We start from the raw sequence: 115,343 nt of genomic DNA, 5'->3' as shown, positions 1-115,343 counted from the left end.
TCCAAAACGCTCATCCCTTCGAACAGGGCGATGTTCTGGAACGTCCGCGCGATCCCCTGCTGCGCCACCTCAAAGGGCCGCATCGCTGGGCGTTTTGATCCGTGGAACCAGACCTCGCCTTCCTGCGGGACATAGAACCCCGAGATAACGTTCAGCATGGATGATTTTCCGGCCCCGTTCGGCCCGATGATGGCGCGAATTTCGCCTTCGCGAATATCGAACGAGATGTCCTTGATCGCCACGACGCCGCCAAAGCGCAGGGTGATGTTCTTCATTTCCATCACCACGCCGCCGATCTTGCGACCGTCTTCGGTGACATATCCTATGGAGTCCTTCATTACCCTATCCTCCGATCGCTACTGCTCGGATTACGTAGAAACAATCCCGAGAAAATCTCAGGCCGCCGGGGAAAGTGGACCTTTCGCAGGTCGAGAAAACTACTTCGTGATCTGTGGCAAGCGATGCACCGGTATCTTCCCTGAACCGAACGAGGGGCGGTCGCACTTTCCGATACCGGATTCGGCCAAATGAAACACAGCCTTGGGATTGAGTATTGTCACCCAGCCATCGAACTCTATTCTCATTGCACAGCCCCGACGCGACCCGAAGTTGGTTTGAACGGCGTGCCGAAAATCTTCCTTTTTCCGAGTTCCAGCAACAGGAATTTCGACAGAATTCGCACCGAACCGTTCTTCGTCCCACCATATATTGTAGAGATTTGTTAGTTTTTTGACCACATCTGCGTTTATTGACACCTGAGGGTTGGTTAGTACTGTGCAGCCTCGCCTCAACTGCTCGACCGTCTGTCCGCCGAAAACTTCTTCCCTCACGACGAATGCCTGGTCCTTTGAATACCACAGACGACGGGAGCCTCGGACATCGTAATCGAGTTCGGTGTCTGAATTTGACGTGAGCCCGACATTGTTGAACTGAGATGATGTCGCGATGCTCTTCCAGCAACGCCGGATCAGGTCTTCCCAGACCAAATAGTATTCTGGAAGAGCTCCGATAACTTCCGAAGTTTGGCTGTTGCGTAAGATCAGCGTAGGAGCGTTTTCGCCCTCCGAATTGAACGATAACTGAACGTTCCGCGCGTTGAGTTTCGCAATTTGTGCGGCGCCAGTGCCCGGGGCAACCGATGCCTCGCTTTCCTCTGCTTTGCTTACCACTAATTCTCTGCTTGAATTCGCAGTGGGTGGCCGAGATGTGACTCCGAAGCTCAATAGCCCCAGAGAACTCACAATCATCAGTAGGCCAATGATCAAAATCACACGGGGAAGCACTTTGACAAAAACCTCTTAAGAATTTCTCTCTTAAGACAGTAACTTCAAGCAAACTACCGCGAAAGGCGAGTGGGGAATTCAAGACTATCGGCGGGGATATTAAGTTCCGACTACGCATTATCATTCCGCTGCCACCTTGTGCTGCGCACCCGGTACAACCGGCGCATCCACGATTTTCAGCGTCGCGCTGATCGATCCCTTGCGCCCATCTTCATAGGTCACTTCGGTCGTGGTCGACACGCTTTCGGACCCGTCATAAAGCGCCGCAATGATGTCGTGGAACTTCTCTTCGACAAACCCACGCCGCACTTTCCGGGTGCGCGTCATCTCACCATCATCAGCGTCCAGTTCTTTGTGCAGAACGACAAAGCGATGCACCTGGCAACCGGACAGCATTTCATCAGCTGCTACCGATTTGTTGACCTCTTCCACATGCGCCCTGATCGTCTCTAACACACGCGGATGGCCTGCCAGTTCCTGATAGGAGGCGTAAGCCACGTTGTTGCGTTCCGCCCAGTTGCCGACCGCTGTCAGGTCGATATTGATGAAGGCCACGCAGCGATCCTTGCCGTTTCCGAACAGAACGACCTCGAGAATATCGGGATAGAATTTCAGTTTATTCTCGACATATTTCGGCGCAAACATGGACCCGTCGGCCATTTTGCCCACGTCCTTGGCGCGGTCGATGATCCGCAGATGGCCGCTGCTTTCCTCGATGAACCCGGCATCACCCGTTGCCACCCAGCCTTCGGCATCTTTGGTCGATGCCGTGGAATCCGGGTTGTTGTAATATTCGACAAACACGCCGGGCGAGCGGTAATGGATCTCGCCCTTGTCGTCGATCCTGATCTCGACATCCGGCGCGGGCACGCCAACCGTGTCGGCCCGAACCTCGCCATCCGGCTGTACGGTGATGAACACGGTTGCTTCGGTCTGGCCATAAAGCTGTTTCAGGTTGATGCCCAAAGATCTATAGAAATCAAAGATTTCCGGTCCGATCGCTTCACCCGCTGTATAGCCAACCCGGAACCGGCCATAACCCAGCGTATCCTTGAGCGGCCCGTAGACCAACAGGTTACCCAGCGCGTATTTCATCCGGTCGCCAAAGCCGACGGGTTTGCCATCCAGCAACTTGCCACCCACTTTTTTGGCATGCGCCATGAAGTGATGGAACATGCGCTGCTTCAGCTTGCTCGCATCCTCCATCCGGATCATCACATTGGTTAGCTGGCTTTCAAACACGCGTGGTGGGGCGAAGAAATAGGTCGGCCCGATTTCGCGCAGGTCGGTCATCATCGTGTCGGCGCTTTCCGGGCAGTTCACGCAGAACCCGCACCAATAGGCCTGACCGATGGAAAAGATGAAATCCCCGACCCATGCCATTGGAAGATAGGAAAGGATATCTTCATCGCGGGTCAAATGGTCGAAGATCGCTGAATTCTTGGCGCTTTCGATCACGTTGCGGTTCGACAGAACCACCCCCTTGGGCTTGCCCGTTGTGCCCGAGGTATAAAGCATGACGCAGGTGTCGTTATAGGTGATCTCAGAGATGCGCTTGTCCAGCTCTGCATCAAACCGCTGATGTCCTGCCTGACCTTCGGCCATGAGGTCTTCCAGCGCGTTCATCTGGCTGTGGTCGTATTTCCGCATCCCCCGCTTGTCGGTATAGAGGATGTGCTTGATCTGGTGCACTTTTTCCTGAATCTCGATGACCTTGTCGACCTGTTCCTGATCACCGCAGACGACATATTTCGCGCCGCAATGCTCCATCACATAGGTCATCTCTTCGGCGACTGCGTCCTGATACAGAGGCACCGGAACTGCACCGACCATCTGTGCTGCGACCATGGTCCAGTAATGTGCTGGCCGGTTGCGTCCGATCACGGCAATATGGTCACCGCGCTCAACGCCAATTTCAAGAAATCCAAGGGCGAGCGCGCGAATTTCCTTGGCCGCTTCAGCCCAGGTCCAGCATTGCCAGATCCCAAATTCTTTTTCCCGATAGGCCGGGGCATCCCCGAACTGGGTCGCGTTGCGGTGTAGAAGCGCCGGAAGGGAATGCAACCCTTCGGCGCCCGACTGCGTCTGAGCCAATCTTTTTCTCCTCCCCATCCGGCCTCCTCAAAGCCGGAAATGGCGGATCCGGGAAAGCCCCCGGATGCCAGTGCCCCGATTTGGGACACCCGCACGATCAGCGTCAACTTTTTCCTGATGTTTTCTCAATTCTTACGAATTGTAACAGGTGCAGAGGGGTGATGTTACGTTTTGTACAATATGAACATGTCGGGCTATTGAACGGTTATGCGCTGCACAGGTTGTTATGCGGGTTCGACGAACAGGACGAAAATTGCGAAGAGGCACAACCAGAAGAGAGAGCAACTGCGCCATCTATTAATCTCAGAACGACGCGAAAATTGTCTCTGAAATCACAAACCTGCGACAACCACAGCTTCCGTTTTTCGCCACGGATAGCTGGACATTACCAGCTATCTATTCAAAGTGAGGCGACTTACAATTCATTTGAGGACAGAAGGTTGGGACTCAGGCGATTTTTCAGGCGGCATTTTCGCGCGCAAACTCATACTCCAGCGCAAAATCAGGAATACCAAGCAGGTGCCGGGCACCCTCTTTACAACTATGTTTGCGATTTTCCAGCTTTGGATCTAATTCGTGAGTTCGCCGAACCCAATCCGAAAGCAACAGACGGGGTGGTGACCAACTTTCTTGGCGTCAGAATTGAACCACGCGTGATGTCCAGCATCCTGGAACCCCTGGCAGGCAAGGTAGAACCTATTCCCGATCCGGGTAATTGGCATGCAGACATCGCAGAATGGGCGGCAACACTTCTGTCTGTGAAAGAGGCCTCAGGTACTTACCGGATTATTGAACTTGGTTGCGGTTGGGGATGCTGGCTAAATAATATGGGCTTCGTCGCCAAAAAGAGAGGGTTAAGCGTCGACCTGATCGGTATCGAAGGTGACAGCTCTCATCTGGAAAACGCCGAGCGCACGTTTCAACTGAACGGCTTCAACCCAAGTGAGTACCGCCTTGTCAATGGGGTGGCCGCCAGCAAAGAGGGCATCGCGCTTTTCCCAAAATACGAAGAGGCGCACGAAAACTGGGGCGCAGAGCCGATTTTCTATCCGGACGAAAAGGTTCTGGCCGAATCCCGCGCCAAAGGTGACTATACAGAGCTGAATTGTTATACGCTTGAAACCCTGTCTAATGGCGAAGCTGTCGATCTGCTACACATCGATATTCAGGGCTCGGAGCTGGACTTTGTGCAGAGCAACTTCGACGGCATAGAAAATCTTGTAAAGCGCGTGTTTATCGGAACGCACTCTCGCTATCTTGAAGGCGCTTTGCAGGAGTTTTTCCTGACAAAGGGATGGACGCTCGAAATGGACCGCCCCGTGATTCACAGGTTGATCGAAGGTCGGCCACAGATCGAAATTGATGGCGTGCTGCTGTTCAAAAACCCGAACCACGACAAGCTACCGCTTCATTGACAGAAATGCGGTTTGCGTCTGGCGTTTGGCGCTATTGGTTTCTTGTGACGGTGCGGGAATGCCGCGCCGTCCGATGACCGTCTGTATTTAGCAGCCGCATCATCTTTTACATTATACAGATATCCAGATTAGCTTTGACCTATAAGTGGTATCCGGTAGCCTTGGGCTTTACCGTACCAAACAGGTCCCGTGTGCAGCAGGGATGCCGGACCGGCAAACAGACTTCGACCTTCGGCAGGTTGGCGCGGCTATTGATACTTAGCTTTTAATGCTGCTTTTTTAAAACGACCAACAGATGTTGAGCGCAACGTGTACAGCAACCCCAAAAGTTTCGTGTTCAAGGGCATTGTCTTATCGCGGTAAACGAGGCTTGCCTCATAGGGCTTGTTGGCGTCGCAAAGTTCAATGATTTCGCCTGCGGCCAAAAGCATCTCTTCCATCAGGGCTTCGGCGGCTTCCGCCTTGCTTGCCTCATCCCCTGAAATTGATTTGTCTCTTTGGGACTTTCGGCGGAAATCCACAATGGCAGCGGGCACGTATTCAGTGACCCGATTTCTGAATCGCGTCATGTCAGAGCCATTGGCCTGAGTGCCGTCCGATTTGGTGTAGGAGTTATAATCACCGTATAGGGCCAGGATCGTGCTCGTCTGGTGAAACAAAATATCTTGCCGTGCAAAATCGAGTTCGACATAGCGATCAATTCGGGCCTGCTCTTCGATCATGACCGATACTGCAGTCTTCGCAACATCTGCTTCGGCACTATGAACCGCCAAAACAAATAAGGCCAAAATCAAAACAATCCTGGACACCCAAAGCTTTCCAACTCGACTTGCAATCATAACGAGGTACTCCTTGACCGTTGAGAAAGCACTCGAACACTACCACAAATCGGCAAATAAATCCGCCAAGCCGAAATTCGGGCCGTTTGCGCCTGACGCCTTTTGAGCCCCTACAACCAATCCCGCAGGATCGGGATCAGGGGCACATCCGCGGCCGGCATGGGGTAATTGCGCAGGTCATTTGCGCGGACCCATTTCAGCGCCTGCCCCTCTTTCGACTGTGGGATGCCCTGCCATTTGCGGCAGGCGAACAGAGGCATCAGCAGGTGGAAATCGTCATAGCTGTGGCTGGCAAAGGTCAGGGGGGCGAGGCACGAGGCCCAGGTGTCGATGCCCAGTTCCTCGTGCAATTCGCGGATCAGGGCGGCTTCGGGGGTTTCGCCGGGTTCGATCTTGCCGCCGGGAAATTCCCAAAGACCGGCCATGGATTTACCCTCGGGGCGTTGGGCCAGCAGCACCCGGCCCTCGATGTCGATCAGGGCGACCGCAGAGACCAACACGGTTTTCACGAGCGGTAATCCGCGTTGATCTCGATATATCCGTGGGTCAGATCGCAGGTCCAGACGGTGGATTTGCCCGCGCCCAGACCCAGATCAACGGCGATGACCAGATCCTGACCTTTCATATAAGCGGCGGCTGCGTCTTCGCTGTAATCGGGGCTGACCCAGCCTTTTTCGGCCACAAGGATGTCGCCGAACGAAATGCTCAGCAGGTCGCGATCCGCCGCGGCACCGGATTTACCGATGGCCATGACGATACGGCCCCAGTTCGGATCTTCGCCCGCGATGGCGGTTTTGACCAGCGGAGAGTTGGCGATGGCAAGGCCATGGATCTTGGCGTCAGCGTCTGTTGCGGCCCCTGTCACGCGGATCTCGACGAATTTCGTGGCACCTTCGCCATCGCGCACCACTTGCTGGGCCAGATCCAGCATCACAGCCTCCAGCGCCTCGGCGAAGGCCGCGTTGCCGGTGGCGTCCACACCCGAAGCGCCGGTGGCGCACAGCAGCAGGCTGTCCGAGGTGGATGTATCGCTGTCCACGGTGATGCAGTTGAACGTCCGGTCTGTCTGCGCACCCAGCATCGCCTGCAACGCCGATTGTTCGACCCGGGCGTCGGTAAAGATATAGACCAGCATGGTCGCCATATCGGGCGCAATCATGCCGGAACCCTTAGAAATCCCCGCAATAGAGACTGTTTTGCCATCAATTTCGACCTGCGCCACGGCCCCTTTCGGGAAGGTGTCCGTGGTCATGATCGCGCGTGCGGCGTCTTCGATCGCGTGACGGCTAAGACCCGCCTTCAGCGTTTCAAGCTTGGCAATGATGCGGTCATGAGCCAGCGGTTCACCAATCACGCCGGTTGAGGAGGTAAAGACCCGCTCGACCGGAACACCTGTCGCCTTCGAGACGGCCTGCGTCACCTCGGCCACCGAGGTCTGACCATAATGCCCGGTAAAGGCATTGGCATTGCCCGAATTCACCAGGATCGCCGCCGGGCCATCGTTGGGCCCGCCGATCTTGTCCTGACAATCCAGAACCGGGGCGGCACGCGTGGCTGAACGGGTAAAGACCCCGGCCACAGATGTGCCCGGGTCCAGCACGGCCAGCATGACATCCGTGCGGCCCTGATATCGCACGCCCGCCGCGACGGTGGCGAACCGCACACCGTCAATTGCAGGCAAATCAGGGAAGGACGCTGGCGCCAGCGGCGAAACCTTGGTGATCTTGGCCACGGGGATTACTCCTGAATCAGGTCCAGCTGGCGCAGAACTTCGGGCCCGGCACCTTCCAGAGCGGGGCGGTCGATCTGGGCCTGCTGTGTCAGTTCATCGATGCGCGCCTGAATGGCGTCCTGCTGAACGGTTTGCGCAAGTTCTTCGCGCACGGCGTCCAGCGCGGGCGCTTCGGTTTTGCGCTTGTCGTTCAACTTGACCACATGCCAGCCAAACTGCGTCTGAACAGGGTCGGACACCTGCCCTTTTTCAAGCGCGACCACGGCTGTTTCGAATTCCGGTACCATCTGGCCCTTGCCGAACCAGCCCAGCGCGCCGCCATTGGGGCCGGACGGACCGGTAGAATGCGCGCGCGCGAGTTCGGCGAAATCGGCGCCGTCATCAAGCTGCGCCTTGAGGTCGTTGGCCTGTTCTTCGGTCTCGACCAGAATGTGGCTGGCATCGAATTCGTCTTCACCCGCGAAATTGTTGTACTGCGCGTCGTAGGCTGCCTGAATGGCCTCGTCTGTGACAACCGTATCGGTCAGGGCTGTGACGGTCTGAACCGCCAGAAGTGAGCGTTCTTCATTTTTCAGCCGCAGCGTGTTCAGTTTGTTCAGCCCGTCCTGCTGTTGCCCCAGCAATTGCTGCTGGATCAGCTGTTCCAGCACGAAGTCGAACAATACGTCATCTTCGGCCTGCTGGTACTGCGGCGGCAGGGCGGCAACGGTAGCGATCACGTGACCCAAAGTGATCTCATCCCCGTTCACACGCGCCACCACAGTGGATGCATCCGGCTGGGTTTCAGCGGCCAGCGGCAAGGCCATCATGGCGGTCAGAGCCAGCGATGGCAGAAAAGTGAGGCCTTTGGGCATTGAATCATCCTATTTCCTTGCCGCGGCAGGGCGCAGCGTTGACACTCTGGAACCTGCCGCTTACATCGCTTTGAAGCCTTGGACAGGGCCGCCTTTCACCCCCCGTATCTATGGGTTGCGCGCAAGGTGGGCAAGCCTGTCAAAAACCAAGACAAGAACAGATCCGCTGGAGTGAACATGCTGGGACTCGGAACGCTCGCCAAAAAGGTGTTCGGAACACCGAACGACCGCAAGATCAAGGCGACCCGCCCCCTGATCGAGAAGATCAACGCGCTGGAACCCGAGTTCGAGAAAATGTCCGATCAGGGCCTGATCGACAAGACAGAAGACCTGCGCAAACGCGCGCTGGATGGCGAAAGTCTTGACGATCTGCTGCCCGAAGCCTTTGCCAACGTGCGCGAAGGTGCCCGCCGCGCGCTGGGGCTGCGCGCCTTTGACGTGCAGCTGATGGGCGGTGTTTTCCTGCATCAGGGTAACATCTCGGAAATGAAGACGGGTGAGGGCAAGACACTGGTCGCGACCCTACCGGCGTATCTGAACGCGCTGACCGGCAAGGGCGTGCATGTGGTCACGGTGAACGAATACCTGGCCAAGCGCGACGCGGAATGGATGGGCAAGGTGTTTGCTGCCGTGGGCATGACCACCGGCGTGATCTGGTCGGGCCAGCCTGACGCGGAAAAACTGGCCGCCTATTCCTGCGACATCACCTATGCCACCAACAACGAGCTGGGTTTTGACTATCTGCGCGACAATATGAAGGCCGATCTGGAACAGGTTTACCAGAAGCACCACAATTTCGCGATTGTGGACGAGGTCGATTCGATCCTGATCGACGAGGCGCGGACGCCGCTGATCATCTCGGGCCCAGCGCAGGACCGCTCGGACCTGTATACCGCCATCGATGCGCTGATCCCGAGTCTGACCGACGAACACTACACGTTGGACGAAAAGGCCCGCAACGTGACCTTCACGGATGAGGGCAACGAGTTTCTGGAGCAGCAGCTGTTGGCTGCCGGCCTGATTCCTGAAGGCCATTCGCTGTATGACCCGGAAAGCACGACCGTGGTGCATCACGTGAATCAGGGTCTGCGCGCGCACAAGCTGTTCCAGCGCGACAAGGATTACATCGTGCGCGACGGCAATGTCGTTCTGATCGACGAATTCACGGGCCGCATGATGCCGGGCCGCCGCCTGTCCGAGGGCCTGCATCAGGCCATCGAAGCCAAGGAAAACGTGCAGATTCAGCCTGAGAACGTGACGCTGGCCAGTGTGACCTTCCAGAACTATTTCCGCCTTTACGACAAGCTGGGCGGCATGACCGGGACCGCCCTGACCGAGGCCGAGGAATTTGCCGAGATTTACGGCCTGGGCGTGGTTGAGGTTCCGACCAACAAGCCGATTGCCCGTGTGGACGAGGATGATCAGGTCTATCGCACCGCCATGGAAAAATATGGCGCGATGATCGAAGAGACCAAATTGGCGCAGGAAAAGGGTCAGCCGGTTCTGCTGGGGACGACCTCGATCGAGAAATCGGAACTGCTGAGCCAGATGCTGACCAAGGAAGGCATCGCCCATAACGTTCTGAACGCCCGCCAGCACGAGCAGGAGGCGCAGATTGTCGCTGATGCCGGCCGTCTGGGCGCGGTGACCATCGCCACCAACATGGCCGGTCGCGGCACCGACATTCAGCTGGGCGGCAATGTCGAGATGAAGGTGCTGCAAGCGATTGCGGACAACCCCGAGGCTGATCCGTCGGAGCTGCGCGCCGCAGAAGAGGCGCGCCACGCGGAAGAAAAAGAAAAGGTTCTGGCCGCAGGGGGCCTTTATGTGATGGCGTCCGAACGCCATGAAAGCCGCCGCATCGACAACCAGCTGCGCGGCCGTTCGGGCCGTCAGGGCGATCCGGGCCGTACCGTATTCTACCTGAGCCTTGAAGACGACCTGATGCGCATCTTTGGCTCGGAACGGCTGGACAAGGTGCTGACCACGTTGGGCATGAAAGAAGGCGAGGCGATCATTCACCCCTGGGTGAACAAGTCGCTGGAACGCGCGCAGTCCAAGGTCGAGGGCCGCAACTTCGACATGCGCAAGAACGTTCTGAAATTCGACGACGTGATGAACGATCAGCGCAAGGTGATCTTTAGCCAGCGCCGCGAGATCATGTCGGCCAATGACCTGTCCGAGATCGTCTCGGATATGCGCGAGCAGGTGATCGACGATCTGATTGACGAATACATGCCGCCGAAATCCTATGCGGATCAGTGGGATACCGACGGTCTGCATGCGGCGATCAAGGACAAGCTGACCATCGATGCACCGGTTCAGGACTGGGCTGCCGAAGAAGGCGTGGATGACGAGCAGGTGCGCGAGCGCCTGATCAAGGCCGCGGATGAGATGATGGCCCAGAAGGCGGTTGCCTTTGGTCCCGAAAACATGCGCAACATCGAAAAGCAGGTGCTGTTGCAGACCATCGACAGCAAATGGCGCGAGCATCTGCTTACGCTGGAACATCTGCGCTCGGTCGTGGGGTTCCGCGGCTATGCCCAGCGCGACCCGCTGAACGAATACAAGAACGAAAGCTTCCAGCTGTTCGAATCCATGCTGGACGGTTTGCGGGAAACCGTGACACAGCAATTGTCGCGCGTGCGTCCACTGACCGAAGAAGAGCAGAGGGAAATGCTGGCGCAGATGGCGGCGCAACAGGCGCAGGCCCAGCAGGCCGTGGACAAGGCCGCAAGCCAGGCCGAGGCCAAGGCCGAAGCGGCGGCGTCAGGCGATGCCCTGCCGGGTTTTGACGAGAGTGATCCGTCGACCTGGGGTAACCCGTCGCGAAACGACCTGTGCCCCTGCGGATCCGGCAAGAAGTTCAAACACTGCCACGGCAGATTGACCTGACGTTAACACCCTTTAATCACAATGAGTCCGTCTCGCGGCCACAAATTGGCCGCGATTGGTGGCGAGAGTGCAAGCTGCTCCTTCAACTGGGGAGGGTGTCTTGTTTGTAGTTCGCAACTACGTAACCATGTGCGGAACGGTCGCTTGTGCCTTGGGCATAGGCTATCTGATGCAGAACGGACCAGCTGCGCAGCAGAACCGCGCGCAGGACGGTATTGATGTGGCCTCTGCTGCCGATCAGTCTTCGATTCTGTCGGGGCTAGACAGTATTGTGCTGACATCAGCCACCGCGTCAGATGCCGATCCGGTCAATGTGACACCGGCACCCCGCGCTGTACCCACTGCCCCCAAGACATCGAACTGCCGGATCAGCGCGCACGCAAAAGCAGCGCCCGGTGCCTTGGCGCACCTGTCGCTGAAAGCGCCGTGCCACAAGAATGAGCGGATAGAAATTCACCATAGCGGCCTGACCGTTAGCCAGATGACGGATGCCAGCGGCGCGCTGGACATGGCGATCCCGGCCCTTTCGGAATACGCGATCTTCCTGTTTTCTTTCGAAGATGAAACAGGCACCGTCGCCACCACTCACGTCCCTGAAATCGCCGGTTTTGATCGTGTTGTCTTGCATTGGCAGGGTGATACCGAGTTGCAGATTCATGCGCTGGAATTTGGTGCCAGCTATGGCGCGGATGGCCATGTCTGGGATGACGCATCTGCCGAAGGCGCCGGTAAGGTTATGCGTCTGGGTCAGTCCGGTTCCGGTATGACGCAGAATATCGAAGTGTATTCTTTCCCGGCCAGTACGTCGGATCAATCCGGCACGATTGACCTGACTGTCGAGGCCGAAGTGACCGATGCAAATTGCGGCCACACGCTGAACGTGCAGTCGCTGGAGTTGTTGTCGGACCGCCGCCTGCGGTCGCGCGACATGTCAGTGACCCTGCCGGATTGTTCGCGCGCGGGCGAGTTTCTGGTGTTGAATAATCTGCTCTCAGACCTGACAATCGCGGCAAAGTAATCCGCAGGCAGGCTTGAACCTCTTATGACATTTTTCCGTGTGGCGGTGGCTGCGCTGTTTTCCGTGACGGTGGCGACCGGTGCTTTTGGGCAGGACATCACACTGACCTCGCATGATGGCAAGGTCGAAGTGACCGGCAATCTGCTGAGCTTTGACGGTGAGTTCTATCGCGTCGATACGCAATTCGGGACGTTGACCGTGGATGGCTCGGGCGTCACTTGTGAGGGGCCCGCCTGCCCCAACCTGATCGATTTCGTCGCCGAAGTGCAGTTTTCCGGATCATCGGTGATGGCGGAAACGGTGCTGCCCGCCCTGATCATCGGCTTTGCCCGTCAGGAAGACCTGACCGCGACTCCCGCCCGCGTGGATGAGGACACCTTTGTTTACGAGCTGCATCAGGCAGGTCGGGCGGCGCCGCTGGCACGGTTTTTCTTTGACGTGGGCACCACGGATCGCGGGTTCAGTGATCTGATCGCAGACCGGGCGGATATCGTGATGGCCCTGCGCGAGATGCGCGAGGCTGAGCGGGAGGCTGCCGAGGCTGCGGGGTTGGGTGATCTGAAGCGCGCCCGTCGGTCGCGGGTCATTGCACTGGATGCCATGGTCCCGGTCGTGGCCCCCGACAGCGTGATGCGGCAGGTTTCTCTGGCAGATATGGCTCGTATTCTGTCCGGAGAGATCAGCAACTGGGCACAGCTGGGTGGGCCGGATGCCCCTATTGCACTGCATGTGCCAGAGGCCGGGTCGGGTCTGGCGCAGGCGGTCGAGGATCAGATTCTGAAAACCGCCGGTGTGGACCTGACCGATACGGCGATCCGCCACAATCGCATACATGACCTGACCGCGGCCGTGGCAAAGGATCCGTTTTCCATCGGGGTCGCCAGCAAGGCATCGGCCCATGGCACCCGCGCTTTGCCGTTGACCGGCGGGTGCGGGCATCCGCTGGCCGCGACCCGCCAGTCGATCAAGACTGAAGATTACCCGCTGAATATGCCCATGTTCCTGTATCTGCCGGAACGACGCCTGCCCCGGATTGCGCGGCAGTTTCTGGCCTATAGCCAAAGCCCCGAGGCGCAGATGGCCATACGTGACGCAGGATATGTGGATCAATCGGCTGAAACCCTGCCGGTTGGCGTGCAGGGGGACCGGCTTGCCAATGCGGTCGTCACTGGTGGAACTGAGGTTGGGCTTGAGGAATTGCAACGCATGATCAAGACCCTGCGCCCCCTGTCGCGCCTGTCCCTGTCGGTTCGGTTCGAACCCGGATCGTCCCGCCCGGACGCGCAGTCGCGCGCCAATATTCAGCAGCTGGCACAAATGCTGGACGCGGGTACGTTGCAGGCACGCAAGGTTGTGTTTGCAGGCTTCAGCGATGGGGACGGGGGTGCCGTTTCAAATGCCCGCATCGCCCTGAGGCGCGCGCAAACCGTGCGAAACGCGGTTATCGCCGCGCTTGAAGCCCCGATCCCTGACAGTATCGCGGTTACCGCCGAAGGGTTTGGCGAGGCGATGCCCATGGCCTGCGACGACACCGAATGGGGCCGCAAGGTCAACCGGCGGGTCGAGATTTGGGTGCAGTAACCGCTAGAGATACCCTTCGGAGCGAAAGCTGAGCTCGGTCGATTTGCCGATGATCAGGTGGTCATGCAGGGTCAGCCCCAGGGCGGAACAGGCATCCTGTATGCGGTTGGTCATGTCGATGTCCGACTGTGACGGCGTTGGGTCGCCCGAAGGATGGTTGTGCACCAGGATCAAGGCCGAGGCATTCAGCTCCAGCGCCCGTTTGGCCACTTCGCGCGGATAGACGGGCACGTGATCCACAGTACCTTTGGCCTGTTCCTCATCCGCGATCAGGACGTTCTTGCGATCCAGATAGAATACGCGAAATTGCTCGGTCTCGCGATGCGCCATTGTTGTATGGCAGTAATCCAGCAGCGCGTCCCAGCTGGATATCACGTGCCGTTGCATCACCCGCGCCCGTGCCATCCGATGCGCGCAGGCTTCGAGGATTTTCAGATCGGTGATGACCGTATCACCAACGCCCTTGATCTGGCGCAGCCGTTCTTCGGGCGCTGTCAACACGCGGTTGAAATCGCCAAAGGCATTCATCAATGCGCGCGCCAATGGTTTTACATCCTGCCGGGGGATGGACCGGAACAAAACCAGCTCCAGCAACTCATAATCCGGGATCGCCGCCCACCCGCCCGCCATGAACCGTTCGCGCAGCCGCTTGCGATGGTCTTTGATGTAGGAGGGTAACCGACCATTCGGCAGCGGCTGCGCTGGCGCTTCGTCCGTATCAAACAGCATGGGGGCTTCGGCAAAGGCGTCCTGTGTCATGCGTTTACCCTGTCGCAGAATCACTTTCCGAAAGGTTAACGCGCCTCTCCTGCCATACGCGCGGTGGCGCGGCGGACAATCAGGTGCAGAAGGATCGAAAACACGCCCAGCGTCAGCATCGCCGCAAACATCAGGTCCGTCTTGGCGCGGCCATTGGCCAGCAGCATCAGATATCCCAGACCTTGCGATGAACCGACCCATTCACCGATCACGGCACCGATCGGCGCATACACCGCCGCAAGCCGCATCCCCGAGGCCAGAGAGGGCAACGCCGCAGGGACACGGATATGCCACAAAACAGCGCGCTTGCTGGCCTGCATCGTGCGCGCAAGGTCCAGATACCCCTGCGGTGTTCGCATCAAACCGTCAAAGAAGGACGACGTGATCGGGAAATAGATGATCAGCACCGCCATCGCGACCTTTGACAACAGGCCATAGCCCAGCCACAGGGTCAGCAACGGGGCCAGTGCAAAGACCGGCAAGGCCTGCGTGAACACCAGCATTGGCTGCACCAGAACCCGTGCGACACGGGAATTGGCAAGCTGCAATGCGGTGACAACGCCCAGCAGCGTGCCGCAGGCAAGGCCGATAATGACCTCGATGGCTGTGATCCAGGTGTGTTCTGCAATCAGCCAGCGGTTCTGCCACCAGGTTTCGGCAACCACCGCGGGGCCGGGCAGGATGAATTTTGGCAATCCTGTCAGGGTCACGATCCCCTGCCAGATGGCAAGGGCAAACAGGGTTGCTGCCAGAACAGAGAGGGACTTCATAACCCGCCCTCCCGCAGCAGCCGCAAAAGCGCGCCTTGTGTTTCCAGCGTCTGCAGATCATCCACGCTGCGCGGGGCCGGAGCAACCGGCGGGTCGCACGGCGTCAGCCCGTGCTGTGTCATGACGACGATGGATTGCCCCAGACGCGCGGCCTCGCCCGGATCGTGGGTCACCAGAAGGACGGTGCGGCCTTTCAGCGCCTCGGCGGCCAGATCCTGCATATCGGCACGGGTTCGGGCATCAAGGGCGGAAAAGGGTTCGTCCAGCAACACAATCGGCCGGTCTTCCATCAGGGTGCGGGCCAGTGCCACGCGCTGACGCTGCCCGCCCGAAAGCTCGGGCGGTTTCTTGGTCATATGGTCCTGCAACCGCATCCGTTCGATCAGGCGGTCACGCCGGTCAACGTCAACTTTCTCGCCCCGCAGCCGCGCGCCCAACGAGACGTTTTGCGCAACACTCGCCCAAGGCAGCAACAGGTCGTCCTGCGCCATATAGGCAACCCGGTCCGAAACCGGCTGGCCATCGCTGGCGGTGATCCGGCCCGAGAATTCAGCCCCGGTTTCCAGCCCCGCAATCAGCCGCAAGACCGTGGTTTTTCCAACACCCGATCCACCCAGCAGACAGGTCCACGCCCCGGCGTCAAGCGTCAGGGTCAGCGGCGCGAACAAAGTCGCGCCGTCGATCGTGGCTGTACCGCTGATGGTCAGATCGGGCGCCGGGGTCATGGGGTCAGACCCATCTGCCAGAAGTTGACCTCCAATTCCGTCGCCGTACGGAACGTCCGGCACAGACGATCCCAGCGAGGTGACGATTGAAAATCCGCCCCAATCCTTCGTGTTAGAGCCGAATCCAGCAATTCGCCTACGGCGGTGCAGGCGTTCTGATAGCCCTCGTCCGCGTAGGTATCGATCCAGCCACGATAGGATGTGGATGTTGCCTCTGCAGACAGGCGGGTGCCAATCTCACCATATCCCATGACGCAGGGTGCAAGTGCAGCCAGAAGATCCGGCAGATCACCGCTATAGCCCGCCTCGAGAACAAAGCGGGTATAAGCTAGATTCTCGGGCCGTTCAGGCGTTGCAAACAGATCGGACTGCGAAATGCCTTCTGCTTCGCAAATACCGATATGCAGCTTCATCTCTTCGCTGATCAGGCCGTTCACGGTACGCGACGCCGCCAGCATTTCAGCATGTGTTTCCGATTTCACCACGGCCAGCGCCCAGGCGCGCGAGAAGTGGATCAGGAACACGTAATCCTGACGCAGATAGTGCAGGAACGCCGGGCGTGGCAGGGTGCCGTCTTTCAGGGCTTCGACAAAAGCGTGGCGGGTGTAGTCCCGCCACGGCCCCTGCGCCGCATCGCGCATCAGCGCAAAGGCTTTGCCATAATCGCTCATTGCGCGGTGACGTCGATGGCAATGTCGCTGACGGGCAGGACAGTGTCGATCATGCCGCTGTCGTTCAGGAATGCTTCGAACCGGGCATATCGGCCAGCGTCAAACCCGGCGGGACGCAGGGCAAAGCGCGGCAGCGTGTCGACCCATGCCCGCGCGTTCAGCTCGTCCTGCAACTCGGGTGATGTGGTCGAGAAGACCTCCCAGCTTTTTTCCGGGTTGTTGACGATGTACTGAGTCGCTTTTTCGGTCGCGGCCAGGAAACGGGCGATCTTGTCTTTGTCCATCGTATCGGGGTTGGCGACATAGATCAGTTCGTCATAAGACGGCACGCCTTCTTCCTCGATATAGAAACAGGTGCCGGGGCGGCCTTCGATATCCATCTGGTTCAGTTCGAAGTTGCGATAGGCGCCAATCACCGCGTCCACCTGACCGGTCATCAGTGAGGGCGAGAGTGAGAAATTCACGTTGATCATTTCAACATCATCCAGCGCGACTTCGTATTTGCCAAGCACGGTGCTGAGGATGGCCTCTTCCACACCGGCGACGGAAAAGCCGATTTTCTTGCCCTTGAGGTCAGCGGGCGATTTGATCGGGCCGTCTTTCAGAACCAGCAGGCAGTTCAGGGGCGTCGCGACCAGCGTGCCGACCCGTTTCAGCGGCAGCCCTTCGTGGATCTGCAAATGCAGCTGCGGCTGATAGGATACCGCCAGATCCGCCTGACCGGCAGCCACCAGACGCGGCGGCGCGGATGGGTCGGCGGGGGCAACGACTTCGACCTGCAATCCCTGCTCGGCGAAATAGCCGTTTTCCTGCGCCACGATGATGGGCCCGTGGTCGGGGTTGATGAACCAGTCCAGCAGGACGGTCATCTTGTCTTCGGCCCAGGCCGGCGCGGCGGCCAGAAGGGCAAGGGCTGTCATCAGCTTTTTCATATCTCACGTTTCCTTTTCTCAGGAGGCTGAGGCCGCGACGAGGACAATCTCGCCCGGCCAAATCGGTTGGATTTTCTCGGCAGCGCGCCATGCGCGCAGCCCGGTGGCACAGCAAAGGGCAAGGCGTTGCCCTTTTTTAGAGTCTATTTTTTTTATTCCTTCGGGTGAAATGCGCGTCGCATTCGGGTGGGCCGGAACTGGCGCTTCGTCCGGGTCACGCAGTTCGACAATCTGGTCTGTCTCCCTCAACTGACTGGCGGAGAGAAAGCGGAAACAGCTTGCCGGTTCCGGCGCGTCATCAAAACGAAACCCGGTACTGCGCAGGGTTCGCGCGTCATATTGCACCATCTGCCCAAGCGGGGACGGGTCAAGCCGCAGGATCAGGTTCAGCGCCATCTGCGCCTGCATGGCCCCGATCACACCGACAACGGGGCCCAGAACACCCGCCGTGGCGCAGCTTGCGCCGCTATCCGGCGCATCGGGGAAAACGGCACGCAGAGAAGGCGCGCCACCGCAGAAGCCGCCCACATAACCTGAAAGCCCCAGTACCGAGGCGCTGATCAGCGGCTTGCCTTGTGCCAGACAGGTATCCGACAGCATATAACTGATCGCATAGCTGTCGGCACAATCCAGGATAATATCCGCCTGCGACACCAGATTGGGCGCATTTTCCCCTGTTAGAGCCATTTTCTTGGCGATCACATCGATTTCGGCATTCAACGCACGGCATCGGTCAGCGGCGCGTTCGGCTTTTGACAGCCCGCAATCTTCTTCTGAAAACAATGTCTGGCGATGCAGGTTCGACGGATCGACGATGTCACCATCGACAATTGTGATATGCCCCACCCCGGCCCCGGCCAATAGCGGCAGAAGCGGCGCGGCCAGACCACCTGCGCCGACCACCAGAACACGGGCCGCAATCAGGCGGGCCTGTCCTTCAGCCCCAACCTCGGGCAGCAGCGTCTGGCGTGCATACCGGCTCATCTCGTGACCTCGATCCAAGCACGCACCCGCGCTTCGGGGTCGGCGTTCAGCGTGATATCCGTGACGGCCGAGACAATGTCGGCCCCGGCAGCCAGCACCCCTGCTGCGCGCTCGACGCTCATGCCGCCAATGCCGACCAGAGGAATGTCGCCAACCCGCGCCTTCCATTCGGTCACGCGGGGCAGGCCCTGCTGATGCCATTTCATCTTTTTCAAAATGGTCGGATAGACCGGGCCCAGCGCCACGTAATCGGGATCCATGGCCAGAACCCGCTCAAGCTCATCATCGTCATGAGTGGAAACACCCAGCTTTAGACCCGCTTTTCGGATGGCTTTCAGGTCGGCAACATCCAGATCTTCTTGCCCCAGATGAACCCAGTCACAACCCAGATCGATGGCCTGCTGCCAGTAATCGTTGATCACCAGAACCGCCCCATAGTCGCGGCACAGATCGCGCGAGGCGGCAATCTGATCGCGCACCACTTCAACCGGCTGATCCTTGATACGCAGCTGCACCAGTTTGACACCCAGGGGCAGCATCTGCCGCAGCCAGTCCGAGTGATCGAAGATCGGATAGAAACGGTCCAGCGTCATGACAGGAAGGCCTTTCCAACAACAGGGGTCGAAGGTTCGGCCATATCGCGTGCCTCGATCGGGTCTGCCTGATGGGCCAGTTGTCCGGCATGGATTGCCTGCGCCATCGCCTTGGCCATCAGAACGGGGTCACCGGCACGGGCCACAGCGGTGTTCAGCAGAACGGCATCATAACCCAGTTCCATCGCATGGGCCGCGTGGCTGGGCAGGCCGATCCCGGCATCCACCACCAGCGGCGTGTCAGGGAACTCGGCCCGCATCGACCGCAGGGCGTATTCGTTGTTCAGCCCGCGCCCGGACCCGATAGGCGCCCCCCACGGCATCAGCACTTCGCACCCCGCTTCGAGCAGGCGTTCGCCCACGATCAGATCATCGGTGGTGTAGGGAAACACCTCAAACCCGTCTTCGGTCAGGATGCGCGCGGCCTCGACCAGCTGGAACACATCCGGCTGCAAACTGTCGGTGTGGCCAATCAGTTCCAGCTTGATCCATTTGGTATCAAACACTTCGCGCGCCATATGGGCTGTGGTCACCGCCTCTTTCACCGTATGACAGCCAGCCGTATTTGGCAGGATCAGAACACCCAGCTCGCGGATCATCTGCCAGAATGTCTGCCCCGCGCCGGATTCCCGCCGCAGCGATACCGTTGCAACCGCCGCACCGCTTTCGCGAAAGGCCTGTTCCAGAATGGCGGGGCTGGGATATTGGGCGGTGCCCAGCATCAAGGGGTTCGGCAGTTCGATGCCGTAGAACGTTCGCATCCTCAGCCCCCCTGCATCGGCGCGACAACTTCGATCCGGTCGCCATCGGTCAGTTTGTGCCCAACGCGCAGGCTTGACGGCACGAAATCTTCGTTCACGGCGGTGGCCACACGGCCTGAGAAGCCGCATTCCAGCAACAGATCCGACAGGGTTTCCGCGCGCACATCGCGCGTCTCGCCGTTAAGCACGATCTTCATCGACCATCTCCGAATGTGTGTTGTCCAATGCCAGATCAGCGACACCCCGCGCCAGTGCAGGGGCCAGCAGATAGCCATGGCGATAAAGCCCGTTGGCATAAATTGTCCGGCCCAATCGCCGGATACGCGGCAGGTTGTCCGGGAAAGCGGGGCGCAGGTCGACGCCGATCTCCAGCACCTCAGCCTCGCCAAAGGCCGGGTTCACGGCATAGGCCGCGCTGAGCAGTTCCAGCATCGAACGCGCGGTGATGCGGCTGCTGTCCTCGGATTCGATCATAGTTGCGCCCAGCATGTAGACGCCATCCCCGCGCGGAACGATGTAAAGCGGCATCCGCGGGTGCAACAGCCGCACCGGACGCGAAAGGTTCACATCGGGGCAACGAAGAACCAGCATCTCACCCTTCACGCCGCGCAGGTCGTGCAGATATTCGCGCGCGTGCAAGCCCCGGCAGTCTATGGCGTTGTCCAGTTGCACCGGAGCCAGCTTTCGGTGGAATTCCACGCCTGCGCCTTGCAGGTGACGATGCAGATCGCGCAACGCCTGACGAGGATCAAGGTGAGCTTCGTTTTCAAAATACAGAGCTTTACCGAACTTGCTCAGATCAGGCTCTAATTCGCATATTTTCGCCCGATCAACCTCGCTGTACCCTTCGGTTCGGCGCGCAAACCGGCGCAGGTCGGGCAGGTCACGCGCGTTGGCAACAACAAGGGTTCCACGTCTGTTTACCTGCGTTCTCTGCGCCCACCATTCGATGGCTTCCTGCCCCAGCCGCAGCACCGGTTCTTCGGCATTTTCGTATTCACACCAGGGGGCCAGCATCCCCCCGGCCCACCAGGAACACCCATGCGGGCCGGGCGGGCCGCCCGGATCAAAAACCTGCACCCTTGCGCCGCGTGACACAAGCTCGCTGGCCACGACCAGACCCGCTACGCCCGCACCTATGACCGACCAGAGTGTCATGCGGGCCAGAGCCGGTGGAAATGGTGCACAGGACCGTGCCCGGCACCAATCTTCAGCTCATCCGCCCGCGCGATGGCCCCTTGCAGATAATTATGCGCCTGCGCGATCGCATCCCTCAGCGGCAGGCCCCTGGCCAGACCGGCGGCGATCGAAGACGACAGGGTGCATCCGGTTCCGTGGGTGTTTTTCGTGTTCTGACGCGGGGCCTGAAATGCGGCCACGACGCCTGAGGGGTCGACCAACAGATCGTGGCAGACATCGCCCGACCCATGCCCGCCCTTCATCAAAACCGCACCCGCGCCCAGAGCGCACAGGGCCTTGCCTTGTGCAGCCATCGCGTCCGGTGATTGTGCCGGTTTCGCATCCAGCAAACATGCCGCTTCGGGCAGATTGGGTGTCAGCACAGTCGCTGCTGGCACCATCACTTCGCGCAGAGTCCGGACCGCTTCCTGCGCCAACAACGCATCTCCGGATTTTGCGATCATGACAGGATCAAGAACGACGGGACCTTTGAACGCTTCCAGGCCTCGGGCCACTGTGTGAATGATCTCTGGCGTCGCAAGCATACCGATCTTGATGGCCGTCACATCCAGATCGCTGAGCACCGCGTCGATTTGCGCAGCAATGACATCCAGCGGAACCCCATGCACCGCAGTGACGGCTTGCGTGTTCTGCGCCGTAACAGCGGTAATGACGCTTGCGCCGAATACACCCAACGCAGACATCGCTTTCAGATCGGCCTGAATCCCAGCGCCTCCGCTGCTGTCAGACCCTGCAATGGTCAGGGCAATTGCCGCCATGTCGTTGCTCCATCTTCTTTGGGCAACGAGGTAGGGAAAACGTCTGTGTTCATAAGACCGTTCCCTACGCCGGAATTGCCCGGATCAGGTTCGATGGGTTAGCGCGGTCGCGCCTCTCAGCCCTTTCACAGGACACCCCAACGGTTGTCGCGGACAATTTCAGGGTCAGCGGTTGGAATCAAGACCCAATTTGGCAAATGCATTGCCACTTTTGGTCATCTGATAAGGCCAATTGAATGTCTTTAGGGAGTATTTTGCGAGGCTCTGCCTCGCGCTCCGGGATATTTAGAGCCAGATGAATAAAGGATCCCTGCTTCATCTGGCCGGAAATATCCCGGGGGAGGCGCCCGAAGCGGGCGGCGGGGGCAGAGCCCCCGGGTAACCCTGGTTGTCAGCTTTTCATGCCGTCCCAGAAGGATTTGACGGATGAGAAAAAGCTTTTTGATTCCGGGTGGTTGTCTTCGCCCAGATCATCAAATTCACGCAGCAGTTCTTTTTGGCGGCTGGTCAGGTTGACCGGGGTTTCAACCGCCAGTTCGATGAACATGTCGCCAACACTGCCGCCGCGCAGTGCGGGCATGCCTTTGCCGCGCAGGCGCATTTGCCGGCCCGACTGGCTGCCTGCCGGGATCTGTACCCGCCCACGCCCGCCATCGATTGTCGGAACCTCGATCGATCCGCCCAGCGCAGCCTTGGCCATGCTGACCGGTACGCGGCAATAGAGGTTCACGCTGTCGCGTTCGAACAATTTGTGATCAGACACTTCCACAAAGATGTAGAGATCGCCCGGAGGGCCACCGCGCATTCCGGCCTCGCCTTCACCTGCCAGACGAATACGGGTACCGGTTTCGACACCAGCGGGGATGTTGACCGACAAGGCGCGATCTTTTTCGACGCGGCCTGCACCTTTACAGGATTTGCAGGGGTTCTTGATGATCTGACCCAGACCCGAGCAGGTGGGGCAGGTTCGTTCGACCGTAAAGAAGCCCTGTTGCGCCCGTACCTTGCCCATGCCGGAACAGGTGGGGCAGGTTGTCGGCTCGACCCCACCTTCTGCACCGGTTCCTTCGCAGGAAGAACATGCCACGGCTGTCGGTACATTGATGGTTTTCTGCTGGCCCGAGAACGCCTCTTCCAGCGATACGCGCAGGTTATAGCGCAGGTCCGAGCCGCGCGCGGCGCGTCGACCGCCACCACCACGTTGCCCGCCCATGAAATCGCCGAACAGGTCGTCGAACACATCCGAGAACGCGCTGGAGAAATCGCCCTGCCCAAAGCCGCCACCAGGCCGGCCACCGCCGCCCATGCCGTTTTCGAACGCCGCATGGCCAAAGCGGTCATAGGCCGCCTTTTTGTCGGCATCGCGCAGCACGTCATAAGCCTCGTTGGCTTCCTTGAACTGCGCCTCGGCATCCGGGTTGTCCTTGTTGCGGTCCGGATGCAGCTCTTTGGCTTTCGTGCGAAAGCCTTTCTTGATCTCATCCGCCGAAGCGCCCTTGGACACGCCGAGCACTTCGTAATAGTCGCGTTTTGACATCAGTATTTCCTTCTGCCTCAACGTAAATAGGCCGGCCCGGCATCCGGACCGGCCTACATTGGCCCGGTTACCCGTTAGTTACGCTTGTCGTCGTCCAGATCTTCGAACTCGGCATCGACGATATCGTCTTCACCGGGTGCGGCATCTGCTGCGACAGGCTCGTCCTCGGCCTCTTCGGACTGCGCCTTGTAGATGGCCTCACCCAACTTCATCGCCGCTTCGGTGACGTTCTGGATGCCAGACTTGATCTTGTCGGCGTTGTCAGTTTCCAGCTCGTCCTTGAGCGCGGCGATGGCCAGTTCGATGGCTTCGATCGTGGTCGGGTCGACCTTGTCGGAATGCTCTTCCATCGACTTTTCGGTCGAGTGGATGAGGCTTTCCGCCTGGTTCTTGGCATCGACCAGCTCGCGGCGTTCCTTGTCGGCTTCCGCGTTCTCTTCGGCGTCCTTGACCATCTTTTCGATGTCTTCGTCGGACAGACCGCCCGATGCCTGGATGGTGATCTTCTGTTCCTTGCCGGTGCCTTTGTCTTTGGCCGAAACCGAGACAATGCCGTTGGCGTCGATGTCAAAAGTCACCTCGATCTGAGGCATGCCGCGCGGCGCGGGCGGGATGTCTTCGAGGTTGAACTGACCGAGGATCTTGTTGTCCGCAGCCATTTCACGCTCGCCCTGGAACACGCGGATAGTCACGGCGTTCTGGTTGTCCTCGGCGGTCGAGAAGACCTGAGACTTTTTCGTCGGGATCGTGGTGTTGCGGTCGATCAGGCGGGTGAACACGCCACCCAGCGTCTCGATGCCCAGCGACAGCGGGGTCACGTCCAGCAGAACCACGTCCTTGACATCGCCCTGCAGAACACCGGCCTGAATGGCGGCACCCATGGCAACCACTTCGTCCGGGTTCACACCCTTGTGCGGCTCTTTGCCGAAGAACTTCGTGACCTCTTCGATCACTTTCGGCATCCGGGTCATACCACCGACCAGAACAACCTCGTCCACGTCAGCAGCCGACAGACCTGCGTCTTTCAGAGCAGCCTGGCACGGCTTCATCGACTTCTTGATCAGATCACCGACCAGGGATTCCAGCTTGGCACGGGTCAGTTTCATGACCATGTGCAGCGGCTGACCGTTCGAACCCATCGAGATGAACGGCTGGTTGATCTCGGTCTGCGAGGTCGAGCTGAGTTCGATCTTGGCTTTTTCGGCGGCTTCTTTCAGACGCTGCAAGGCCATCTTGTCAGCAGACAGATCGACACCGTGTTCCTTTTTGAACTCATCCGCCAGGTAGTTGACGATGCGCATGTCAAAGTCTTCACCACCCAGGAAGGTGTCGCCGTTGGTCGATTTGACCTCGAACAGGCCGTCGTCAATTTCCAGAATGGTCACGTCGAAGGTACCGCCACCAAGGTCATAGACTGCGATGGTTTGGGTTTCCTGCTTGTCCAGACCATAGGCCAGAGCGGCAGCTGTCGGTTCATTGATGATCCGCAGCACTTCCAGACCGGCGATTTTACCGGCGTCTTTGGTGGCCTGACGCTGTGCGTCGTTGAAGTATGCGGGAACGGTGATGACCGCCTGCGTGACTTCCTCACCCAGATAGCTTTCCGCGGTTTCCTTCATCTTACCCAGAGTGAAGGCCGAAATCTGGCTTGGGGAGTATTTTTCACCGCGGGCCCGAACCCATGCGTCGCCATTGCCACCATCAACGATGGTATAGGGCACCATTTTCTTGTCTTTTTCGACTTCGGCATCATCCACACGACGACCGATCAGGCGCTTGACGCCAAAGATCGTGTTGTCGGGGTTGGTGACCGCCTGACGCTTTGCAGGCTGACCGACCAGTCGCTCATCTTCAGTGAAGGCGACGATCGAGGGCGTGGTCCGCGCCCCTTCGGCGTTTTCGATAACCTTCGGCTGCGAACCGTCCATGATGGCCACGCACGAGTTTGTGGTCCCGAGGTCAATCCCGATTACTTTTCCCATTTTTGCAATCCCTTTCTCTTCAAGGCGATGTCTCGACGACAGGACCCGTTTCGGCATCCCGCCCCCGATCTGATGTGCGCGACAGCACTACCATCGCGCGTCCCGGCGTATATAAGGGCGAGACCAGAGGCCTGCAAGCACCGTAGAACGCAGGTTTTAGGGATTCTGATGCCTTTTTTGGCAAGGAATTGGAAAGGATTGGGGTTTCCGGAATGGCGCGATTGGTTTTGCGGGGGTTCGATATCAGGAAAGGTTATCTTGATCCTGCGGCCCAGTCGCGGGTGATCGCGGATTTGCGCCCGATTCTGAAAGCCGCGCCCCTGTTCCGACCGGTTACTCCTTCGGGCAAGGAGATGTCGGTTCGGATGACCTCGGCAGGCGATCTGGGTTGGGTGACCGACAAGGCGGGGTACCGGTATCAGGATCAGCACCCCAAAGGTGGTGACTGGCCGGAAATCCCCGCCGCCATTCTGGATATCTGGCGCGATCTGGTCAGCACCGAGCGAGCGCCCGATTGCTGTTTGATCAACTACTACGGGGAAGGCGCAAAAATGGGCCTGCACCAGGACAAGGACGAGGCAGATTTTTCATGGCCCGTCCTGTCGGTTTCGCTGGGCGACGATGCCTTGTTTCGGATTGGCAGCACGACGCGCGGCGGCAAGACCGAGTCGATCTGGCTGAGCTCGGGGGATGTTGTTGTCATGGGCGGTCCGGCGCGGCTTGCCTATCATGGTGTGGATCGGATCAGGTTCGGATCCTCGCGCCTGTTGCCCAAAGGCGGGCGCATAAACCTTACGCTGCGGGTCGCGCGCTAGCGGCGCGCATTCCAGCTTTTCGAGACGTGCTGACGGGTAAAGAATTCACCCATAAGACCGATCATCAACAGGGCGATTCCAACCCAGGCCGCGTATTCCCAGCTGGTGTTTCTTGGATAATAGTTGCGGAACACGAACCCGCGGGTCTGGTCGATGATGTGAAACAGCGGGTTCCAGGCAAACATCATCAACAGCCCGCCACCCAATGCGTTCGCAATGAACATCTTGCCGGAAAACACCATGTTCAGACGGCGATATATATTGGTTAGCATCGAAACGGTCGCCGGGGCCCACGGTTTCAACGCCATGAACACAAGCCCCACCGCGCAGCCGGTAAACCAGGCCAACACCAGCATTGCGAAGGCGCCGCCGGGGTTCTGCACCTCAAGCGGAGCAACCGCGACGCTGTAGACGAACAGGATGATGAACATGGCCAGCAGGAACTTATAGAAAGTGCTGAAGGCCGCCGCGAGAATCGTGACCATCACGTTCATCGGCGAATGCAGCATCATTGGGTTATTGGAGGATCCAACCCCGGAAATCGCGCCGATCGATTGTATGTGCAACATGAACGGGAACACGCCCGACAGGACATACAGCAGAAATTCGCCCCTGATCCTGGCGACCCCGCCCCGGCCCATCAGCGACATCAGCAGATAGAACGTGACCATCATCACCAGCAATTGCACAACGTTGAGCAGGATCGCGATCACCGCATTCGGATGCTGCGCGCGCACGTTCCGCACCACCGCATGAAACACCAGTTCCGCAGTCGTCAGTGCACCGCCCAGCAGCGTTTGATTGCGCTTGTAATAGAACACTTAAAGGGTCTTTCCTGCCTCGTCGTCCCTAACCTGGCATGAATATCTTGCCGTTCGGTAACCGTCGCATCATAAGTCGGTCACGAGTTTGGATCAACAAACCACAGGAACGGAGCATTTTTGTGACCTACGACGCGCTTATTCCCGTCATCCGGCGTCTGGCCCTTGAGGCAGGCGACAGGATCATGGAAATCTATGAGGCAGACGATTTCGACGTCAAAGTCAAATCAGACTCCAGCCCTGTGACCGAAGCGGATGAGGCAGCCGATGCGCTGATTTCAGCCGGGTTGCGTCAGGCCTTCCCCGACATCCTGCTGATCACCGAAGAACAGGCCGCCTCGCATTCCGAAAAGGGGGACACCTTTTTGATTGTCGATCCGCTGGATGGCACCAAGGAATTCATCAACCGCCGTGGCGATTTCACCGTCAACATCGCACTTGTCGAGAACGGAACGCCGACACGGGGCGTGGTCTATGCCCCGGCGCGGGGTCGCATGTTCTATACGCAGCCCGATGGTCAGGCGGTCGAGGAAACGGGCGCGTTTGACAAGGATGCACCCGGCACCCTGACCCCAATATCAGTCTCTAACCCAGACAATTCCGCGCTTTTGGTCGTGGCGTCAAAGTCGCACCGGGATCAGGCCACCGAGGATTACATCAACAAATATCAGGTCAGGGACAGCAAAAGCGCGGGATCGTCTCTCAAGTTCTGTCTGGTTGCGACGGGCGAGGCGGATCTTTATCCGCGGGTCGGGCGCACGATGGAGTGGGACACGGCGGCAGGGCACGCGGTACTGGCCGGGGCTGGAGGCCGGGTTGTGCGGTTTGACGATCACGCGCCGCTTCTCTATGGCAAAGAGGGCTATGCGAACCCGTTTTTTATCGCGTACGCTCCGGGTGTTAAGCTGAAGGAGGCCTGATGTCAGTTCTGATCGCCATCCCCGCCCGCTATGCCTCGACCCGCTATCCGGGCAAGCCATTGGTGCCGCTGACCGGCGCGACCGGCGTTTCGATGACACTGATCGAACGGTCCTGGCGGGCGGCCACTTCTGTCGCGGGCGTGGACAGGGTTGTGGTCGCAACCGATGACGACCGCATCCGCGAGCTGTCCGAAGGCTTTGGCGCCGAGGTGGTGATGACCTCGGAAAATTGCCAGAACGGCACCGAACGCTGCGCCGAGACGCACAAGGTTCTGGGCAGCGGATATGACATCGTGGTCAACCTTCAGGGCGATGCACCCCTGACACCGCATTGGTTTGTCGAGGACCTGATCACGGGGCTGCGCGCGGCACCCGATGCTGGCGTGGCCACACCGGTCCTGCGTTGCGACGGGGATGCTTTGAACAGCCTGCTGAACGACCGCAAACATGGCCGCGTTGGCGGAACAACCGCCGTGTTCGGGCGCGACAACAGCGCGATGTATTTCTCGAAAGAGGTCGTGCCTTTCACCTCAGAAACCTATGGCGGGGATGAACCCACGCCGGTGTTTCACCATGTCGGCGTCTATGCCTATCGGCCCGATGCGTTGGCGGCCTATCCGGGCTGGCCAACAGGCCCTCTGGAAAAGCTGGAAGGTCTTGAACAACTCAGGTTCATGGAAAATGGCCGCAAGGTTCTGTGCGTCGAGGTTGACGCCAAGAGCCGTCAGTTCTGGGAGCTGAACAACCCGCAGGACGTGCCCAAGATCGAAGAGATGATGGCTGCGATGGGGCTGGAGTAGCCGGTTTTGCCCATGACGCCCCGCGGTTCCCATATCTCGATGACAGGCAATCTGGTTCCAAAGGACGCTTCATGAAACCAATCCTCGTGACCGGTGGTGCCGGATATATCGGGTCGCATGCCTGCAAGGCGCTTGCGCAGGCGGGCTATGTTCCCGTGACCTATGACAATCTGGTCACCGGCTGGCAGGATGCGGTGAAATACGGGCCGTTTGAACAGGGCGACCTGTTGGACCGGGCACGCCTGGACGAGGTATTTGCCAAACACAAGCCGGTTGCGGTGATGCATTTTGCGGCGCTCAGCCAAGTGGGCGACGCGATGCAGCAGCCCGGTTTGTACTGGTCGAACAATGTGACCGGATCGCTGACGCTGGTCGAGGCTGCGGTTGCGGCGGGCTGTCTGGATTTCGTGTTCTCGTCCACATGCGCCACCTATGGCGAACATGACAATGTGGTGCTGGACGAGGCCACCGCCCAACACCCGCTGAATGCCTATGGTGCATCGAAGCGCGCGATCGAGGACATCCTGAGGGATTTCGAAGCGGCCCATGGGCTGCGCCATGTCATTTTCCGGTATTTCAACGTTGCTGGTGCCGATCCCGAAGGCGAAGTGGGCGAATTTCACCGGCCTGAAACTCACCTGATCCCCCTGATGCTGGATGCGATTGATGGCAAGCGCGAGGGTTTGACCGTTTTTGGCACCGATTACGATACGCCGGACGGCACATGTATCCGCGATTATGTCCATGTCTGTGATCTGGTCGACGCACATGTTCTGGGGCTGGGCTGGCTGGAACAGGGAAAAGAAAGCCGTGTTTTCAATCTGGGCACCGGCTCGGGGTTTTCCGTGCTTGAGGTGATCGAGCATTCCAAATCCGTTACCAACCGTCCGGTACCGTATTCGGTCGGTACCCGACGGGCGGGCGATTGCACCAAGCTGGTGTCCGGCTCTGTCCGCGCCCAAACCGAACTGGGATGGAAGCCGAAAAGGTCAACGTTAGAGACGATGATTGCGGATGCCTGGCGCTGGCATCAGAACGGCCACTACGAGAAATGAGGCCCCGGTGACGTCCAATACGGTTCAGACACTTCCTGATATCGGTTGGCAACAGGAATACCGGTTGCGCTGGAAACGGCGACGCCTTCTTTGGCGCTCGATGCGCAGCCGACATCAACTGACCTGCCTGAAAGATCAGACAAGCAGAATACGGGGCGGCGACGTGCTGGCCTTTACCACCTTGCGCAATGAGATTACCCGCCTGCCGTGGTTCTTCCGTCACTATCGCCAGCTGGGCGTGAACCATTTTCTGATCGTCGACAACGGCAGCGATGACGGATCGGCTGAATTTCTGCAGGATCAACCGGATGTTTCCCTTTGGCAGACCCGGTCCAGCTATCGCGGATCACGCTTTGGGCTGGACTGGCTCAGCTGGCTACAGATGCGTTACGGCCATGGCCACTGGTGCCTGATGGTCGACGCGGATGAGTTGCTGGTTTATGCCCGGCACGACCGCCATTCCCTGCATGAGCTCACAGAATGGCTGGACCGGCAGGGGCGGGCCGGGTTTGGCGCATTGATGCTGGATCTGTATCCAAAAGGGCCGTTGGGCAGACAAACCTATGACCCGGAAACGGACCCGATCGAGGTGCTGAACTGGTTTGACGCAGGACCGTATCGCGCGCAGCGGCAAAGCCCGATGGGAAACCTGTGGGTTCAGGGCGGCGCACGCGAGCGGGTGTTTTTTGCCCAGACACAGCAGCGATCCCCGACGCTGAACAAGATCCCGCTGATGCGCTGGTCGCGGCGATATGCCTATGTAAACTCGTGCCATTCCGCCCTGCCCCGCCGCCTGAACGCAGTGTATGACGGGCCAGCCGGCGACACCCCGTCCGGCGTTCTGCTGCACACGAAATTTCTGCCGGACATTATTGAAAAATCCAAAACTGAAAAGCTGCGCCGCCAGCATTTTCATGACCCGAACCAGTTCGGCGCGTATTACGATCAGATACTCAATCAACCAGACATGTGGACCCCGCAATCGGTGCGCTATGCCGGCTGGTCGCAGTTGCTGGAGCTGGGGCTGATGCGTGACGGCGGCTGGTGTTGAAAACAAATCCAAAGGGATCAACGGCACCTTTACCACTTCCGGGGTTTAAAAAAGTTGCCTCAGAAGAGGTAGAAGTGGCATAAACCGACAATGTCCTGTCGCACCAGCGGTCGCGGCGGGTTCGGGGAAAGCTCGCGTCATAATAAAGGTTGGGCAGTCGCGTGAGCCTGTTTGATTCATACAAGATGAGATTGCGGCGCAAGCGCCGTATTCTGCGCTGCCTCAGACGTCGGCGCGAACTTAAGCCCGCCAGCAACAACACGTCTGCCATCCGCCGCGACGATATCCTGTTGATGAGCGTTGTGCGAAACGAGAAAATTCGGCTGCCCTATTTTCTGGAATATTACCGCAAACTGGGTATCGACCATTTTCTGTTCATCGACAATGACAGCGATGACGGCAGTTTTGAATTCCTGAAACAGCAGTCCGATGTATCGGTCTGGCGGACGACTACCAGCTACAAACGTGCCAGCTATGGTCTGGACTGGTCAAATTACATTCTGCGCAAATACGCGCATGGACATTGGGTTCTGAGCGTCGACCCGGATGAGTTTTTCATCTACCCCTTCTGCGACACCCGCCCGATCCGCGCCTTGACAGACTGGCTGGACGGAAGTGCCGTACGCAGCTTCGGCACCATGCTGATCGACATGTACCCCGAAGGACCCGTGGATGCCGAAACCTATCGCGAGGGGCAGGATCCCTTTGAGATTGCGCGGTGGTTCGATCCGGGGAATTACACGATCACCAAGAACCCGGATTACAAGAACCTGTGGATTCAGGGGGGTGCGCGGGCGCGTGTGTTCTTTCGCGACAAGCCATCCAAAGCCCCGGCACTGAACAAGATCCCGCTGGTCAAATGGGATCGGCGGTATGTCTATGTCAGCTCGACCCACTCGCTTTTGCCGCGCGGGCTGAATCAGGTGTACGACGAATGGGGTGGGGAAAAGGCCAGCGGCTCGTTGCTTCATGCCAAGCTGATCGACACCCTTGGCGACAAGGCGCGCGAAGAATTAAAACGCGGCCAGCACTATGGCGGTTCGGGTGAATACGAGGTCTATGCCAAACAGCTTGAAGACAAACCCATATTCTGGTGCGAGTGGTCCGAGGCCTATATCAACTGGCGGCAGCTTGAGATTCTGGGCCTGATGTCAAAAGGAAACTGGGCATGAGCGGTCTGGGCATCGTCATGCTGGTTCATACCTCGCTGGACCGGGCCGAACAGGTCGCGCGTCATTGGACCGCTGCCGGATGCCCGGTTGTGATCCATGTGGATCGCAAGGTGCCCGGTGAAGAATTTGCGCGATGCGTCGCGTCCTGTTCCGACAACCCCCGGATCGCATTTTCTGACCGGCATCAATGCGACTGGGGCGGGTGGGGCATCGTTGCCGCCTCACAAAGCGCGTCCGAACTGATGCTGGAGCAATTTCCGGAAACGCGCCACGTCTTCCTGTCGTCGGGGGCCTGCCTGCCGCTGCGCCCGGTTCAGGAGTTGATCGATTATCTGGCCGACCGGCCCCGTGTCGATTTCATCGAAAGCGCGACAACGTCTGATGTCAGCTGGACAATCGGCGGGTTGGATCATGAACGGTTTACGCTGCGGTTCCCGTTTTCCTGGCGAAAACAGCGCGGATTGTTCGACGCATATGTAAAGCTTCAGCGCGCGGTCGGGTTTCGTCGGAAAATCCCCGACGGTTTGGTTCCGCATATGGGCAGCCAGTGGTGGTGCCTGACCCGTCAAACACTGTCTGCCATTTTGCAGGACCCCAAGCGCAAACAATATGACAGCTACTTCCGCCATGTGTGGATTCCGGATGAAAGCTATTTCCAGACATTGGCGCGGCTGTATTCCACACATATCGAGAGCCGATCCCTGACCCTGTCCAAGTTCGACTATCAGGGCCGCCCGCACATCTTCTACGACGATCATCTGCAATTGCTGCGGCGGTCAGACTGTTTTGTTGCCCGCAAGATCTGGCCCCGTGCGGAACGGCTGTATCAGGCGTTTCTGACCGATCAGGCAAGTGCGATGAAACCGGCCGAACCCAATCCCGGCAAGATTGACCGGGTGTTTTCCAAGGCGGTCGAGCGGCGGACGCGGGGGCGTGACGGGCTGTACATGCAAAGCCGGTTTCCCCGGCACGGCAGTGAAAACGGCCTTACCTCGTCACCCTATTCCGTATTTCAGGGCTTTTCCGAACTGTTTGAAGACTTCGAAGATTGGCTGGCCGCGGCCACTGGCACACGCGTGCACGGGCACCTGTTCGGACCCGAGCGTGCGGAATTTGCAAAGGGTGAAACCATCACAAACGGTGCGCTCAGCGATTGTGCTTTGCTGCGGGACTACAATCCAACGGCCTTTCTGTCGAACCTGATCTGGAACACACGCGGCGAACGCCAGTGTTTCCAGTTCAGCCCCCGCGACACGCAGGACATCAACTGGTTTCTAGCGCGGGACAAGAATGCGCAAATCTCGGTCATCACAGGGGCCTGGGCAATTCCGCTGTTCCGGTCGAACCTGAACTTCTCGGACATCCGGAGCGAGGCCGCGCGTCTGCAACAGATCGAAACCAAACAGCTTGAGGTTTTGACCTCGGTCTGGACCAAGGCGCGGATGCGCAGCTGGTCGCTGGCCGATTTCCTTGAAGCACCGATGGAGCCCCTGCAGACAATCCTGGACGAGATTGGCGCGCATCAGTCCAGCCACCTGACAGAAGCGCCCACAATGGTCGATCTGTCCGGCTTCGGGAAGTTCCTGCAAAACCTCAAGAACCAGGGTATGCACCCTTACCTGATGGGCGATTTTCCTTCGGACGATGTGTTCGGCCGTCAGACGAAACCCTATCGCAAACCCTATCTGGTGCAGTAATTACCCATGCCAGCCAATTTTGATTACTTCGTTGTTCTGGCTGCCATGCGCACAGGGTCGAACCTTCTTGAGGCCAATCTGAACGCGCTGGAAGGGGTTTCCTGCCATGGCGAAGCCTTCAACCCGCATTTTGCCGGCAACCTGAAGTCCGATACCCTTCTGGGTCTGTCGCTGGAAGACCGCGACGCAGATCCGATGCGGCTGTTGAAGGCAATCAGGTCGGCACCGGGCGACTTGAACGGTTTTCGGTATTTCCAGGACCATGACCCACGCATTCTGAAGCCAGTGCTGAACGATCCACGCTGTGCCAAGATCATTCTCACACGCAATCCGCTGGACAGTTTTCTGTCCCTGAAAATCGCACGCGCCACGCAGCAATGGCTGCTGAAGAACGTGAAGCGCCGCGTCGATGCCCAGGTTGCGTTCGACGGGCTTGAGTTTTCTGAGTATCTCGATCAGGTCCACGGCCACCAACACATGTTGCAGCGGCATTTACAGAAAACCGGTCAGACTGCCTTTTTCATCACCTATGACGACCTGGCCGAGTTGGACGTTCTGAACGGTCTGGCCGCATGGCTGGGGGTTGAGGCGCGGCTGAGCAAGCTGGACGACACTCTGAAACCGCAAAACCCGGCACCTGCCGTATCGAAGGTCACCAACCCCGATGAGATGCAAGACGCCCTGTCCAGGTTGGACAGGTTCGGATTGCACCAGCCCACCCGTTTCGAGCCAAACCGAGGGGCGGCGGTACCGCAATATATCGCCGCAGCCAGATCAAATTTGATGTATTTGCCCATTCGCGGCGGAATAGAGCCTGTTATCGCGCAATGGATGGCCGAGCTGGATGGCTGTTCTGCGGACGATCTGGTCACAAACCGGAACCGCAAGGAAATCCGCGCCTGGATGCAAGACCACCCCGGACACCGAAAGTTCACCGTGTTGCGCCACCCACTGGCACGGGCGCATTCGGCGTTTTGTCAGTACATTCTGGATACCGGGCCGGGCAGTTACAAGATGGTTCGCAATTACCTGCGCAACCGCCTTGACCTGCCGATCCCCGGGCAGGTGCGCGACACCAATTACTCGGTCGAACAGCATCGGGATGCGTTTCTGGCGTTCCTCGGGTTCCTGCGCATGAACCTCAACGGTCAGACGCCGATCCGCGTTGACGGGACGTGGTGCAGCCAGTCCCGCACGCTGGATGGTATTGCCAGCTTTTTGATGCCGGACCTGATTCTGCGGGAAGAAGAGCTGACCACGGCTCTGCCGGATCTGGCCCGCTCAACAGGCCACCCCAATCCGCCGGTTCCCGGCCCGTGCGCGCAAGATGTTCCGTTTACGCTGGATCAGATCTATGACGAACAGCTTGAAGTGCTGGCATCCGAGGTCTACCAGCACGACTATGAAACATTCGGGATTGCAGCGTGGGCGCCTGTGCCCCCTAAGGGCGCAGGGTGATCAGCGTCCCTCGGTTGACCATCGCATAGATTTCTTCGATCTCGTCATTCTTGACCGCGATGCATCCCGCGGTCCAATCCGGAGTTTTCTTGGCGCGTTTGAACTCGGATCGTAGATTTGGCTGCCCGTGAATGAAGATGTCCCCACCGGGATCAACTCCCGCAGCCTTAGCCTTGGCGATGTCCTGAGAGTTGGGATACGATATCCCGATAGACAGGTGATACCGGCTGTTGGGGTTGTGCCGATCGATCAGGTAACTTCCTTCGGGCGTGCGGCCGTCTCCGCGTTTGGTTTTTGTGCCCTGCGGCGCAAATCCCAGATCCACATCATATTCCTTGAGGACTTTTTCGTGGTGCAACAAATAAAGTTTGCGCGCGCCCTTGTTGACCACCAGCGAGGTGACCTCGGGCCCATCATAAGTCAGAAAATTTGGTCGGGCTGATGCACAAGCCGATAGGCCCAGCGTTGCTACCGCCCCCAATCCGAATGCTCGACGATCCATGTTTCACTGCCTGCTTTGTTTTTTTGGGGCTTATTATGCCAAAAAACGCGAAAACTGAAATCACTTTTTGATGTTCAAGTTTTCGGTCAGATGCCGCTCGATGCTCTCCAAGCGTTCCAGAACCTCATCACGATACGCATCAGTTTTGACCTCATCCTCTGCATGGTGCGCGTCCTGCATGGAATTTACGATCAGACCCACCAATAGGTTCACCACCGCAAAGGTTGTGACCATAATGAAGGGGACGAAGAACAGCCAGGCATAGGGATAAACCTCCATCACCGGGCGGACGATCCCCATCGACCAGCTTTCAAGCGTCATGATCTGAAACAGTGTATAGGCCGACAGGCCAAGATCGCCGAACCAATCCGGGAAGGTTGCCGAGAACAGCTTGGTCGAGATCACGGCACCGATATAGAACAGAATTGCCATCAGCAGGAAAACACTGGCCATTCCCGGTAGGGCCGAGATGAACCCTTCAACCACCCGGCGCAGTCTTGGCGCAACGGAAATCACGCGCAATACCCGCAGGATTCGCAGGGCTCGCAGAACGGAAAGACCTCCGGCGCTGGGAACAAGCGCAATGCCGACGATCAGGAAATCGAAATTGTTCCAGCCGTTTGTGAAAAACCTGCGTCCGGTCGCGGTCAGCTTCATGGCGATTTCCGCCACAAAGATCGCAAGGCACAGCTTGTCCAGCATCACGATCAGCGGCCCGGCGGCTTCCATCAGGGTCGGCGACGTCTCCATCCCCAAAAGCACTGCGTTAAAGATGATGACAGCCGTTATGAATTGCCCGAATGCAGGCGCTTCGATGATGTTCAGCAGACGCTGTCTGAAACCCATGGGTCGCTTTCTCCTGTCTGATCAAGATGCGGCGTTCAGGGTAAACCGCGCAGCAAGTTCCGTATGTGACGACCATCGAAACTGGTCAACGACCTGCACCCATTCAAGGGTATAGCCAGCGTTAACCAATATTTTTGCATCGCGCGCGAAGGTGACGGGGTTGCACGAGACATAGGCAATCACCGGGCGTCTGGCCTGTACCAGCTCGGCCACCTGTGCCTCGGCACCAGCGCGGGGCGGGTCCAGAACGACTGCGTCAAACGATTTCAGTTCATCCGGCATCAATGGACGACGGAACAGGTCGCGGGCCTCGGTCGTCACGCGTTTCAGACCTTGCGCCCTGCGCCAGCCCTGATCCAGCGCCTGCACCATGTCCGCGGCACCTTCGACCGCGTGAACCTCGGCTTTTTCTGCCAGAGGCAATGAGAATGTGCCGCTGCCCGCAAACAGGTCAACAATTCGTTTCGCACCCCGTGTTGCCTCGGAAACGGCCTGTAATAGAGCCTGTTCTCCGTCCTTGGTCGCCTGAAGGAAGGCACCGGGTGGTGGCGTGACGGCGGCGGCCCCAAAGCGCTGAACCGGAGCGTGGCGCATGGCGATCACTTCACCATCCCAGCTGAGCCGCGCCAGACCATGTTTTTCGGTTTCCTGCGCGAGTGCCAGTTCCAGCGGCCCATCCAGGGGCTTGCCGCCCTTGACGGCCACATCCAGCCCGCCTTCGGACAGGGTGAGCGTGACGGCCAAGACGCCCTTGCGGCTGCCGCCCAGAACCGCCAGCGCCTCGGCCACGGGAATTGCGGCGATCAGGGCCGGGTCAAGCAATAGGCAATCCGGGATTTCGGTGATCGTATCCGATGCACGTCCATGGAACCCGGCCAATGTACCTTTCTTGGTCCGCCTGACGGCAATCGTGGCGCGTCGGCGTGAGTGTTCGGGAGATGTGTGTATCGGACGCATCGGCGCCTCGACCCCCTGCGCGGACAGGGCGTTGCGGACAATGCTCAGCTTCCAGTCGGCGACAAACGCGTCGGAGGCGTGTTGCAGCTGACAGCCGCCGCAGGCTTTGTAATGGCGGCACGGGGCTTTCACCCGGACATCAGACGGTACTTCGACGCGGATATCGGTCAGCACCTGATCAACAAGGGTGCCGCTGACAACCTCACCCGGAAGGGTGCGCGGAGCGTAAATGGGCCCATCAGCGATGCCGTCGCCCTGATGGCCGAGCCGGGTGATTGTGTATTTCTGCGTCATGAGGGGCCTGATAGCCGGGCTTTGGGTTCAACAAAACCCTTATTCGGCAGCTTCCGCCTGAATGAAACCACCAGATTGCCGATGCCAGAACCGGGCATAAAGCCCGCCCTGATCCAAAAGATCCTCGTGACTTCCGGTTTCCACGATTTGCCCCTGATCCAGAACGATAATCCGGTCCATCTCGCTGAGTGTCGACAATCTGTGGGCGATGGCCAGAACGGTTTTGCCCTGCATCACCCGATGAAGCGCCGATTGAATCGACGCCTCGACCTCGGAATCAAGGGCCGAGGTTGCTTCGTCCAGAACCAGAATGGGCGCATCTTTGAGAATGGCGCGTGCAAGGGCGATCCGTTGCCTTTGGCCACCGCTGAGCTTTACGCCACGCTCGCCCAGATGAGCGTCATAGCCGGTACGGCCCTGGCCGTCCTTGAGGCTCAGGATAAAGTCATGCGCTTCGGCCTTGATTGCCGCTTCGATCAACTCGGCCTCGGACGCGTCCGGACGACCATAGAGGATGTTTTCGCGGGCAGACCGGTTGAACATCGCCGTTTCCTGCGTGACCATGCCGATCTGGCGGCGCAAACTGTCCTGCGTGACCTGCGACACGTCCTGCCCGTCGATGCAAATAGCACCGTTTTCCCTGTCATAGAGCCGAAGAAGCAGCGAAACGAGCGTTGATTTGCCCGCCCCTGAGGCACCGACAATTCCCAGCTTCTCGCCCGGTTGCACGGTAAGCGTCAGGTCCGTAACACCGCCCACATCCCGGCCGTATGCAAAACTGACATCTTCGAACGTGATGGACCCTTCGGTCACATCAAGATCCTTCGCGCTGCGCGCATCTTCGACCCTGTCCCGTTTGGCCAGCGTCTTCATCCCGTTTTCAATCTCGCCCACATTGGCATAGAGGCCCATCAACGTGAAGCTGACCCATCCGGTCATCTGCGAAATGCGAACCGACACCGCGCCAGCGGCAACGATGTCACCTGCGGTTGCCATTCCGAACTGCCATAACCACAGCGTCGCCCCCAGCAGGAGAACAGGCAGAATGCCGGCAAGCGCCATCAGGACGAACCGGAAACTGGCCGACAGCTTGCCGAACGCCAGTGATTTTTTCCGCAGCTCGACCATTGAATGCCGCGCGGCCTGATCTTCGAAATCCGAGTGTGCAAAAAGCTTGACGGTTTTGATGTTGGTGATCGTGTCAACCACCTGCCCCGAAACCATCGCCCGCGCCCCGGCGCGTGCGGCCGAGCGCATGCGAATACGCGGAAGGTACCAGCGCACAAGCAGGAAATAGACCACTAACCAGGCCGCAAAAGGCAGCATCACCAAAGGATGAATAGACCCTAACAAAAGCAAAGAGCCCACCAGCGACGCCAAGGCAAACACTATCGCACTGATCGTTTCGGACACGACCGAGGCCATGGCGTTCGACGTTTGCATCTGTTTCTGGGCGATGCGCCCGGCGAAATCATCGTCGAAATAGGTGACAGACTGGCCCAGCGTCCAGCGGTTCAGCTTGGCCAGCACCAAAGGCGTGATGTTGGGCATCACGATATAGTTGTTGGAAATCGAAGACAGCCCAAACAGGATCGGGCGCAGCAACATGAAAAACACCACCGCCCCAAAGATCATCCACATATTCCCGGCGGTCATGAAATGCTCGGGCCCGCTGGATGTTGCAACATCAATCACTCGCCCCAGAATCCACGCTGTTCCAGCCTCCATCGCGCCTGCCAGGGCCGAAAAGAACGCGGCGACAAACAGCATGGGCCAGGCGCCCGAAATGCTCCAGCGAATAAACGCCCCCAATGTCTGTGGCGGGGGCGTTTCAGTGGTCCTGAACGGATAGATGAGATCGGCGATCTTCATTCAGCGGCCTCCGGGTTCATGAAGCCGCCAGATTGCCGCGCCCAGAACTGCGCGTAAAGGCCGCCTTGTGCCAACAGATCAGAATGCGCGCCCTCTTCGACAATGCGGCCACCATCCATCACCAGAATGCGGTCCATTTGCGCAATGGTGCTGAGCCGGTGCGCGATGGCAATCACGGTCTTGCCCAGCATCATTCCGTAGAGCGTTTCCTGAATTGACGCTTCGACCTCGGAATCCAGCGCCGATGTCGCCTCGTCCAGCAAAAGGATTGGTGCGTCCTTCAGGATTACGCGGGCCAGCGTTACCCGCTGCCGCTGACCACCGGACAACTTTACGCCCCGCTCACCCACATGCGCGTCATACCCGGTGCGCCCCTGCGGGTCTTGCAGGTCAAGGATGAACGCATGCGCTTCGGCCTGTTTGGCTGCGGCAATCATCTGCGCCTCGGTCGCGTCCGGGCGGCCGTAAAGGATGTTGTCGCGCACAGACCGGTGCAGCAGCGCACTGTCTTGCTGGACCATGCCGATATGGCTGCGAAGGCTGTCCTGTGTGACACCCGCAATGTTCTGATCATCGATCAGAATGGCACCGCGTTCGATGTCATAGAACCGCAAAAGCAGCTTTACCAGGGTCGATTTCCCGGCACCCGACCGCCCGATGAGACCGACCTTTTCGCCGGGCTGAATGGTCAGGTTGATGTGGTCAAGCCCACCGGCCTCGCGCCCGTAATGGTGCGAGAGATCGCGAATCCGGATCTCACCCCTGGTCAACCGCAGGGGTTTGGCTTCGCGCGCGTCAAGCAGGTCGATGGGTTGCGCGATGGTCTCCATCCCCTCGGCCACGATACCAAGTTGGCGGAAGAAGCTGGTCAGCGCCCACATGATCCATCCGGTCATGGCGTTCAGGCGCAGGGTCAGTGCGGTTGCTGCCGCGACGACACCAACCGAAGCGGAACCCTGCATCCACAAGGCAATTGCCCAGCCCACGACACCCACGATCAGCACCCCGTTCAGGGTGACCAGAACCGCATCCATGATGGTGAAAATCCGCATCTCGATCTGGAATGTCCGGCGGGTTTCCTCGATCGCTTCGCGGGCATAGTCCAGCTCTTGCGGGCCGTGCGCGAACATCTTGACGGAATGAATGTTTGTATAGCTGTCCACGACGCGGCCCGTAACGGTTGACCGCGCATCGGATGCCGCCTTGGACGCCGGCCCGACACGGTGAACCGTCCAGCGCACCAGCATCGCGTAGAACGCAAACCAGATCAGCAGCGGGATCAGCAGACGCGCATCCGCCGCATAAAGCAGGATTGCCGCCCCGATCAGGTAAGCCAGTGAAAAGGAAATCGCGTCAAAGACCTGAAAGATCACCTCACCCGCTGCGGGCGGTGTCTGCATGATCCGGTTGGCAATCCGCCCGGCAAAATCATTCTCGAACCAGCCAACCGACTGACGCAGAACGTGCTTATGGGCGCGCCAGCGGATCAGAGTGCCAAAGTTCGGCAGAATCGTGTTGTTCAGGATCAGTACGTCGACCAGATGCAACAAAGGGCGCAGAAACAGGACAAAGGCCGCGATCAACAGCAGCTCGGTCCCGTGGTTCTGCCACACCTCGGTTGGTGTGCCGCCCAACAGGTCAACGACACGACCCATATAATAGATCAACCCAATCTCGACACCGGCGACGATAATGGAAATCAGCGCAGCCCAGACAAACACCCGATAGAACGGGCGCGAATAGTCCAGCAGAAACGGCCACAGCCGGGTCGGCGGCGCGTCAGCCTCATGATAGGCGACAAAAGGGTCAACAAGGTTTTCGAAATAGCGAAACATGGAGTGTGCTCCGATTGAGCAGAGATAAAGACGTGCGAAGACAGATGGCGCCTGAACACCACCCTTTACGGGGCAAGTGTCCCGGCTTTAGCCGAACCAGATCCCGTAATACATTCGCATTCCTCCATCCATGTGACGGGCGCACCTAACCACAATGGACCAAAGTTGTCATCCCCTTTTGAGACTAAACATTAACTTGCAAGCAAGTCCTCGCGCGACAGCGCAAAACCCGACGCGATCCACCGGCTTTCAAGCTCGGCCAGCTTTTGGCCCAGCGCCGGGCCGGTAAACCCGGGGATCAGGTCTTTGGCTTGTATCGGGAAACGCGCGGCTGCGCCTGCGTGCAGGTCCTGTCTGAAGCTTTCGGACCAGGGCTGTTCGAAAAACGCGCACCGCAAAAGGGTTTTGTTCAACCCGCCTTCGTCACCATACCGATAGCCCAGTTCAGCCACGCTGGTGGTTGACTGCGCTTCGGTCCGCATTCCGGTCAGGCGTTGCAGTTGCGAACGGCTCAAGCGCAGGGTTGCGGCGTCATCGGGCGTCGCGATGGCCGCCAGACGGCGCAGGGGGTTCGACTCGGCACCTGCCGCATGTTCCAAAGCGACCAGAGGTGCCAGTGACCGGTCATCCGCGCCTGGCAGCAATTGCGCCAATACGCCTGTGCTGCGCATCGTCGCAATGGCCGGGGCCGGATCAGGCGCGCCCAGCAGTTTCAGCAGTTCCGCCCCGACGCGTTCCCGCGACAACGAGGTCAGCCCGTCAAGATTGGCACCAATGGCAGCCAGCGCGTCCGGGTCGAAACCGGCATCCGGGTCGCCATACCATGCGTGAAACCGGAAATAGCGCAGTGACCGCAGATAGTCTTCGCGAATGCGGTCCTCTGCTTCACCGATGAACCGCACCCGCCGGGCCCGAAGGTCGGGAAGCCCGCCAAGCGGGTCTAACACAGTGCCATCGGGCCTTGCATAAAGTGCATTCATGGTAAAATCGCGCCGCGCAGCATCTTCTTCGACGTGATCGGAAAAGGCGATGACAGCGCGGCGACCATCGGTTTCGACGTCACGCCGGAAAGTGGTGATCTCGTGCGGGATACCGGCGCTGACCACTGTAATCGTGCCATGGTCGATACCGGTGGGGATGGCCTTGAGGCCGGCAGCCTGCGCCATCTCGACAACCTGTTCAGGCCGGGCATCAGTGGCAATGTCGATATCCGACACCGGCGCGCCCAGCAGCGCATTGCGCACGCACCCACCCACAAAAAGCGCCTGCGCCCCGGATGAGGTCAGGGCGGCGCATACCTTTTGGGTCGCCGGTTCGCTGACCCAAAGCTCCTCAATCTGCATCATTCATTCACCCGCGCTGCAAGCCCGCGCAATATGCGGGCCGTCGCACCCCATATGTAATAAGGGCCGTACGGAACTGTGTAATATCTGCGTTTCTGGCCGCGCCAACGGCGCGATTCAACCAGATAATTCTTGGGATTCAAGAGATGCGCAAGGGGGGTCGAAAAAACTTCGTCGACTTCGCCGGGTTCCGGAACAGGTTGAAATCCCTTTCGAAGAACGGCCACCACAGGTGTGACCGTGAATGAGGTGACAGTTTCATGCGTCGGCAAGTAACCCAGGATTTCGGGAAGGTCCGCAGGAAGGCCGATCTCTTCCTGTGCTTCGCGCAGGGCCGTTGCCGTGACATCCGCATCCCCTTCGTCCTGTTTACCGCCGGGAAACGCGATCTGACCCGGATGATGCTTGAGGGCCGAGGACCGTTTTGTCAGGATCACCCGAGGGGTGTCATCCGCAAGTGAGATCGCGACCAGAACCCCCGCCGGGCGCAGGCGGCGGCCGGGTGGCAAGACAGTATTCGGGTTCAGGTCAAAATCGCTGGACCCGTGACCGGGACGGCGCAGCGCCGTCCGGATCTGTTCAATCGGGTCAAGCACCCTTTCGGTCTTCGGCTTCAAAGCCAACCGTTGACGGGTCAAGCACATAGTGTGCGCCGCAGAACTGGCAATCGGCGGTGACCTGACCTTCGGGCGTCGTCATCTTTTCGAGGTCCTTTGCCGAATAGATCGACAGGCTCTGCCGTACCCGGTCTTCGGAGCAGGTGCAGCCAAACTGCACGGACTGCGCATCATAGACCCGTGGCTGTTCTTCGTGGAACAACCGGATCAACAAATCAGTCGGCGCAATCGATGGACCAATCAGCTCAAGATCCTCGACTGTGTCCAGCAGGATATTGACCCGGCCCCAGTTCTCGCCCTCTTCGCCGTCGACCAGATCGCTGGCGGTCAGGATCTCGCCATTGCCCTCACCCGATGCGGCAAATGGCGAGGCTTTGGGCATATGCTGCAACATGATGCCGCCGGCGCGCCAATGTTCATCCACGCCGGGCTCGGTCGATTTGCCAAAGCTCAGCGAGAACCGGGTTGGCAGCTGCTCGGACTGTGCAAAATAGGCCTCAGCGCAGGCGCTGAGAGAGGCCCCGGTCAGCGGCGTGATACCCTGATAGGGCTGCGTGCCTTCGCCCTGGTCTATCATGATGGCAAAATACCCTTCGCCCACCTGATCGAAGGGGGCCGTATCGGTGAGCCGGTCACGGTCAAAGCTGGCATAGGCCCGGATCTGCGCAGGCTGACCTTCGGCCTTGGGTGCGTAATAGTCGGTCGCAATCATGCGCACCGGCCCCTTGGACTGCACCTGCAACGACAGCTTCCAGCGCAGCGCAACCGTCTGCCCGATCAATGCGGTCAGCAGGGCCATCTCGGCCACCAACGCCTCGACCTGTTCGGGGTAGTCATGCTGCTTCAGGATACCATCCAGCACACCATCCAGACGGGCCACTCGGCCACGCATATCCGATACATCGAGTTGAAAGGGCAGGACGGTATCGTCCCACGCGATTTTCGTTCCAAGAGACATGGGGTTTCCTTACGCGCCACAGGTTGGCATACCGGCACCATATAGGTCGAACAGATTAGGTTGTAAGGGGCCATACATGATCAGGCGGTTCGGTGAAACCCCAGAGCCGGGGCGGAAATACACGCGACGGGTCGGTGTTTATGCACTTTTGCCCCGCAGAAGTCACCTTTTGCTGACCTGCCAGACAGAACCCGGACCCGACCTGCAATTGCCCGGCGGAGGTATTGATCCGGGCGAATCACCCGTTACCGCCCTGCATCGCGAAGTCTTTGAAGAAACCGGGTGGCTTATTGCGGCGCCCCGGCGGATTGGTGCCTTTCGGCGCTTCACCTATATGCCGGAATATGACCTGTGGGCCGAGAAGGTCTGCCTGATCTATCGCGCCCGCCCCGTGCGACGCATAGGCCCGCCGACCGAGGCGTTTCACGAAGCGCTGTGGATGGAAACTGCTGACGCCGTCGGTTTACTGGGAAATGACGGTGACCGGCACTTTGCTGAATTGCATCTCGGGTCGCTTTAAGGTCCGTTATATTCAAAAAAGACGGCCGAGACATCATCGCCGATGCTGTCTTTGGGTGACATCACTTGCGTCAAACGCCAGAACATGTCGTCCAGAAACTCTGACCCGCCCCTTTCCGACATGCTCTGTTGGGCCATCTGACGCAAACCGTCTTCTTCCAGCAAGCCACCACCAGCCAGTTGGCATTCGGTAAACCCGTCCGAGTACAACAGCAGCTTGTCGCCGGGCTGCATCTGCGTCTCGACTTGTTGAAAGCGCGCATCTTCGATCAATCCTATGGGCAAGCCTCCGTCACCAAGAAACTCGGCGCGGCCACCCTGCCGCAGCAGCAGGGGGTGCGGATGCCCGGCCTGTACCATTTTCAGATGCCCATTGCGCAGGTCGACGATGGCGTAAACCATCGTAAAATACTCTTCGATGCCTTCATCGGCCATCAGGCGGGAATTGAGCGTTTCAGCCACGTATTTCGGTGGAAGAAGTGCATAAAACTTGTCGAACCTCCGCTCCATCGCGACGTTCTGGTCAAAATGCTTGCTGGACAGATACCCCCCCAATCGCGCCGTCATCATGGCCGAGGTGATACCATGGCCGGATACGTCGATGCTGTAGAACCCAAGCCGGTTCACCCCGGGCGAGAACATCCCCACCAGATCACCACCGATATGACCACAGGGTTTCAGCAACAGACTGACTTGTGACTTCCCGAATGACCGGGTCAGTTCGGGAACCAGCGATTCCTGAATTTTTCGCGCCTGCATCAGGTCCTTGTCGATCGCGTCATGCGCCAGCCTGAGTTCCTCGAGCGCGGATTCAATCAGGCGGTTTTTCTGTGAGAGCTCGCGCTGCATGTCCAGAATGCGCGCACCAGCTGAAATCCGGGCGCGCAGTTCGTCCGCCTCAAGCGGCTTGATCAGAAAATCGTCGGCCCCGGCATCCAGACCGCGCGCGACCTCCTGCTTTTCGCTTTTGGATGTCAGAAGGATGAAATAGCTGTATTGATCCGTTTCCAAAGCCCGAAAGGCACAGCAGAATTCAAGCCCGCTCATCCCCGGCATGACCCAATCGCTCAGCACAAGATCGGGCGGATTATCGACGCAAAGCGCCAAAGCGGCATGGCCTGTCTCGGCCTCGATCACCTCGAACCCCCATTTCCTGAGCGAGGCCACCAGAATGCGCCGTTGCAGGCGGCTGTCATCCACGACCAGCACCGTGCGGATCGCGCCGAAATCCAGATCAGGTCTGGTTTCCTCAAGACTCGCCCCCGGCACCATTTACCCTTTGCTCTGATGAGTTTCGTCACATTTGACGACCCTATCGCCGACAGATTTAACATCCGGTGAAGAGTGGCAATTGCCGAAGAGTGGCCCCGTTAACCTGCTTTTTACCGGGCGCGTCTATTCAGAACCATGACCATTCATTAGCTGGTGTACATCATGATCCACTGGGCCAGAGTCAGGCAGTTGCGGGATGAAGTCGGCCCCGAGGAATTCGATGAGGTGGTCGAGATATTTCTGGAAGAAGTGCAGGACGTGATCACCCGCCTGCGCCGCGACACCAACCGGGCCGAACTGGAGCAGAACCTGCATTTCCTGAAAGGCAGCGCATTGAGCCTGGGGTTCGATCAATTCTCGAAACTCTGCCAGGATGGGGAACGGCAGGCCGCAGCAGGGCAAGGGGCCGAGGTTGATCTGCCAGCGCTTTTGGCTGCTTTCGACAGCTCGAAAACCATGTTTGAAGCCGAGCTGAATGAGAACCTGAACTAGATCACGAACTGTGCCAGCGTCTCGTCCTCGGTGATGTCGGTATAGGTGAACCCGGCATCGTCCAGATGGGCAAACAGGCGCATGAAGTTTTCGGGCTTGCGGGTTTCGATCCCGATCAGAACCGAACCGAAATTGCGCGCCGATTTCTTCATGTATTCGAACCGCGCGATATCATCCTCGGGGCCGAGAATATTCAGGAATTCCTTCAGGGCGCCGGGTCGCTGCGGCAGGCGCAGGATGAAGTACTTTTTCACACCGGAATACCGCTGCGCACGTTCCTTGACCTCGGGAAGGCGTTCGAAATCGAAATTGCCGCCGGATGTCAGGCAGACCACGGTCTTTCCGCGCACAAAGCTTTGGATATCACCTACTGCCTCGATCGCCAGCGCCCCCGCAGGTTCCAGCACGATGCCTTCGACATTCAGCATCTCGATCATGGTGGCGCAGATACGATCCTCGGACAGGACCAGAACGTCCGACAGGTGGCGTGATTTCAACAACTCGAACGGCTTTTCACCGATCCGCCCGACCGCCGCGCCATCGACAAAGGTATCCACATAATCCAGCGAAACAGGATGCCCCGCCGCCAGGGCTGCGCGCAGACAGGCCCCTCCGGCCGGTTCGACGAACAGGCAATGGGTGCGGTCCCCGAACCATGTGGCGACACCGGCGGACATGCCGCCTCCACCCACGGGAAGCACAACGTGATCGGGCGCACCGCCCATCTGCCTTTCGATTTCAACCGCCAGCGAGGCTTGCCCTTCGATCACATCGGCATCGTCAAAAGGTGACAGGAAATATCCGCCCTGCTGCGTGCACCATGCCTGAGCGGCAGCAAGTGTGTCATCGAAATAGTCACCGATCAGATGAATCTCGACGTTGTCCCCGCCAAAGATACGCGTTTTCTGGATCTTCTGCTGAGGCGTCGTGACCGGCATGAAGATCACGCCCCGGACCCCCATATGCTGGCACATATAGGCCACGCCCTGCGCGTGATTGCCCGCGCTGGCACAGACGAACAGGTCCTGTCCCTGTTGCTTGCGCATTGCGTTGAACGCGCCCCGGATCTTGTAGGATCGCACCGGGCTGAGGTCTTCGCGTTTCAGCCAGATATCGGCGCCATAACGGTCGGACAGATGGGCGTTCCGCTGCAGTGGCGTTGCCGGAAACACAGAGCGCATCGCCTGTTCGGCAGCGCGGGCGCGGGTCATGAAATCACTCATGCCAGTTTCCCTGCCCCATCACCAACGAAAGGGCAAGGAATACATATGTGTACGGGCGTCAGGCGAGTTCGCGCTTTTCGATGAAGACGCCATAAATCGTTGTCAGGATGCTGACGTTTATCAGCGGAAGGATCAACATGGACGCAAACACGACGATCAAAACACCGATGATCGGAATGAAGAGCAGCAACGACGCCAGAAACTGAAGCATGAGCTGGAACAACATCGACAGGATAACCAAAAGGACAATTGCTCCACTCGCGCCCGAGGTCGCCTGCCAGGCATCAGTCAACTTGATCGGCCTTCCAATTGCAGCGCTGGGAAGAATGGGTGACGCCCGATAGAAACCGATGGTCAGAAGAATGACGAGTGCGATCCAGAACAGTATTCCCATTGCCGCAGAACCTTGCGCCAGCATCCCCATGATCACCGATGCAGGGATCATTATGACAAGGGCCAGAAGGCCCAACATCACAAGACGCCCGAAATAGGCAAGAACCCTATCGAATCTGAAAGGCGGTACCAGACCGGTTGGGTATTCTTCCAGCAACACAAACCGATGCCAGGACACGACAATCCAGAGCATGACGCCAAAAACAACTGCCATGAGGCTCAGCAAAAATCCAAGGAAAGCACCGGACGTTACACCAGCGGGTAATCCGGTGGTTTCACTGTCGAAATCTTCAAACGGGATACCAAAAAGAAAGAACAGTCCAATGACCAGAACGCCACCAATCATCGCTGGCACAACTGAAATCTGCAGCGCCTGCTTCAGGTTCCTCAGAACCATCTTCACCGAATGTACGAAAATCTCCAGCCCCAGCATGAATACTGCCCTCTCAACCAATCCTTGTTCTCTATCCGCCCGTTTCACCGCAATTCCCGCCCTGCGTCAATGCACGCCGCTTGCCCCCGCGTCCAAAACCCGCTAGGGGCCAGTCGTTCTTCGTACAAAGGGAAATCAGATGTCCGCGCCCAAGAAAGTTGTTCTGGCCTATTCCGGTGGCCTTGATACCTCGATCATCCTGAAATGGCTGCAGACCGAGTATGACTGTGAGGTCGTGACCTTCACCGCCGATCTGGGTCAGGGTGAAGAGCTTGAGCCGGCGCGCCAGAAGGCCGAGCTGCTGGGGATCAAGCCCGAGAACATCTATATCGAGGATATCCGCGAGGAATTCGTCCGCGATTTCGTCTTCCCGATGTTCCGCGCGAATGCGCAGTATGAGGGGCTGTATCTGCTGGGCACGTCTATTGCACGTCCGCTGATCTCAAAACGTCTGGTCGAGATTGCCGAGGCGACCGGTGCTGACGCCGTGGCCCATGGCGCGACCGGCAAGGGCAACGATCAGGTTCGCTTTGAACTGGCGGCATACGCGCTGAACCCCGACATCAAGGTCATTGCGCCGTGGCGTGAATGGGATCTGACCAGCCGCACCAAGCTGCTGGAGTTTGCCGAGCAGAACCAGATTCCGATTGCCAAGGACAAGCGTGGTGAGGCGCCGTTCTCGGTCGATGCGAACCTGCTGCATACCTCATCCGAGGGCAAGGTTCTGGAAGACCCTGCCGATATGGCGCCCGACTATGTCTATCAGCGCACCGTCCACCCCGAGGACGCCCCGAACGAGCCTGAGTTCATCGAGATCGGCTTTGAAAAAGGCGACGCGGTCAGCATCAACGGTGAGGCGATGAGCCCGGCTACGATCCTGACCAAGCTGAACGAATACGGCGGCAAGCACGGTATTGGCCGTCTGGACCTGGTCGAAGGCCGTTTTGTAGGCATGAAGTCGCGCGGTATCTACGAGACACCCGGCGGCACCATCCTGCTGGAAGCGCATCGTGGCATTGAATCCATCACCATGGACCGCGGCGCGATGCACCTGAAAGACCAGCTGATGCCGCAATATGCGGAACTCATCTATAACGGTTTCTGGTACAGCCCCGAGCGCGAGATGCTGCAAGCCGCCATCGACAGATCGCAAGAGCATGTCACCGGCACCGTCCGCGTGAAGCTGTACAAAGGTCTGGCCTCGACCGTGGGCCGCTGGTCGGATCATTCGTTGTATTCTGAGGCACATGTGACCTTCGAAGAGGATGCAGGTGCATACGATCAGAAAGATGCGGCAGGCTTTATCCAGTTGAATGCGCTGCGTCTGAAACTGCTGGCTGCGCGCAACAAGCGCCTGTCCAAGTGATCGACGAAGACGATACCGACGACGAGCTCGATATGTTCATCGAGGCGCAGGACACGGTTTGGGCCGATGTCCTGCGCGAACTTGAACAGGGGCAGAAATCCAGCCACTGGATGTGGTTCGTGTTTCCCCAACTGGCCGCGCTGGGCCAGTCCCATATGGCGCAGCTTTACGGCATTGAAGGTCTGGACGAGGCGACACGCTATCTGAACCACCCGGAACTGCGCGACCGGCTTAGGCAGGCGGCCTCGCTGATGCTGCTGCACACGGGGCGCGATGCCCGCGACATTCTGGGCGGAATTGACGCGAAAAAGCTGCGGTCTTCGATGACATTGTTTTCATCTGTGGCAGATGCTCCGCCCGAGTTTCGTGCTGTATTGGACGCCTTCTATGGCGGTAAGCCTTGTGACCGGACGGTTCAGATCCTCGGCGCATCGTGATCAGAAGTTCCAGTTGGGTCAGCCTTGCCTGTTCGGCACCTGACGCATTACGCATTCGGAAACCGTGAAAGGACCCCGAATGCTTCAGGACATCGCCGATGGAATTCAAAAAGGGCTGAACGGCAAAAGCTTTGACGGTTCGCTCAAATTCGATTGCGGCGCGGACGGTGTGATTGTTCTGGCGGACAATCAGGCAACGACGCAGGATCGGGACACGGATTGCACAATCCGCATCTCGCAGGAGAACCTGACCAAGCTGTTGACCGGAAAGCTGAACCCGATGACCGGCGTTGCTTTGGGCAAGCTCAAGATCTCGGGCAATATGGGTGTTGCGATGAAGCTGGGGCAACTGCTGGGCTGAGTTTACTGCAAAGCTGGCCTTTGTCCCAGGCCAGCCAGACCGGCGGTCCCGCCCGCGGTGTACCGCCGTTCCCCATCGGGATACCTATCGCGCATGATCCGTCGCAAATGAACGGTGGTTTCGTCCGCCTTTCAAGTGGGCCGTTTACGCGTGATCGCAGACGATAAACTCGTCTCACCAGCGCGTGACATTGCATGACAGGCAATTGCAAGGGGGTCGAACCCGCGTCAATCTCATCTTAAAAGGAGACCTGACATGATGCGGACTGCTTATTTTGAAACCGTCAGACCAGCCCTTCTGTTTACACTGATTGCATTGGCTGCACTGTTGCGCGCGCTGCCCGCCCCGGCTGCAGGAACCGAAACGCTGACGGTGGCTGGCGGGTGTTTCTGGTGCGTGGAATCCGATTTCGAATCCGTGCCCGGCGTAATCGGGGCGGTGTCAGGGTACACCGGTGGCACATCCGCGGATCCGACATATGATCAGGTTTCAAAAGGGGGAACCGGCCACTACGAGGCGGTTCAGATCACGTTCGATCCGGCGCGGGTCTCTCGCGCGTCACTTCTGAACATGTTTTTCCGCTCGGTTGATCCGACAGACGCAGGTGGCCAGTTCTGCGATCGGGGCGACAGCTATCGAACTGCGATATTCGTCTCTAACACAGGCGAAAAGGCGTTGGCAGAACAAGCCATAGCAGACGCACAGCAAGCGCTGGGCCAGACCATTGTCACCCCGGTTCTGAGCGCAGGACCCTTTTACCCCGCCGAGGCGTATCATCAGGATTATTACAAAGGCAACAAACTGGTCCTTACCCGCTTTGGGCCAAAGCGCCAGCACAACGCCTACAAAGCGTATCGCAAAGCCTGTGGTCGTGACGCGCGCGTCAAGCAGCTTTGGGGCGGGGATGCCCCATTTGCAGGGTCCTAGTCAAAGGATGCGTCACGCACTTCTTTCAGATCGGGAATGACATCCGCAGTTCCGTGCCGCATGACCATCAGGGCTGCGGCGCGGTTTGCCTGCAAAATGGCCTGCTCCATTGGCATTCCGCGATCCATGCCCGCCAGCACATAGCCGGTGAAGGTGTCGCCTGCCCCTGTGGTATCCACCGCCCGCACCTTATGCGCGGGAAACTCGACCGGATCGTTGCCCTGCTGCAAATACCTTGCGCCTTTTGAGCCGAGGGTAACAATGACATGCCGAACAGGCAGATCAGCAATGCTCTGACCGGTTTCCTGGCGCAGCTGTTCAGCCTCCACCTCATTTAGGATCAAGAAATCCAGATAAGGCAGAACGCCCTGAACGGCCGGTGCCTGAAACGGGGCCGCGGCATAACAGACGGTCAGGCCAAGCTTGCGCCCCAGCTGCGCCGCCTCGACCTGGGCATTGGTTTCATTCTGCAAGATCAGCAGGTCACCGGTGTTTGCCGAGGCCAGCGCCTGCCCCAGATGGGCGGGTTCCAATGCGTGATTGGCCCCGGGATACAGGATAATCAGGTTCTCACCCTCGGCATCCACCGCAATGATGGCGTGGCCTGTGGGAACACCCACCTCAGAGATATGGCGCGTATCCACACCATATTCTGTCAGTCGATCCTTGGCCCAGCGCCCATCGGGCCCCACGGCACCTATATGGCTGACGCGTGATCCCGCACGCGCCGCGGCCACCGACATGTTGGCCCCCTTGCCGCCCAGGAACCGATCCAGCCTACGGGCAGCCAGAGTTTCCCCCGGTGCAGGCAGATGCGGCAGGTCATAGACCATATCCGCGTTAATCGAGCCGAGATTCCAGATCGTCATGATTTATCCGATGTCGCAAGAGGCCAGAATGGCCATGTTCAGAATATCGTTCGCGGTCGATACGGTCGAACAGATCTGGATCGGCTTGTCGATGCCTGACAGGATCGGGCCAATCACGGTCGCACCACCCATTTCCTGCATCAGCTTGGTCGAGATTGATGCCGAATGCCGGGCCGGAACGATCAGGATATTCGCCGGACCGGTCAGGCGCGAGAACGGATAGGCCGCTTGCTGTTCGATGTTCAGGGCGACGTCCACCGTCATTTCACCCTCGTATTCAAAGTCGACGCCGCGCCGATCCAGAACAGCCGGGGCACGGTGCATCTTTTCAGCACGTTCTGACACCGGATAGCCAAAGGTCGAGAAGCTGACAAAAGCCACGCGCGGCTCCAACCCCATATGCCGGGCAACTGCGGCCGAACGCTCGGCAATATTCGCCAGATCGTTTTCGTCGGGCCATTCATGTACCAACGTGTCGCCAATCAGAACAATCCGGCCTTTATGCAGCAAAGCTGTCACACCCGCGGCACCGTTGGCGGCATCGGCATCAAACACATGGTTGATCCGGTCGAGCACATGTGCGGACTTGCGGGTTGCGCCAGTGACAAGACCATCACCATGCCCATGGGCCAGCATCAGCGAGGAAAACACGTGCCTGTCCCGTGCGGCCAGACGGTGAATATCTTTGCGGTCAAAGCCCTTACGCTGCAGGCGCTGATACAGGAAGTTCGAATAGGTTTCGAGATGCGTGGTATTGGCCGCATTCACGACCTCGATTTCACGCACAGCGTCGCCCAGGCCCGTTGCTTCCAGTTTGGTCTTCACATCGTCCGGCCGGCCCACCACAAGCGCCTTGCCGAAACCAGACCGCTGATACATGACCGCTGCGCGCAATACCCGGGGATCGTCGCCCTCGGCGAAAATCATGCGGCTTTGCGCCTGACGCGCTCGGGCGTTCAGACCGCGCAGGATGCTGGCGGTCGGGTCCATCCGGGATTTCAGACTCAGCTCATACGCGTCCATGTCGATGATCGGACGGCGCGCGGCACCGGTGTCCATCCCCGCCCTGGCAACAGCCGGCGGAATGCGGTGGATCAAACGCGGGTCGAACGGGGTGGGGATGATATAGTCACGCCCAAAGGTCAGCGACTTGCCATAGGCCATGGCGACCTCATCCGGCACATCCTCGCGTGCCAGATTTGCAAGTGCGTGGGCACAGGCGATCTTCATCTCATCATTGATGGCGCGGGCATGAATGTCCAACGCACCGCGGAACAGGTAGGGGAAGCCCAGAACGTTATTCACCTGGTTTGGATAATCGCTGCGCCCGGTGGCAACGATCGCATCCACGCGAACCTCGTGTGCTTCTTCCGGAGTGATCTCGGGGTCGGGGTTGGCCATCGCAAAGATGACAGGATTGTCGGCCATGCTGGCGACCATATCCTGCGTGACCGCGCCTTTCACCGACACACCCAGGAACACATCCGCCCCTTTCATCGCGTCTTCCAATGTGCGCAAGTCGGTTGTGATCGCGTGGGCCGATTTCCACTGGTTCATACCCTCGGTCCGGCCTTGATAGATCACGCCCTTGGTATCGCAGACAATGCAGTTTTCATGCCGCGCGCCCATTGCCTTGAGCAGTTCGATACAGGCAATCCCAGCCGCACCTGCGCCATTCAGAACGATTTTCACGTCCTCGATCTTCTTGCCCGAGATATGCAGCGCGTTCAGCAGGCCCGCAGCACAGATCACGGCTGTGCCGTGCTGGTCATCGTGAAAGACGGGGATGTCCATCTCTTCTTTCAGGCGCTGTTCGATGATGAAACACTCGGGCGCCTTGATGTCTTCCAGATTGATGCCGCCAAAGGTCGGCCCCATCAGGCGCACCGCACGGCAGAATTCATCCGGGTCTTCGGTGTCCAGCTCGATATCGATCGAGTTCACGTCGGCGAACCGTTTGAACAGGACCGATTTGCCTTCCATGACCGGTTTCGAGCCCAGCGCGCCAAGGTTACCAAGGCCCAGCACCGCCGTCCCGTTCGAGATTACGGCCACCAGGTTGCCCTTGTTGGTATAGTCATAGGCCGTTTCCGGGTTTTCCGCGATGGCCTCGCAGGGAACGGCCACGCCCGGGCTGTAGGCCAGCGACAGGTCACGCTGCGTTGTCATGGGGACGGTGGCCTGCACCTCCCACTTGCCGGGGGTGGGGTCTAGGTGAAAGGCCAATGCCTCTTCTTTGGTGATCTTCGCTTTGGGCATCTTAAATGTCGTTTCCATGACTTCAGGGCTGACGCCTCATAGCGCAGGAGAACGCCCGCCTCAACGAGAATGAGTTTTCGGCTTTTACAGAAGATGCGGGATTTGTAAGGTCGCGCCCGGAATACGCCAAAAGGGGGCCGATTTGTCCACAGTCACGCCAATGATGGCGCAATACCTCGAAATCAAACAAGCCCACGCGGATGCCCTGCTGTTTTATCGCATGGGTGATTTCTACGAGATGTTTTTCGAGGATGCCGTCAACGCTGCCGAAGCGCTGGATATCGCGTTGACCAAGCGTGGCAAGCACAATGACGAAGACATCCCGATGTGTGGCGTGCCGGTGCATTCGGCCGAAGGATACCTTCTGACACTGATCCGCAAGGGCTTTCGCGTTGCGGTCTGCGAACAGATGGAAAGCCCGGCTGAAGCGAAGAAAAGAGGCTCTAAATCGGTCGTAAAGCGTGATGTCGTGCGACTGGTCACACCCGGAACACTGACCGAAGATGCGCTGCTTGAGGCGCGCCGGCACAACTTTCTGGCTGCCTATGCCGAGGTCCGGGACGAGGCCGCGCTTGCCTGGGCTGATATTTCAACGGGCGCGTTTCACGTGATGCCCCTGACCTCGGTCCGGCTCAGCCCCGAACTTGCCCGGCTTGCGCCCTCTGAACTGATCGTGGCCGATGGGGCGCAGGAAAAGCTGAACGAAACGCTGCTTGATCTGGGGATTTCACTGACCCCGGTCGGGCGCGCCAGTTTCGACAGCACGGCGGCGGAAAAGCGCATCTGCGGGCTGTTTCACGTGGGCGCCTTGGACGCGTTCGGCAATTTCGGCCGCGCCGAAGTGTCCGCGATGGGCGCGCTGATCGACTATCTGGAGATTACGCAAAAGGGCAAACTGCCCCTGCTGCAAACGCCGCTGAAAGAATCTGAGGATCGGGTCGTTCAGATCGACGCTGCAACGCGCCGCAATCTGGAACTGACCCGCTCGCTGTCCGGCGGACGCGCAGGATCGCTTCTTTCTGTCGTTGACCGGACCGTTACCCCCGGTGGCGCGCGATTGCTGGAACAGCGGCTTTCAAGCCCTTCTCGAAATCTGGATGTGATCCATGCCCGGCTTGACGCAGTCAGTTTCGCCGCTGGTGACAGCCTGATCGCGTCTGATCTGCGCGAAGCCTTGCGCAAAACCCCGGATCTGGACCGCGCCCTGTCGCGTTTGTCATTAGAACGCGGCGGGCCTCGTGACCTGACAGCCATTCGCAATGGCCTGACCCAGGCGGCCACGATTGCCGAAATCTGCACCGGTCAGGATTTACCGGTGTTGCTGGCAACCGCGCTTCAGAACCTTGTTGGTTTCGATGACTTGCTGACCTTGCTGGACGAGGCGTTGGTGGCCGAGCCCCCGCTTCTGACCCGCGACGGAGGCTTTATCGCGCCAGGTTTTGACGCTGAACTGGACGAGGCCCGCACCTTGCGCGACGAAGGCCGGTCCGTCATCGCCGGGTTTCAACGAAATTACGTCGAACACACCGGCATCACCTCGCTGAAAATCAAGCACAACAACGTGCTGGGCTACTTCATCGAAACCACGGCCACCCATGCCGAAAAGATGCTGAACACACCCTTTAGCGAAACCTATATCCATCGCCAGACGACAGCCAATCAGGTGCGGTTTACAACCGTCGAACTGTCCGAGATCGAAACGCGTATCCTGAACGCCGGAAATCTGGCGCTGGAGATTGAAAAGCGGCTCTATCAAAGGCTTTCTGGCGCTATCTTGGACCTCGCTTCCCGATTGAATCAAGCCGCCCGCGGGCTTGCCGAACTGGACGTGACGACCACCTTGGCTGATCTTGCGCGGGGTGAAAACTGGTGCCGTCCAAGGGTTGATGCCTCTCGCGCATTCAATGTGCAGGGCGGTCGACACCCGGTTGTGGAACACGCCCTCCGGCGGCAAAGCGGCGATGCATTCATTTCCAATGATTGCGATCTGACCGTCGAAAACGGCGCGGCGATATGGTTACTGACGGGTCCGAACATGGCCGGTAAGTCAACCTTTCTGCGCCAGAACGCCCTGATTGCACTGCTTGCCCAAATGGGCAGCTATGTTCCGGCCGAAGAGGCGCATATTGGCGTCGTCAGTCAGCTGTTCAGCCGCGTCGGAGCCTCGGACGATCTGGCGCGGGGGCGGTCGACCTTTATGGTCGAGATGGTCGAAACCGCCGCCATTCTGAATCAGGCCGATGACCGTGCATTGGTGATCCTGGACGAAATCGGTCGCGGTACCGCCACCTATGACGGCCTGTCCATCGCTTGGGCCACATTGGAACACCTGCACGCGGCCAACAAATGTCGCGCATTGTTTGCCACGCATTATCATGAGCTTACTGCTTTGGCCGGTAAACTCGAAGGTGTCGATAACGCCACCGTAGCGGTCAAAGAGTGGGATGGCGAAGTCATCTTCCTGCACGAGGTTCACAAGGGCGCGGCTGATCGGTCTTATGGGGTGCAGGTTGCGCAGCTGGCCGGTTTACCTGCTTCTGTCGTCGAACGTGCCCGGGTGGTTCTGGACCAGCTTGAAAAAACCGAACGCGAAGGCGGCAAGCAAAAGGCGCTGATTGACGACCTGCCGCTGTTCTCGGCAGCCGCGCCGCCACCCCCACCCGCACCGAAAACCTCGCCGGTGACCGAGATGCTGGAGGGTGTCCTGCCCGACGAACTGACCCCGCGCGAGGCGCTGGATCTGATCTACAAATTGAAAGAGGCGGCCAGATCCTGACCGCCCTTCATCTTTTCAAAAATACTCTCGCCGAAGGCTTGGCTTTGAAAAGCCAATCAGCTTGCTGGCGTTGAAGAGACCCCGACCTGAGCCGGACGCAACAGTCGGTCGTGCAGCATGAAACCTTCGGCGGACACCTGGATGATGTCCCCTGCCCGCGTGCCCGGGACCGGGGCCTCGAACATTGCTTCGTGCACATTCGGATCAAACCGGTCACCAACCTGGGGTGTAATCACTTCGATCCCGTGTTTCTGGAACACATCCTTCAGGGCACGCATGGTCAGTTCGACGCCTTCCAGCAGTCCGGCGGCAACCTCTTTCTGCTCGTCGGTCGCGGCCTCAAGCGCGCGCTTCATGTTGTCGTAAACAGGCAGCATATCGCGGGCCAGCTTGGAACCGCCATACTGCTCGGCATCGCGGCGCGCCTTGTCACCGCGTTTGCGCGCGTTCTCGGCGTCGGCAAGCGCGCGCATGAATTTGTCTTTATACTCATCCCGCTCAGCGCGCAGCTCGTCCAGCTCCAACGCCTCGTCACTGATCTCAGTAAACTCCTCGGCCAGCTCTTCCGCTTCTGCCGCCATGATATCGTCCAGAAAATCTTCGTTCTTGGGCTCTGCCATCTCTTACCCTCTAGCTCCGGTCGGATATCAGCTTGCCGACCAGTTGCGCCGTATAATCCACGATCGGCACGATCCGTCCATAATTCAGACGCGTGGGTCCGATGACCCCGACCGCACCGATTATCTTTCGATCAGCGTTCATATATGGAGACACCACCAAAGAGGAACCCGAAAGTGAGAAAAGTTTGTTCTCAGACCCAATAAAAATGCGCACACCCTCGCCGCCTTCCGTCAATTCGAGGAAATCCGCGATGTCGCGCTTGCGCTCCAAATCATCAAACAGGCTGCGAATACGCTCCAATTCTCCGGCCTGACCGGGTTCGTTCAACAGATTCGCCCGCCCCCGCACGATCAAACGGGCCGAGTCGGCTCCGTCTCCGTCCCAGGCCGCCAGCCCACTTTCCACCAGCTCGCGCGCCAGCGCATCTATTTCCTGCTTGCGCGCCTGAATCTGTTTCTGCATCTGACGGCGCACTTCACTGAGCGTGCGCCCCTCGATCAGCGCATTCAGAAAATTCGCAGCCTCGCGCATCGAACTGGGCGTCTGGCCGGGCGGCGGTGTGAACAGGCGGTTTTCAACATGGCCGTCAGAAAAAACCAGCACCACCAAAGCCCTGTCATGCCCTAACGAGACAAACTCGATATGTTTGATTTCGGCTTCATGCTTTGGCGTCAGAACCAGCGACGCACCTTGTGTTACGTGTGACAGAGCTGACCCGACCCGATCCAGCATTCCGCCAACATCACCCGTGTTAGAGCCTAAAGTCTCTTCCAGTTTTTGCTTGTCGTCGACGCCCAGATCGCCAACCTCAAGCAAACCGTCCACGAACATACGCAGTCCTTGCTGCGTCGGTACCCGACCCGCGCTGATATGCGGGCTGTCCAGAAGACCCAGAAACTCAAGGTCCTGCATCACGTTGCGCACGGTTGCGGCACTGACTTTTTCAGACAGGGTACGCGTCAGGGTGCGGCTTCCAACCGGCTCTCCGCTTTCCAGATAACTTTCAACGATCAGCCGGAACACCTCGCGCGACCGGTCGTTCATCTCGTCCAGAATTTTGCTCGCTTCACTCATGCGTTTTCCCCTGCTGGTTCATCATTAAATAGCAGGCAAATGAAAGGTCAATCGGGGTTGCATCGTAACGCTGCGGGGCGGTATCCCCAACCCAGCAAACAAAGGATTTCCCATGCGACCCTCTGGAAGAGACTTAAGTGAAATGCGCGCCGTTTCAATTGAAACGGGGTTCACCAAACATGCCGAAGGTTCCTGCCTGATCAAAATGGGCGATACACATGTTCTGTGTACCGCTACGATCGAAGATCGCGTACCCCCTTTCATCAAGGGTTCGGGGCTAGGCTGGGTCACCGCCGAATACGGTATGCTGCCCCGCGCCACCAATACTCGGATGCGGCGTGAAGCGGCCTCGGGCAAGCAAGGCGGGCGTACGGTGGAAATCCAGCGCCTGATTGGTCGCGCCCTGCGCGCCGGCGTCGACCGGGTTGCACTGGGCGAACGTCAGATCACCGTTGATTGCGATGTGATCCAGGCCGATGGCGGCACCCGCTGTGCCTCGATCACCGGCGGCTGGGTTGCGCTGCGACTGGCCGTCAACAAACTGATGAAAGCAGGTGACGTGATTTCAGATCCGCTGGTTGATCCGGTCGCCGCCGTGTCCTGCGGGATCTATGCGGGCCAGCCTGTGCTGGACCTTGACTATCCGGAAGACAGCGAGGCCGGTGTCGACGGCAACTTTATCATGACCGGATCAGGCAAACTGATCGAGGTCCAGATGAGCGCCGAAGGTTCTGTTTTCAGCCGCGCCCAGATGGATCAGCTGGTGGATCTGGCGGAAAAAGGCGTTGCCGAGCTGGCCGCAGCCCAGAAGGCCGCCACCGCATGACCCGTAAGTTTGACAGCGACAGGCTTCTGGTCGCGACCCACAACAAAGGCAAGCTTGAGGAGATGGCGCATCTCCTCGAACCTTTTGGCGTGACGGTTGTGGGTGCGGCGGACATGGACCTGCCCGAACCGGAAGAGACCGAGGACACCTTTGTCGGCAACGCCCGGATCAAGGCCCACGCCGCCGCAAAGGCCACCGGACTGCCTGCCCTGTCAGACGATTCCGGAATCACCATCGACGCGCTGGACGGCGCGCCGGGTGTTTATACCGCGGATTGGGCCGAAACCGCCAATGGGCGCGACTTCCTGATGGCGATGACCCGCGCCCATACTGAGCTAGAGGCAAAGAACGCCCCCCATCCCCGCACAGCGCAATTCCGCAGCACGCTGGTGCTGGCCTGGCCTGATGGGCATGATGAAGTGTTTGAAGGCATTGCCCCCGGTCATTTGGTCTGGCCCATCCGCGGCGAAGGTGGATTCGGCTATGACCCGATGTTTGTTCCCGAAGGATACGACATTACCTTTGCCGAGATGGATCGCTGGGAAAAGAACAAGATCAGCCATCGCGGACGCGCGGTTGAGAAGTTCGTGAAAGGCTGCTTTGGCGGATGATTGGCGCAACGGGGGCTTTGGCCTGTACGTGCATTGGCCCTTTTGCGAGGCCAAATGCCCCTATTGCGACTTCAACAGCCATGTTTCCAAAACTATCGATCAAAAACTATGGCTTAACTCCTATCTGAGCGAATTGCGGCGCTCGGCCGTCGAAACCCCGGATCGGGTGCTGAACACGATCTTTTTCGGCGGTGGAACCCCGTCGCTGATGGACCCGGAAACCGTTGCCGCCGTGATCGGTGAGGCCCGTGCGCTCTGGCGCCCTTCCAACACCATGGAAATCACGCTGGAGGCTAATCCCGGATCGGTCGAGGCCGGTCGGTTCGCGGCCTATCGTGACGCAGGCGTCAACCGGATCTCGATGGGCGTGCAGGCGCTCAACGACGAAGACCTGCGCCGCTTGGGGCGGATTCACACTGTGGCCGAGGCCCGCGCTGCCTTTGACATCGCCCGTGATTGTTTTGAACGGGTCAGCTTTGACCTGATCTATGCCAGACAGCACCAAACGCTGGATGCCTGGCGGTCCGAGTTGAACGAAGCTCTGTCCATGGCTGTGGATCACCTGTCGCTGTATCAACTGACAATCGAAGATGGCACCGCTTTTGGCGATCGTTATGCTGTCGGAAAACTGCGCGGCTTGCCCGAAGATGACAGTGCGGCCGACATGTACCTTGCAACACAAGAGATTTGCGAGAAACACGGCCTGCCCGCCTATGAGGTGTCCAATCACGCCCGCCCCGGTGCAGAGTCGCAGCACAATCTGGTCTATTGGCGTTACGGAGATTATGTCGGCATTGGTCCCGGTGCCCATGGGCGAATTACTGTGGGTGGTCAAAAACACGCGACCGAGACCCATCTGAACCCGCAGCGTTGGGTTGACGCCGCCGCGAAGGGTGACGGAGAAAAGAAGCGCTATGTCCTTTCGCCTGAAGATCAGGCGAACGAATACCTTATGATGGGTATGAGGATTTCAGAGGGACTAGATATAGATAGGTGGGAGGCTCTGTCAGGCCGTCCACTTCCAGACGAAACCGTGGACCATCTGGTCGGCATTAATATGATCGAAAGTGATAACAACAGACTCAGAGCAACACCAGCGGGGCGCGCCGTGCTGAATGCTGTAATCCGGGAATTGATGGGCTGAATATGCAGTATCTTTGGGCGGGGCTGGGATTGCTTTGCGTTGCGATGGCCGCGATTGGGGTTGTTCTGCCTCTTCTTCCAACAGTTCCGTTTTTGTTGCTGGCAGCGTTTTTCTTTGCGCGATCCTCTTCACGGTTGCACAACTGGCTTCTGTTGCACCGGATTTTCGGGCCAATGATACTGGATTGGCAGAGTTCGGGCGCAATACGCCCGGCCGCAAAAAAGGCAGCAACCTTATCGGTCGCCGCCGTTTTCGGGGTGTCTTTACTTCTATCCGTTCCGCCCTTCGTGCTGATCATTCAGGTCATTGTTCTGGGCGGCGTCCTTATATTTATCTGGACACGCCCTAGCGGCTGAGCTTTGCACAAAGATCGTCAAGCTGATCCAGGTTTTCATATGTCAGAACAACCTGACCGGATTCCGTTCCCGCCTTGTGGTTGATTGAGACTTTCATGGCCAAAATAGCGGACAGGTCTTTTTCCAGCGCGCGCGTATCAGCATCTTTACCGGCATCCAGATTCCTGGATCTGGGAGCAGGTCGTGCAGTGTCGCCCTGCTGCTGTTTCTTGACCAACGCCTCGGTCGCGCGCACAGACAGGCCATCCTTGACGATCTGCTTTGCCAATTCCGAGGGATTTTCCGCCGTAATCAGTGCGCGCGCATGACCAGCCGACAATTTCCCTTCAATAACAAGAGTTTGCACGTCAATTGGCAGAGACAAAAGCCGCAACAGGTTCGCAATATGGCTGCGGCTTTTCCCCAAAGCCTCAGCAAGCTTTTCCTGCGTGTGGCCAAAGCGATCCATCAACTGCCTGTATCCGGCGGCCTCTTCCACTGCGTTCAGATCAGCGCGCTGGATGTTTTCGATGATCGCAACTTCCAGTACCTCGGTATCATCGAATTCGCGCACAATCACCGGGATCTCGTGCAGCTGCGCCATCTGAGCAGCCCGCCACCGGCGTTCACCAGCGACGATTTCGTATTCTCCAACCCCTGTTGGACGTACGATCAAGGGTTGGATGATACCTTTTTCCCGAACCGACGCGGCAAGCTCATCCAATTGTTCGGGCTGAAATGTGCGTCGCGGCTGATTTGGGTTTGCCTTCAGCTTTTCAATCGGAACCTTCAGATCAGGTCTGCGCACGTCAGATGGTACTCGGTTGCCCGCCTCTGGATTAACGTCCGCCATGAGTGCGGATAATCCGCGGCCCAACCCTCTGGATTTCGCTTTCCTGGTGCTCATGTCGGCCTCCTCTCCACCGCTCATGCTGCGGTCTTGTTGTTCTTATGCATGATCTCACGGGCCAGATGCCGATACGCCATCGCACCAAGTGATCCCGAGTCATACTGCAATACCGGCAGCGCATAGGATGGCGCCTCGCTGACCCGCACATTCCTGGGTATCTTTGTTTTAAAAACCATCTCGCCCAAATTGTCACGCGCATCCTTTTCGACCTGGCGGGACAAGTTGTTGCGGTTGTCATACATAGTTAACACAACACCTTCGATTCTCAGGTCTGGATTCGCGGTTTGCCGGACCTCCCGAATTGTCAGCATCAATTGCGAAAGACCCTCCAGCGCAAAGAACTCACTTTGCAGCGGTACTAGGACAGAATGGGCGGCAACCATCCCGTTTACCGTCAAGAGGTTCAGTGACGGCGGGCAATCTATCAGGATGAAATCCAGCTCAAACGCGTCCACCGCCGTCTGACGCAGCGCATCATGCAAAAGATAACTGCGTTTTTCGTTGGAAATCAGCTCGATATCCGCCGAGCTCAGGTCAACCGTTGCAGGGACAACCAAAAGGTTCTCGATCTCCGTCTCTTGAACCACTGCCTCCAAAGGCGCGTCGTCCAGAATGAGGTCATAAGTGGTCCAATCCCGATCTTCGACCCCTAATCCGGTGGATGCGTTCCCTTGTGGATCGAGGTCAACCACCAATACCCTGCAACCAGCTTCGGCCAGTCCGGCCGCCAGGTTGATCGCTGTGGTTGTTTTCCCTACTCCGCCCTTCTGATTGGCAACCGCTATTATCCGGGGTCCGGACGGTCGAGACAGATCAACCACGTGATACTCCTTTGATCTTAAGGATAACGGCCTGAGGTTCAGTTAAACTTGTAATGGCCTCAGCATCGAAATTCCATTCCTCACGCGCCTCATCCAGCTCTTTTTTCCAGTTTGCACCTTTGGGCAACAGCGCGGTCCCGTTTTCACCTAAATGTCTGTCACAAAATGATAACAATGTACGCAAATCCGCCAGCGCGCGCGCCGAAACGATGTTTGCGCCGAGGGGTTCAACCACCTCAATCCGCTTGGAAATCACTTTACACGACACGCCACATTCACGGGCAACGTTACGCAGAAATGCCGATTTTCGCTGGTCGCTTTCCACAAGAGAGAAACTGGCGGCCGGAACTTCCTCGGCCGCAATAATGGCGCACACCATCCCGGGGAACCCGCCGCCACTGCCAAGGTCCACCCAGGTGTCAAACGTTTCAGCGCATCGAAAAACCTGGACAGAATCCAGAATATGCCGATCCCAAATGAATTCCAGGCTATTGCGCGAAACAAGATTTATCCTGGGGTTCCAGTGGTTCACCAGATCAACATAGATTTTCAGACGCTCAAATGTTTCACGTGAAACATTCAAGCCATCAAACTTGGAATAATCGACCGTCATGCCTGACGTGCTCGTTGATCCCGGCGCAATTTCGCCAGAACAAGGGTCAGGGCAGCCGGAGTAACACCTTCGACACGGCTTGCTTGCGCTATGTTCGACGGCTTGGCCTGCGACAGTTTTTGCTTCATCTCAGAAGACAGCCCGTCCAAGCCAAAATAGTCAAACTCACGTGGGATAACATAGGATTCATCCCGCTTCATGGCCTCAACATCGCGCTTTTGCCGATCGATATAGTTTGCGTAAAGCGCGTCGCGTTCGATTTGAAGCCGGATCGCCACGTCTACATCTTGTAGATCAGGTATCAGAGGGAACAAGTCCTCGAAGGATGTATCCGGAAATGCCAGAATTTCCATTCCATCTCGGCGGTTTCCATCCTGGTTGACGTTGATCCCAGCCGAAAGAACTTCCTTGGGTGTGTATGTGCGTGCGGTCAGCTTGGATTTCGCCGCATCAAGCTGGTTCATTTTCTTTTTAAAATGTGCCTGTCGCTTCTCTCCGACACAACCAAGTTCCAAACCAATCGGTGTCAACCGTTGATCGGCATTGTCTGCCCGCAAAGACAGTCGGAATTCAGCCCTGGAGGTAAACATTCGATAGGGCTCAGCCACACCACGGGTCGTCAGGTCGTCTATCATCACGCCGATATAGCTGTCTGATCTTGTGAAAAAGACCGGTTCGCGGCCCTGTACGTCCAGCGCCGCGTTGAGACCAGCAACCATCCCTTGTGCCGCTGCCTCCTCATATCCTGTGGTCCCGTTGATCTGCCCTGCCAGATATAGTCCCGGAACGTCGGGTAGCGACAAGGACGCAGTTAAGATACGAGGGTCCACATAATCATATTCAATCGCATAGCCGGGTTGCAGAATATCCGCCTTTTCAAGCCCTTTGATCGACCGAACATATTCCAACTGCACGTCCTGAGGCAGTGACGTTGAAATACCGTTGGGATAAATTGTGTGGTCATTAACGCCTTCGGGTTCAAGAAAAACCTGATGCGAATCCTTATCTGCAAAGCGCACAATCTTGTCTTCGATCGAAGGGCAATATCTTGGACCTATGCCGTCGATATGGCCACCATACATCGCCGATTTTGAGAGGTTTGCTTCGATGATCTCATGCGTCTTTGCATTGGTGTGTGTAATACCGCAGGAAATCTGAGGCGCGACAACCGATGTTGACAGGAAAGAAAACAAGGTCGGGTCCTCATCCCCGTCTTGTTTTTCCAAACCCGACCAGTTGATCGTACGCCCATCCAGACGCGGCGGTGTGCCGGTTTTCAAGCGCCCCAGCGGAAGGTTATAGCTATCCAACCTCTCGGCCAGTTTTATTGACGGGCGATCTCCCATTCGCCCACCAGCCCGTGACACGTCGCCGATATGGATGACGCCGCGCAGGAAGGTTCCGGAGGTCAGAACAACGGCTTTGGCGTAAATTTCCGACCCATCTCCGAGCACGACACCGGCGACACGGTGTCCATCCATCAGAAAATCTACAACCTCACCAACGATAACGGACAGGTTTTCCTGATTGCCGATTTCGTTTTGCATCGCCGCCCGGTACAAGGCGCGATCAGCCTGCGTTCTGGGACCCTGAACAGCCGGACCTTTTCGCCGGTTTAACAGTCGAAACTGAATACCAGCCTGGTCAGCGACACGGCCCATTACACCATCTAGCGCGTCAATCTCTCGTACCAGATGTCCCTTCCCCAACCCGCCGATGGCCGGGTTGCAGGACATGACCCCGATATCGGTCGCGGATAATGTCACCAAAGCGGTTTTCGCACCCATCCTGGCAGCGGCGTGCGCAGCCTCCGTACCGGCATGACCAGCCCCAACCACGATGACATCAATGTTTGAATGTTTCACGTGAAACAATCCTTATTTTCCCAAACAAAAGCTGGAGAAGATTTCATCCAACAGTGTTTCGACATCTATTCTGCCAACCAGAGATTCAAGTCCCCGTATGGCGGTTCTTAACTCCTCCGCAGCGATATCATACAGGTCCGGGCCTGATTCCAGAACCGTGATCGCAGCAGCAAGTGAATCCGATGCCTTATTCATCGCAGCGCGGTGGCGCTCACGCGTGGCAATACCATGTGTTGTGGTTCTATCACTCAAGACCCACGAAATCTGGTCTACAAGCGCGTCAATCCCCTGTCCTGTCTTTCCTGAAACACCTTCAGCAGCGCCCTCTCGCAAGTCCGCTTTGGGTAGAACGTGGATATCGCCATCCTGCATGGCCACACCCAGATCTTCCGGTGCTTCAGCCAGGAAAACGCGCAGGTCCGCCGCATCTGCCCGTTTTCGAGCCAGCTCGATCCCAAGATTTTCGACATGATCTTCGGTATCCCGCAACCCGGCCGTATCCAGCAATGTCACCGGCAAACCAGCCAGATCCATTCGAACCTCGATCACGTCCCGGGTCGTGCCTGCGTATTCCGAAGTAATCGCAGCCTCGCGCCCCGCAAGCGCGTTCAGCAGGGTTGATTTTCCTGCATTGGGAAGACCGACAATAGCCACTTCAAATCCGGTACGAATACGCTCGGCGATCTTTACCCCATCAGCTTCTCGACGAAGATCTGCCAGAACTCCGCTTGTCAAACTACGGACTTCCGGCGTGACGTCAGTGGGGACGTCTTCATCAGCGAAATCTATGACCGCTTCCAGCAACGATGCCGCGCGGATCAAATCGCGCCGCCAGCGCTCGGCCAGCGTGCCAAGCTCACCGGCCAGAATGGTTTGGGCCTGCTTACGCTGTGCCTCGGTTTCCGCGTCAATCAGATCTGCCAGGCCTTCGACCTGTGTCAGATCCATCTTGCCATTTTCAAGGGCCCGGCGTGTAAACTCACCCGGGTCCGCCAGTCGCAGCCCATCGGTGTTCGACAAACAACGCAGAACCGCATTGACCGAGGCCGTGCTGCCGTGGATCTGAAGTTCTGCCACGTCTTCACCGGTGAAACTTGCCGGTGCCTGAAATGTCAGAACCAGACCATCATCTAGATGTGATCCATCCTGATCCCGCAGGGTGCGCAAGACCATTCCCCGCTTGGGCAGTTCCGCGCCGCACAGATATGCGGCTGCGGAATGCGCTTCGGGGCCAGAGAGGCGAATGACCGCCACCCCTGCTTTGCCTTGCGCGCTGGCCAAGGCGAATATCGTATCCATTCGAAGGCCTCGCTGGGGTCTAAGACCTGTGTCAGGTGTTCATCGAATCGAAGAACTCGCCGTTTGTCTTCGTCTGTTTCAACTTCGACAACAAGAACTCGATTGCGTCGGTGGTGCCCATCGGATTGAGGATACGGCGCAGAACGAAGGTCTTGGCCAGATCGCCCTTGTCGACCAGCAGGTCCTCTTTCCGAGTACCGGATTTAAGGATGTCGATCGCCGGGAACACGCGTTTGTCTGCAATCTTGCGGTCCAGAACGATTTCCGAGTTACCAGTACCTTTGAATTCTTCAAAGATCACCTCGTCCATCCGGCTGCCGGTATCGATCAGCGCGGTGGCGATAATGGTCAGCGATCCGCCCTCTTCAATATTCCGGGCCGCACCGAAGAAACGCTTGGGCCGCTGCAACGCATTCGCATCCACACCACCGGTCAGAACTTTACCCGAGGACGGAACAACGGTGTTAAACGCCCTACCAAGTCTTGTGATCGAGTCGAGAAGAATAACAACATCTCGTTTATGTTCGACCAAACGCTTGGCCTTTTCAATGACCATCTCCGACACGGCCACGTGACGCGTTGCGGGCTCATCGAAGGTTGACGACACAACCTCACCCTTAACCGAGCGCTGCATGTCGGTCACTTCTTCCGGGCGTTCGTCGATCAGCAGGACGATCAGATAACACTCCGGGTGGTTCTGTTCGATCGAATGCGCGATGTTCTGCAGGATCACGGTTTTACCGGTCCGCGGCGGTGCCACGATCAATGAACGCTGACCTTTACCGATCGGCGCAACCAGATCGATCACGCGCGCTGACTTATCCTTGATGGTGGGGTCTTCGATTTCCATCTTCAGACGCTCATCCGGGTACAGAGGCGTCAGGTTGTCGAACAGGATCTTGTGCTTGGCCTTTTCGGGATCTTCAAAGTTGATCATGGTGACTTTGGTTAGCGCGAAATAACGCTCATTCTCATCCGGCGCCTTGATCTCGCCTTCGACCGTGTCCCCGGTCCGCAATGAGTGCAGACGGATCATATCGGGCGAGACATAGATATCATCAGGGCCCGGCAGATAGTTCGCCTCGGGCGAGCGCAGAAAGCCGAACCCGTCCTGTAGCACTTCCAGTACGCCATCACCGCCGACGGTCCAGCCATCATCGGCACGTTCGCGCAGAATCTGGAACATCATTTCGCCCTTACGCATAGTCGAGGCGTTTTCGATCTCCAGCTCTTCGGCCATGGCCAGAAGGTCTTTGGGGCTTTTGGCTTTCAGGTCGGCCAGATTCAGGGATTCATTGGACATGATACATACCTTCACCGCTGAGAACGCGGCTTGAAGTGGAATTTCAGTACGGAAAATACGCCGCCCGGACGGGCGTGTTGTGATCTACATAAGCGCAGCGACGTTCGGAGTCAAACAGGCGTTCAGAACTTCAGAATGACCGCCAGAACGATGGCAACCATCAGAATGGTCGGAACCTCGTTCATCATGCGATACTGCCGCCCAGTGAGCTTATTCTGGCCTGCCAGGAAATCCTTCCTTCGGGCCATAAGCCAATGGTGGAACCAGGTCATCGCGATCACGCCCGCACCTTTGACCCAGGGCCATGCAAAATCCCATCCGACGATCCCCGGTGTGAACACCATGATCAGCCCGCATACCCAGGTTACAACCATCGCGGGGCGCATGATCACCCGCAGCAGCTTGTCTTCCATTTCAAAGAAGATGTCTTGCGCGCCCTCTACGGCCTGCGCTTTTTCGACGTGATAAACAAACAGCCGTGGTAAATAGAACAAGCCCGCCATCCATGAGATTACGGCCATGATATGTAATGACTTCACCCACGGGTAAATCGTGAAAAGAAGGTCTGTCATGCCGACTCCGAACGTTGTTCGGTACCCTCCCTAATAAAAAAATAAGAAAAGAAAAAGGATGATGGTTTTGTAGGGTGCCAGAAATCCGTGGATTACTTTTTTACCCTAGCGTTTTCCCCAGGGGGACAGAATATCTGAGATCGCGGGTGATTCTGTTGATAGTACGAATTATTGATATAAATCAATAAGGTAAGTTGGATCAGGTAAATCTGATCTGTGGATAAACCGATGGGTATCATTGGATACATCTGTTATCCCAAGAGTTGGAGTTATCCTTGTCCCGACGGGATGAGATTTGAGCGACTCGGGGATCTTTGCCGCAAAATTCCCAGGGTTGCGTGTCAACCGGAAAACCATACAAAACACCCCAGAACTCTTATCGATTTGCACACGGGGTTTTCCACATGTCTGTCCCCATTCTTCTGGCTTCGGGATCTGTTATTCGCGCGCAATTGCTCAAGAACGCAAGTGTGCAGTTTGCAGTTCAAACGGCGCGCGTGGATGAAGAGGCGGTCAAACGGGCGTTGTTGGCGGAAAATGCCTCACCACGCGATATTGCCGATACGCTGGCCGAGATCAAAGCGCGTAAGGTCAGCGACAAGAACCCCGGCGCCATGGTGATCGGGTGTGATCAGGTGCTGGATTTCGAAGGGCAGCTGCTGTCAAAGCCCGAAACCCCGGAACAGGCGCTGGCCCAACTGAAAGCCATGCGCGGCAAGCGGCACATGCTTTTGTCCGCAGCTGTGATCTATCAGGACGGTGAGCCGATCTGGAGGCATGTAGGGCAAGTGCGTCTGCGGATGCGGGCCAGTTCCGATGCCTATCTGAAAGACTATGTTGCGCGGAACTGGGACAGCATTCGCCATGCCGTCGGAGCCTACAAGCTGGAAGAAGAAGGTGTCCGCCTGTTCGCCACCATTGACGGCGACTATTTTAACGTTTTGGGTATGCCCCTGTTAGAGCTTCTCAATTTTCTGGCTGTCAAAGGGATGATCGAGCAATGACGGACAATCGGGTTCCTTTGGCCGGAGTGATTGGGCATCCCATCGGGCATTCGCGCTCTCCCAAGCTGCACGGCCATTGGTTAAAGACCTATGGGCTTGCCGGGCATTATATCCCGATGGACGTCGCCTCTGCAGATTTGGAGACAGTGCTGCGAACCCTGCCCAAAGCGGGCTTTGTCGGGGCCAACGTGACCGTTCCGCACAAAGAAGCGGCGTTGAAGATCGCAGATCACGTTTCTGACCGTGCAACCGTGATTGGTGCTGCAAATACACTGGTGTTCCGAACTGATGGTTCGATACATGCAGATAACACCGACGGATACGGGTTTATGGAAAACCTGCGCAGTGGCGCACCTGACTGGAATGCGAAAGATGGCCCGGCGGTTGTGTTTGGTGCCGGGGGTGCTGCCCGTGCCGTTTTGCAGGCCTTGTCTGATGCCGGGGTGCCGGAAATCCTGTTGACCAACCGGACGCGCGCCCGCGCGGATCATCTGAAGGAAGAATTCGGCCAACGCATTCGCGTGGTCGATTGGGTTCAGGCGGGGAATGTCATCGAAAACGCCGAACTGGTGGTCAATACGACCTCACTGGGGATGCAGGGCCAGCCAGGGCTGCGCGTGCCGCTGGATGGGTTGCAGCCCGGTGCCGTGGTAACGGACCTGGTCTATGCCCCGTTGAAAACCCGCCTGCTGCAAACTGCCGAGGAGGCCGGATGCACCACAGTCGATGGTCTGGGGATGTTGCTACATCAGGCTGTTCCCGGGTTTGAACGCTGGTTTGGGGTCCGCCCCGAAGTAGACGCGGATACGCGCGCGGCGGCCCTGGCATGAGTTTTGCGCTTGGCCTGACAGGCTCAATCGGCATGGGGAAAAGCACCACGGCGCAGATGTTCGTTGAAGAAGGGTGCGCATTGTGGGATGCGGATGCGGCGGTGCATCGGCTGTATGCCATTGGTGGAGCAGCGGTTGAACCAATGCGGGCAGCTTTTCCTGATGCGATACTTGACGGGGCGGTTAGCCGAAACGCGTTGAAACGGATTATCGCGGATGACCCGGCCACGTTGAAAAAGATTGAGGCGATTGTGCATCCACTTGTCGCTGCTGACCGCGCAGAATTTCGCGAAAGCGCTACAAGCGACATCCTGGTGTTCGATATTCCGCTTTTGTTTGAAACGGGCGCTGATACAGCAATGGACGCAGTGGCCTGCGTTTCGGTCCCGGCCGAAGACCAAAAGCGGCGCGTAATGGAACGCGGAACAATGACCGAGGCGCAGTTCGAGCAGATCCGCGCCAAGCAGATGCCGAACGATGAAAAATGCGCGCGGTCGGATTTTGTGATCGTGACCGATACTCTGGACCACGCCCGCGCGCAGGTGCAGGATGTGGTCAGGCAGATACGGGCGGGGATGGCACATGCGTGAGATTGTACTGGATACCGAAACCACCGGGTTTGACCCCGACAGCGGGGATCGGATCGTGGAAATCGGCGCCGTTGAGCTGTGGAACCACGTTGCCACCGGTGAAACCTATCACGTCTATATCAACCCCGAACGCTCGATGCCGGAAGAGGCGTTTGGCGTGCATGGAATTGGTCCCGATCTGCTGGACACCCCGCGCCCGCCGGAAAAGGGCGAAGTTACGCTGAAAGACAAGCCGGTCTTTGCAAAGGTTGGCCATGGGTTTCGCGAATTTGTTGGCGATGCGCGGTTGGTGATCCACAACGCCTCATTCGACATGAAGTTCCTGAATGCCGAGCTGAAATGGATGGGTGCCCCGCTTATCCCGATGGAGCAGGCATTGGATACACTGGCAATTGCCCGCAAACGGTTCCCCGGTTCGCCAGCGTCACTGGATGCGCTGTGCCGTCGTTTCAATATCGACAACTCGAACCGTGTGTTGCACGGCGCGTTGCTCGACTCGGAAATTCTGGCCGAGGTTTACCTGGAATTGATCGGTGGACGGCAGCCTGATTTTGGTCTGTCGACATCCGCATCTTCTGCGGACGGTGGCAGCGATGATTGGCGAGCTGCACCGCGCAGCACACCATTGCCATCCCGGATCACCGAGGATGAGCGCGCGGCACATGAAGCTTTCGTGGAAAAACTGGGCGAGAACGCCTTGTGGACCCGCGCCTGATCCGGACAGGCGCGGGTCAAAACGTTACGCGTCGGCTTTTTGGGCCTGTTCGGCCTGACGGCGCATCAACTCGTTGCGATAGAGCGCAACGAAATCGATATTGTCCAGGTTGACCGGCGGGAAGCCGCCATCGCGTGTGATATCGCTGACAATGCGGCGCAGGAACGGGAACAACATGCGCGGGCATTCGATCATCAGGAATGGGTGCAGCTGATCTTCCGGCACACCTTCCACGTGGAACATACCGCAATAGTCCAGTTCGCACAGGAACAGAATGTCATCCATGCCTTTGGCTTTGGATGTCAGGTTCAGCTTGATCGAAACTTCGAACTGATGGTCCGCCGCGCGTTTTTTGGCATCCAGATTCACCTGAACGGCGATTTCCGGTTGTACGTCTCCGGAAACGCCCTTTTGCGCCATCACGTTTTCAAAGGACATATCACGGATGAACTGCCCCAGAACACGCATCTGAACCTGCGGGGCGGCTTGGGCCGCAGTGTTTTCTGCAGCGTTTTCTTCGGCCATGGATCTACTCCAAAAATGAAATTCGCCACTGCTTAGCAAGTTGGGCGCGGCACCTCAATGCTGGTGGGGGCCTTCCACCCATTTCGAAGGCTTCGAGGGGTCTTTTTTTGGCCGAACTTCGGTGAATTCCCCATCGATGATATCGCCCTGATCGAAAGGGTTCCCCCGGGTTTGATATCCGGGGCCCGGCCCCATCTGGAACTGGGTTACTGTAACCTTGGATTTCAGGTACCGGAAAACGGCGATGCGGATACCGGGAACTAACAACGCAAAACCAACGGCATCAGTGAAAAAACCCGGTGTCAGCAACAAAGCGCCCGACAACAGGATCATTGCCCCATGGGCCAGGGGTTCGGTCGGATCGTCCAATTCGGCAAAGGACCGTTGCAGCTGTCCAAGCGCCATGCGACCTTGTGTCCGCACCAAAACCGTGCCCAGAACCGCGGTCAGCACTACGATGGCAAGTGTCGGCCACAACCCAATCAAACCACCAACCTGAATAAACAGCGCGATTTCGATTATGGGCACCAACAAAAATGCCAAGAACAGATACATTTGCGTTATCCTTTCCCTTAGGCCGGGCTGTGGACTTGCCACTCACTGTCACCTACATAGTGGCATGAGGCCGTGTATACAAAGTCGCGGCGTTGAAAAGAGAATGAAATGAGCGACAACCCTATGATCCAGCTCCTGGTCCTGGCCGGAATTGCCATTTTCCTGATCCTACGCCTCAAAAGCGTATTGGGCACGCGTGAAGGATTTGAAAAACCGCCTGTGCAGCAACAGCCTGAAGCCCATAAATCGCGCCGCGGTTTCGAGGTGATCGATGGCGGCCCGGATCATGACATTACCGACCATGTCGCCGAAGACAGCGAACAGGCGCAAACACTGGCTGCGATGAAACGGGTCGAGCCCGGTTTTTCGGTCAGTGAGTTCGTTCAGGGTGCGCGCGGTGCGTATGAGATGATTGTGATGGGGTTTGAAAGGGGTAATCTGGATGAAATCCAGCCTTTCCTGTCGGAAGAAGTGTTCGAGACTTTCGTTTCGGTCGTGGCAGCGCGCGAAGATCAGGGCCTGACCATCGAGGCTGAATTCATTGGCGTACGGGAAACCACCCTGACGGATGTGAAATTCGACAAGGATACGAACCAGGCCGAAATCACAATGAAGTTCGTGGGGGAGCTGACCTCGGTCGTTCGGGATCGCGGAGGCGATATCGTCGAAGGCAACCCGAATTCCGTGAAGCGCCAGAAAGACAGCTGGACCTTTGCCCGTGTCATGGGCAAGGACGATCCGAACTGGCTGCTTGTCGCCACGGACGCATGATTGCAACGCTTCGGTCGCTTTTACTGGTGGGCGCAATGACCACCGCCAGCGCTGCCGGAGCCGAGGCAACGCGATCCATTCTGTCGTTTGACGATCTGCAGGGCTGGGCCGAGGACGACCACGGCGCGGCCCTTTCCGTTTTTCTGAACACGTGCGGTGATCTGGATGATCCAGATTGGCGCGCCTTGTGTGGTGTGGCCAGAACATATGAACCGGATGCCGCCCGCGCCTTTTTCGAGTTATTCTTCCGCCCTGTTCTGGTCGAGGATGACAAAGAGGGCCTGTTTACCGGCTATTTTGAACCCGAGCTTGACGGCGCGCGCACCCGGACAGACCGTTTCAAATACCCGATCTACAAGATGCCGCCCGAAGCCCGTGCCGAAGGACCATGGCTGAGCCGTCGTGACATCCTCACCGGTGATGTGATGCAGGGCCGCGGGCTAGAGATCGCCTGGGTCGACGACCCTGTCGAGCTGTTCTTTCTGCAAATTCAGGGCTCGGGCCGTATTCGATTGTCGGATGGTGGTGCGCTGCGGGTTGGATATGGTGGTGCGAATGGTCACCCCTATCGGTCGATTGGTGTTGAGCTGGTGCGACGCGGGGTTCTGGGTGCGCATGAGGTCAGCGCCCAGATGATCCGTGCCTGGGTGCGCAAAAACCCCGAGGCCGGTGCCGAGTTGCTGTTTCACAACCCGTCATACGTTTTCTTTCGCGAAGTCTCACGCGTTGCCCCCGAATTTGGACCTTTGGGGGCGATGAACCGGTCGATCACAACAATGCGCTCGATTGCGGCAGACCCCGCCTATACACCGTTGGGCGCACCTGTTTGGGTGGAAAAGGACGGTGAAAACCCGTTGCGACGGCTTATGATCGCGCAGGACACGGGCGCGGCCATCAAAGGCGCGCAGCGCGCCGACATCTTTTTCGGAACCGGTGAAGAGGCCGGGCAGGCTGCGGGCAGGCTGAAAGATCCGGGTCGGATGGTTCTGTTGCTGCCTATTCAGCGCGCCTATGCCCTGTTGCCGGATGAATTCTGATGACACGGCGCAAACTGACAACCGACGAGATCGAGCTATGGCGCAAGGTCACCAAACAGGCCGAGCGGCTGCATCCGGACAGTCCGCAGAGTGTCCATCCGACCACCCTGCCGAAGCCCAGACCCAGAAAAACACCAAAACCCCGGTTTGAGGTGTTTGAGCTTGGTCAGAACCTTCAGCCGAAACCAAAGCCAAACGATCTGAAGCCATCGGTGACGGATGCGCTGCGTGCCGCGCCTGTTCAGATGGATATCAAAGCTTTTGGCCGGATGAAACGCGGTAAGCTAAAGCCCGAAGGCAAGCTGGATCTTCACGGTATGCGGGTTGATACGGCCCATCCTGCGTTGATCCGCTTTATTCTGAGCGCACAGGCACAAGGTAAGCGACTGGTTCTGGTGGTAACCGGCAAAGGCAAGGACCGCGACGAACCCGGCCCGATCCCCACCCCGCGCGGCATTCTGCGCAATCAGGTGCCGCACTGGCTGTCCATACCGCCGTTGGCGCAGGCGGTGATGCAGATCACGCCAGCGCATATCAGCCATGGCGGCGACGGCGCTTATTACGTCTATCTCAGGCGAATGCGCTAAAAGTCCCGACGGGCGCGGGAAATGCCGGTTCGGACCAGAACGCAAACCAGCGCGAAAAACACCCCAACCCAGATGAACTGTGTGTTCAGCGAAATGCCAAGGTCAATCAGAACGCCGGTCAGGCCGGGGCCGATGGCCGATCCCAGAACCATGACAGCCGCGGCCATCGCCTTGATCGCACCGATATGTCGGGTTCCGTAGAATTCGGCCCAGAATGCGCTGGGCAACGTGCTGTTTGCCCCAACGGTCAAAGCCAGGAAAACCAGCCCAAGGGTTGCGCCGCCGATTGAATTGGTTGTGCCCAGAATGACGAACCCAAGTGCGATCGGAAGCTGATAGTAGGGCATGATCCGGGCGGTTCCCCATTTATCCAGCGCCCAGCCCGATGCAAACATGGATAGCAGGGATATTCCGGTAAAGATCGGAAATAGCGCCACCAGCTGGATATGCTGCCACCCCTTCACATCAGCCAGATAAACCTGATGAAAGAAAAACGCGGTGATAAATGCGGATGGCCCAAGCACTGATGGCACCATGAACCAGAAAAGTGGATGGAACAGAGCGTCCCGGCGGGTCCAGTGTTTTCCCTGCATTCCCGATGCTGAAAACGCGTTGGCGAGGCTTTGTGGAGTTCTCTCTTCTCGTAGCAGCCGCATCAGAACCGGAATACCCAGCGCCGTGATGCCCGCCGCGGCAACCCACAGCCAACGCCAATCCAGATAAACCATGGCGCCAACAAAGATCAGCGGCAGCAACGCCTCGCCAAGCGCATAGCCGGTGGACGCTATGGAAAGCGCTTTGCCCCGCGTAACCGTGAACCAGCGCGCCATTGCGACCACGGCAAGATGCGTGCTCATCCCCTGCCCAAATAACCGCAACAAAAAGATCACCAACGGCAACAGCAGCAGCCAGGTGTTCAGCGCCATTGCAATCGCGGCCAACGCCAGTCCCGCCAGCACAACCGGGCCCAAAACCCGTACGCGGAAGATATCCGTCAACCCTCCGGCCCAGATCATCGCGACGGCGGACAGGGTCGTGCCTAACGTGTACAGCCCACCCCATGCGCCGTGGCTGAGGCCAAATTCCGAGCGGATTTCACCAGCAAAGACCGAGATGAAAAAGGTCTGCCCGAAACTGGACAGAAATGTCAGCAGAACGCCGGCCCCAAGCCAGGTCGCGTTGTCCGCAAGAAATCGGTGCAGGGAAACCCGCGTCACGGATTACTTACCTGGGCCTGGCCGGTTTCAGTCAGCACGATTTCTGTGGCGCCAGCAGGATTGCGCTGGCTTGGCGGCACGAGAATGTCGATCCCGCGCCGGTCATCGCGCCCAAATGTTTCGCTGACCCGGCGCACAGAGCGGAGGATAGTCAATAAGGCCGGAGAAGTAGCAGCCACAAAATGGGAGGATTCCGCATCGCTGTTGAAGGCAGTCGTATCCAGGATTTCAATCGGATAATCTGACAGCTTCTCGGCCGATCCGATATTGCCCAGCCTTTCACCATCGGCGGTTCCCCTCAACCGGCCGGAGACGTTCAGGACCTTGTCTTTCTTGGACACCATCAGGACAAAAGGATCAGGAGGATTTTTGATACTGTTCATCTGCGACCGAAAAACATCCACATCCAGATCGGGCGATATCAGAATAAGGCCTTCCAGATTTCGCTTTGCCCAGCCCGGCTGTTTCAGTTCGGTTTGCCGTATCATCTCCATTGCCAGCGCGCCGCCCATTGAATGCGCCACAAGGGCTACTCGCTTGACCCCCATGGACTTGAGTAGACGAATGGTTTCTTCCAGCCCATCACGGGCAAACAACATACTGTCCAGATCATAGGCATAACCATAGCCTGTCGCGCGGCTGGGCCATGAATAGACAAGGATTTGACCGGGAATGCCGATATCATGCGACAGCTGAGCGGCCCGGAACAATGTCTCTGTCTGAGTGGAGTTATAGCCGTGCACAAAAATCGTAACTTCCTCGGCCCCACTCAGCCTGTCTTTCAGCTGTTGCGGCCCGCTTAGCTGATCTACCTCTGCCAGCACGAACTGTTTTCTCGGGTCAGGGTTTGCGTATGAAAATTTAAGGCTTCCCGGTGAACGGCCCGGTGGTATCGACACGGTCGTTTCCAGAAATTGCAGGCGTTCTGCGCGGCGGAATCCATACGCGCCATCGGGCTCGCGCGCACGCGTCGTGGCCGCAAAAACCGTTTCGGGAGTTCCGATTTCCAATGCTGATGGAAGCGTTTCGGATACAGTCCGGTCAACACATGCCGCCAGCACGACCGGACACAGAATGAAGATTAAGAAACGCAGCACGGACAGCCCCCGGAACCAATTGCCGACACGCTATCTTATTCTAATCCCGCGTCCAGCACGACGACGCGAAAAAGCGGCAGAAACTGGCCCGAGCGGTTACAATCTGTAACAGACCGCATCCGTACGAAACCGATCTCTACCGGTGCTGTTGGACCTAGACCTCCGTATCCTCGTCCTGTTCCTTGTGCGGCATTTCTTCGATCAGGCGGGTTTCCAGCAATTGCCCGTTCCGATACAGGATCGGATAGGCCACCGCAGCGATATGGCTGTTAAATTCACGGAACGCGCGCAGGGTTTCCAGGTGTATATCGCTGGTTTCAAAGCTTTCCGTACTGCCATGCTGCAAACGTCTGAGGTGGCGTTTGCGGCTGTCACGCTCGGCCCGTTTGATTTCGGTTTTCTCAAGGCTCAGCAGGCGGGCGCTTTCCAGATCATCCGAGATCAGAACGTTTGAGGCCAGTTTGAGGTTGGCCAGGATGCCTTCGTGCATCTCAACCAGTTCCGACCAGCCCTCTTTTGAAAATGAAGCGCCCTTTTTCCGCATGTCGCCCGCCAGAACAGTCAACCGCTTGGCAACAACGTCGCCCGCAGTTTCCAGGCGGATTGCGTATTCCATCAGGTCGCGCGCCACTTTTGCGTTCTGCTTTCCGAATGTCTCCTCGGGAATGGCGGCCACGAATTTTCGAATACCCGACAGGCAGTCGTTCACATTTTCGTCCATGTCCCTTACGGCGCGTATCTGGTCCTTGTCGCCGCTGCGGTACAATTCCAGTGACGGGCGGAACATCGACTCGACCAGATCGCTCATCCGCAGCAGTTCACGCTTGAGGCTGGACAGCGCCTGGGAGGGGCTGCCGGCGGTGCGCACATCCAGCGCGCTGGCCGGGCGACCTGCCTGGGCCAGCGCGTTCGCAGATTTCGGGTCCGGAAAAAACTGCTCGAACGGCGCGCGCAATCGCCCGCAGAACGGCAGCGCCAGCAACAGCAACGAGGCATTGAATGCCAGATGCGCATTGACCAGCATCTGACCGCCCTGCAAATCCCCCAGAACACCAGCACGCAGTGCCGCAGTCGCTGCGAAAAGGGTGACTATCGCCCAGCTGCCGCGCAAGGCCAGGTTGGCAAAGGGTATGCGCCTGGCAGGCATTTCCATCCCCCTGCTCAGCCAAACAGGTATGAAAGCTGAACCGAAATTGGCCCCCAATACCAGCGACAGCCCGGCAGCAAATGGGATTGCGCCGATCTGGACCAGCGTCACACACATCAGGATCGCCGCGACCGAGGAATGCATAACAAAGGCCAGCGCGCCGCCGACCAGAAACGCTGTAATATAGTCGCGCGCCAGATACTCGGCGACGGCAGGCAAAAAAGCACTGTCCCGGATCGGGTCCATGGCTTCGCGCAAAAAGCGCAATGAGATCAGGATGAACGCAATCCCCATCAGGATGCGCCCCAATTGCCGGGGCTTCTTGGCCTCGGTCTTGACAAACAGATACCCACCAACCGCCAGAAGCAACGGTATCAGCCAACCCAGCTGGAACGACAAAACCTGAATGATCAGCGCCGAACCGAGATCAGCGCCCAGCACGATTGCAAGGCCGGTGGGAAAGGTCAGGAACCCCCCAGCAGCAAAACCCGATGTCAAAAGGGCAACCGCTGCCGAGCTTTGCAGAACCACCGCCATTACAATGCCGACCATTGACGCCTGCGCGTAATGGCTTTGGCCCGTCATGAGGCGCTGGAACGAAGCCCCATAGCTGCGCTCGATCCCTGTGCGGACCATCCGCACTGCGTAAAGCAGCAGCATCGTGGCTCCGGCCAGGCTGATGAGAAAGCTTACTATCGCCATGATCCTACCCGTTCACCAAGTCCAGCATTTCCCCGTGCAGCTCGGGTGTTGCCGCGGAAATCACCCGGCCGTCGGAGTTCAGGTCAAGCGGCCGACCCTGCCAATCTGTCATCACCCCACCCGCAGCTTCTACCACGGCCATCACTGGCAGGTAGTCATAGGGCTGAAGGTCATAGTCGATCACAGCATCCACATGGCCCGCCGCCAGCAGGGCATGGGGGTAGCAATCATAGGCGAACCGTCTGGTCTGTCCAGACTGCATCAGCCTGTCGAACAACGCCGGATGATCGCGATAGATCTTGTCCCCTTCGTTTACAAAAAGAATGGACTGATCCAGCCGCGTTTGGGCCGAAGTCGTGATCTCACGGCCATTCAACGTGGCGCCCCGGCCAACAACGCCGGTGAAAATTTCATTTATCGCCGGCATTCCGATCACGCCGATATCCGGTTTACCGTCAACCAGATGCCCCAACAGAAATCCAAACAGCGGATGGCCGGACAGGAATGACCGGGTTCCATCGATCGGGTCGATGATCCAAACCTCGCGACAATCCTGACCCTCGAACCCATGTTCTTCGCCAAAGACGCCGTGATCGGGAAAATGCTGTCCAAGATAGGCGCGAACCTGCGCTTCAACACCCTTGTCGGCCTGTGTCACCGGGCTTTCATCCGATTTGAACTCAACCCCCAGCGCGCCACGAAAATACCCCCGCGCTGCTTCGCTGGCCAAGTCGGCTATCTTTACCGCATGAGACAGCAGGTCGGTGCTTTCATCGGTCTGTGACGTCTTTGGATTCAGCATTTGTTTCTATCCTGTTTAACGATGATTGCGATCCCGGAGCGGTTACAAATCAGGAACGACCATTTGGCGGTCTCGCCTCGATCTCATCTCAACACATCCCACAATAATCCTACAAATCAACAAATACTCAAACAAAAAAACCCAAATATCCACGCTTTCACAAAAGTATGTGGATTTTGAAACATGATTCGATTCTCAGAACATGCAGGCAAAGGCTGGCTACACGCAAACAGGCGCACCCAAAGGCCAGAGGGTTGTGACGAAAACAAGAGTGAGCTCCTGTGGACGTCCCGGCCCCTACACACTTGAAGACAAAGATTTAACTTATCCAGTAAACAAGTTTCCGGGCATCGTGCCGCCTTTAGCAGCATTTCGGAGCTGAGCAAAACCGCGACCGCCGAAAGCCGTGATTCCGAAGACCGACTCCAAACAGTAAATACACTGAAATCTACCTAATGAATTGTTATGGAATACACTTTTAGGTAACGCGATCCAGCTATCTGAATTAAGGTCAGCGGTTCCAAGGTTGGCTAAGGTCTCTACATTTCGCTTATCCAGTGATCACTGTAAAGCGGGCCCAGGTCTCGGAGGGTCAGCGTCTTGCCCGACGACAGATCGATAACAGGCTTATCCAAAATAAGTTCTGCACGATCGAGCCCGCGAAAAAAGGACATTGCCATATTTTCATCCCGCGAGTCCCGGTGCCGGGATGGCCATGCGCGAAATGTATCAAGTTTTGATGTGATATGTGAGGCGAGGTCATCACGTACAAAAAATGCGTTCACGCCGGCCGAGTTTGTTCCGACAAATTGATACCCTTTCGCAGCGGCCAGCATTTTGAACGCACCCAGAGATGCACCATAATACTGGCCTGAATAATGTGCCGAGAAACGTTCGAAGCCCGGATCGTAAGGGACAGTCAGATTATGCAAATCACCAAAGATCGCGTTGTATTCAACAATCAGTATCGCCGGAGATACGGAGCTAATCGCATCCAGCACCCAATAGTCGTTGCCGTCAATATCGACACTAAGAATGCCAATTTCGCCCGACAGATCGTGCTCGATCAGCAGAGTGTCGATATTTTCCGCAGTAATAAAGGCTTCAACGGGCGTTATGTCATTGAAGACGTGGATTGGATCTGCCCGAACATACGCAATATTCGCGGCTGACCCATCCATGATCAGACCGCGCCACCCCCTGTGGCGCACCAAAAAGCGCGTATTCGCTTCGGTATAGTTTTCAACTCCAAACTCAACAAAGACGCGTGGTATGCTTGGCAGTTGCGAGACCAACCATTCGATAATGCCATCTTCCCCGAATTGAGAATGGATGCGGAATTCTGCGTCGGCGATACATTCAAGCCTTTCCATCGCCTGAACCTGCCGGGCAGCAACCTGCCCAGTGGCCAGCAGTAACCGTTCCTGGCGCTCCGCAATTTCAGCGAGATGAGCTGCAGTCATCTGCGGGGCCGGCGCAGACAAAGGCAGCGTTTCGGAAGAATGCAAGAAGCGCGATAAGACCCGACGCAGTTTCACGATAGGTTTCCGTAGTTGAATTGTAACAATGGTATCAAGAGCCTGTAAGATTTGGCATCAGCAAAAGATCAGTATGCGGAGAACCGGCCTTGGACTCGCCTTGCCGCAATGCCTCGTACATCTGATCAAGCGCATCAAGAGATAGCTGGTTTAGGCTATTCGGGTTAGATGTGCCAAGATCAATGACCCGGATATCGTCGCGTGATGCGATTGCGTCGCGTAACATTTTGTAACCCCCGGAACGCTCAAGACCATAGGGCCAAAACTCAAGCACAACCGGGCAACGCATTGTGGCCATTCTTTTTGCACAGGCCAGCACGTGACCTTCATGCCCTTGCGTATCGATCCAAATCAAATCGGGCCCGTCTTCAGGCAGCAGGCCATCCTCGACTAAACTGTCAAAGGTCCGAACCGGCACATCCTGAAGGATCCAATCGCCCTCATCATGTAGATTATTCGCGATGTCGCCTGAGACGCGAAGGCGATGGTCTCCGAAATTGGAAGGCGAGAGCTCCATCTGCATCGTGCCGTTTCTGTCCGATACTGCCATTTGGTGGCAGGACACCTTGTGATCTACCTCATGCAGGAATGTGTTAGCGCGCAAAAGTCGAAAGTTTTGCGGGTCTGGTTCAAAAGCGATAACGCGGTCAAAACCACGCCGTGCCGCATGGATCGAATGGGAGCCGATATTCGCTCCGATATCCACGAAACATGACGTCGCGATTTCATGCCCATTTTGGGCAAGAATCTGCATTACATCATCAATGGCGTGCTCCTGGAACTGGCCAGTCTGACGAAGAGACCCGCCAATCACGGAATCATTTCGGTGCGTTATCCAGTGCCCTCCTTCGGCACCGCGCGACATGACGAGTTCCGAGTTTTGCACGAAGGGTTCGGGTGAAGCCCATTTTGTTGTCGAGATTTCAGCCTCCCCTGAAAGGAAAGTTGCCCCGTTGCCATCGTCTTCTGAGGATTTAGGTGCTGCGTTCAAGCGTTGGCTCGTCGGCCAGTGTAGCGCCAGATATTCCGGGCTTGCCATCCATTGCTGGAATTGGCGCCGAGGAGATCCGTCGTGATTCAATACCCACCTACGAAATATCCCGCGCGGCTTACCGCTCGCGTGGAAGAGCAGCCTCCGCAATGTCCGGACTGGACGCCCGTTCGTTGTGCAGAACAGCATTTTTTCAAGCGCTCCACGCTTGGGTTGAACTTGGGTCATTGTGTGCGCTCTTTGCAGTTGCATGATATCATCGCGAAGGCTCGACACTTCCGTGGCGAGAGGTGGAACGTTGCCCAGCGCCCGGTGAATCTCTGATAATGCTCTGTCAAACCGGTAGACACCTTGGATCAGGTCCATCCCAATTCGAAGCGAAAACGCCTCATCCAGAGCACCGATCTCTGGTCCATCAACCTGTGCTACCACTGCATAATCAAGCGAAACATCTGTGAAAAGACTGATCAAATGAGCAGCTGTTTCCTCTCTTGGCTCACTGCCCTGCAAACGAAGAATCACGTTGCGCTCGAACCCGACATGCTCGGTGAGAAAACTGGTTAACCCCGGAGGCAGCGGTCGCAAGTGCGTAGGGTCAAGATGAAAATTGACCAAGCTAACAAGTGGATTTTCCGGATTGGGTGTTTCCAAAATCAAAAGCCCACCAGGGCGCAAAACACGGTGCGCCTCTGTTACCAGTTCGCGAATATCGTCAAAAGGCAGATGCTCGATCAAATGAAATGCGGACACTAGGGCAAGCGTGTTGTCTGGCAGCGCTTTCAACGCCGGCAGCGCCTCCATCTGTTCAACCGCCAGACCTTTTTGGTGAGCGATATCAAGCATCCCCTTTTCGATATCGACGCCACGTGCACTCAGGCCAGCCTCTTCCAGAATTTCCAGCCATTCACCTCGACCGCATCCCAGATCAAGCGCCTGTGCGTCCCCTTTCTGAGCGGCGAGTGGCGACAGGAAGGGCTGGTATACTCGCAAACGCTCCCGAATAAGAGAAGGATCGCCACGAAATCGTGCCTCGAAATCGCGATAGAAGGTGTCAGTCATACTCCGTACTTTCACATTTGCATAGTTTTGTCCGAGATGATCGCGCTTTTCTCGGATATTTACCTGATTGTTAGTACAAGTCAGGACAGAGGTCATCCCGTTTCTGGCTCGGAAATCACGCGTTCCTTCGCGTTACGTATTAGGTCAGAGGATCTGCCAGCTTAGGTGTGATCGGCGAAGGATCAAAACACCCGTAATCTGATATCACTCTGACCCCAAGCCGTTCTGGATCAGAAAATAGACGGCCATAAACGGTGATGTGAATCAGAGATCCAATCACCTTTTCCTGCAGTTCATATACGATCCCGTTGGCGATGGTATCCGGATGCTACGGCCGATTGTTCTGCCAAGAACCTCTGGCGGCGGCAATCGAGATGCTTCAGGTCACTCCTTCAGCATCCATTTCAGCGTCTCTTCCAGAGTGTGACGGATGCCGATCGGGATCAGGTTTTCCAGAAGTGTGGGATCGCCCATCAGAACCTTGATTTCTTGTGCGCGCATAAAGGCAGGATTAGACACCACCTCGATCTCATGGCCGGTTATGGTTCGACACATGTCCAGAATCTCCGCCAGCGCGGTTGCTTTACCGGAGCAGATGTTCACGGTTTCACCTTCGGGTGCGTTTTCCAGAAGCAACCTGTACACTCGCGCAACATCGCGTACATCGGAAAAGTCCCGCGCGACATCCAGGTTTCCCAATTCTATCTGTGGCTGCTTACGCCGGAAATGAGAAACGATCTTGGGAACAAGAAACTTGGGGTCCTGGCCAAGACCGGTATAATTGAATGGTCGGGCAATAACGACAGGAAGACGGTCGTTATACAGCCGGGCCATATGCTCCATTGCAAGTTTTGAAACCGCGTAATCGTTAACAGGTGCCGGGGGGGTAGATTCCCCTATGGATGGCACGGCGGCGTTACCATAGATATTCGCGCTACTGGCCAGAACGACGGCTTTGCGGCCATGTCCGGTGTTGGCAAGCGCTTCTAGTAAGCACCGCGTCCCCATCAGATTGACCTGATAAAAGCTCTCGGCGGTTCCGTGTGCCACAAATGCGACCCCTGCCAAATGCAGCACCGCGTCCGGAGCGACATGGGTAATGACCTGCTCTAGACCCGATGAATCTGTCAAATCTGCTTCCAGATATTGGGAATCAGGCTTGGGGGCCGGATTTGTTCCGATGCCCCAAACGTCCCACCCTGCTTCTGCAAGCTCTATTGCGGCATAGTGTCCGGTAAAGCCATAGCGTCCGGTAATCAGAACTCGGGGTGCCGGCATCAAAAGGACACACCCTTTTCGTTACGTGCAAGATCCGCCTCAACCATCATCTGGCAGAGTTCCTCCAAAGATGTTGTCGCCTCCCAACCAAGCTCTTGTTTTGCCTTGCTCGCGTCGCCAATCAGCAAATCCACTTCAGCAGGGCGATAGAATTTGGGGCTAATCCTCACAAGAACGCGGCTGCCTTCGGCGTCCACCGCCACTTCTTTCTCACCTTCACCTTCAAAACGCAGCTCGATACCCGCGCTCTTGAAAGCCATGGCGACAAAATCCCGCACTGTCTCGGTGCGACCGGTCGCCAGTACAAATGTATCGGGTTCATCAGCTTGCAGCATACGCCACATGCCATCCACGTAGTCCCGGGCAAACCCCCAATCGCGCTTTGCGTCAAGATTGCCCAGCTCAAGGCAATCAAGTTGACCCAGTTTGATTTTGGCAACCGCGTCAGTGATTTTGCGTGTTACGAACTCCAACCCTCGCAAAGGGCTTTCGTGGTTGAACAGAATGCCTGAGCTGCCGAATATATCGTAGCTTTCTCGATAATTGATGGTCATCCAATGCGCGTATAGTTTGGCAACACCGTAGGGGCTGCGCGGCCAGAACGGAGTCGTCTCGCGCTGCGGTACTTCCTGAACCTTGCCGAACATTTCGGAAGTGGAAGCCTGGTAGAACCGGATTTTGGGGTTCACTATTCTGATAGCTTCCAGCAAATAAAGTGCGCCAACGCCGGTGATCTGTGCGGTTGTGTGCGGTTGTTCAAACGAGACGCCCACAAAGCTTTGAGCCGCCAAGTTATAGATCTCATCCGGTTCCACCTTCTGAATAAGCCGGATCATTGTCCCCATGTCAGTCAGGTCGAGTTCCGACAGATCCAGATTGGGATGGTTACGAATACCAAGCTCTTCAATGCGCCAGAAATTCGTGGAAACAACCCGACGGAAGGTCCCCACGACGTTATAACCCTTGTTCAGCAACAGCTGAGCGAGATAGGCACCATCCTGTCCTGTGATACCTGTGACGATAGCAGTTTTTGTCACTCTTAATCCCTTTCTGTTTTGTCTTTTGCCTGTCGGAAAATCCTGGCCGACATGAGCAGTGCTTTTTTGTCAACTTAGTAGTGTGTGCAAGACCGCTTTAGTATTATTTCACGCGCAAGGGCTACAAAACTGGCCAATTCAAAGCTCTGTATTGGAATTGAAACCTGCGAACCCAAGCTTAGAACCAAGAGCGCGGACTTTCTGATGAAAGATTGGGCCTGCGATAAGTCGTGAAAGACGTCAATATGCATCGGTTTTTTTGGGTGCGTACATTGCCCGCCCCATATCCCGAGCCACATCTGACCAACTGCGCAGTGGCGCGGTTTTGATTTTTTCTTCCAGTTCTGAACGGTGGGCAGCGTTATTGAGCCTTAAGACGGCCTCGCCGATGCTTTGGACGCTCATTGCATCACAATATTCAACAAGATCCATTCCTACTTCGACGAGCGAGCTATTCTGGGCGACTACGGCCGTTTTTCCGTAGGCCAACGCCTCGCCCACGGGCAGGCCCCATCCCTCGTAAACACTCGGCATCAGCACGAACTGGCAGTTCTTGTAAAGGACGCCAAGCTCCTCATCTGTTGGTCCGTCAACCATGCTTACATAGCCGTATATATCGCCTGTCCCCTCCAATAGGTTATCGAACTCGTCTGTAAGCCAGCCTTTGCGGCCGGCAAACACAAGCTTAGGCAGATCAACATGGCCCTGATCAACAAGGTACTTCCACGCCATCGCGGTGCGCCAGATATTCTTGCGTGGTTCGACCGTACCAACACAAAGCGCATAAGGCTCACCAATAATTTTCCGCAGGTGGACACTTAGCTGGCTGGCGTCTTCAAGATGGGGGAAAGCGTCGAACGAAATCCGCGAAGACACGGGCCCTTGTTTCTGGGCATTCTCGTCTTCGAGCCCAATCTTGGACAACCCCGCCTGCGCCAAGGGAACAGCGGTCGCATTTCTCTGGATATCGTGTGCTTGAAAAAAGCGTAAAAGATCCTGCCGGGTCGCCTCAGAGATTGTCATGTAGCGGCTTGTGTACTCCCGACTGTCTAAAAGCCAGTCATAAAATACATAAGGCATGCTTCCAGCTGTAAACTGTGGTGCCACGATAGGGATCAGATCGTACACCAGCGAATGTACTTCCATCCCATTCGCTTTCGCCTTTTTGAACGCCTGAGTGTGGCGCGCCAGCCAACTGCTGTCCAGAAGCACAAGATGGTCACCTTCTATTGCCACATCGAACAAAGGTTGCTCGGTTCGGCGAGACCCCGAGGTTTCGACTGGTGCTTTCTTCCGCCGGGCCGCGCGCCACATCTCTGATGACATGTCCTTTTTTCGAAATACGGACTCTCTTCGGAGAAAGCTCATCACATCCAATTTGGTGCGGTGGAAGAAATACTTTGCAGGGCGGTTCCGGTACCCGTCCAACATTGGAAGATTTGAGCGCGCGGATTTCCAAGGATAGAAAATCTGCCGCAGCTTAGCTGGCGACGTAAGGGTTTCTCGACCCATTTCCTCCAGAAGCAAACAGCGCTGAACACCGGAGTTTGCATCGCACCAACAAAGGTAAACAAGCTTTGGATCGCTTAGTTTAGAAAACTCAGAGATCAACTCAACAACAACACGCTGAATGCCTGAGTAGCGATCAACTTTTTTGATATAGTCGATTAGTCCTGAGATATCGAAGAATACTTTTTTGCCATCTTGGTTAAACGTAGGGGCGTTCATAGCTTACTCTCCATGCAGTCTGCCAGATGAAGTGGTCTCATCTTCTTGGATTGTTTCGCAGTAATACCGAAGTGTACTGATTTTAAGGGCTTTTGCGACTAACTCGACTTCATGAGCAAGTAATCGCGCTTTTCTGGAAAATTGAGGTTCACACAACAGAAGGGCTGACTCTTGACGGCGAGTGTGGCGTCTGCCTGACAGAATGCCGAGTAATGCTGAGACCTGCGCGCAGCGCCGAGGTCGATTGGACCAAAACCACGTGACATTTTAGAGGGGAATTGCCAGGCATGACAGTCCTTTCAAAGTTTATGGGCTCTATTGCCGGGATGGGTAACGGTCCCGTTAGTCCAGTCTTTGCAATACCGCTCGCACGTCCGCTGCAACGTTCGACCAAGTGCGAAGCTGCGGTTTATGCGCAGCAATGCGTGCGCGAAGGTTCTGAGCGAACTCCGGATCTGTCAGCAGCCTTGTGATATGGTTTGCAAGTTGATCAGGCCGATCTGGATCGAAATAGACACCAAGATCTCCGCACACTTCTTTCAGAACCGCCGCAGTAGAGCAAAGCGCTGGTGTACCAAACCACAAGGCTTCACCGGCGGGTAAACCCCAGCCCTCCATTCGGCTAGGCATGACAAGTGCCAAAGCATTCTTGTACAGGTTTACAAGGTCTGTCTGATTGGGGTTCTCGCGGAAGACCACGTGCTCACGGATCGTTGTGCATTCGTCTGATTGCAGATAGGTGCTTGTTTTGTGACGCAACGCCCCTGCCAGAACCAAAGTGGGTACGTCTTTCCCGTCACGCTTCAGAATGCGCAATGCTTCGAATACGACATCCAGGTTCTTGCGGCCCAGCATCGATCCAACTGTCATGATATATGGATTATCCGGAATATCTTGCTCGGATTGCTCGGTTCCCTCGGGGCATTCATGAACCAACGGGACTGCGTAGACCTCTGGCGCTTCCGGCAGAACACCTTTTTCGGAGAAGTCCAGAACTTCCTGTCGCGTAAATTCGGAGTTTGTTAACAGCGCCTTGGCCCGGGAAACCAGCAGTTGGTTATCCCCTATGAAGTTACGCGGGAAACTTGCCAGCTGGTGTTCAAAATCGTGCATGGGGATCATGTCATGCAGCAATGGAATGATATCGCAAGTCACCCCTTTACGATCCAGAGTGCACAGGATTTCAACGATCAACTTGGGCCGCCCACAACTCACCAACGCCTTTCCAGACATGTCGATGGGCGTCATGTCTGGGGCTATCGCCTCCCAGGCTTTGCGGTTTCTGCGCCCGACCAGCGGTCTGACGGTCGCCAGCACCAGATCCCTCATAATTGACTTGGTGTAGTGGTGACTGCGCACGCGCAATTGCCGGATACCGATTGGAACGTTCAGGTCTACGCCACCATCTGCTCGTATGGTTGGGAATACTTCTAGAAGTTCATTATGACCCTGCGAGAAAACGGCGAATCTGACGGACGCGTCCTGTTTTCTGAGCTCAGCGCCAATCTCGGCAACGACCCTGGCGATCCCGTAATAACGCAGCTTACCGGTCGAGGCTAAAAGCACCTCGGTCAGGTCATAGACAACCTGCCGCTTCTTGGCTGCATTGAGATCGTTTTCCATTTCCGTTTTCCTTCGGCCACCCGGTCAGTCTAAAGCGGTTATCCAACCGTGTCCTAGACCCTGGAATAGACGTCCTCATAGCGGATGATGTCATCTTCGCCCAGATAGCTTCCGGTCTGCACTTCGATCAGCACCATTGGAACCTTGCCTGGGTTTTCCATGCGATGCACAGCGCCAAGCGGAATGTATACGGACTGGTTTTCAGTGACCAGCTTGACGTCGTCATCGACGGTCACCTTCGCGGTTCCCTCAACAACAATCCAGTGTTCGGACCGGTGGTGATGGCTTTGTAGCGATAGTGCTGCGCCGGGGTGTACATGAATACGCTTGACCTGAAAACGTCCGCCAACCACCAGGCTTTCAAACCAACCCCACGGGCGGAAATCCTTGGGAAAAATGGTGGCCTGGCTTGCGCCTTTTACTTTGAGCGCCTCGACAGCCTTCTTCACGTCTTGCGCACGGGATTTGTCCGCCACCAAAACCGCGTCGGATGTAGCCACAGCGATTATGTCCTTCAGGCCGATGCCGACCACTTCCAAATTACCCGCCTCAGAACGCAAAAGCGTGTCATTACAGTCTATTGAGGTCGCATTACCTGTGGCCACAACTCCGTTGTCATCCGGTCCCGCCTCACGCCAAACCGAACCCCAGTCACCCAGGTCAGACCAGCCAGCAGAAAATGGAACAACGCTCAGGTTGTCGGCCTTTTCCATCACCGCATAGTCGATCGAGATATCTTCGGCCTGCTTCCAGGCCTCTGGGTCCAGCCGTAGAAAACCCAAATCCGTTTTGGCAGCTTCGCAAGCGGCCCGGACCGGAGCCATCAGTGTCGGGGCGTGGGTTTCAAAAGCGGCGATGACGTCACAGGCCCTGAAAAGGAAAATGCCACCATTCCACAGATGCTTGCCGTCGGCCAGCATCGCAGAGGCGGTTTCAACATCTGGTTTCTCGACAAAGCTGTCGAGTTTGACAGGAGCGGTGCCCTCCGGTGCTCCAGCCAGTTTAAGATAGCCATAGCCGGTCTCGGGCCGATCCGGTGTTATCCCAAAGGTTACCAACTGCCCGGCTTGGGCTGCTGGCACACCTGCAGCCACGGCTGCACGAAAGGCGTCAGCATCAGGTACAACATGGTCGGAGGGCTGAACCAGCAATAGGGCTTCGGGGTCGGACTTTGCCACATGGAGGGCTGCCGCCAGAACCGCCGGCGCGGTGTTGCGCCCCTCAGGTTCAATCAGAATCGTGCCTGGATCAATGCCAGCCGCCTGCAATTGTTCAGTCACGATAAACCGGAAATCAGATCCGGTCACCACTACTGGTGCATCATAGTCCGACCCTGACACGCGCCGGGCCGAGGATTGAAACAGGGTCTCGTCCCCGGTGATCGCTGTAAACTGCTTGGGATAGGATTTCCGGGACAGCGGCCAAAGACGGGTGCCAGAACCACCGCAAAGAAGAACAGGAGTGATGGACACGATCAGATAACCTTTGCCAACAAATGCAAGTGCCTAGTGTCAACTTAAGGGCGCAATTTCAAGGTTGTTCCACTACCACTGGGTACGTTTTGGCGAAAAAACGCTAAACACCTGCCCCCTGAGACCGCATTGTCCAGGCATTTCGGCCTCAATTTCCCAGTTGAGGTTCGATCGCCACGTGCCTCCAACGTGGCGTGCCTCAGACAAACCGCCATGCTTCCAGTTGGCAAAAGGGAAAAGCGGCAGTATCGGATCCGAGCTGCTACAAAACGTAACGGCTCAAATCCGCCGACTTGGTCAATTCACCCAGATTGTCGTCCACGAATTGTGCGTCGACAGTTATTTCTGTTCCGGCCCTGTCTGGTGCAGTGAATGACAGCTCTTCAAAGACCCGTTCCATGACTGTGTAAAGTCGCCGCGCACCAATGTTTTCAATGCTCTGGTTCACGTCGGCTGCGATCCGTGCCAAGGCGGCAATACCATCTTCGGTAAACCCAACCGTGACCTCTTCGGTGGCCATGAGGGCTGTATACTGCCGGGTCAGTGCGTTGTCGGTTTCAGTCAGGATGCGCACGAAGTCTTCCTCGGTCAGCGCGCGCAGCTCTACCCGGATGGGCAGACGGCCTTGCAGCTCGGGCAAAAGGTCTGACGGTTTGGCGATATGGAACGCGCCGGATGCGATGAACAGGATGTGGTCGGTTTTCACCGGACCGTGTTTTGTCGAGACGGTTGTACCTTCGATCAGGGGCAGCAGGTCGCGCTGCACCCCTTCGCGACTTACATCACCGCCACGCGCTTCTGTGCGGGCACAGACCTTGTCAATCTCGTCCAGAAAAACGATGCCATTCTGTTCCACCGATTCCAATGCGGTGCGGGTGACCGTCTCATCGTCCAGCAGCTTGTCTGCCTCTTCTCCGATCAGTACGTCATAGCTTTCGGCGACAGTCAGACGTTTCCTGACAGTGCGCCCGGCAAACGCCTTGCCAAAGATATCGCCCAGATTCATCATCCCCATCTGACTGCCAGGTTGTCCTGGGATATCGAACATCGGCATTGGGTTTGAACTGTCCGCGACGTCCAGTTCGATGACCGTTTCATCCAGTTCACCCGCCTTGAGCTTTTTGCGGAACATCTCTCGTGTGCCTTCACGGGCATCCGTACCAGCGATGGCGTCAATCACGCGGTCTTCGGCGGCCTGATAGGCTTTGGCCTTGACGTCTTCGCGCATGAATTCCCGTGTTTGCAGAATGGCGGCATCGGCCAGATCGCGGATGATTTGTTCCACGTCGCGGCCGACATAGCCAACCTCGGTGAACTTCGTGGCTTCGACCTTGATAAAGGGTGCGCGCGCCAGCTTGGCCAGGCGGCGGCTGATCTCAGTCTTGCCGACACCGGTGGGGCCGATCATCAGGATATTCTTTGGATACACCTCTTCGCGAATATCGTCCGGCAACTGCTTGCGGCGCCAGCGGTTGCGCAGGGCAACGGCCACAGCGCGCTTGGCATCCTTTTGCCCGATAATGAAACGATCCAGTTCCGAGACAATCTCGCGCGGGGTCAGGTCGGTCAAAGGGCAATCCTCTCGGTCGTATTTGCGTGATGCGGTCTAGGTAATCATGGCTTTGACGAAAACAAGCAAACCGCGGGTCTTGGCCGCGTTGGTTAACAATGCCTCATGCGGTTTGCAAATCCTTTGCTTGGGGAAAACACGAACCCTCTGTTACGGTTGCGTCAGGGTTACGAGCGTCAGGAGCATACAGAATGACGAAGATTGCCAAGATTACCCTGTTGTTTGTGGTGTTTGTGGACCTGATCGGGCAAGGTCTGGTCTTTCCCATCATCAATTCGCTGATCATGGAAACGAACTCGGGTTTCCTGCCGGAAAGCACGCCAGTGGGCCGCAGGCATTTTTACTACGGTCTGGTTATCGGATGCTTTTTCCTGTCGTGGTTTCTGGGTGTTGTTTATGTCTCGAAAGTGTCTGACTCGATCGGGCGAAAGAATGCGCTGCTGGTCTGCCTTGGGGGGGCGTTGGCCGGATATGCGCTGACCATTGTGGCGCTTTATCTCAATAACCTGCTTCTGCTGATCGTCGGCCGTTCGATTACCGGGTTCACTGCGGGCAATCAGCCCATCGCGCAGGCAGCGATGATCGATGGCAGCACTGACGCGTCTGACCGGGACCGAAACATGGGCTACATCGTGACAGGTGTCAGCTTTGGCCTTGTCGGCGGGCCGATCATCGGCGCGGTTTTGTCGGATTCGGCGCTGTTTGGCGGCTTTGCCACGCTGAAAACCCCGTTCTATGGCGCGTTCGTGTTGGTGTTGATCGCGATTCTTCTGGTGCTTCTGTTTTTCAAGGACACCCGAACCAAGCGCGAGCCCTTTGTGTTTCGTCCCCGCGATATTACCGACAGTCTGATCGCAGTTGGCGAACACCCTTTGGTTCTGAAAATCTTGCCAGTCTATTCGTTTTTCATGATCGCCAATGTCACATTCTACGTGTTTGTCGACAATTTCCTGACCAGCGCATTCGGGTATGGGGTCATCGGGGGCAGCGTGGCGATGGTTGTCATCGGTGTGGCGTTGGCCTTTTCCAGTACGTTCCTGGTGAAGCCTGCCCAGGAAAGGTTCAGCAAACACGCGATCATTTACACGTCGCTTGTGGTGATGGTCATTTGCGGGTTTGCCTTTGCCTTCAGCCCAAGCGGTGTATTCAGCTATGTCCCCGTGTTTTTCTTCTATTTCCTGTTCGGCATCGCCTATCCAACGCTGTTGGGCCTGTTCTCCTCAAGCGTCAGCGAGGCGGATCAGGGCTGGGCCATGGGCGTGGCCACCGCCGTGTTCTGTCTTGCGGGGGGGATCATGTCACTGATCGGTGGCGGGTTGATGAGCATCGATATCCGCGTTCCCTATTACATCGTGGTCGTAGCGGCGGTCCTGGGGCTGGTCGGCATGCACCGTCGATGGAAAGGCAAAGAGATCAAGGCGCTTTTAGCCTGAGATCGTCTCAACCGTCAGGTTGCCATTGGTGTAGACACAGATATCTGCTGCGATGGCCATGGATTGCCGGGCGATGTCTTCTGCGGATTTGTCGCTGTCCATCATGGCACGCGCGGCGGCCAGAGCGAAGTTGCCTCCCGACCCGATGGCAGCCACATTGTGTTCGGGCTCCAGTACGTCCCCTGCCCCGGTGATGACCAGCAGATCCCTGCCGTCTGTCACGATCAGCATCGCCTCAAGCTTTTGCAGATACTTGTCGGTGCGCCAGTCCTTGGCGAGTTCAACCGAGGCGCGGGCCAGTTGGCCGGGCGTAGCCTCAAGCTTGGCTTCGAGCCGTTCCAGCAATGTGAAGGCATCCGCTGTCGATCCGGCAAAACCTGCCACGACCTCGAACCCTCCGGGAGACAGGCGGCGCACCTTGCGCGCAGTGCCCTTGATCACGGTTTGACCCAGACTCACCTGACCGTCGCCGGCAATGACGACATGACCGTCCTTCTTGACGCCGATAATCGTTGTGCCGTGCCAACCGGGAAAGTCGTTATCTGCCATGATCGTCTCCGCTTTTGCTGGCGGTATATATGGGCCGGACCGGTTGTTGGCGCAACCCATTGCCAAACTGCCCAAAAGATATGCAAAAAATGCAATTCGGGGTTACCGGACCAGCAATTGTGAGTCCGGCCAAGCGGTACTAGATGAGGCTCACAACCGACGACGGGTCGGCTGTTTCTTCAATAAGGACTGCGCACATGGCAACTACAGCTAATATTCATGCGCCGCTCGGAGCAGCTACCATCCTGCACGTGGCGGACGTTTTCATCAATGCATTCGACAATGTTGTCGCATGGAATGAAGCCCGTAAAACACGGAACCTTCTGTCGGAACTCAGCGACACGCAGCTGGACGATATCGGTCTGAGCCGCGCGGATATCGCTAAAATCTGATCCAACCGACAGATCGTCAAACCGAACCAGCCGCCCGGATTTCCGAGCGGCTTTTTCGTTGCTCAGCCCTGGGCGTATTTCCCGGCAAGATCGGGTAAAAAGGCCTCGACCGCGGCAGTTGCAATGACGTGCAGAGTGCCAGCTTCTTCATCGGCGATATCCATACCACCTTTAACCGCGCGAACCTCGGCCCGGCCCCGTGGCAAGTCGACAGCAACCAGCTCGCAATTCACCTGTTCCGGATTCTGAACGCCGATTGTCACGCGCACGCGCATTTCGTTGTGATCGATCCCCAGTTTTGAAAACAGCGTGATGGATGAATGATGCAGCGCGTCCTGAACCGCGCGGCGGGCTGCTTTGGTATAATCCTGACCATAAAGGTCATTGCCAGTGCCCATTTCCAGGATGATCCGCTTTTCACTCATTGCGTCGGTTCCATGTCGAAAGAAACGATCAGTGCAGCATTGGCGATGACCGTGTGGCCGTCGCCATGCGGTTTTTCGATGTCCAGCCCACCCTTTGTGACGGTAATGTTGGGCTGGCCATAAGGGAAAACGGCTTTGAGGGCGTCGGTATCCACTTGATCCGGCTGCTGCACGCCGATTTCGGCATCGATGATCATCGCCTCTTTCGGGAAACCAAACAGTTCGGCCATATTGACCGAGTTGTGCCACAGTGCGTCCCTGATCGCCCGCAGCGACGCTTCGGTATAGTCCATTCGGCGCAGGGATGTGCCCATCCCGAATTCTACAAGAACGCGCGTTTTCGCCATTGGTTTCCCCGCCGATTCAACAAAAAAGGCGCCCCGATCAGAGGCGCCTTTCGAACAATTCGTTATCGCCAGATTAGATGGATTCGTCGATCCAGCTTTGCAGCGCGGCTTTGGGGGCAGCGCCTGCGCGGTTCGATACAACCTGACCGTCCTTGAAGATGAACAGCGCCGGAATGCCGCGCACGCCCATGGCGGCGGCAGAGTTCGGGTTGTTGTCCACGTCCACCTTGGCGATCTTGACCTTGCCGCCATATTCGGCGGCCAGCTCTTCCAGTGCCGGACCGATCTGCTTACAGGGTCCGCACCATTCGGCCCAGAAATCCACTACAACTGGAACGTCCGAGTTCTTGACTTCGGCGTCAAAGGTTTCGTCGGTGACGGCTACGGTCGACATATTATGTCTCCTGAATGAAATGCGCTTGGGTTGTGAAGGTAGGGGCGGCAGTAGGCAAGGTCAAGATATCTGGGTGCAGGCCAGGGCATCCGTCACAAGATCGTGTGGCAGCCACATAAGATTTGCCGTTCTTGTCCAGAGGATTGCGGTGCGTATCTTATGGTTTGGATAGATCTGCGACAGGGCCTGCGCATACGCGCCCATTTGGCGAAGTAACCCTTCGGGGCAATCTTTGACCCGGTTCGGAACGGTGGCATTTGATTTGAAATCAATCACATGGACATCGGTGTCTGTCACGATCAGGCGGTCGACAATCCCATACATTCGCTGCCCGTTCAGGTCGGCAGTAACAGGTATTTCGGCCAATGTGTCCGGCGTGAAAATGTGTCGCAGGCTTTCGGATGTCAGTACGCCTGTGACTTCGGTCAGCAATGCGCCCTGATCCTCTTGCCTCATGTCGGGCAGCAGGCGGGCACAAAGCTCTGGCCAGTGGTTCTGCGTGACTTTGGGCAGATGCTCAAGCAGCAGGTGCACGCGGGTTCCGCGCAGTTTAGCAGCGTCTTCATCCATACCAGCGTCACCCGGCAACGCCTTGGCCCCACCCAGATCCGAAGGGCTGATAGAGGCCGCCGGTACAACTCGTTCCGGTGCGGGGTGCAGGAACATGTCGGGCAGTTCTGCATGTTTGGCCGATGCAACTGACTGCTCGACCAATGGCAACCCATCCCAGTCGCCATGGGACAGCCGACGTGTATCTGAACCAGGCAGTTGCGTTGCCCCGGCCTTTTCCATCGCCGCCTCTACCATCTGGTACCAGCTGTTGCCATCTTTACCCAGATCACCCGCCGCCGACACGATCAGCCACTTTTCGGCCCGTGTTAGAGCCACATATAGCAAGCGAAGCCGCTCGTTTTCCTCGCGGGTGCGCGCCTCTGACCGGGCGTGAGTGATCAGGTTTGGCGATTGGTCTGCCGAAACCTTCCACAGCGGTGTCCCGTCTGCCACCATGATTTCGGCGTCGCGTGGCGGCTGACGTTTGCCGGTATCCGGCAGAATGACGATCGGAGCCTCCAGACCTTTCGAGCCGTGCACCGTCATCACCCGGATCATATTGCCGACCCCGCTCATCTGTCGTTTGATTTCCAGATCGTCGGTCTGCATCCAGACCAGAAATCCCGTCAGGCTGGGGATATCCGTCCGCTCGTAGGCCAACGCCTGCGACAGCAGGGCATTGATACCGTCTTCTGCCTCGGGTCCCAGTCGGCCCAACAGGTTTCGCCGCCCGTCATGTCGGGTCAGAATGCGTTCGATCAGGTCATAGGGGCGCAGAAAGTCGATCTGACTGCGCAGATCGTTCAGCACGGCCAGGGTTTTGGGGAAATCGTCGGCACGTCTGCGCAAAGCAGCCCACAGGAATTGCTCCTCCCGCCGATGGGCCAGATCGAAAAGCTGCTGCTCGGACCATCCGAACAGTGGGGATTTCAGAACCGTTGCCAGAGACAGGCTGTCTTCGGGCGTGGCCAGAAAGCTAAGCAGCGCAGCCAGATCCTTGACCGCAAGTTCGGCACCCACTTTCAGCCGGTCCGCCCCGGCGATGGGAAGCCCGGCAACCTTGCAGGCGCGAATGATTTCGGCAAACAAGTCGGACCGGCGTTGCACAAGGATCAGAAAATCACCCGGTTGCACTTTGCGTCGAACAAACTGGCCCTGCGTGTCCCCGTCTTCAGGGATCGTTTCGCCGTCATCGATCATTTTTTTGATCGTCTCAGCCACCCGTTCGGCCAGAATAACGGTATGATGCCGCGATCCGGGCCGGTCCACCGGATCGGTCCAATCCCCCTCTTCCGCGTCTTCGACTTTCTCGACGACGGGCCAAAGATCAACCCGACCGGGCAAATCGGATTTGAAGGCGCGGTGCTGGCTTTCCTTCTGAAATCCCGCATCGGCGCGGTTCTCAAAAAGCGTGTCGACCAGAGACAAGATCGCGCTGGAGGATCGGAATGAATATTCCAGCGTCGAATCCCACAGTTTAGAGCCTGATTCAGCGAGTTTTCGGTCAAACTCTTCCTGCATCCGGTCAAAAGCCTGCGGGTCGGCGCCCTGAAAGGAATAGATCGATTGCTTTTTATCGCCGACCACGAAAATCGTGCGCTCGACCCCTGATCGGGCCCCTTCCCCACTGGTGAATTCCTGAGCCAGTTTTTCGACCACATCCCATTGATCAGGGCTGGTGTCTTGCGCTTCGTCGACAAGAATGTGGTCGATACCCCCGTCTAGACGGTACAGCACCCATTCGGCCACCGCCGGGTCATTCAGAACCTGACGTGCGCGCAGGATCAGGTCGTCGAAATCCAGCCACCCCCGCAACTGCTTGCGGCGTTCATATTCCGGTAGAAATGCAGCGGCAAAGCGGTGCAAAACGGCGGTTTTCTGGGCGGCAACCAGCGCCAGTCGGCGTTCACGCGCGGCCTCGACCCGCAGCATGAGAGCTTCGAGTTGAGGCATCCGGTCCGCCAGCGCACCTTCGCGAAGGGGTTTGGTGGGAAAGCCGTTGATCTTGGCGGTAAACGGTTCTTTTGCGCCTTTTCCGGTCAGCAGCACGTCTTCCAGCATGGGCAAGTGAGCCAATCGTGCGTCGGTGAACCCTGCCAGCCTTGCCGCAGCCTTGGCATTATTGCCTCCACTTTCGAGCAATACGGGCAGCATTGATTGGATCAGCTGGACCTCACCACCCTGAAAAACGCTTTGGAACAACGCATTATCGTCGAAATGCGAGGGCAGTTCGAAGCGTTGCAGAAGATCAGACCAATCCAGTTGCTGCGCGAACAGGTTGCGTTTCTGGGTGATCGCCGCAGTCAGCTTGTCAAAGCCTGTATCGGTGACAAACCGGGCCACGTCTTCGATCAGCCCGGCCTGCGGGCCTTCTGCAAAATCTTCAACAATTTCTTCCCTTAGCAAAGCTGCCGCACGGTCTTCCATTTCCGAAAACTGCGGGCTGACCCCGGCCTCGAGCGGGAAACGACGCAGCAACGAGGCGCAGAAAGAGTGAATTGTCTGAATCTTCAAGCCACCCGGCGTCTCAATGGCGCGGGCAAACAGGGTGCGCGCTTGGGCCAATCGATCTGAATCGATGGTGCCAGTCACGCCCAATTCGGCCAGGTCCTTTTGCAGCCTGGCATCTTCCAGCATGGCCCATTTGCCAAGACGGTCAAACAACCGGTTCTGCATCTCGCTGGCAGCGGCTTTGGTATAGGTCAGGCAAAGAATGTGCTGCGGTTGGACGCCACCCAGCAGCAGGCGCGCCACCCGATCGGTCAGAACCCGTGTCTTTCCAGACCCCGCATTGGCGGCCAGCCAGGTCGAGGCATCTGGTCGCGCGGCCTGCACCTGCCGTTCGGTTGCTTCGTTGCGCGCGCTCATGTCAAATCCTCGGGGCGCGTTTCGGCTGTCCGGTCCCACTCGCCGAACCTGGCCAGATGATCATAGTCACCGATATCCGTATCCTTGTGTAGCATTCGGCGGGACGAATACCCCTGATCAGATTCTAAATAAGCCGAAATCAGCTCTTTCAGCTCGGCTAGAACCTTGTCGGCGGGTTCTTTCAGCAGCGGCGCGGGCACCTCTTTATAGGCACCACCCATCCCGATGAAGATCGCCTCTGCCACCGCCATCGGGTCAAGCCCTTCGATACCGCCCTGCTCGGCCATTGCGGCCTCGATCAGCAATTGCTTGTCGAATTTGGACTGCTGGCTTTCTGTCGGAGGCGCGCCGGTTTTATAGTCGATGATCCGCAAGGCCCCCCGGCTGTTGTGATCGATCCGGTCGGCGCGCCCTGTTATGGTGAAATCCAGCGGGTTCAGCACCAGCTTCATCGCCGCTTCAAAGGCCACTGGCCCGCCATCACCCCGGCGCGAAAGTTCGGCGCTGATAAAGTCGTCTGCGTTCCGTTCCAGTCGCGCAAGCCACAGGTGCCGCGCCGTGGGCCAGGCGACATGCTGCTCCAGCAATGCGTGCGCGCGCTTCAGGAAATTCTCACGCGTCAGCAAGGCGTTGTCGAGCACGCTATCCTTGACGAAATGTTCGAGGATTTCGTGGATTACGATCCCCCGCAGCAACGCGTCGGGTGCCTGGACAAGCGGGTCGAGAGGTTTCAAACGCAGCACATGCTTGGCATAGATGGCATAAGGATCGCGAATTAGCCGCTTGATTTCCGTTACTGACAGGTGACGTGGACGCGCGGCAACTGGCGGGCGCGGGGATGGGCGTTGCGCGGGGTCAATGCGCGGCGCGTCTTCCAGAGCGTCGGACCAATTCAGCCAGTTTTGGCCACGGGCGCGCATTTCGGCCAGCGCTTGGGGGCCACCCTGCTCAGGCAGGCCTTGCAACAGGTTTGTCAGCCGGTTCACCCAACGGGACGGCACCGTTTCCGCATCGTCCGAGCGGGTTGCGCGGGTTAGCCAGACCTCGGGCGCGCCGATGGCCTGTTGAAAATCATGCGCCGACAGGCCAATCCGCCGTTCGGGCAGCAACAACCCCGCTTTGTCACGCATCTGCCGGTTCAGCCAGGGGTCAGGAGCCGGAGCTTCTGGCCAACTGCCTTCGTTCAATCCGCCAAGGATCAACAGGTCCGCACCTTGTACCCGCGCTTCGAGTGTGCCCCAGATCATGATATGCGGATGTGGCGCGTCGCGGTCGCGGACCTCTTCCCCTGCAAGCAACGCGCCCAGAAGATCGGCAAAATCATGGGCTGTCATCGGCCCGCCATGTTGCGCCTCATCCCTGAGGGAATTCAGCACTGCCAGCGCTTTTTGACCCGCGTTCTTGTCCCAAAGCGTGCCGGTTTCACCTGCACTGCCGGCCGAGATCGCCTCGGCAAGTGTTGTGAGCCGATCTACCCAGTCGGAAAGCGCCAACTCGCCACAGATCTGTTGATCGCAGAAGTGGTGAACAACCCAGTGGGCCCAGCTTTCGGGGGCTTCTTTGCGTACTGCAAATGCTGCGAGGCTGGTGCCATCCGGAAATGGCGGGCCATTGCGGCGCAGGTCCAGTTCCAGATCACGCGTGTGCAGCAAATGGTTACCGCGTTCACTGCCGTCATGGCACAAAGGGTGTTTTAGCAAGGTAAGCAGCGCCTCGCCCTCCAGACGGCGCGTGAACAGACCAGCCACATGTCGCAGAAACCGGCCCGGAGGCGAGAGTTGCAGCGGCAGGCCGGCGCTGTCATCCGCCAGAATGTTCCACCGGTCCAGCGCGGCGCTGACCTGACGGGTCAACATGCGATCGGGCGTGATCAGGGCGGCGGTCTGACCGGTTTCAGCAGCCTGTCGCAGGCGCAGGGCAATGGCCAAAGCCTCGTCCCGCGGTGATTGCGCCTCGACCAGTGTCAGGTCTTTGGTTGCGCCGAGTAGATCAGCCAGTTTCGGGCCTTCGCTCATCCAGGCATCGGTGATCGGGGCCGGGCGCAAAGCCAGGGAAACCAGACGGTTACGGGCAGGCGAGGGGGCGTTCAGGTCTGTCCAGGGGGTGATCTGGCCGGGTGACAGGCCCAGCCCGCGCATCAACTTGCGAAACCGGTATTGCGGATGATCTTCCGAAGTCAACGCATCATCCAACCCTTCCCAAACGTGATCCGGCTGGTCGAAATCGTATCCGGGCAGTACCAGCGCCCCCTGCGGCAAGCGCGCGACGGCGTCCATCAGCATCAGCGTGGTGCCGCGCGAACCGGTTGACCCGGCCAGAATAACCGGATGCAGGGGGGGGGCGGTCTGCCAGCGGGCGATCAGGTTTTCGACCACGCGACGTTGGCGGGCTTGCGCATCCATCACCTGCGAGCCCGTGTCAATGAAATGATCTGCGATACCGATAAAGGTCTGAGCCCGCGCCCAATGGCCGGACATGTCGCTGACATCCAGCCCCCGGATCGTGTCCGGTGACACACCTTCGCCCTGCATTTCGTCAATCAGCGCCGCCAGACTGTCGGACAGGTCAAAAACCGACGACCGCGCGGCCAGATCTGGTTGTTGTTCCAACAATTTGGCTACCAGCTGCGTCAGTTCCAGACGCCGCCGAAGGGGCGGAATGGCAGGTGGAATATGGGCCAGATCAGCGCTGTCCCCCAGATCGGTTAACAGCGAGATGCGGGGCAGCAGGCAAGGTGGCCCCTGATTGAACAGATCACGTACGCGCCGCTCCATGCGTCGCGTGTTCAACACCAGTTCCACCCGCGCCAAAGCCTCGGGCGGGCCTGAACAACGCCGCTTCAGACCGTCGACCAACGCCTTGGGGAAATCCGTACCGGGCGGAACAGCGAAGACGCGGGGAAGGGGTTCGGGGTCAAACATCGGCAAGCAAATCCTCGGCCAGAGCGATCCCATCGGGGCGACCCACATCACACCAGCGCCCGGGATACTCGATACCGAACAAACGCCTCTGGTCGTGCATCTGGTTCCAAAGCAGGTTCAACGAAAACGCCGGCTGCGAGATGGCGTGCAATCCTTGTGTCTTGAGGATCTGCGCGCCCCCGTAAACCAAGCCGGGCCCACGCGTGATCCGCCCCGCCCGATCAGCGGTAAAATCACCGGGCCCGTCGTGACCTATGGCCTGCGCAGTTGGAACACACATCAAAAGCGCATCCATGCGGGCCGGATCCCATGCGTTTTGCAGCAGTTTCAATGGATTTGGGCCGGACCAGATTGCGTCAGTATTCAGGGTGAACACTGGGTCGGTTCCCAGCAATGGCAGGGCTGCGCGCAACCCTCCACCAGTTTCCAGGATCTCCGGCTCCTCCCGCGATATCAGAATGCCTTTGGGCCCGAGATGCGCGTCGAGCTGATCGGCGTGGTAATGCACGTTTGCAACTGTGCGAACAGGGCCAAGGTTGTCGACAAGATCCAGCGCATGGTCGATCAGGGGGCGCCCGGACACTTCGATCAGCGGTTTGGGTCGGTCCTTGGTCAACGCGCCCATACGGGTGCCAAATCCGGCGGCAAACAACATTACGGCAAAGGGTGATCCGGTCATTGCGGCCTCAGCCTGGCCAAATTCTGAGGTGTTGGTCGGGGCAGAGCGTCGTGCAGTAGCGAGGCCACGGAAACAAGGGCAGGGTGTTCCAGATCCCGCATGAGGTGCGACCAGACCGCCGGGATCATGTCCAGATATTGCGGCTTGCCGTAATCGGTTGCCAGCCGCGAAAAACCGCCAAGAATGCGAAGATTTCGCTGCGCGCCCAATACGCTGTACGCGGTCCGAAACTCGTGATCATCCATACCTGACCCTGCAATATAGCGGTTGATCATCTGCATTTCTGTTCCGACCGAAACATCGCGGCGAATGTCCTGAAGCAAGGACACCAGATCATAGGCGGGGTGCCCCAGCATGGCCAATTGGAAATCCAGCAATCCGACGCGCCTTAAGCCGTCGCGCTCGGGCAGCCAAAGAAGGTTTTCCGCGTGATAGTCCCTTTGAATAACAACTTTGTCCCCAGAGGTTTCTCGGTGCAGAATATCGGCAAACCGAAGTTCGAACCGGTCCAGAACGTCCTGATCAACATTGCCCTGAATTCCAGCGGCATATTTCGTAAGCGCCAGCGCCGCCAGATCCGTCATCAGGGCCGGGTCGTAGGACGGTAGCGACAATAATGGGGCCTGATGCAGGTGAAGCAACACGTCTGTTGCGGCCTCGTACAAAAGGCGTTCTTTGGACGGGTCTTTTTTCAGAACACGTGCAAATAGATCATCACCCAGATCTTCCAGCAGCAGAAATCCATATTCAGCGTCTTCTGCGTAGATCTCGGGCGCACTCAGGCCAATCGAACGCAGATACTCAGCAACACGCACAAACGATTCGACGCTTTCGCCCTTGTCTGGTGGCGCATCCATCAGGACAGCCGTTCGCCTACTGACCGGATCGGTCACGCGTTCGTAACGGCGGTTCGATGCGTCGCCGGCCAGTGGTGCACGCGTTGCCCCGGCCCAAGGAGTTTGTGCAATAAGGGCCTCTGCCAGGACTGTCCTGTTTGTCATCCTGCACTCTCCAGCTTTTTTACCCATTTCGGATCGGTCCATGACAAGGACACGTGGCGGGTATCTTCTGTGTCAGGGTCTGTTTCGAAGGCCAGCTTTAACGAAGCGGCAGGGGCTAGTGCGCCCAGCTTTTCCGGCCATTCCACAAGGCAGATTGCTGTGTCAAAGGCGTCGACCAAACCCAGTTCATCCACTTCCTCTAACGCGTTCAGCCGATAAAGATCGCAGTGCCAGATCTCACCGGCAGGGGTGTCATAGGTCTGAACCAAAGTGAATGTGGGTGACGGCACATCTTCCGGTTCAGGCATAAGTGATTGAATGAGGCTGCGTGCGAAATGCGTCTTGCCGCTGCCGATTGCACCACTAAGCAACAGGACATCCCCGGCATCAAGCGAAGACCCGACACGGGTCGCAAAATCTGCGGTTTCATCGGGCGATCTGAAGGTCAGAGTTTGGGGGGGCGTCGTCATGGCGCCACAATGACGTTCTGCCCAATCGGCTGCAACCCCGGTTCAGGCGCTGATCTGTTCCAACGGGGCGGTTTTTGTCAGAAGATCCACGGGTGCAAACCGCACGATCGTCGCACCGTTATGAACCGGTGAAACCGTGCAGTCCAAAGTAATGCCCGACCGCATCCGGATTTCAGCCGTCCATTCCGCCCGGTTATCCCGCATTTCGACGAAATCCCGGATCTCTCCCAGAATCGGCGTAGCAACACAATGGTCCTGCCACCGCCGCGTGACATCGGTGACCGTGTCGGTCTGAAAGCCGATTTCCTGTGCGTCGCCCCAAAGCTTTTCGTAGGCGTAGTTGGTAAGGGCCAGGGTGCCATCATCGGCAAATACAGCTATTGCATCGGCCAGCTTGTCCAATATGGATTGCATCAGATCCATCTCGGACCGGAAGCGGCGCGTCAACGTGATTTCGGCCGTAATATCTTCGAACAGAAACGCAACAGCCCCGTCGGGGTGCGGCCTGCCGCTTACAGAATAAACCGAGCCAGAGGGAAGCGACCATGTTTCGTGGTAATTGCCGCCCTCGGCCGCTTCGAGCAGGTCGTTCATCTGACGCCGCCATGTACGGTAGTTCTTGGGCTCTGGCATCATGTGCTGATCCCTTAGCCGGTCGAAGAAACTGCTGATATTCGGGCGGCAGCTGAGGAAATCCGGCGGCAACGTGGTCAGATCGATCAGGGCCGGGTTGAACAGCGCCAGTTGCCGGTTGCGATCGAAAATGGCCAGGCCGATCGAAAGTTGAGCAAACGTCTTGGTCATGGTCTGCACGAACTTGCGTTGCGCGGTTTCCGCTTCGACAATGGCGTTGATGTCTGTGGCGTAACATAACCGCCCGTTTTCCTGTTCGATCTGCGTCAGGTCGAACCACAACTTGCTGTTGGTCCCAGTCACATCTACCGAAACCCTTGATTTTCCAAGCGACGGCGCATCAGAGGTGCCCGGAAACAGCGGGGCAGTCAGATCGGCATCCTGACCACGCGCCCGGCGAACAAGCGTGACATAAGCCGCATTGCACCATTGCACCTGGCTGTTGTGATCCAGCAACCATACCGGATAGGGGGCCTGTTCCATGGCCAGACGGCTCGGTTCACTCAGCGTGCTTGACCCAGTCGGAGATATTCTGGCCGGTTCGTGCAGACGCACGCGGACAATCCCGTCGATCCATTCACACACGACTTCGCGTTCGACTGTGCAATCAATGGCCGAGATTACCAGTACATTTTGATCGCGAACCTTTTCGGGTGTTTCGGGGAAGGTGGGGAAATCCCTTTGCAGCAGGCGGCGCAAGTCCTGCCAGCTTCCAACATGTTCGAACCCGGCAAGCGCGATATCGGAGTGGCTGATCAGGTGATCACCATCAAACAGGAATACCGCATCGAACAGGGATGTTGTCGAAAACAAACCAAAGACATCGTCGCGTCGCGTCTGGCGTGGCAATAACCACTGCACGGCAAAGCATCCCGATACCAGGCTGATCGCGGCCAGAATGATCCAGTCGGCCATGAATATCCCCAAGGTAGAACAAACCCCGGCTGACTATGGGCAGGATAGGTTAACGGCTCCTTAACTCATACTTGAATGCGTTTGTTGGAACCGGATGGAACCGGCGTGTCACCCTTTTGCGCGTCAATCAGGTTGCGCGGCCACGAGACTTTGACGATCGCGCCTGTCCTGTCCTTGTGATCAGTCAGATGCTGATACGGGTCCGTGCCATTTGCGAATTTCAGCTCGGCACCGCTGCGTTCCAGCAACGTTTTTGCGATGAACAGTCCCAGTCCCATGCCTTCGTATTCCGGCCGGGTCCGCAGGTCGGCTTCGGCCCGTCTGCGGCGCATGAAGGGATCACCGATGCGTCCAATCATGTGCGACGGGTAGCCGCGCCCGTCATCCATGATGCTGACGGTGATCCTGCTGTCTGTCCATTCGGCTTCGACCCAGACATTCGCGCGGGCGAAATCCACGGCATTCTGGATCAGGTTGCGGAGCCCGTGAATGATCTCGGGCTTTCGCAGGATCGAGGGTTGCAGCACGTCTCCGTCCTGCGTCGGGCCTTCAGAAAAATGAACGACCTTGCCCCGGTCAACATGCGGTTCGGCGGCTTCGTTCACCACCGTCGAAAGCGGAGCCTGCCGCAAATGCAGGTCATCTTTTCCGGCACGACCCATATCGCGCAAAATGTCGCGGCACCGATCAGCCTGCTCGCGGATCAAGGCGGCGTCTTCCCTGAGGTCGGGACGGTCGTCCAGCTCTTCGATCAGTTCCGCACTTGTCAGTTTGATCGTGGCCAAGGGGGTGCCCAACTCGTGCGCGGCAGCGGCTACCACGCCACCCAAATCGGTCAATTTTTGCTCGCGGGCCAGCGCCATATGGGTGGCAGCCAGCGCTTCGGACATGGACTGAACCTCGGAACTGACGCGGTGAGAATAAGCACCGATAAAGACGATGGCGATAATAATAGCCGCCCAATTGCCAAACAGCAGGATTTCCGGAATGTCCAGAAACACTCCGATGTTGGTCCGCAGCGGCAGGTGGAATTCCGCCAGCAGGGTGGTCAGAACAATCGCAACAGCCCCAACTATCAAGGTCGACCGTGTGCTCATGACATTGGCGGAAATCGTGACCGGCCCCAAAAGCAGAAGGGCGAAGGGGTTGTTCAGACCGCCCGTCAGATACAACAAGATCGACAGTTGCAGCAGATCGAACAGAACCATCAGGAAGTTTTCGAACTCGGACATCCGCTTGTTCTGTGGAAACAACAGAATGGCAGTCAGGTTACCCATGACCGAGATCCCGATGGCCAGATAGCACAGGCCCAGTTCCAGCTGCACATGATAGTATTTCTGGGCCACGGTGATGGCGGTGATCTGACCAAAAATGGCAACCCATCTCAACAGGATCAGGGTGCGCAGGCGGATCCAGCTGCTGCGTTCCTGGCCGCGCCAAAAAGTCTGATTGGAATCTGCCATCGGTCGCTTATGTCCTGTTGCAAAGGCTGGTCATCTTGATAGGTGTCCCGGCCGGAACGATCAACAACCCCTTGCGACCGGAAAACCGAAATGACCCGCCTATACGCAATTCTTGCAACTTTCGTTCTGGCTATTGGCCTAGGTGCGATGTGGCTTTTGACGCGTGGGGGCGGATCCGGAGACCAGTTTGCACAGTGCCGATCCGGGCAGATCGCCGGGGGGACCGCTGCTATCGGCGGGCCGTTTGAACTGGTGAATGGCAAAGGTGAGACGGTGACCGACAAGGACGTGATCACCGAACCCACACTTGTCTATTTCGGCTATACATTCTGCCCCGATGTCTGCCCGTTTGACATGTCCCGCAACGTTGAGGCCGTGGATATCCTGAACCAGCGCGGACAGTCGGCCACTGCGCTGTTCATCTCGATCGATCCCGAACGGGACACGCCCGAGGTTGTGGATGATTATGCCTTTAACTTAGGCGGCAAAACGATTGCCTTGACCGGTTCACCCGAACAGGTCAGGGCGGCGAGCAAGGCTTACAAGACCTATTACAAGGCACAGGATAAAAGCGACGAATTCTACCTTGTTGACCATTCCACCTTCACATATCTGGTGACGCCCGAACATGGTTTCCTTGAATTCTTCAAGCGCGATGACACGGCCGAACAGATGGCGGACAGGGTCGGGTGCTTTCTGGACCAGGCAGCGCATTAACAAGGTTGTTTGACCTTTGTTTCTGCGCTGCTATTACTCATGTTTAAGCCAAAGGCATGAAATAGCGGAAAGACCTAACATATGGCAGACAGTTCTCAGCTTGATATCGGCCCTGACAAATCCTTGCTTTTGGTGGATGATGACGAGCCGTTCCTGAGACGTTTGGCCAAGGCCATGGAAAAGCGTGGGTTCGAGGTTGAAACCGCAGGATCCGTCGCCGCAGGCCGCGCAATTTCCACCGCCCGCCCACCGGCTTACGCGGTTGTTGACCTGCGACTGGAGGATGGCAACGGTCTGGATGTGGTTGAGGTTTTGCGCGAAAAGCGCCCTGACAGCCGGGTCGTGGTTCTGACCGGGTACGGGGCGATTGCGACTGCGGTTGCTGCCGTAAAAATCGGCGCAACCGATTATCTGTCGAAACCCGCCGACGCCACCGACATCACCAATGCGCTGCTGGCCAAGGGTGACGAATTGCCCCCGCCGCCGGAAAACCCGATGAGCGCGGACCGCGTGCGTTGGGAGCACATCCAGCGGGTTTATGAGCTGTGCGACCGGAATGTCAGTGAGACCGCACGGCGGCTGAACATGCACCGCCGGACCTTGCAGCGGATACTAGCGAAACGCAGCCCGCGTTGAGACTATAACCTAATCACCGCAAAAAACCCCACTCAGCGTCACTGAAGGGAACACTTTATTTCAGCGCAAAGCTGCTGTGTCAGGTGACGATAACCGATTGGATTGGGGTGTAGGCCGTCCGATGTCCACTTATCGATGTTATCACTATACCCGGGAGGGGAGTTGAGAAACGTGCAGTTTCCCATCTCCAAGCAAGCTTGTTGTGCTGCAATGTTGTAGGTGGTTCGAAACGTTTCGTTTTCGATAGTCCAAGTTTCGCTTGCGACAGGCAGAACGGCACGCCAGATCAATCTGTCTACGGAGGTGAACACATCCGCTAACTGCTTAACATATTTCGGAACCTCCTCCAGAGGTGTGTCGTTCAGGGCGTCATTAACCCCAACACCCAAGTACCAGACCGGAACATGAGTGATGAGCTCCGGGTGTACCCTTGCTATTAAGCCTTGGGTTGTGTCCCGACTGATTCCCAGATTCAATGCGTTTGAAACGATGTTGCTGGTTAGCCATCCCTCGATGATGGAATCACCAATAAATGCGATTTGAATATTCGGTGACGCTAGAGCTTGGGAAATCGGTCGTTTGTGCAGCCACACCATTGTCTGATAGTGTTTAGTTTCTGTGACGGGAGTATGCGCTCCGGTAAGCTTGCGTACTGTCTTCGCCAGATACCCAGTTCTGATCAACACGGCTGCTAGCGCCAGGATCAGCACCAAATTTGTTGCAAGCAAGATCCGGTTCCCAATCGACCGTTTCGCGCTCATTTCACCATTTCCTTTAGCTGTTCAGGTTGCAAGTCGCTAAAGTAGCGCGAGAAGCACTGTGTGCCGATCTGTGTAGGCTTTCCTTACTTCGACCGGTGGTCTCAACGTAATCTCCAATCCCTCCATCACCGCTTTATCCGGGCGACCAAAGAATTTCGTCGCCTCAGCCTCGGAAAAGCCCGCGATCTGGGTGGCCTCCATCCAGGCGCTGATCTTGTCGGCTTTCTTGATCTGCCGCTTCACCGTTTTCGGCACCGCGGCTGGCAGGCCGAAGCGGATGTGAATTGCTGCCGCCAGACGGTCATCCAAGGCGCCGTAACCGGGGCCCACAGCGGATTTGACCGGCGAAATCATGTCGCCGATCACGTATTCCGGCGCATCATGTAACAGGGCTGCCAGCCGCCATTTGACGGGTGTCTTGGGCGCAATTCTTCCGAAGAGTTCCTCAACCAATAGGGAATGCTCGGCCACGGAATAGGCGAAATCGCCGCGTGTCTGCCCGTTCCAACGTGCCACAAAAGCAAGCCCGTGCGCGATATCTTCTATCTCGATATCCACCGGGGTCGGGTCCAGCAGGTCCAGCCGACGCCCCGATAACATGCGCTGCCATGCTCTGGGTTGTGTTGCCATTTTGCTATGCCTCGCCTGACCGGACGCGATTGCGCCATATTTTTGTGTTATGATGTACCTGTCTGGATCACTTGCTGCCAACAGTTTCTTGAGCATTTGTGCTTTGAAACGGCGCGCCATGATCCCGACATCAAAACCGAGGGGGGCACATGCTTCTCCCGGTGTGCTCCTCTCGACCGTGAAACGCGAAACGATAGGAGTATGTCATGTTCAAGCGTTTGTTTGCCATTGCCCTGACCTTTGGTATGGCCGCGACCGCCCCACCAGCTTTTGCCCGGAGCTGTGCAGAACGCGACGATATTGTCGCCAAATTGCAGGAAAACTACGCCGAAGAATTGGCCTTTGGCGGTTTGCAAAAGACACGCAGCGCACAGTCGGTGATGGAGGTCTGGGCCTCGAAGGAAACGGGCAGTTATACCGTTTTGGTAACCAATGCGAACGGAATCAGCTGTATTGTTGCCGTTGGCACAGATTTTTTTGAAGCGATACCAAAGATAAAAATCGAAGGCACGCCAAGCTGAAAGCGGCCACCAGGCTTCCGGTAACAGTCTTCAAAGTTGCCACCTGCCCCAAGGAATGCTAGGGGCAGCCGGGACTATGACTTACCGAAAATGGAGCGCCTGATGGCCGTGGACTATATCGTTAAAGACATTTCGCTGGCCGGGTTCGGCCGCAAGGAATTGGATATTGCCGAAACCGAGATGCCGGGACTGATGTCCCTGCGTGCGGAATATGGGGACAGCAAGCCTCTGACAGGTGCGCGTATCGTTGGGTCGCTGCACATGACCATCCAGACCGGCGTTCTGATTGAAACGCTGGTTGCGCTGGGTGCGGATGTGCGCTGGGCGTCGTGCAACATCTTCTCGACTCAGGACCATGCCGCCGCCGCGATTGCCGAGGCGGGCATTCCTGTCTTCGCCATCAAGGGTCAGACACTGGAAGAGCATTGGGATTATCTGGATAAATCCTTCCTGTTTGAAGACGGTCCGAACATGATCCTCGACGATGGTGGCGACGCGACCCTTTACATCCTGCTGGGCGCGCGTGCTGAGGCAGGCGAAGACGTCATCCCTGTTCCGGGTTCGGAAGAGGAAGAGGTGATCAAGAAGCAGATCGCCAAGCGTATGGCGGCCAGCCCCGGTTGGTTCACCAAGATGCGCGACCAGATTCAGGGTGTGTCCGAGGAAACCACCACCGGCGTGAACCGTCTGTATCAGCTGGTGAAAGACGGCCACCTGCCGTTCCCGGCGATCAACGTGAATGACTCGGTCACAAAGTCGAAATTCGACAATAAATACGGATGCAAGGAATCGCTTGTTGACGGTATTCGCCGCGCCACCGACACCATGATGGCCGGTAAGGTTGCCGTGGTTTGCGGCTATGGCGACGTGGGCAAGGGCTCGGCCGCCAGCTTGCGCGGTGCAGGTGCGCGCGTGAAGGTGACCGAAGTTGACCCGATTTGCGCGCTGCAGGCTGCGATGGATGGGTTCGAAGTGACCTTGCTGGAAGACGAAGTTGCCAGCGCGGATATCTTCATCACCACCACCGGCAACAAGGACGTGATCCGCATCGAGCATATGCGCGAGATGAAGGACATGGCCATCGTTGGCAATATCGGTCACTTCGACAACGAGATTCAGGTGGCTAGCCTGAAGAACCACAAGTGGACCAACATCAAGGAGCAGGTGGACATGATCGAGATGCCTTCGGGCAACCGTCTGATCCTGCTGTCTGAAGGCCGTCTGCTGAACCTTGGCAATGCCACAGGTCACCCGTCTTTCGTGATGTCGGCTTCGTTCACCAACCAGGTTCTGGCACAGATCGAACTGTTCACCAAAGGTGACCAGTACGAGAACAAGGTCTACATCCTGCCCAAGCATCTGGACGAAAAAGTGGCCCGCCTGCATCTGGATCGCATCGGCGTGAAGCTGACGAAGATGGATGCGGATCAGGCGGCGTACATCGGTGTCAAACCGGAAGGTCCATACAAGCCGGAACACTACCGCTACTGATTGTCGTCTGACGATGACGCAGAACAACGGTCGCCGCCGGTTTCTTTACTCGGCGGCGTTCTTTGTTTTCAGGGTTCTGGTTGTGGTGATCGTGCTGGGCGGCGGCGGCTGGGTGCTGTTGGCGCATCCAAAGACACCGGTGCCATCGCACTGGAACCCGTTGCGCGACCTGAAAGTCAGCGCGCCGGTCACGCCGGTCACCAGGTATCAACTGAACCGCGCCGTGGCGGACGAAACCCAGTGTCGGGCTACGTTGGCCGAAGCGGGGGTTCATTTCGAGGCGATGGAGGATCTGGTCATTGACCAGAACTGTGGCATTGCCGCACGCGGCCTTCTGACCCGACTGGCCACCTCGCATATCGAAGCCGTTGAAACCAGTTGCGCCACGACATTGCGGCTGGCGATGTGGGAACACCATGTCGTGCAGCCGGTCGCGCACGAACTGCTTGGAACCGGTATTGCCCGATTGCGCCATGTCGGAAGTTACAATTGCAGGCGCATGCGCACCCTGAAGGGTGAAAACAACGGATGGAGCAGCCATGCCCGTGCGGACTCGATCGATATCATCGGTGTAGAGACGAGCGATGGCCGCGTGCTGACCCTGTTAAAGGACTGGCACGGCTCTGGCGCCGAACCCGCGTTCCTGCGACAGATCTGGCGGGGCGCGTGCGACTGGTTTCGTGTGGTTCTGGGCCCGGACTTCAATCGCTTGCACGCGGATCATTTCCACCTGCAAGGTTCTGGCTGGGGGTACTGCAGATAGGTCTTGCATTCTGTGCCTTCCAGCCCCCGTTAAGGGGGAGGAAACGCAGTTTTTTATCCTTTTTGGCAGACCTGTGACACGTCTAATCTCGGCTATCGGTGATTGGTGCCGGATTAACGGATTAAGGAGATTAGGACATGGGCAAGCGCGACGAGCTGATCGCCAAATACGCTGAAGATCTGAAAAACAAATGTGGGATGAACCCCGATATGGACCTGCTGACCAAGGTCACAATCGGTTGCGGCCCGGCGATTTATGACGCAGATGCGGCAACTGTTGCAGCCAGCCAGGAGTCCGAGTTGGAAACCGTCAAAAACAACTTCCTGATCAAGAAACTGGGCTTGTCCGATGGTCCCGAGCTGATGGCAGCGATCAACAAAGCCATGGAAACCTATGGCATGTCCGAGCGCAACAAATACCGCGCCGTGGTCTATTACATGCTGACCAGGCATTTCGGAAAAGAAGCCGTTTACGGCTGATCTTTCCGCGCATTCCTGAAACGCCTGTCGCCTTCCCGGCGGGCGTTTTGTATTTGAGTTGTTTTTTAAGGACTTGGCGTTTGAAATGCTGGGCGCGGGTGGGCTAAGGTCAAACCGTGACCAGGACGGTCAGAACCAGACATTTCCATACGCGTGTGGTGAGTAGGGAGCACGCGGGGGTAGGGAAGGTTCTGCATCGTCAGGGCCTTCCCTCATTACTTATCTGAACTCTTTTAGGATACGCGCGATAAGGTTTTCTGCGCTGTCAGGCTGAACGGTTGAATTGTCGTCCGCATTTCCGCCGCTGCCTTCCAGATAAACCTCGATCCGCCCCGGGCGCGTCTTGCTGCCCGAGCTTGTGAAGTCCCGTGCGATACCCCCAAGTGCATCGGCGGCTATCGCGGCGTTTTCGGCGTCATCGGGATGGTAAAACCGGACCTGAGTTTCTCTGACCCGGTATCCCACCCGAGCTGTTGCCACCACCGTTGCCTGACCTCGGGCAAGCAGTTCCAATGCCCGGTTGCTGGTCTCTTGCGAAACTCTCGACGGTACAAAAAGCGAGACCTCCAGACCAATGGCTGGCGCCAAAAGAAGCGGTTTCACCTCGGTGTAGGGTCGATTGGCGGGTGTGTCGATCTCTTGCGGAATGGGATCATGGGCTATCTGTGATGTCTGCGATAATCCGCCCTTGTTCAGCGGATTGAGATTGCG

The 115,343-nt window shown here is 57.4% G+C and carries 109 protein-coding genes and 1 riboswitch (2 of these 110 cut by a window edge); of the genes, 38 read left to right on the top strand and 71 right to left on the bottom strand.

Annotation, left to right across the window (positions count from 1 at the left end; genetic code table 11):
* The 3 genes from ACR0M9_RS05710 to ACR0M9_RS05700 form a co-directional block, all read right to left on the bottom strand.
* Positions 1-338 carry the beginning of an ABC transporter ATP-binding protein gene (locus ACR0M9_RS05710; protein ID WP_480773070.1) on the bottom strand. 478 nt of this gene lie to the left of the window's left edge, so only the first 338 of its 816 coding nucleotides appear in the window; the start codon lies at positions 336-338; the stop codon falls past the left edge of the window.
* Positions 339-437: 99 nt separating this feature from the next.
* Entirely contained in the window at positions 438-1,169 is a 732-nt protein-coding gene (locus ACR0M9_RS05705) for a hypothetical protein (protein ID WP_480773069.1), read from the bottom strand.
* Positions 1,170-1,403: 234 nt separating this feature from the next.
* On the bottom strand, positions 1,404-3,395 hold the full coding sequence (locus tag ACR0M9_RS05700) for an AMP-binding protein (RefSeq protein ID WP_480773068.1): 1,992 nt from the start codon (positions 3,393-3,395) through the stop codon (positions 1,404-1,406).
* A gap of 143 nt (positions 3,396-3,538) precedes the next feature.
* On the opposite strand from ACR0M9_RS05700, the gene ACR0M9_RS05695 reads away from it, so the two are divergent.
* Positions 3,539-4,792 carry a class I SAM-dependent methyltransferase gene (locus tag ACR0M9_RS05695; protein ID WP_480546051.1) on the top strand — a complete coding sequence of 418 codons (1,254 nt, stop codon included), beginning with the start codon at positions 3,539-3,541 and terminating at the stop codon, positions 4,790-4,792.
* A gap of 248 nt (positions 4,793-5,040) precedes the next feature.
* On the opposite strand, the gene ACR0M9_RS05690 is transcribed toward ACR0M9_RS05695, so the two are convergent.
* The 4 genes from ACR0M9_RS05690 to ACR0M9_RS05675 form a co-directional block, all read right to left on the bottom strand.
* Positions 5,041-5,631, bottom strand: a complete 591-nt coding sequence (locus ACR0M9_RS05690) for a hypothetical protein (RefSeq protein WP_480773067.1) — start codon at positions 5,629-5,631, stop codon at positions 5,041-5,043.
* Between the two features lie 110 nt (positions 5,632-5,741).
* Positions 5,742-6,140, bottom strand: a complete 399-nt coding sequence (gene mutT / locus ACR0M9_RS05685) for an 8-oxo-dGTP diphosphatase MutT (RefSeq protein ID WP_267363933.1) — start codon at positions 6,138-6,140, stop codon at positions 5,742-5,744.
* Positions 6,137-7,363, bottom strand: a complete 1,227-nt coding sequence (gene argJ, locus ACR0M9_RS05680) for a bifunctional glutamate N-acetyltransferase/amino-acid acetyltransferase ArgJ (RefSeq protein WP_480538336.1) — start codon at positions 7,361-7,363, stop codon at positions 6,137-6,139. The genes mutT and argJ overlap by 4 nt, the downstream gene beginning before the upstream one ends.
* 5 nt (positions 7,364-7,368) lie before the next feature.
* Positions 7,369-8,217: a peptidylprolyl isomerase gene (locus ACR0M9_RS05675; protein ID WP_480773066.1), complete on the bottom strand. Its 849-nt coding sequence runs from the start codon at positions 8,215-8,217 to the stop codon at positions 7,369-7,371.
* 177 nt (positions 8,218-8,394) lie between these two features.
* Here ACR0M9_RS05675 and secA point away from each other — a divergent pair, with 177 nt between their 5' ends.
* From secA to ACR0M9_RS05660, 3 genes are all read left to right on the top strand, one after another.
* Entirely contained in the window at positions 8,395-11,112 is a 2,718-nt protein-coding gene (gene secA / locus ACR0M9_RS05670; RefSeq protein ID WP_480773065.1) for a preprotein translocase subunit SecA, read from the top strand.
* Positions 11,113-11,212: 100 nt separating this feature from the next.
* Entirely contained in the window at positions 11,213-12,130 is a 918-nt protein-coding gene (locus ACR0M9_RS05665; protein WP_480773064.1) for a hypothetical protein, read from the top strand.
* A 24-nt stretch (positions 12,131-12,154) separates the two neighbouring features.
* The gene (locus ACR0M9_RS05660; protein WP_480773063.1) at positions 12,155-13,711 is read left to right on the top strand and encodes a phosphate ABC transporter substrate-binding/OmpA family protein; all 1,557 of its coding nucleotides are present in this window, start codon (positions 12,155-12,157) and stop codon (positions 13,709-13,711) included.
* 3 nt (positions 13,712-13,714) lie between these two features.
* Here ACR0M9_RS05660 and radC read toward each other — a convergent pair whose 3' ends face one another.
* The 13 genes from radC to dnaK all read right to left on the bottom strand — a co-directional run bounded on the left by radC (position 13,715) and on the right by dnaK (position 25,383).
* A complete protein-coding gene (gene radC / locus ACR0M9_RS05655; protein ID WP_480773062.1) occupies positions 13,715-14,470 on the bottom strand; it encodes a RadC family protein in 756 nt (251 codons plus the stop codon).
* 35 nt (positions 14,471-14,505) lie between these two features.
* On the bottom strand, positions 14,506-15,240 hold the full coding sequence (locus ACR0M9_RS05650; RefSeq protein WP_480773061.1) for an ABC transporter permease: 735 nt from the start codon (positions 15,238-15,240) through the stop codon (positions 14,506-14,508).
* Positions 15,237-15,965 (bottom strand): ABC transporter ATP-binding protein, encoded by a 729-nt coding sequence (locus ACR0M9_RS05645; protein WP_480538348.1) that lies wholly within the window; start codon positions 15,963-15,965, stop codon positions 15,237-15,239. The genes ACR0M9_RS05650 and ACR0M9_RS05645 overlap by 4 nt, the downstream gene beginning before the upstream one ends.
* Positions 15,962-16,636, bottom strand: coding sequence for a thiaminase II (gene tenA, locus ACR0M9_RS05640; protein WP_480506889.1), 675 nt, complete (start codon positions 16,634-16,636; stop codon positions 15,962-15,964). Before tenA ends, ACR0M9_RS05645 begins: the two co-directional genes overlap by 4 nt.
* Positions 16,633-17,568: an ABC transporter substrate-binding protein gene (locus tag ACR0M9_RS05635; RefSeq protein WP_480773060.1), complete on the bottom strand. Its 936-nt coding sequence runs from the start codon at positions 17,566-17,568 to the stop codon at positions 16,633-16,635. Before ACR0M9_RS05635 ends, tenA begins: the two co-directional genes overlap by 4 nt.
* Positions 17,569-17,586: 18 nt before the next feature.
* Positions 17,587-18,552, bottom strand: coding sequence for a HesA/MoeB/ThiF family protein (locus tag ACR0M9_RS05630; RefSeq protein ID WP_480773059.1), 966 nt, complete (start codon positions 18,550-18,552; stop codon positions 17,587-17,589).
* A complete protein-coding gene (locus tag ACR0M9_RS05625) occupies positions 18,549-19,145 on the bottom strand; it encodes a thiamine phosphate synthase (RefSeq protein WP_480773058.1) in 597 nt (198 codons plus the stop codon). The genes ACR0M9_RS05630 and ACR0M9_RS05625 overlap by 4 nt, the downstream gene beginning before the upstream one ends.
* A complete protein-coding gene (locus tag ACR0M9_RS05620) occupies positions 19,142-19,906 on the bottom strand; it encodes a thiazole synthase (protein ID WP_480474355.1) in 765 nt (254 codons plus the stop codon). The genes ACR0M9_RS05625 and ACR0M9_RS05620 overlap by 4 nt, the downstream gene beginning before the upstream one ends.
* A gap of 2 nt (positions 19,907-19,908) precedes the next feature.
* Positions 19,909-20,103 (bottom strand): sulfur carrier protein ThiS, encoded by a 195-nt coding sequence (gene thiS, locus ACR0M9_RS05615; protein ID WP_480506885.1) that lies wholly within the window; start codon positions 20,101-20,103, stop codon positions 19,909-19,911.
* Entirely contained in the window at positions 20,087-21,064 is a 978-nt protein-coding gene (thiO, locus tag ACR0M9_RS05610; protein WP_480773057.1) for a glycine oxidase ThiO, read from the bottom strand. Before thiO ends, thiS begins: the two co-directional genes overlap by 17 nt.
* Entirely contained in the window at positions 21,061-21,864 is an 804-nt protein-coding gene (gene thiD / locus ACR0M9_RS05605; protein WP_480773056.1) for a bifunctional hydroxymethylpyrimidine kinase/phosphomethylpyrimidine kinase, read from the bottom strand. Before thiD ends, thiO begins: the two co-directional genes overlap by 4 nt.
* 44 nt (positions 21,865-21,908) lie before the next feature.
* A riboswitch (TPP riboswitch) is annotated at positions 21,909-22,014 on the bottom strand.
* Positions 22,015-22,255: 241 nt separating this feature from the next.
* Positions 22,256-23,401: a molecular chaperone DnaJ gene (gene dnaJ / locus ACR0M9_RS05600; protein ID WP_209506917.1), complete on the bottom strand. Its 1,146-nt coding sequence runs from the start codon at positions 23,399-23,401 to the stop codon at positions 22,256-22,258.
* Between the two features lie 74 nt (positions 23,402-23,475).
* On the bottom strand, positions 23,476-25,383 hold the full coding sequence (gene dnaK, locus ACR0M9_RS05595) for a molecular chaperone DnaK (RefSeq protein WP_480773055.1): 1,908 nt from the start codon (positions 25,381-25,383) through the stop codon (positions 23,476-23,478).
* Between the two features lie 212 nt (positions 25,384-25,595).
* Between dnaK and ACR0M9_RS05590 the strand changes: the two genes are divergently transcribed.
* Positions 25,596-26,198 (top strand): alpha-ketoglutarate-dependent dioxygenase AlkB family protein, encoded by a 603-nt coding sequence (locus ACR0M9_RS05590; protein ID WP_480554325.1) that lies wholly within the window; start codon positions 25,596-25,598, stop codon positions 26,196-26,198.
* Here the strand turns inward: ACR0M9_RS05590 and ACR0M9_RS05585 are convergent.
* Positions 26,195-27,019 carry an ABC transporter permease gene (locus tag ACR0M9_RS05585; protein ID WP_480773054.1) on the bottom strand — a complete coding sequence of 275 codons (825 nt, stop codon included), beginning with the start codon at positions 27,017-27,019 and terminating at the stop codon, positions 26,195-26,197. The genes ACR0M9_RS05590 and ACR0M9_RS05585 overlap by 4 nt on opposite strands.
* A gap of 122 nt (positions 27,020-27,141) precedes the next feature.
* Between ACR0M9_RS05585 and cysQ the strand changes: the two genes are divergently transcribed.
* The 7 genes from cysQ (at position 27,142) to ACR0M9_RS05550 (ending at position 35,172) form a co-directional block, all read left to right on the top strand.
* Positions 27,142-27,939: a 3'(2'),5'-bisphosphate nucleotidase CysQ gene (cysQ, locus tag ACR0M9_RS05580; RefSeq protein WP_480773053.1), complete on the top strand. Its 798-nt coding sequence runs from the start codon at positions 27,142-27,144 to the stop codon at positions 27,937-27,939.
* Positions 27,939-28,739, top strand: a complete 801-nt coding sequence (locus tag ACR0M9_RS05575; protein ID WP_480624808.1) for a 3-deoxy-manno-octulosonate cytidylyltransferase family protein — start codon at positions 27,939-27,941, stop codon at positions 28,737-28,739. Before cysQ ends, ACR0M9_RS05575 begins: the two co-directional genes overlap by 1 nt.
* A 71-nt stretch (positions 28,740-28,810) precedes the next feature.
* Positions 28,811-29,794 carry a UDP-glucose 4-epimerase GalE gene (gene galE / locus ACR0M9_RS05570; protein ID WP_480622657.1) on the top strand — a complete coding sequence of 328 codons (984 nt, stop codon included), beginning with the start codon at positions 28,811-28,813 and terminating at the stop codon, positions 29,792-29,794.
* Positions 29,795-29,801: 7 nt separating this feature from the next.
* Positions 29,802-30,845 carry a glycosyltransferase family 2 protein gene (locus tag ACR0M9_RS05565; protein WP_480773052.1) on the top strand — a complete coding sequence of 348 codons (1,044 nt, stop codon included), beginning with the start codon at positions 29,802-29,804 and terminating at the stop codon, positions 30,843-30,845.
* Between the two features lie 185 nt (positions 30,846-31,030).
* Positions 31,031-32,017, top strand: a complete 987-nt coding sequence (locus tag ACR0M9_RS05560) for a glycosyltransferase family 2 protein (RefSeq protein ID WP_480773051.1) — start codon at positions 31,031-31,033, stop codon at positions 32,015-32,017.
* Entirely contained in the window at positions 32,014-33,714 is a 1,701-nt protein-coding gene (locus ACR0M9_RS05555; protein WP_480773050.1) for a DUF5927 domain-containing protein, read from the top strand. Before ACR0M9_RS05560 ends, ACR0M9_RS05555 begins: the two co-directional genes overlap by 4 nt.
* 6 nt (positions 33,715-33,720) lie before the next feature.
* A complete protein-coding gene (locus ACR0M9_RS05550; RefSeq protein ID WP_480773049.1) occupies positions 33,721-35,172 on the top strand; it encodes a nodulation protein NodH in 1,452 nt (483 codons plus the stop codon).
* Here the strand turns inward: ACR0M9_RS05550 and ACR0M9_RS05545 are convergent.
* The 8 genes from ACR0M9_RS05545 to hslO all read right to left on the bottom strand — a co-directional run bounded on the left by ACR0M9_RS05545 (position 35,156) and on the right by hslO (position 44,396).
* Positions 35,156-35,674, bottom strand: coding sequence for a L,D-transpeptidase family protein (locus ACR0M9_RS05545; RefSeq protein WP_480486947.1), 519 nt, complete (start codon positions 35,672-35,674; stop codon positions 35,156-35,158). The genes ACR0M9_RS05550 and ACR0M9_RS05545 overlap by 17 nt on opposite strands.
* A 60-nt stretch (positions 35,675-35,734) precedes the next feature.
* Positions 35,735-36,520, bottom strand: coding sequence for an ion transporter (locus ACR0M9_RS05540; protein ID WP_480486945.1), 786 nt, complete (start codon positions 36,518-36,520; stop codon positions 35,735-35,737).
* A gap of 21 nt (positions 36,521-36,541) precedes the next feature.
* Positions 36,542-37,771: a class I SAM-dependent RNA methyltransferase gene (locus tag ACR0M9_RS05535; RefSeq protein WP_480773048.1), complete on the bottom strand. Its 1,230-nt coding sequence runs from the start codon at positions 37,769-37,771 to the stop codon at positions 36,542-36,544.
* Positions 37,772-37,810: 39 nt separating this feature from the next.
* Positions 37,811-39,643, bottom strand: a complete 1,833-nt coding sequence (locus tag ACR0M9_RS05530; protein ID WP_480773047.1) for an ABC transporter ATP-binding protein — start codon at positions 39,641-39,643, stop codon at positions 37,811-37,813.
* On the bottom strand, positions 39,640-41,478 hold the full coding sequence (locus ACR0M9_RS05525; protein WP_480773046.1) for an ABC transporter ATP-binding protein: 1,839 nt from the start codon (positions 41,476-41,478) through the stop codon (positions 39,640-39,642). Before ACR0M9_RS05525 ends, ACR0M9_RS05530 begins: the two co-directional genes overlap by 4 nt.
* 191 nt (positions 41,479-41,669) lie before the next feature.
* Positions 41,670-42,824, bottom strand: a complete 1,155-nt coding sequence (locus tag ACR0M9_RS05520; protein ID WP_480773045.1) for a CCA tRNA nucleotidyltransferase — start codon at positions 42,822-42,824, stop codon at positions 41,670-41,672.
* Positions 42,821-43,417: a CoA pyrophosphatase gene (locus ACR0M9_RS05515; RefSeq protein WP_480773044.1), complete on the bottom strand. Its 597-nt coding sequence runs from the start codon at positions 43,415-43,417 to the stop codon at positions 42,821-42,823. The genes ACR0M9_RS05520 and ACR0M9_RS05515 overlap by 4 nt, the downstream gene beginning before the upstream one ends.
* Complete coding sequence (gene hslO, locus ACR0M9_RS05510; protein WP_480486934.1) at positions 43,410-44,396, bottom strand: Hsp33 family molecular chaperone HslO; 987 nt, start codon at positions 44,394-44,396, stop codon at positions 43,410-43,412. Before hslO ends, ACR0M9_RS05515 begins: the two co-directional genes overlap by 8 nt.
* Positions 44,397-44,472: 76 nt before the next feature.
* On the opposite strand from hslO, the gene ACR0M9_RS05505 reads away from it, so the two are divergent.
* The gene (locus ACR0M9_RS05505; RefSeq protein WP_267363745.1) at positions 44,473-44,916 is read left to right on the top strand and encodes an NUDIX hydrolase; all 444 of its coding nucleotides are present in this window, start codon (positions 44,473-44,475) and stop codon (positions 44,914-44,916) included.
* On the opposite strand, the gene ACR0M9_RS05500 is transcribed toward ACR0M9_RS05505, so the two are convergent.
* Positions 44,913-46,187, bottom strand: coding sequence for a PP2C family protein-serine/threonine phosphatase (locus tag ACR0M9_RS05500; protein WP_480773043.1), 1,275 nt, complete (start codon positions 46,185-46,187; stop codon positions 44,913-44,915). The genes ACR0M9_RS05505 and ACR0M9_RS05500 overlap by 4 nt on opposite strands.
* A gap of 162 nt (positions 46,188-46,349) precedes the next feature.
* On the opposite strand from ACR0M9_RS05500, the gene ACR0M9_RS05495 reads away from it, so the two are divergent.
* The gene (locus ACR0M9_RS05495; protein WP_209506897.1) at positions 46,350-46,679 is read left to right on the top strand and encodes an Hpt domain-containing protein; all 330 of its coding nucleotides are present in this window, start codon (positions 46,350-46,352) and stop codon (positions 46,677-46,679) included.
* Here ACR0M9_RS05495 and ilvA read toward each other — a convergent pair.
* Entirely contained in the window at positions 46,676-47,902 is a 1,227-nt protein-coding gene (gene ilvA, locus ACR0M9_RS05490) for a threonine ammonia-lyase IlvA (protein WP_480773042.1), read from the bottom strand. The two genes, ACR0M9_RS05495 and ilvA, sit on opposite strands and share 4 nt — an antisense overlap.
* Positions 47,903-47,960: 58 nt before the next feature.
* Positions 47,961-48,728 (bottom strand): hypothetical protein, encoded by a 768-nt coding sequence (locus ACR0M9_RS05485; RefSeq protein WP_480773041.1) that lies wholly within the window; start codon positions 48,726-48,728, stop codon positions 47,961-47,963.
* 139 nt (positions 48,729-48,867) lie between these two features.
* Between ACR0M9_RS05485 and ACR0M9_RS05480 the strand changes: the two genes are divergently transcribed.
* The 4 genes from ACR0M9_RS05480 (at position 48,868) to msrA (ending at position 51,819) form a co-directional block, all read left to right on the top strand.
* The gene (locus tag ACR0M9_RS05480; RefSeq protein WP_480773040.1) at positions 48,868-50,094 is read left to right on the top strand and encodes an argininosuccinate synthase; all 1,227 of its coding nucleotides are present in this window, start codon (positions 48,868-48,870) and stop codon (positions 50,092-50,094) included.
* A 32-nt stretch (positions 50,095-50,126) separates the two neighbouring features.
* Positions 50,127-50,531: a DUF1810 domain-containing protein gene (locus ACR0M9_RS05475; protein WP_480773114.1), complete on the top strand. Its 405-nt coding sequence runs from the start codon at positions 50,127-50,129 to the stop codon at positions 50,529-50,531.
* A gap of 79 nt (positions 50,532-50,610) precedes the next feature.
* Positions 50,611-50,892 (top strand): SCP2 sterol-binding domain-containing protein, encoded by a 282-nt coding sequence (locus tag ACR0M9_RS05470; protein WP_480482514.1) that lies wholly within the window; start codon positions 50,611-50,613, stop codon positions 50,890-50,892.
* A 255-nt stretch (positions 50,893-51,147) separates the two neighbouring features.
* Positions 51,148-51,819: a peptide-methionine (S)-S-oxide reductase MsrA gene (msrA, locus tag ACR0M9_RS05465; protein WP_480587018.1), complete on the top strand. Its 672-nt coding sequence runs from the start codon at positions 51,148-51,150 to the stop codon at positions 51,817-51,819.
* Here the strand turns inward: msrA and ACR0M9_RS05460 are convergent.
* Both ACR0M9_RS05460 and ACR0M9_RS05455 read right to left on the bottom strand, forming a co-directional pair.
* Positions 51,816-52,688, bottom strand: coding sequence for a ribokinase (locus ACR0M9_RS05460; protein ID WP_480773039.1), 873 nt, complete (start codon positions 52,686-52,688; stop codon positions 51,816-51,818). The two genes, msrA and ACR0M9_RS05460, sit on opposite strands and share 4 nt — an antisense overlap.
* 3 nt (positions 52,689-52,691) lie before the next feature.
* Complete coding sequence (locus tag ACR0M9_RS05455) at positions 52,692-54,947, bottom strand: NADP-dependent malic enzyme (RefSeq protein WP_267363735.1); 2,256 nt, start codon at positions 54,945-54,947, stop codon at positions 52,692-52,694.
* Positions 54,948-55,107: 160 nt separating this feature from the next.
* Here ACR0M9_RS05455 and mutS point away from each other — a divergent pair, with 160 nt between their 5' ends.
* Complete coding sequence (gene mutS, locus ACR0M9_RS05450) at positions 55,108-57,723, top strand: DNA mismatch repair protein MutS (RefSeq protein WP_480773113.1); 2,616 nt, start codon at positions 55,108-55,110, stop codon at positions 57,721-57,723.
* 56 nt (positions 57,724-57,779) lie between these two features.
* Here mutS and ACR0M9_RS05445 read toward each other — a convergent pair whose 3' ends face one another.
* Together ACR0M9_RS05445 and hrcA are read right to left on the bottom strand one after the other, a co-directional pair.
* The gene (locus ACR0M9_RS05445; RefSeq protein ID WP_480482518.1) at positions 57,780-58,343 is read right to left on the bottom strand and encodes a nucleotide exchange factor GrpE; all 564 of its coding nucleotides are present in this window, start codon (positions 58,341-58,343) and stop codon (positions 57,780-57,782) included.
* Between the two features lie 10 nt (positions 58,344-58,353).
* Entirely contained in the window at positions 58,354-59,418 is a 1,065-nt protein-coding gene (hrcA, locus tag ACR0M9_RS05440) for a heat-inducible transcriptional repressor HrcA (protein ID WP_480482520.1), read from the bottom strand.
* A 112-nt stretch (positions 59,419-59,530) separates the two neighbouring features.
* Here hrcA and rph point away from each other — a divergent pair, with 112 nt between their 5' ends.
* From rph to ACR0M9_RS05420, 4 genes are read left to right on the top strand one after another with little or no spacing between them, the layout of a single operon-like run.
* Entirely contained in the window at positions 59,531-60,244 is a 714-nt protein-coding gene (rph, locus tag ACR0M9_RS05435; RefSeq protein WP_267363729.1) for a ribonuclease PH, read from the top strand.
* On the top strand, positions 60,241-60,855 hold the full coding sequence (gene rdgB / locus ACR0M9_RS05430) for an RdgB/HAM1 family non-canonical purine NTP pyrophosphatase (RefSeq protein WP_480482522.1): 615 nt from the start codon (positions 60,241-60,243) through the stop codon (positions 60,853-60,855). Before rph ends, rdgB begins: the two co-directional genes overlap by 4 nt.
* Entirely contained in the window at positions 60,845-61,999 is a 1,155-nt protein-coding gene (hemW, locus tag ACR0M9_RS05425; RefSeq protein ID WP_480773038.1) for a radical SAM family heme chaperone HemW, read from the top strand. The genes rdgB and hemW overlap by 11 nt, the downstream gene beginning before the upstream one ends.
* Before the next feature lie 2 nt (positions 62,000-62,001).
* Positions 62,002-62,355: a YbaN family protein gene (locus ACR0M9_RS05420; protein ID WP_480624796.1), complete on the top strand. Its 354-nt coding sequence runs from the start codon at positions 62,002-62,004 to the stop codon at positions 62,353-62,355.
* Here the strand turns inward: ACR0M9_RS05420 and ACR0M9_RS05415 are convergent.
* From ACR0M9_RS05415 to ACR0M9_RS05385, 7 genes are all read right to left on the bottom strand, one after another.
* Positions 62,345-63,241 (bottom strand): ParB/RepB/Spo0J family partition protein, encoded by an 897-nt coding sequence (locus ACR0M9_RS05415; RefSeq protein WP_480773037.1) that lies wholly within the window; start codon positions 63,239-63,241, stop codon positions 62,345-62,347. The genes ACR0M9_RS05420 and ACR0M9_RS05415 overlap by 11 nt on opposite strands.
* Before the next feature lie 20 nt (positions 63,242-63,261).
* A complete protein-coding gene (locus ACR0M9_RS05410) occupies positions 63,262-64,065 on the bottom strand; it encodes a ParA family protein (protein ID WP_480773036.1) in 804 nt (267 codons plus the stop codon).
* Positions 64,058-64,678 carry a 16S rRNA (guanine(527)-N(7))-methyltransferase RsmG gene (gene rsmG, locus ACR0M9_RS05405; protein WP_480482530.1) on the bottom strand — a complete coding sequence of 207 codons (621 nt, stop codon included), beginning with the start codon at positions 64,676-64,678 and terminating at the stop codon, positions 64,058-64,060. The genes ACR0M9_RS05410 and rsmG overlap by 8 nt, the downstream gene beginning before the upstream one ends.
* The gene (mnmG, locus tag ACR0M9_RS05400; protein WP_480773035.1) at positions 64,675-66,543 is read right to left on the bottom strand and encodes a tRNA uridine-5-carboxymethylaminomethyl(34) synthesis enzyme MnmG; all 1,869 of its coding nucleotides are present in this window, start codon (positions 66,541-66,543) and stop codon (positions 64,675-64,677) included. Before mnmG ends, rsmG begins: the two co-directional genes overlap by 4 nt.
* A 12-nt stretch (positions 66,544-66,555) precedes the next feature.
* Entirely contained in the window at positions 66,556-67,842 is a 1,287-nt protein-coding gene (mnmE, locus tag ACR0M9_RS05395; RefSeq protein WP_480506859.1) for a tRNA uridine-5-carboxymethylaminomethyl(34) synthesis GTPase MnmE, read from the bottom strand.
* 31 nt (positions 67,843-67,873) lie between these two features.
* On the bottom strand, positions 67,874-69,145 hold the full coding sequence (gene rho / locus ACR0M9_RS05390) for a transcription termination factor Rho (RefSeq protein ID WP_267364726.1): 1,272 nt from the start codon (positions 69,143-69,145) through the stop codon (positions 67,874-67,876).
* A 122-nt stretch (positions 69,146-69,267) separates the two neighbouring features.
* Positions 69,268-69,717, bottom strand: a complete 450-nt coding sequence (locus ACR0M9_RS05385; protein ID WP_209506877.1) for a CopD family protein — start codon at positions 69,715-69,717, stop codon at positions 69,268-69,270.
* A gap of 404 nt (positions 69,718-70,121) precedes the next feature.
* Here ACR0M9_RS05385 and ACR0M9_RS05380 point away from each other — a divergent pair, with 404 nt between their 5' ends.
* From ACR0M9_RS05380 to dnaQ, 4 genes are read left to right on the top strand one after another with little or no spacing between them, the layout of a single operon-like run.
* Complete coding sequence (locus ACR0M9_RS05380; RefSeq protein ID WP_480773034.1) at positions 70,122-70,721, top strand: Maf family protein; 600 nt, start codon at positions 70,122-70,124, stop codon at positions 70,719-70,721.
* On the top strand, positions 70,718-71,551 hold the full coding sequence (locus ACR0M9_RS05375) for a shikimate dehydrogenase (protein ID WP_480773033.1): 834 nt from the start codon (positions 70,718-70,720) through the stop codon (positions 71,549-71,551). The genes ACR0M9_RS05380 and ACR0M9_RS05375 overlap by 4 nt, the downstream gene beginning before the upstream one ends.
* The gene (coaE, locus tag ACR0M9_RS05370; protein WP_480773032.1) at positions 71,548-72,141 is read left to right on the top strand and encodes a dephospho-CoA kinase; all 594 of its coding nucleotides are present in this window, start codon (positions 71,548-71,550) and stop codon (positions 72,139-72,141) included. Before ACR0M9_RS05375 ends, coaE begins: the two co-directional genes overlap by 4 nt.
* Positions 72,134-72,856, top strand: coding sequence for a DNA polymerase III subunit epsilon (gene dnaQ, locus ACR0M9_RS05365; protein ID WP_480773031.1), 723 nt, complete (start codon positions 72,134-72,136; stop codon positions 72,854-72,856). The genes coaE and dnaQ overlap by 8 nt, the downstream gene beginning before the upstream one ends.
* 24 nt (positions 72,857-72,880) lie before the next feature.
* Here the strand turns inward: dnaQ and secB are convergent, their stop codons facing one another.
* Positions 72,881-73,381: a protein-export chaperone SecB gene (secB, locus tag ACR0M9_RS05360; RefSeq protein ID WP_209506872.1), complete on the bottom strand. Its 501-nt coding sequence runs from the start codon at positions 73,379-73,381 to the stop codon at positions 72,881-72,883.
* Between the two features lie 54 nt (positions 73,382-73,435).
* Complete coding sequence (locus ACR0M9_RS05355; protein WP_480773030.1) at positions 73,436-73,936, bottom strand: FxsA family protein; 501 nt, start codon at positions 73,934-73,936, stop codon at positions 73,436-73,438.
* Between the two features lie 108 nt (positions 73,937-74,044).
* Between ACR0M9_RS05355 and ACR0M9_RS05350 the strand changes: the two genes are divergently transcribed.
* From ACR0M9_RS05350 to ACR0M9_RS05340, 3 genes are read left to right on the top strand one after another with little or no spacing between them, the layout of a single operon-like run.
* Positions 74,045-74,707 carry a Tim44/TimA family putative adaptor protein gene (locus ACR0M9_RS05350; RefSeq protein ID WP_209506870.1) on the top strand — a complete coding sequence of 221 codons (663 nt, stop codon included), beginning with the start codon at positions 74,045-74,047 and terminating at the stop codon, positions 74,705-74,707.
* Positions 74,704-75,744, top strand: a complete 1,041-nt coding sequence (mltA, locus tag ACR0M9_RS05345) for a murein transglycosylase A (RefSeq protein WP_480474401.1) — start codon at positions 74,704-74,706, stop codon at positions 75,742-75,744. Before ACR0M9_RS05350 ends, mltA begins: the two co-directional genes overlap by 4 nt.
* Complete coding sequence (locus tag ACR0M9_RS05340; RefSeq protein ID WP_480773029.1) at positions 75,744-76,331, top strand: Smr/MutS family protein; 588 nt, start codon at positions 75,744-75,746, stop codon at positions 76,329-76,331. The genes mltA and ACR0M9_RS05340 overlap by 1 nt, the downstream gene beginning before the upstream one ends.
* Here ACR0M9_RS05340 and ACR0M9_RS05335 read toward each other — a convergent pair.
* The 12 genes from ACR0M9_RS05335 to hslU all read right to left on the bottom strand — a co-directional run bounded on the left by ACR0M9_RS05335 (position 76,328) and on the right by hslU (position 93,592).
* The gene (locus ACR0M9_RS05335; RefSeq protein WP_480773028.1) at positions 76,328-77,548 is read right to left on the bottom strand and encodes an MFS transporter; all 1,221 of its coding nucleotides are present in this window, start codon (positions 77,546-77,548) and stop codon (positions 76,328-76,330) included. The two genes, ACR0M9_RS05340 and ACR0M9_RS05335, sit on opposite strands and share 4 nt — an antisense overlap.
* On the bottom strand, positions 77,545-78,645 hold the full coding sequence (locus ACR0M9_RS05330; RefSeq protein WP_267364713.1) for an alpha/beta hydrolase: 1,101 nt from the start codon (positions 78,643-78,645) through the stop codon (positions 77,545-77,547). The genes ACR0M9_RS05335 and ACR0M9_RS05330 overlap by 4 nt, the downstream gene beginning before the upstream one ends.
* A 154-nt stretch (positions 78,646-78,799) precedes the next feature.
* Positions 78,800-80,494 (bottom strand): Na/Pi cotransporter family protein, encoded by a 1,695-nt coding sequence (locus tag ACR0M9_RS05325; protein ID WP_480773027.1) that lies wholly within the window; start codon positions 80,492-80,494, stop codon positions 78,800-78,802.
* A gap of 4 nt (positions 80,495-80,498) precedes the next feature.
* Positions 80,499-81,296 carry an inositol monophosphatase family protein gene (locus ACR0M9_RS05320; protein ID WP_480482562.1) on the bottom strand — a complete coding sequence of 266 codons (798 nt, stop codon included), beginning with the start codon at positions 81,294-81,296 and terminating at the stop codon, positions 80,499-80,501.
* Between the two features lie 539 nt (positions 81,297-81,835).
* Complete coding sequence (locus ACR0M9_RS05315; RefSeq protein WP_480482564.1) at positions 81,836-82,834, bottom strand: hypothetical protein; 999 nt, start codon at positions 82,832-82,834, stop codon at positions 81,836-81,838.
* Between the two features lie 34 nt (positions 82,835-82,868).
* Complete coding sequence (locus tag ACR0M9_RS05310; RefSeq protein ID WP_480773026.1) at positions 82,869-84,884, bottom strand: FkbM family methyltransferase; 2,016 nt, start codon at positions 84,882-84,884, stop codon at positions 82,869-82,871.
* Positions 84,885-85,268: 384 nt separating this feature from the next.
* Positions 85,269-86,162: an NAD-dependent epimerase/dehydratase family protein gene (locus ACR0M9_RS05305; protein ID WP_480773025.1), complete on the bottom strand. Its 894-nt coding sequence runs from the start codon at positions 86,160-86,162 to the stop codon at positions 85,269-85,271.
* Positions 86,162-87,199: a GDP-mannose 4,6-dehydratase gene (gene gmd / locus ACR0M9_RS05300; RefSeq protein WP_480486890.1), complete on the bottom strand. Its 1,038-nt coding sequence runs from the start codon at positions 87,197-87,199 to the stop codon at positions 86,162-86,164. The genes ACR0M9_RS05305 and gmd overlap by 1 nt, the downstream gene beginning before the upstream one ends.
* A 240-nt stretch (positions 87,200-87,439) precedes the next feature.
* The gene (locus ACR0M9_RS05295; protein ID WP_480486888.1) at positions 87,440-88,927 is read right to left on the bottom strand and encodes a glycosyltransferase family 4 protein; all 1,488 of its coding nucleotides are present in this window, start codon (positions 88,925-88,927) and stop codon (positions 87,440-87,442) included.
* 342 nt (positions 88,928-89,269) lie between these two features.
* A complete protein-coding gene (locus ACR0M9_RS05290; RefSeq protein WP_480773024.1) occupies positions 89,270-90,550 on the bottom strand; it encodes a glycosyltransferase family 4 protein in 1,281 nt (426 codons plus the stop codon).
* A 53-nt stretch (positions 90,551-90,603) separates the two neighbouring features.
* Positions 90,604-92,022, bottom strand: a complete 1,419-nt coding sequence (locus ACR0M9_RS05285; protein WP_480773023.1) for a mannose-1-phosphate guanylyltransferase/mannose-6-phosphate isomerase — start codon at positions 92,020-92,022, stop codon at positions 90,604-90,606.
* A 262-nt stretch (positions 92,023-92,284) separates the two neighbouring features.
* Entirely contained in the window at positions 92,285-93,592 is a 1,308-nt protein-coding gene (gene hslU / locus ACR0M9_RS05280) for an ATP-dependent protease ATPase subunit HslU (protein ID WP_480474422.1), read from the bottom strand.
* A gap of 191 nt (positions 93,593-93,783) precedes the next feature.
* On the opposite strand from hslU, the gene ACR0M9_RS05275 reads away from it, so the two are divergent.
* Positions 93,784-95,025: an MFS transporter gene (locus ACR0M9_RS05275; RefSeq protein ID WP_480773022.1), complete on the top strand. Its 1,242-nt coding sequence runs from the start codon at positions 93,784-93,786 to the stop codon at positions 95,023-95,025.
* Here the strand turns inward: ACR0M9_RS05275 and hslV are convergent.
* Positions 95,017-95,574, bottom strand: coding sequence for an ATP-dependent protease subunit HslV (gene hslV, locus ACR0M9_RS05270; protein WP_480474424.1), 558 nt, complete (start codon positions 95,572-95,574; stop codon positions 95,017-95,019). The two genes, ACR0M9_RS05275 and hslV, sit on opposite strands and share 9 nt — an antisense overlap.
* A gap of 197 nt (positions 95,575-95,771) precedes the next feature.
* Between hslV and ACR0M9_RS05265 the strand changes: the two genes are divergently transcribed.
* On the top strand, positions 95,772-95,966 hold the full coding sequence (locus tag ACR0M9_RS05265; RefSeq protein WP_209505251.1) for a DUF1127 domain-containing protein: 195 nt from the start codon (positions 95,772-95,774) through the stop codon (positions 95,964-95,966).
* Positions 95,967-96,028: 62 nt separating this feature from the next.
* On the opposite strand, the gene ACR0M9_RS05260 is transcribed toward ACR0M9_RS05265, so the two are convergent.
* The 10 genes from ACR0M9_RS05260 to regB all read right to left on the bottom strand — a co-directional run bounded on the left by ACR0M9_RS05260 (position 96,029) and on the right by regB (position 108,634).
* Positions 96,029-96,391, bottom strand: coding sequence for a Lin0512 family protein (locus tag ACR0M9_RS05260; protein WP_480482586.1), 363 nt, complete (start codon positions 96,389-96,391; stop codon positions 96,029-96,031).
* Positions 96,388-96,738 (bottom strand): Lin0512 family protein, encoded by a 351-nt coding sequence (locus ACR0M9_RS05255; protein ID WP_209598521.1) that lies wholly within the window; start codon positions 96,736-96,738, stop codon positions 96,388-96,390. The genes ACR0M9_RS05260 and ACR0M9_RS05255 overlap by 4 nt, the downstream gene beginning before the upstream one ends.
* Positions 96,739-96,811: 73 nt before the next feature.
* Entirely contained in the window at positions 96,812-97,132 is a 321-nt protein-coding gene (trxA, locus tag ACR0M9_RS05250) for a thioredoxin (RefSeq protein WP_209505247.1), read from the bottom strand.
* A 60-nt stretch (positions 97,133-97,192) separates the two neighbouring features.
* Entirely contained in the window at positions 97,193-100,552 is a 3,360-nt protein-coding gene (addA, locus tag ACR0M9_RS05245; RefSeq protein WP_480773021.1) for a double-strand break repair helicase AddA, read from the bottom strand.
* Entirely contained in the window at positions 100,549-103,473 is a 2,925-nt protein-coding gene (gene addB, locus ACR0M9_RS05240) for a double-strand break repair protein AddB (protein ID WP_480773020.1), read from the bottom strand. Before addB ends, addA begins: the two co-directional genes overlap by 4 nt.
* On the bottom strand, positions 103,466-104,152 hold the full coding sequence (locus ACR0M9_RS05235) for a nucleotidyltransferase family protein (protein ID WP_480773019.1): 687 nt from the start codon (positions 104,150-104,152) through the stop codon (positions 103,466-103,468). The genes addB and ACR0M9_RS05235 overlap by 8 nt, the downstream gene beginning before the upstream one ends.
* Entirely contained in the window at positions 104,149-105,153 is a 1,005-nt protein-coding gene (locus ACR0M9_RS05230) for an aminoglycoside phosphotransferase family protein (RefSeq protein ID WP_480773018.1), read from the bottom strand. Before ACR0M9_RS05230 ends, ACR0M9_RS05235 begins: the two co-directional genes overlap by 4 nt.
* A complete protein-coding gene (gene tsaE / locus ACR0M9_RS05225) occupies positions 105,150-105,623 on the bottom strand; it encodes a tRNA (adenosine(37)-N6)-threonylcarbamoyltransferase complex ATPase subunit type 1 TsaE (protein WP_480773017.1) in 474 nt (157 codons plus the stop codon). Before tsaE ends, ACR0M9_RS05230 begins: the two co-directional genes overlap by 4 nt.
* Positions 105,624-105,665: 42 nt before the next feature.
* Positions 105,666-107,171, bottom strand: coding sequence for a PAS-domain containing protein (locus ACR0M9_RS05220; protein WP_480773016.1), 1,506 nt, complete (start codon positions 107,169-107,171; stop codon positions 105,666-105,668).
* 65 nt (positions 107,172-107,236) lie between these two features.
* Positions 107,237-108,634, bottom strand: coding sequence for a sensor histidine kinase RegB (gene regB, locus ACR0M9_RS05215; protein ID WP_480486867.1), 1,398 nt, complete (start codon positions 108,632-108,634; stop codon positions 107,237-107,239).
* A gap of 90 nt (positions 108,635-108,724) precedes the next feature.
* Here regB and ACR0M9_RS05210 point away from each other — a divergent pair, with 90 nt between their 5' ends.
* Together ACR0M9_RS05210 and ACR0M9_RS05205 are read left to right on the top strand one after the other, a co-directional pair.
* Complete coding sequence (locus tag ACR0M9_RS05210; protein WP_480773015.1) at positions 108,725-109,351, top strand: SCO family protein; 627 nt, start codon at positions 108,725-108,727, stop codon at positions 109,349-109,351.
* A gap of 81 nt (positions 109,352-109,432) precedes the next feature.
* Positions 109,433-109,987 (top strand): ActR/PrrA/RegA family redox response regulator transcription factor, encoded by a 555-nt coding sequence (locus tag ACR0M9_RS05205; RefSeq protein ID WP_050604676.1) that lies wholly within the window; start codon positions 109,433-109,435, stop codon positions 109,985-109,987.
* Between the two features lie 38 nt (positions 109,988-110,025).
* On the opposite strand, the gene ACR0M9_RS05200 is transcribed toward ACR0M9_RS05205, so the two are convergent.
* Together ACR0M9_RS05200 and ACR0M9_RS05195 are read right to left on the bottom strand one after the other, a co-directional pair.
* The gene (locus tag ACR0M9_RS05200) at positions 110,026-110,748 is read right to left on the bottom strand and encodes an SGNH/GDSL hydrolase family protein (protein ID WP_480773014.1); all 723 of its coding nucleotides are present in this window, start codon (positions 110,746-110,748) and stop codon (positions 110,026-110,028) included.
* Between the two features lie 36 nt (positions 110,749-110,784).
* Complete coding sequence (locus ACR0M9_RS05195; RefSeq protein WP_480482603.1) at positions 110,785-111,378, bottom strand: HD domain-containing protein; 594 nt, start codon at positions 111,376-111,378, stop codon at positions 110,785-110,787.
* A gap of 206 nt (positions 111,379-111,584) precedes the next feature.
* Between ACR0M9_RS05195 and ACR0M9_RS05190 the strand changes: the two genes are divergently transcribed.
* From ACR0M9_RS05190 to ACR0M9_RS05175, 4 genes are all read left to right on the top strand, one after another.
* The gene (locus ACR0M9_RS05190) at positions 111,585-111,899 is read left to right on the top strand and encodes a hypothetical protein (protein ID WP_480506832.1); all 315 of its coding nucleotides are present in this window, start codon (positions 111,585-111,587) and stop codon (positions 111,897-111,899) included.
* Positions 111,900-112,001: 102 nt separating this feature from the next.
* Positions 112,002-113,390, top strand: coding sequence for an adenosylhomocysteinase (gene ahcY / locus ACR0M9_RS05185; protein ID WP_480773112.1), 1,389 nt, complete (start codon positions 112,002-112,004; stop codon positions 113,388-113,390).
* 13 nt (positions 113,391-113,403) lie between these two features.
* Complete coding sequence (locus tag ACR0M9_RS05180; protein ID WP_480482607.1) at positions 113,404-114,153, top strand: extensin-like domain-containing protein; 750 nt, start codon at positions 113,404-113,406, stop codon at positions 114,151-114,153.
* A gap of 137 nt (positions 114,154-114,290) precedes the next feature.
* Positions 114,291-114,632: a DUF2853 family protein gene (locus ACR0M9_RS05175; RefSeq protein WP_480482609.1), complete on the top strand. Its 342-nt coding sequence runs from the start codon at positions 114,291-114,293 to the stop codon at positions 114,630-114,632.
* 219 nt (positions 114,633-114,851) lie between these two features.
* Here the strand turns inward: ACR0M9_RS05175 and ACR0M9_RS05170 are convergent, their stop codons facing one another.
* Positions 114,852-115,343, bottom strand: the final stretch of a protein-coding gene (locus tag ACR0M9_RS05170) for a hypothetical protein (protein WP_480773013.1). Its footprint extends 792 nt past the window's final position; only the last 492 of its 1,284 coding nucleotides appear in the window; the start codon falls outside the window, past its right edge; the stop codon is at positions 114,852-114,854.

The organism is Ruegeria sp. CH2 (genome assembly GCF_056537065.1).
The sequence above is the reverse complement of the archived record's forward strand: the minus strand, read 5'-3'. Positions and strand labels throughout refer to the sequence as shown.

Coding starts and splice junctions, on each gene's coding strand:
- ACR0M9_RS05620 (WP_480474355.1), bottom strand. CDS start 19,906: ATGCGAACGTTCTACGGCATCGAACTGCCGAACCCCTTGATGCTGGGC.
- ACR0M9_RS05210 (WP_480773015.1), top strand. CDS start 108,725: ATGACCCGCCTATACGCAATTCTTGCAACTTTCGTTCTGGCTATTGGC.
- ACR0M9_RS05260 (WP_480482586.1), bottom strand. CDS start 96,391: ATGAGTGAAAAGCGGATCATCCTGGAAATGGGCACTGGCAATGACCTT.
- ACR0M9_RS05540 (WP_480486945.1), bottom strand. CDS start 36,520: ATGGGTTTCAGACAGCGTCTGCTGAACATCATCGAAGCGCCTGCATTC.
- thiD (WP_480773056.1), bottom strand. CDS start 21,864: ATGGCGGCAATTGCCCTGACCATTGCAGGGTCTGACAGCAGCGGAGGC.
- ACR0M9_RS05575 (WP_480624808.1), top strand. CDS start 27,939: ATGTCAGTTCTGATCGCCATCCCCGCCCGCTATGCCTCGACCCGCTAT.
- ACR0M9_RS05590 (WP_480554325.1), top strand. CDS start 25,596: ATGGCGCGATTGGTTTTGCGGGGGTTCGATATCAGGAAAGGTTATCTT.
- ACR0M9_RS05190 (WP_480506832.1), top strand. CDS start 111,585: ATGTTCAAGCGTTTGTTTGCCATTGCCCTGACCTTTGGTATGGCCGCG.
- ACR0M9_RS05495 (WP_209506897.1), top strand. CDS start 46,350: ATGATCCACTGGGCCAGAGTCAGGCAGTTGCGGGATGAAGTCGGCCCC.
- addB (WP_480773020.1), bottom strand. CDS start 103,473: ATGTTTGACCCCGAACCCCTTCCCCGCGTCTTCGCTGTTCCGCCCGGT.
- ACR0M9_RS05380 (WP_480773034.1), top strand. CDS start 70,122: ATGTCTGTCCCCATTCTTCTGGCTTCGGGATCTGTTATTCGCGCGCAA.
- rho (WP_267364726.1), bottom strand. CDS start 69,145: ATGTCCAATGAATCCCTGAATCTGGCCGACCTGAAAGCCAAAAGCCCC.
- mltA (WP_480474401.1), top strand. CDS start 74,704: ATGATTGCAACGCTTCGGTCGCTTTTACTGGTGGGCGCAATGACCACC.
- ACR0M9_RS05460 (WP_480773039.1), bottom strand. CDS start 52,688: ATGACGATCTGGAATCTCGGCTCGATTAACGCGGATATGGTCTATGAC.
- ilvA (WP_480773042.1), bottom strand. CDS start 47,902: ATGAGTGATTTCATGACCCGCGCCCGCGCTGCCGAACAGGCGATGCGC.
- ACR0M9_RS05255 (WP_209598521.1), bottom strand. CDS start 96,738: ATGGCGAAAACGCGCGTTCTTGTAGAATTCGGGATGGGCACATCCCTG.
- ACR0M9_RS05420 (WP_480624796.1), top strand. CDS start 62,002: ATGCAGTATCTTTGGGCGGGGCTGGGATTGCTTTGCGTTGCGATGGCC.
- ACR0M9_RS05660 (WP_480773063.1), top strand. CDS start 12,155: ATGACATTTTTCCGTGTGGCGGTGGCTGCGCTGTTTTCCGTGACGGTG.
- thiS (WP_480506885.1), bottom strand. CDS start 20,103: ATGAAGATCGTGCTTAACGGCGAGACGCGCGATGTGCGCGCGGAAACC.
- mutS (WP_480773113.1), top strand. CDS start 55,108: ATGATGGCGCAATACCTCGAAATCAAACAAGCCCACGCGGATGCCCTG.
- coaE (WP_480773032.1), top strand. CDS start 71,548: ATGAGTTTTGCGCTTGGCCTGACAGGCTCAATCGGCATGGGGAAAAGC.
- ACR0M9_RS05205 (WP_050604676.1), top strand. CDS start 109,433: ATGGCAGACAGTTCTCAGCTTGATATCGGCCCTGACAAATCCTTGCTT.
- ACR0M9_RS05645 (WP_480538348.1), bottom strand. CDS start 15,965: ATGACCCCGGCGCCCGATCTGACCATCAGCGGTACAGCCACGATCGAC.
- ACR0M9_RS05560 (WP_480773051.1), top strand. CDS start 31,031: ATGAGATTGCGGCGCAAGCGCCGTATTCTGCGCTGCCTCAGACGTCGG.
- mnmE (WP_480506859.1), bottom strand. CDS start 67,842: ATGGATACGATATTCGCCTTGGCCAGCGCGCAAGGCAAAGCAGGGGTG.
- dnaQ (WP_480773031.1), top strand. CDS start 72,134: ATGCGTGAGATTGTACTGGATACCGAAACCACCGGGTTTGACCCCGAC.
- hrcA (WP_480482520.1), bottom strand. CDS start 59,418: ATGAGTGAAGCGAGCAAAATTCTGGACGAGATGAACGACCGGTCGCGC.
- ACR0M9_RS05635 (WP_480773060.1), bottom strand. CDS start 17,568: ATGAAAAAGCTGATGACAGCCCTTGCCCTTCTGGCCGCCGCGCCGGCC.
- ACR0M9_RS05200 (WP_480773014.1), bottom strand. CDS start 110,748: ATGAGCGCGAAACGGTCGATTGGGAACCGGATCTTGCTTGCAACAAAT.
- ACR0M9_RS05265 (WP_209505251.1), top strand. CDS start 95,772: ATGGCAACTACAGCTAATATTCATGCGCCGCTCGGAGCAGCTACCATC.
- msrA (WP_480587018.1), top strand. CDS start 51,148: ATGATGCGGACTGCTTATTTTGAAACCGTCAGACCAGCCCTTCTGTTT.
- ACR0M9_RS05350 (WP_209506870.1), top strand. CDS start 74,045: ATGAGCGACAACCCTATGATCCAGCTCCTGGTCCTGGCCGGAATTGCC.
- ACR0M9_RS05290 (WP_480773024.1), bottom strand. CDS start 90,550: ATGGAAAACGATCTCAATGCAGCCAAGAAGCGGCAGGTTGTCTATGAC.
- ACR0M9_RS05530 (WP_480773047.1), bottom strand. CDS start 39,643: ATGAAGATCGCCGATCTCATCTATCCGTTCAGGACCACTGAAACGCCC.
- dnaJ (WP_209506917.1), bottom strand. CDS start 23,401: ATGTCAAAACGCGACTATTACGAAGTGCTCGGCGTGTCCAAGGGCGCT.
- ACR0M9_RS05550 (WP_480773049.1), top strand. CDS start 33,721: ATGCCAGCCAATTTTGATTACTTCGTTGTTCTGGCTGCCATGCGCACA.
- ACR0M9_RS05475 (WP_480773114.1), top strand. CDS start 50,127: ATGTTCATCGAGGCGCAGGACACGGTTTGGGCCGATGTCCTGCGCGAA.
- ACR0M9_RS05675 (WP_480773066.1), bottom strand. CDS start 8,217: ATGCCCAAAGGCCTCACTTTTCTGCCATCGCTGGCTCTGACCGCCATG.
- ACR0M9_RS05485 (WP_480773041.1), bottom strand. CDS start 48,728: ATGCTGGGGCTGGAGATTTTCGTACATTCGGTGAAGATGGTTCTGAGG.
- ACR0M9_RS05375 (WP_480773033.1), top strand. CDS start 70,718: ATGACGGACAATCGGGTTCCTTTGGCCGGAGTGATTGGGCATCCCATC.
- ACR0M9_RS05500 (WP_480773043.1), bottom strand. CDS start 46,187: ATGGTGCCGGGGGCGAGTCTTGAGGAAACCAGACCTGATCTGGATTTC.
- ACR0M9_RS05385 (WP_209506877.1), bottom strand. CDS start 69,717: ATGACAGACCTTCTTTTCACGATTTACCCGTGGGTGAAGTCATTACAT.
- ACR0M9_RS05310 (WP_480773026.1), bottom strand. CDS start 84,884: ATGACTGACACCTTCTATCGCGATTTCGAGGCACGATTTCGTGGCGAT.
- ACR0M9_RS05520 (WP_480773045.1), bottom strand. CDS start 42,824: ATGATGCAGATTGAGGAGCTTTGGGTCAGCGAACCGGCGACCCAAAAG.
- ACR0M9_RS05445 (WP_480482518.1), bottom strand. CDS start 58,343: ATGGCAGAGCCCAAGAACGAAGATTTTCTGGACGATATCATGGCGGCA.
- ACR0M9_RS05555 (WP_480773050.1), top strand. CDS start 32,014: ATGAGCGGTCTGGGCATCGTCATGCTGGTTCATACCTCGCTGGACCGG.
- ACR0M9_RS05630 (WP_480773059.1), bottom strand. CDS start 18,552: ATGAGCCGGTATGCACGCCAGACGCTGCTGCCCGAGGTTGGGGCTGAA.
- secB (WP_209506872.1), bottom strand. CDS start 73,381: ATGGCCGAAGAAAACGCTGCAGAAAACACTGCGGCCCAAGCCGCCCCG.
- ACR0M9_RS05625 (WP_480773058.1), bottom strand. CDS start 19,145: ATGACGCTGGACCGTTTCTATCCGATCTTCGATCACTCGGACTGGCTG.
- regB (WP_480486867.1), bottom strand. CDS start 108,634: ATGGCAGATTCCAATCAGACTTTTTGGCGCGGCCAGGAACGCAGCAGC.
- hslV (WP_480474424.1), bottom strand. CDS start 95,574: ATGGCAGATAACGACTTTCCCGGTTGGCACGGCACAACGATTATCGGC.
- ACR0M9_RS05275 (WP_480773022.1), top strand. CDS start 93,784: ATGACGAAGATTGCCAAGATTACCCTGTTGTTTGTGGTGTTTGTGGAC.
- ACR0M9_RS05650 (WP_480773061.1), bottom strand. CDS start 15,240: ATGAAGTCCCTCTCTGTTCTGGCAGCAACCCTGTTTGCCCTTGCCATC.
- ACR0M9_RS05470 (WP_480482514.1), top strand. CDS start 50,611: ATGCTTCAGGACATCGCCGATGGAATTCAAAAAGGGCTGAACGGCAAA.
- secA (WP_480773065.1), top strand. CDS start 8,395: ATGCTGGGACTCGGAACGCTCGCCAAAAAGGTGTTCGGAACACCGAAC.
- ACR0M9_RS05355 (WP_480773030.1), bottom strand. CDS start 73,936: ATGTATCTGTTCTTGGCATTTTTGTTGGTGCCCATAATCGAAATCGCG.
- radC (WP_480773062.1), bottom strand. CDS start 14,470: ATGACACAGGACGCCTTTGCCGAAGCCCCCATGCTGTTTGATACGGAC.
- thiO (WP_480773057.1), bottom strand. CDS start 21,064: ATGACACTCTGGTCGGTCATAGGTGCGGGCGTAGCGGGTCTGGTCGTG.
- ACR0M9_RS05220 (WP_480773016.1), bottom strand. CDS start 107,171: ATGGCCGACTGGATCATTCTGGCCGCGATCAGCCTGGTATCGGGATGC.
- ACR0M9_RS05695 (WP_480546051.1), top strand. CDS start 3,539: ATGTTACGTTTTGTACAATATGAACATGTCGGGCTATTGAACGGTTAT.
- tsaE (WP_480773017.1), bottom strand. CDS start 105,623: ATGACGACGCCCCCCCAAACTCTGACCTTCAGATCGCCCGATGAAACC.
- ACR0M9_RS05230 (WP_480773018.1), bottom strand. CDS start 105,153: ATGACAAACAGGACAGTCCTGGCAGAGGCCCTTATTGCACAAACTCCT.
- ACR0M9_RS05690 (WP_480773067.1), bottom strand. CDS start 5,631: ATGATTGCAAGTCGAGTTGGAAAGCTTTGGGTGTCCAGGATTGTTTTG.
- ACR0M9_RS05320 (WP_480482562.1), bottom strand. CDS start 81,296: ATGCTGAATCCAAAGACGTCACAGACCGATGAAAGCACCGACCTGCTG.
- hslO (WP_480486934.1), bottom strand. CDS start 44,396: ATGTCTCTTGGAACGAAAATCGCGTGGGACGATACCGTCCTGCCCTTT.
- ACR0M9_RS05480 (WP_480773040.1), top strand. CDS start 48,868: ATGTCCGCGCCCAAGAAAGTTGTTCTGGCCTATTCCGGTGGCCTTGAT.
- ACR0M9_RS05175 (WP_480482609.1), top strand. CDS start 114,291: ATGGGCAAGCGCGACGAGCTGATCGCCAAATACGCTGAAGATCTGAAA.
- dnaK (WP_480773055.1), bottom strand. CDS start 25,383: ATGGGAAAAGTAATCGGGATTGACCTCGGGACCACAAACTCGTGCGTG.
- ACR0M9_RS05415 (WP_480773037.1), bottom strand. CDS start 63,241: ATGAGCACCAGGAAAGCGAAATCCAGAGGGTTGGGCCGCGGATTATCC.
- ACR0M9_RS05195 (WP_480482603.1), bottom strand. CDS start 111,378: ATGGCAACACAACCCAGAGCATGGCAGCGCATGTTATCGGGGCGTCGG.
- ACR0M9_RS05455 (WP_267363735.1), bottom strand. CDS start 54,947: ATGCCCAAAGCGAAGATCACCAAAGAAGAGGCATTGGCCTTTCACCTA.
- trxA (WP_209505247.1), bottom strand. CDS start 97,132: ATGTCGACCGTAGCCGTCACCGACGAAACCTTTGACGCCGAAGTCAAG.
- rsmG (WP_480482530.1), bottom strand. CDS start 64,678: ATGACGGTCGATTATTCCAAGTTTGATGGCTTGAATGTTTCACGTGAA.
- ACR0M9_RS05700 (WP_480773068.1), bottom strand. CDS start 3,395: ATGGGGAGGAGAAAAAGATTGGCTCAGACGCAGTCGGGCGCCGAAGGG.
- addA (WP_480773021.1), bottom strand. CDS start 100,552: ATGAGCGCGCGCAACGAAGCAACCGAACGGCAGGTGCAGGCCGCGCGA.
- ahcY (WP_480773112.1), top strand. CDS start 112,002: ATGGCCGTGGACTATATCGTTAAAGACATTTCGCTGGCCGGGTTCGGC.
- ACR0M9_RS05545 (WP_480486947.1), bottom strand. CDS start 35,674: ATGGATCGTCGAGCATTCGGATTGGGGGCGGTAGCAACGCTGGGCCTA.
- galE (WP_480622657.1), top strand. CDS start 28,811: ATGAAACCAATCCTCGTGACCGGTGGTGCCGGATATATCGGGTCGCAT.
- rdgB (WP_480482522.1), top strand. CDS start 60,241: ATGACCCGTAAGTTTGACAGCGACAGGCTTCTGGTCGCGACCCACAAC.
- ACR0M9_RS05525 (WP_480773046.1), bottom strand. CDS start 41,478: ATGTTTCGCTATTTCGAAAACCTTGTTGACCCTTTTGTCGCCTATCAT.
- ACR0M9_RS05325 (WP_480773027.1), bottom strand. CDS start 80,494: ATGGCGATAGTAAGCTTTCTCATCAGCCTGGCCGGAGCCACGATGCTG.
- ACR0M9_RS05295 (WP_480486888.1), bottom strand. CDS start 88,927: ATGAACGCCCCTACGTTTAACCAAGATGGCAAAAAAGTATTCTTCGAT.
- ACR0M9_RS05505 (WP_267363745.1), top strand. CDS start 44,473: ATGATCAGGCGGTTCGGTGAAACCCCAGAGCCGGGGCGGAAATACACG.
- tenA (WP_480506889.1), bottom strand. CDS start 16,636: ATGAGCGATTATGGCAAAGCCTTTGCGCTGATGCGCGATGCGGCGCAG.
- ACR0M9_RS05535 (WP_480773048.1), bottom strand. CDS start 37,771: ATGACGCAGAAATACACAATCACCCGGCTCGGCCATCAGGGCGACGGC.
- ACR0M9_RS05180 (WP_480482607.1), top strand. CDS start 113,404: ATGACGCAGAACAACGGTCGCCGCCGGTTTCTTTACTCGGCGGCGTTC.
- ACR0M9_RS05235 (WP_480773019.1), bottom strand. CDS start 104,152: ATGACCGGATCACCCTTTGCCGTAATGTTGTTTGCCGCCGGATTTGGC.
- ACR0M9_RS05340 (WP_480773029.1), top strand. CDS start 75,744: ATGACACGGCGCAAACTGACAACCGACGAGATCGAGCTATGGCGCAAG.
- rph (WP_267363729.1), top strand. CDS start 59,531: ATGCGACCCTCTGGAAGAGACTTAAGTGAAATGCGCGCCGTTTCAATT.
- ACR0M9_RS05305 (WP_480773025.1), bottom strand. CDS start 86,162: ATGCCGGCACCCCGAGTTCTGATTACCGGACGCTATGGCTTTACCGGA.